The sequence below is a fragment of the Janthinobacterium aestuarii genome, from assembly GCF_051380835.1.
In the GTDB taxonomy this organism is placed as follows: Bacteria; Pseudomonadota; Gammaproteobacteria; order Burkholderiales; family Burkholderiaceae_D; genus Janthinobacterium; species Janthinobacterium aestuarii.
The window spans coordinates 1-112,513 of the sequence record NZ_JBNYXU010000013.1 but is presented as its reverse complement, the minus strand read 5'-3'; the positions used below and the strand labels follow the sequence as shown (position 1 = coordinate 112,513).

At 63.5% G+C, this 112,513-nt stretch carries 103 protein-coding genes, 4 tRNA genes, 1 other RNA gene, 1 pseudogene and 1 riboswitch (1 of these 110 cut by a window edge); of the genes and pseudogenes, 64 read left to right on the top strand and 45 right to left on the bottom strand.

Features of this window, described 5'->3' with window-relative positions; all coding sequences use genetic code 11:
- The 4 genes from ACQ4WO_RS26590 to ACQ4WO_RS26575 all read left to right on the top strand — a co-directional run.
- Positions 1–223, top strand: the 3' end of a protein-coding gene (locus ACQ4WO_RS26590) for a carbon starvation CstA family protein (protein WP_436483915.1). Its footprint begins 1,838 nt before the window's first position; the window shows 223 of its 2,061 coding nt (coding positions 1,839–2,061); its start codon lies off the left edge, out of view; the stop codon is at positions 221–223.
- Complete coding sequence (locus ACQ4WO_RS26585; RefSeq protein WP_436483989.1) at positions 223–423, top strand: YbdD/YjiX family protein; 201 nt, start codon at positions 223–225, stop codon at positions 421–423. Before ACQ4WO_RS26590 ends, ACQ4WO_RS26585 begins: the two co-directional genes overlap by 1 nt.
- A gap of 300 nt (positions 424–723) precedes the next feature.
- Complete coding sequence (locus ACQ4WO_RS26580; RefSeq protein ID WP_436483914.1) at positions 724–3,579, top strand: hybrid sensor histidine kinase/response regulator; 2,856 nt, start codon at positions 724–726, stop codon at positions 3,577–3,579.
- 1 nt (position 3,580) lies between these two features.
- On the top strand, positions 3,581–5,740 hold the full coding sequence (locus ACQ4WO_RS26575; RefSeq protein ID WP_436483913.1) for a putative bifunctional diguanylate cyclase/phosphodiesterase: 2,160 nt from the start codon (positions 3,581–3,583) through the stop codon (positions 5,738–5,740).
- Here ACQ4WO_RS26575 and ACQ4WO_RS26570 read toward each other — a convergent pair.
- The 7 genes from ACQ4WO_RS26570 to ubiD form a co-directional block, all read right to left on the bottom strand.
- A complete protein-coding gene (locus ACQ4WO_RS26570) occupies positions 5,709–6,842 on the bottom strand; it encodes an esterase-like activity of phytase family protein (protein WP_436483912.1) in 1,134 nt (377 codons plus the stop codon). The two genes, ACQ4WO_RS26575 and ACQ4WO_RS26570, sit on opposite strands and share 32 nt — an antisense overlap.
- A gap of 146 nt (positions 6,843–6,988) precedes the next feature.
- Complete coding sequence (locus tag ACQ4WO_RS26565) at positions 6,989–8,209, bottom strand: CaiB/BaiF CoA transferase family protein (RefSeq protein WP_139090874.1); 1,221 nt, start codon at positions 8,207–8,209, stop codon at positions 6,989–6,991.
- Between the two features lie 7 nt (positions 8,210–8,216).
- Positions 8,217–8,807 carry a recombination mediator RecR gene (gene recR, locus ACQ4WO_RS26560; RefSeq protein ID WP_034786598.1) on the bottom strand — a complete coding sequence of 197 codons (591 nt, stop codon included), beginning with the start codon at positions 8,805–8,807 and terminating at the stop codon, positions 8,217–8,219.
- A 47-nt stretch (positions 8,808–8,854) separates the two neighbouring features.
- The gene (locus ACQ4WO_RS26555; protein WP_034759121.1) at positions 8,855–9,181 is read right to left on the bottom strand and encodes a YbaB/EbfC family nucleoid-associated protein; all 327 of its coding nucleotides are present in this window, start codon (positions 9,179–9,181) and stop codon (positions 8,855–8,857) included.
- 33 nt (positions 9,182–9,214) lie between these two features.
- A complete protein-coding gene (gene dnaX, locus ACQ4WO_RS26550; RefSeq protein WP_436483911.1) occupies positions 9,215–11,536 on the bottom strand; it encodes a DNA polymerase III subunit gamma/tau in 2,322 nt (773 codons plus the stop codon).
- A 239-nt stretch (positions 11,537–11,775) separates the two neighbouring features.
- An RNA gene (gene ffs, locus ACQ4WO_RS26545) (signal recognition particle sRNA small type) lies at positions 11,776–11,874 on the bottom strand.
- Between the two features lie 222 nt (positions 11,875–12,096).
- Entirely contained in the window at positions 12,097–13,581 is a 1,485-nt protein-coding gene (gene ubiD, locus ACQ4WO_RS26540; protein ID WP_083292446.1) for a 4-hydroxy-3-polyprenylbenzoate decarboxylase, read from the bottom strand.
- A gap of 477 nt (positions 13,582–14,058) precedes the next feature.
- Between ubiD and ACQ4WO_RS26535 the strand changes: the two genes are divergently transcribed.
- On the top strand, positions 14,059–14,982 hold the full coding sequence (locus ACQ4WO_RS26535) for a lytic transglycosylase domain-containing protein (protein ID WP_051992030.1): 924 nt from the start codon (positions 14,059–14,061) through the stop codon (positions 14,980–14,982).
- 116 nt (positions 14,983–15,098) lie between these two features.
- Here ACQ4WO_RS26535 and nusB read toward each other — a convergent pair whose 3' ends face one another.
- The 3 genes from nusB to ribBA form a co-directional block, all read right to left on the bottom strand.
- Positions 15,099–15,569 carry a transcription antitermination factor NusB gene (gene nusB / locus ACQ4WO_RS26530; RefSeq protein WP_436483910.1) on the bottom strand — a complete coding sequence of 157 codons (471 nt, stop codon included), beginning with the start codon at positions 15,567–15,569 and terminating at the stop codon, positions 15,099–15,101.
- A gap of 91 nt (positions 15,570–15,660) precedes the next feature.
- Positions 15,661–16,143: a 6,7-dimethyl-8-ribityllumazine synthase gene (gene ribH, locus ACQ4WO_RS26525; RefSeq protein ID WP_034759563.1), complete on the bottom strand. Its 483-nt coding sequence runs from the start codon at positions 16,141–16,143 to the stop codon at positions 15,661–15,663.
- A 62-nt stretch (positions 16,144–16,205) separates the two neighbouring features.
- Positions 16,206–17,321 carry a bifunctional 3,4-dihydroxy-2-butanone-4-phosphate synthase/GTP cyclohydrolase II gene (gene ribBA / locus ACQ4WO_RS26520; protein ID WP_046682331.1) on the bottom strand — a complete coding sequence of 372 codons (1,116 nt, stop codon included), beginning with the start codon at positions 17,319–17,321 and terminating at the stop codon, positions 16,206–16,208.
- Between the two features lie 433 nt (positions 17,322–17,754).
- Here ribBA and ACQ4WO_RS26515 point away from each other — a divergent pair, with 433 nt between their 5' ends.
- The gene (locus tag ACQ4WO_RS26515; RefSeq protein ID WP_219136415.1) at positions 17,755–18,180 is read left to right on the top strand and encodes an OsmC family protein; all 426 of its coding nucleotides are present in this window, start codon (positions 17,755–17,757) and stop codon (positions 18,178–18,180) included.
- On the opposite strand, the gene ACQ4WO_RS26510 is transcribed toward ACQ4WO_RS26515, so the two are convergent.
- From ACQ4WO_RS26510 to glyA, 11 genes are all read right to left on the bottom strand, one after another.
- Positions 18,177–19,586 (bottom strand): hypothetical protein, encoded by a 1,410-nt coding sequence (locus ACQ4WO_RS26510; RefSeq protein WP_436483909.1) that lies wholly within the window; start codon positions 19,584–19,586, stop codon positions 18,177–18,179. The two genes, ACQ4WO_RS26515 and ACQ4WO_RS26510, sit on opposite strands and share 4 nt — an antisense overlap.
- 99 nt (positions 19,587–19,685) lie before the next feature.
- A complete protein-coding gene (locus tag ACQ4WO_RS26505; protein ID WP_436483908.1) occupies positions 19,686–20,321 on the bottom strand; it encodes a riboflavin synthase in 636 nt (211 codons plus the stop codon).
- 27 nt (positions 20,322–20,348) lie between these two features.
- Complete coding sequence (gene ribD / locus ACQ4WO_RS26500; protein ID WP_436483907.1) at positions 20,349–21,449, bottom strand: bifunctional diaminohydroxyphosphoribosylaminopyrimidine deaminase/5-amino-6-(5-phosphoribosylamino)uracil reductase RibD; 1,101 nt, start codon at positions 21,447–21,449, stop codon at positions 20,349–20,351.
- A gap of 39 nt (positions 21,450–21,488) precedes the next feature.
- Positions 21,489–22,019 (bottom strand): GspH/FimT family protein, encoded by a 531-nt coding sequence (locus tag ACQ4WO_RS26495; protein ID WP_436483906.1) that lies wholly within the window; start codon positions 22,017–22,019, stop codon positions 21,489–21,491.
- A 66-nt stretch (positions 22,020–22,085) separates the two neighbouring features.
- Positions 22,086–22,586 (bottom strand): type IV pilin protein, encoded by a 501-nt coding sequence (locus ACQ4WO_RS26490; protein WP_436483905.1) that lies wholly within the window; start codon positions 22,584–22,586, stop codon positions 22,086–22,088.
- Between the two features lie 59 nt (positions 22,587–22,645).
- Positions 22,646–26,494, bottom strand: a complete 3,849-nt coding sequence (locus ACQ4WO_RS26485; protein ID WP_436483904.1) for a pilus assembly protein — start codon at positions 26,492–26,494, stop codon at positions 22,646–22,648.
- On the bottom strand, positions 26,491–27,147 hold the full coding sequence (locus tag ACQ4WO_RS26480; protein ID WP_436483903.1) for a pilus assembly PilX family protein: 657 nt from the start codon (positions 27,145–27,147) through the stop codon (positions 26,491–26,493). The genes ACQ4WO_RS26485 and ACQ4WO_RS26480 overlap by 4 nt, the downstream gene beginning before the upstream one ends.
- A 12-nt stretch (positions 27,148–27,159) precedes the next feature.
- Positions 27,160–28,128, bottom strand: coding sequence for a PilW family protein (locus ACQ4WO_RS26475; RefSeq protein ID WP_436483902.1), 969 nt, complete (start codon positions 28,126–28,128; stop codon positions 27,160–27,162).
- Entirely contained in the window at positions 28,125–28,715 is a 591-nt protein-coding gene (gene pilV / locus ACQ4WO_RS26470) for a type IV pilus modification protein PilV (RefSeq protein ID WP_436483901.1), read from the bottom strand. The genes ACQ4WO_RS26475 and pilV overlap by 4 nt, the downstream gene beginning before the upstream one ends.
- A 182-nt stretch (positions 28,716–28,897) precedes the next feature.
- Complete coding sequence (gene nrdR, locus ACQ4WO_RS26465; RefSeq protein WP_034759169.1) at positions 28,898–29,359, bottom strand: transcriptional regulator NrdR; 462 nt, start codon at positions 29,357–29,359, stop codon at positions 28,898–28,900.
- Positions 29,360–29,502: 143 nt separating this feature from the next.
- Positions 29,503–30,750 (bottom strand): serine hydroxymethyltransferase, encoded by a 1,248-nt coding sequence (glyA, locus tag ACQ4WO_RS26460; protein ID WP_034759173.1) that lies wholly within the window; start codon positions 30,748–30,750, stop codon positions 29,503–29,505.
- Positions 30,751–30,861: 111 nt separating this feature from the next.
- Positions 30,862–30,986: riboswitch (ZMP/ZTP riboswitch) on the bottom strand.
- Positions 30,987–31,300: 314 nt separating this feature from the next.
- Between glyA and ybgC the strand changes: the two genes are divergently transcribed.
- The 11 genes from ybgC (at position 31,301) to ACQ4WO_RS26405 (ending at position 37,599) form a co-directional block, all read left to right on the top strand.
- Positions 31,301–31,702 carry a tol-pal system-associated acyl-CoA thioesterase gene (ybgC, locus tag ACQ4WO_RS26455; RefSeq protein ID WP_436483900.1) on the top strand — a complete coding sequence of 134 codons (402 nt, stop codon included), beginning with the start codon at positions 31,301–31,303 and terminating at the stop codon, positions 31,700–31,702.
- Between the two features lie 46 nt (positions 31,703–31,748).
- Positions 31,749–32,438, top strand: coding sequence for a protein TolQ (gene tolQ, locus ACQ4WO_RS26450; RefSeq protein WP_128140080.1), 690 nt, complete (start codon positions 31,749–31,751; stop codon positions 32,436–32,438).
- A 15-nt stretch (positions 32,439–32,453) separates the two neighbouring features.
- Positions 32,454–32,894: an ExbD/TolR family protein gene (locus ACQ4WO_RS26445; RefSeq protein ID WP_223278896.1), complete on the top strand. Its 441-nt coding sequence runs from the start codon at positions 32,454–32,456 to the stop codon at positions 32,892–32,894.
- Between the two features lie 48 nt (positions 32,895–32,942).
- Positions 32,943–33,962 carry a cell envelope integrity protein TolA gene (gene tolA, locus ACQ4WO_RS26440; RefSeq protein WP_436483899.1) on the top strand — a complete coding sequence of 340 codons (1,020 nt, stop codon included), beginning with the start codon at positions 32,943–32,945 and terminating at the stop codon, positions 33,960–33,962.
- 5 nt (positions 33,963–33,967) lie between these two features.
- On the top strand, positions 33,968–35,236 hold the full coding sequence (gene tolB, locus ACQ4WO_RS26435) for a Tol-Pal system beta propeller repeat protein TolB (protein WP_436483988.1): 1,269 nt from the start codon (positions 33,968–33,970) through the stop codon (positions 35,234–35,236).
- A gap of 43 nt (positions 35,237–35,279) precedes the next feature.
- On the top strand, positions 35,280–35,801 hold the full coding sequence (pal, locus tag ACQ4WO_RS26430; RefSeq protein WP_436483898.1) for a peptidoglycan-associated lipoprotein Pal: 522 nt from the start codon (positions 35,280–35,282) through the stop codon (positions 35,799–35,801).
- 134 nt (positions 35,802–35,935) lie between these two features.
- Positions 35,936–36,694 carry a tol-pal system protein YbgF gene (gene ybgF, locus ACQ4WO_RS26425; RefSeq protein WP_436483897.1) on the top strand — a complete coding sequence of 253 codons (759 nt, stop codon included), beginning with the start codon at positions 35,936–35,938 and terminating at the stop codon, positions 36,692–36,694.
- Positions 36,695–36,761: 67 nt separating this feature from the next.
- A tRNA-Lys gene (locus tag ACQ4WO_RS26420) sits at positions 36,762–36,837 on the top strand.
- Positions 36,838–36,926: 89 nt separating this feature from the next.
- Positions 36,927–37,002 (top strand) — tRNA-Lys (locus tag ACQ4WO_RS26415).
- Positions 37,003–37,145: 143 nt separating this feature from the next.
- On the top strand, positions 37,146–37,349 hold the full coding sequence (gene relB / locus ACQ4WO_RS26410) for a type II toxin-antitoxin system RelB family antitoxin (protein WP_070300899.1): 204 nt from the start codon (positions 37,146–37,148) through the stop codon (positions 37,347–37,349).
- Positions 37,324–37,599 (top strand): type II toxin-antitoxin system RelE/ParE family toxin, encoded by a 276-nt coding sequence (locus tag ACQ4WO_RS26405; RefSeq protein WP_436483896.1) that lies wholly within the window; start codon positions 37,324–37,326, stop codon positions 37,597–37,599. The genes relB and ACQ4WO_RS26405 overlap by 26 nt, the downstream gene beginning before the upstream one ends.
- A gap of 40 nt (positions 37,600–37,639) precedes the next feature.
- On the opposite strand, the gene ACQ4WO_RS26400 is transcribed toward ACQ4WO_RS26405, so the two are convergent.
- The 3 genes from ACQ4WO_RS26400 to ACQ4WO_RS26390 all read right to left on the bottom strand — a co-directional run bounded on the left by ACQ4WO_RS26400 (position 37,640) and on the right by ACQ4WO_RS26390 (position 40,680).
- Positions 37,640–38,770, bottom strand: coding sequence for an acyltransferase family protein (locus tag ACQ4WO_RS26400; protein ID WP_436483895.1), 1,131 nt, complete (start codon positions 38,768–38,770; stop codon positions 37,640–37,642).
- Positions 38,771–38,899: 129 nt separating this feature from the next.
- Positions 38,900–40,288 (bottom strand): hypothetical protein, encoded by a 1,389-nt coding sequence (locus tag ACQ4WO_RS26395; protein ID WP_436483894.1) that lies wholly within the window; start codon positions 40,286–40,288, stop codon positions 38,900–38,902.
- A 77-nt stretch (positions 40,289–40,365) separates the two neighbouring features.
- Positions 40,366–40,680, bottom strand: a complete 315-nt coding sequence (locus ACQ4WO_RS26390) for an ArsR/SmtB family transcription factor (protein WP_436483893.1) — start codon at positions 40,678–40,680, stop codon at positions 40,366–40,368.
- A gap of 104 nt (positions 40,681–40,784) precedes the next feature.
- Here ACQ4WO_RS26390 and ACQ4WO_RS26385 point away from each other — a divergent pair, with 104 nt between their 5' ends.
- On the top strand, positions 40,785–41,873 hold the full coding sequence (locus tag ACQ4WO_RS26385) for an NADH:flavin oxidoreductase/NADH oxidase (protein ID WP_436483892.1): 1,089 nt from the start codon (positions 40,785–40,787) through the stop codon (positions 41,871–41,873).
- On the opposite strand, the gene ACQ4WO_RS26380 is transcribed toward ACQ4WO_RS26385, so the two are convergent.
- Both ACQ4WO_RS26380 and ACQ4WO_RS26375 read right to left on the bottom strand, forming a co-directional pair.
- A complete protein-coding gene (locus tag ACQ4WO_RS26380) occupies positions 41,867–43,366 on the bottom strand; it encodes an MDR family MFS transporter (RefSeq protein WP_436483891.1) in 1,500 nt (499 codons plus the stop codon). The two genes, ACQ4WO_RS26385 and ACQ4WO_RS26380, sit on opposite strands and share 7 nt — an antisense overlap.
- On the bottom strand, positions 43,363–43,821 hold the full coding sequence (locus tag ACQ4WO_RS26375) for a MarR family winged helix-turn-helix transcriptional regulator (RefSeq protein ID WP_436483890.1): 459 nt from the start codon (positions 43,819–43,821) through the stop codon (positions 43,363–43,365). The genes ACQ4WO_RS26380 and ACQ4WO_RS26375 overlap by 4 nt, the downstream gene beginning before the upstream one ends.
- Positions 43,822–43,941: 120 nt before the next feature.
- Between ACQ4WO_RS26375 and ACQ4WO_RS26370 the strand changes: the two genes are divergently transcribed.
- Positions 43,942–44,017: transfer RNA gene (locus ACQ4WO_RS26370), tRNA-Lys, on the top strand.
- Positions 44,018–44,096: 79 nt separating this feature from the next.
- Positions 44,097–44,172 (top strand) — tRNA-Lys (locus ACQ4WO_RS26365).
- Between the two features lie 120 nt (positions 44,173–44,292).
- Here ACQ4WO_RS26365 and ACQ4WO_RS26360 read toward each other — a convergent pair.
- From ACQ4WO_RS26360 to ACQ4WO_RS26345, 4 genes and pseudogenes are all read right to left on the bottom strand, one after another.
- Complete coding sequence (locus ACQ4WO_RS26360; RefSeq protein WP_436483889.1) at positions 44,293–45,147, bottom strand: hypothetical protein; 855 nt, start codon at positions 45,145–45,147, stop codon at positions 44,293–44,295.
- A gap of 231 nt (positions 45,148–45,378) precedes the next feature.
- Positions 45,379–46,044 (bottom strand): LysR substrate-binding domain-containing protein, encoded by a 666-nt coding sequence (locus tag ACQ4WO_RS26355; RefSeq protein ID WP_436483888.1) that lies wholly within the window; start codon positions 46,042–46,044, stop codon positions 45,379–45,381.
- Between the two features lie 121 nt (positions 46,045–46,165).
- Positions 46,166–46,261 (bottom strand): annotated as a pseudogene (locus ACQ4WO_RS26350) (hypothetical protein); the annotation flags it as partial.
- A 143-nt stretch (positions 46,262–46,404) separates the two neighbouring features.
- Complete coding sequence (locus ACQ4WO_RS26345; protein WP_436483987.1) at positions 46,405–47,160, bottom strand: helix-turn-helix domain-containing protein; 756 nt, start codon at positions 47,158–47,160, stop codon at positions 46,405–46,407.
- A gap of 93 nt (positions 47,161–47,253) precedes the next feature.
- Here ACQ4WO_RS26345 and ACQ4WO_RS26340 point away from each other — a divergent pair, with 93 nt between their 5' ends.
- Positions 47,254–47,511 (top strand): hypothetical protein, encoded by a 258-nt coding sequence (locus ACQ4WO_RS26340; protein WP_436483887.1) that lies wholly within the window; start codon positions 47,254–47,256, stop codon positions 47,509–47,511.
- A gap of 66 nt (positions 47,512–47,577) precedes the next feature.
- Positions 47,578–48,183 carry an IMPACT family protein gene (locus tag ACQ4WO_RS26335; RefSeq protein ID WP_436483886.1) on the top strand — a complete coding sequence of 202 codons (606 nt, stop codon included), beginning with the start codon at positions 47,578–47,580 and terminating at the stop codon, positions 48,181–48,183.
- A 3-nt stretch (positions 48,184–48,186) separates the two neighbouring features.
- On the opposite strand, the gene ACQ4WO_RS26330 is transcribed toward ACQ4WO_RS26335, so the two are convergent.
- Positions 48,187–48,576 (bottom strand): hypothetical protein, encoded by a 390-nt coding sequence (locus ACQ4WO_RS26330; RefSeq protein ID WP_338681333.1) that lies wholly within the window; start codon positions 48,574–48,576, stop codon positions 48,187–48,189.
- A 9-nt stretch (positions 48,577–48,585) separates the two neighbouring features.
- On the bottom strand, positions 48,586–48,963 hold the full coding sequence (locus ACQ4WO_RS26325) for a nuclear transport factor 2 family protein (protein WP_436483885.1): 378 nt from the start codon (positions 48,961–48,963) through the stop codon (positions 48,586–48,588).
- Between the two features lie 263 nt (positions 48,964–49,226).
- On the opposite strand from ACQ4WO_RS26325, the gene ACQ4WO_RS26320 reads away from it, so the two are divergent.
- From ACQ4WO_RS26320 to ACQ4WO_RS26295, 6 genes are all read left to right on the top strand, one after another.
- Positions 49,227–50,627, top strand: a complete 1,401-nt coding sequence (locus ACQ4WO_RS26320; RefSeq protein WP_436483884.1) for an L-cystine transporter — start codon at positions 49,227–49,229, stop codon at positions 50,625–50,627.
- 80 nt (positions 50,628–50,707) lie between these two features.
- Positions 50,708–51,472 (top strand): histidine phosphatase family protein, encoded by a 765-nt coding sequence (locus tag ACQ4WO_RS26315; protein WP_436483883.1) that lies wholly within the window; start codon positions 50,708–50,710, stop codon positions 51,470–51,472.
- A gap of 17 nt (positions 51,473–51,489) precedes the next feature.
- Positions 51,490–52,368 (top strand): NAD(P)H-hydrate dehydratase, encoded by an 879-nt coding sequence (locus ACQ4WO_RS26310; RefSeq protein ID WP_436483882.1) that lies wholly within the window; start codon positions 51,490–51,492, stop codon positions 52,366–52,368.
- 112 nt (positions 52,369–52,480) lie between these two features.
- Positions 52,481–54,988, top strand: coding sequence for a TonB-dependent receptor plug domain-containing protein (locus ACQ4WO_RS26305; RefSeq protein ID WP_436483881.1), 2,508 nt, complete (start codon positions 52,481–52,483; stop codon positions 54,986–54,988).
- Positions 54,989–55,005: 17 nt separating this feature from the next.
- Positions 55,006–55,929: an SAM hydrolase/SAM-dependent halogenase family protein gene (locus ACQ4WO_RS26300; RefSeq protein ID WP_436483880.1), complete on the top strand. Its 924-nt coding sequence runs from the start codon at positions 55,006–55,008 to the stop codon at positions 55,927–55,929.
- Positions 55,930–56,165: 236 nt separating this feature from the next.
- On the top strand, positions 56,166–56,516 hold the full coding sequence (locus tag ACQ4WO_RS26295; protein ID WP_436483879.1) for a hypothetical protein: 351 nt from the start codon (positions 56,166–56,168) through the stop codon (positions 56,514–56,516).
- A gap of 79 nt (positions 56,517–56,595) precedes the next feature.
- On the opposite strand, the gene ACQ4WO_RS26290 is transcribed toward ACQ4WO_RS26295, so the two are convergent.
- The 3 genes from ACQ4WO_RS26290 to ACQ4WO_RS26280 form a co-directional block, all read right to left on the bottom strand.
- Positions 56,596–59,817, bottom strand: a complete 3,222-nt coding sequence (locus ACQ4WO_RS26290) for an efflux RND transporter permease subunit (protein WP_436483878.1) — start codon at positions 59,815–59,817, stop codon at positions 56,596–56,598.
- Between the two features lie 3 nt (positions 59,818–59,820).
- Positions 59,821–60,993 carry an efflux RND transporter periplasmic adaptor subunit gene (locus ACQ4WO_RS26285; protein WP_128140100.1) on the bottom strand — a complete coding sequence of 391 codons (1,173 nt, stop codon included), beginning with the start codon at positions 60,991–60,993 and terminating at the stop codon, positions 59,821–59,823.
- A gap of 240 nt (positions 60,994–61,233) precedes the next feature.
- Positions 61,234–61,659 carry a divergent PAP2 family protein gene (locus tag ACQ4WO_RS26280; RefSeq protein WP_436483877.1) on the bottom strand — a complete coding sequence of 142 codons (426 nt, stop codon included), beginning with the start codon at positions 61,657–61,659 and terminating at the stop codon, positions 61,234–61,236.
- Positions 61,660–61,906: 247 nt separating this feature from the next.
- Between ACQ4WO_RS26280 and ACQ4WO_RS26275 the strand changes: the two genes are divergently transcribed.
- From ACQ4WO_RS26275 to ACQ4WO_RS26225, 11 genes are all read left to right on the top strand, one after another.
- Positions 61,907–62,989, top strand: a complete 1,083-nt coding sequence (locus tag ACQ4WO_RS26275) for a DUF475 domain-containing protein (RefSeq protein WP_436483876.1) — start codon at positions 61,907–61,909, stop codon at positions 62,987–62,989.
- Positions 62,990–63,090: 101 nt separating this feature from the next.
- Positions 63,091–63,666, top strand: a complete 576-nt coding sequence (locus ACQ4WO_RS26270; protein WP_128140103.1) for a TerD family protein — start codon at positions 63,091–63,093, stop codon at positions 63,664–63,666.
- A 64-nt stretch (positions 63,667–63,730) separates the two neighbouring features.
- Complete coding sequence (locus ACQ4WO_RS26265) at positions 63,731–64,447, top strand: TIGR00266 family protein (RefSeq protein ID WP_035826041.1); 717 nt, start codon at positions 63,731–63,733, stop codon at positions 64,445–64,447.
- Positions 64,448–64,542: 95 nt separating this feature from the next.
- Positions 64,543–65,580 carry an ATP-grasp domain-containing protein gene (locus ACQ4WO_RS26260; protein ID WP_436483875.1) on the top strand — a complete coding sequence of 346 codons (1,038 nt, stop codon included), beginning with the start codon at positions 64,543–64,545 and terminating at the stop codon, positions 65,578–65,580.
- Positions 65,577–66,734, top strand: coding sequence for a phosphoribosyltransferase domain-containing protein (locus tag ACQ4WO_RS26255; RefSeq protein ID WP_436483874.1), 1,158 nt, complete (start codon positions 65,577–65,579; stop codon positions 66,732–66,734). The genes ACQ4WO_RS26260 and ACQ4WO_RS26255 overlap by 4 nt, the downstream gene beginning before the upstream one ends.
- Positions 66,712–67,464 carry an HAD family hydrolase gene (locus ACQ4WO_RS26250; RefSeq protein WP_436483873.1) on the top strand — a complete coding sequence of 251 codons (753 nt, stop codon included), beginning with the start codon at positions 66,712–66,714 and terminating at the stop codon, positions 67,462–67,464. Before ACQ4WO_RS26255 ends, ACQ4WO_RS26250 begins: the two co-directional genes overlap by 23 nt.
- Complete coding sequence (locus ACQ4WO_RS26245; RefSeq protein WP_436483872.1) at positions 67,461–68,567, top strand: cysteine protease StiP family protein; 1,107 nt, start codon at positions 67,461–67,463, stop codon at positions 68,565–68,567. Before ACQ4WO_RS26250 ends, ACQ4WO_RS26245 begins: the two co-directional genes overlap by 4 nt.
- 49 nt (positions 68,568–68,616) lie before the next feature.
- Entirely contained in the window at positions 68,617–69,546 is a 930-nt protein-coding gene (locus ACQ4WO_RS26240) for an HpcH/HpaI aldolase/citrate lyase family protein (protein WP_436483871.1), read from the top strand.
- A complete protein-coding gene (locus tag ACQ4WO_RS26235) occupies positions 69,543–70,787 on the top strand; it encodes a TerD family protein (RefSeq protein WP_436483870.1) in 1,245 nt (414 codons plus the stop codon). The genes ACQ4WO_RS26240 and ACQ4WO_RS26235 overlap by 4 nt, the downstream gene beginning before the upstream one ends.
- Positions 70,788–70,811: 24 nt before the next feature.
- The gene (locus ACQ4WO_RS26230) at positions 70,812–71,186 is read left to right on the top strand and encodes a DUF8785 domain-containing protein (RefSeq protein ID WP_034759290.1); all 375 of its coding nucleotides are present in this window, start codon (positions 70,812–70,814) and stop codon (positions 71,184–71,186) included.
- A 249-nt stretch (positions 71,187–71,435) separates the two neighbouring features.
- A complete protein-coding gene (locus ACQ4WO_RS26225; protein ID WP_436483869.1) occupies positions 71,436–72,389 on the top strand; it encodes a hypothetical protein in 954 nt (317 codons plus the stop codon).
- A gap of 5 nt (positions 72,390–72,394) precedes the next feature.
- On the opposite strand, the gene ACQ4WO_RS26220 is transcribed toward ACQ4WO_RS26225, so the two are convergent.
- On the bottom strand, positions 72,395–74,821 hold the full coding sequence (locus ACQ4WO_RS26220; protein WP_436483868.1) for a coiled-coil domain-containing protein: 2,427 nt from the start codon (positions 74,819–74,821) through the stop codon (positions 72,395–72,397).
- 125 nt (positions 74,822–74,946) lie between these two features.
- Positions 74,947–75,960 (bottom strand): SrkA family protein kinase, encoded by a 1,014-nt coding sequence (locus tag ACQ4WO_RS26215; RefSeq protein ID WP_436483867.1) that lies wholly within the window; start codon positions 75,958–75,960, stop codon positions 74,947–74,949.
- A 102-nt stretch (positions 75,961–76,062) separates the two neighbouring features.
- On the opposite strand from ACQ4WO_RS26215, the gene ACQ4WO_RS26210 reads away from it, so the two are divergent.
- The 6 genes from ACQ4WO_RS26210 (at position 76,063) to ACQ4WO_RS26185 (ending at position 82,365) form a co-directional block, all read left to right on the top strand.
- The gene (locus ACQ4WO_RS26210) at positions 76,063–76,761 is read left to right on the top strand and encodes a UPF0149 family protein (protein ID WP_034759318.1); all 699 of its coding nucleotides are present in this window, start codon (positions 76,063–76,065) and stop codon (positions 76,759–76,761) included.
- 78 nt (positions 76,762–76,839) lie between these two features.
- Positions 76,840–77,760, top strand: a complete 921-nt coding sequence (locus ACQ4WO_RS26205; RefSeq protein ID WP_436483866.1) for a LysR family transcriptional regulator — start codon at positions 76,840–76,842, stop codon at positions 77,758–77,760.
- Positions 77,761–77,877: 117 nt separating this feature from the next.
- Positions 77,878–79,401, top strand: coding sequence for an MFS transporter (locus tag ACQ4WO_RS26200; RefSeq protein WP_436483865.1), 1,524 nt, complete (start codon positions 77,878–77,880; stop codon positions 79,399–79,401).
- A gap of 26 nt (positions 79,402–79,427) precedes the next feature.
- The gene (locus tag ACQ4WO_RS26195) at positions 79,428–80,498 is read left to right on the top strand and encodes an HlyD family secretion protein (protein WP_436483864.1); all 1,071 of its coding nucleotides are present in this window, start codon (positions 79,428–79,430) and stop codon (positions 80,496–80,498) included.
- The gene (locus tag ACQ4WO_RS26190; RefSeq protein WP_436483863.1) at positions 80,495–81,934 is read left to right on the top strand and encodes an efflux transporter outer membrane subunit; all 1,440 of its coding nucleotides are present in this window, start codon (positions 80,495–80,497) and stop codon (positions 81,932–81,934) included. The genes ACQ4WO_RS26195 and ACQ4WO_RS26190 overlap by 4 nt, the downstream gene beginning before the upstream one ends.
- Positions 81,931–82,365, top strand: coding sequence for a hypothetical protein (locus ACQ4WO_RS26185; RefSeq protein WP_436483862.1), 435 nt, complete (start codon positions 81,931–81,933; stop codon positions 82,363–82,365). Before ACQ4WO_RS26190 ends, ACQ4WO_RS26185 begins: the two co-directional genes overlap by 4 nt.
- A 9-nt stretch (positions 82,366–82,374) precedes the next feature.
- On the opposite strand, the gene ACQ4WO_RS26180 is transcribed toward ACQ4WO_RS26185, so the two are convergent.
- The 5 genes from ACQ4WO_RS26180 to ACQ4WO_RS26160 all read right to left on the bottom strand — a co-directional run bounded on the left by ACQ4WO_RS26180 (position 82,375) and on the right by ACQ4WO_RS26160 (position 87,347).
- Positions 82,375–83,163 carry an ATP-binding cassette domain-containing protein gene (locus ACQ4WO_RS26180; RefSeq protein ID WP_436483861.1) on the bottom strand — a complete coding sequence of 263 codons (789 nt, stop codon included), beginning with the start codon at positions 83,161–83,163 and terminating at the stop codon, positions 82,375–82,377.
- Between the two features lie 8 nt (positions 83,164–83,171).
- Positions 83,172–84,218, bottom strand: a complete 1,047-nt coding sequence (locus tag ACQ4WO_RS26175; RefSeq protein WP_436483860.1) for a FecCD family ABC transporter permease — start codon at positions 84,216–84,218, stop codon at positions 83,172–83,174.
- Positions 84,215–85,162 (bottom strand): heme/hemin ABC transporter substrate-binding protein, encoded by a 948-nt coding sequence (locus tag ACQ4WO_RS26170; RefSeq protein WP_436483859.1) that lies wholly within the window; start codon positions 85,160–85,162, stop codon positions 84,215–84,217. The genes ACQ4WO_RS26175 and ACQ4WO_RS26170 overlap by 4 nt, the downstream gene beginning before the upstream one ends.
- The gene (locus tag ACQ4WO_RS26165; protein WP_436483858.1) at positions 85,150–86,244 is read right to left on the bottom strand and encodes a hemin-degrading factor; all 1,095 of its coding nucleotides are present in this window, start codon (positions 86,242–86,244) and stop codon (positions 85,150–85,152) included. The genes ACQ4WO_RS26170 and ACQ4WO_RS26165 overlap by 13 nt, the downstream gene beginning before the upstream one ends.
- Positions 86,245–86,447: 203 nt before the next feature.
- Positions 86,448–87,347: a DMT family transporter gene (locus ACQ4WO_RS26160; RefSeq protein ID WP_058051029.1), complete on the bottom strand. Its 900-nt coding sequence runs from the start codon at positions 87,345–87,347 to the stop codon at positions 86,448–86,450.
- 228 nt (positions 87,348–87,575) lie between these two features.
- Here ACQ4WO_RS26160 and gcvA point away from each other — a divergent pair, with 228 nt between their 5' ends.
- Together gcvA and ACQ4WO_RS26150 are read left to right on the top strand one after the other, a co-directional pair.
- Positions 87,576–88,520, top strand: a complete 945-nt coding sequence (gene gcvA, locus ACQ4WO_RS26155; RefSeq protein ID WP_436483857.1) for a transcriptional regulator GcvA — start codon at positions 87,576–87,578, stop codon at positions 88,518–88,520.
- A complete protein-coding gene (locus tag ACQ4WO_RS26150; protein WP_436483856.1) occupies positions 88,517–88,882 on the top strand; it encodes a hypothetical protein in 366 nt (121 codons plus the stop codon). The genes gcvA and ACQ4WO_RS26150 overlap by 4 nt, the downstream gene beginning before the upstream one ends.
- A gap of 80 nt (positions 88,883–88,962) precedes the next feature.
- On the opposite strand, the gene orn is transcribed toward ACQ4WO_RS26150, so the two are convergent.
- Positions 88,963–89,559, bottom strand: a complete 597-nt coding sequence (orn, locus tag ACQ4WO_RS26145) for an oligoribonuclease (protein WP_170846480.1) — start codon at positions 89,557–89,559, stop codon at positions 88,963–88,965.
- Between the two features lie 56 nt (positions 89,560–89,615).
- Here orn and ACQ4WO_RS26140 point away from each other — a divergent pair, with 56 nt between their 5' ends.
- From ACQ4WO_RS26140 to ppnP, 15 genes are all read left to right on the top strand, one after another.
- The gene (locus tag ACQ4WO_RS26140; RefSeq protein WP_436483855.1) at positions 89,616–90,899 is read left to right on the top strand and encodes a M48 family metallopeptidase; all 1,284 of its coding nucleotides are present in this window, start codon (positions 89,616–89,618) and stop codon (positions 90,897–90,899) included.
- Complete coding sequence (locus ACQ4WO_RS26135; protein ID WP_139090835.1) at positions 90,896–91,261, top strand: 4a-hydroxytetrahydrobiopterin dehydratase; 366 nt, start codon at positions 90,896–90,898, stop codon at positions 91,259–91,261. Before ACQ4WO_RS26140 ends, ACQ4WO_RS26135 begins: the two co-directional genes overlap by 4 nt.
- Complete coding sequence (gene rsgA / locus ACQ4WO_RS26130; protein WP_034785059.1) at positions 91,258–92,163, top strand: ribosome small subunit-dependent GTPase A; 906 nt, start codon at positions 91,258–91,260, stop codon at positions 92,161–92,163. Before ACQ4WO_RS26135 ends, rsgA begins: the two co-directional genes overlap by 4 nt.
- 283 nt (positions 92,164–92,446) lie before the next feature.
- A complete protein-coding gene (locus ACQ4WO_RS26125; protein ID WP_128140122.1) occupies positions 92,447–92,863 on the top strand; it encodes a hypothetical protein in 417 nt (138 codons plus the stop codon).
- Positions 92,864–93,088: 225 nt separating this feature from the next.
- A complete protein-coding gene (locus ACQ4WO_RS26120; RefSeq protein ID WP_436483854.1) occupies positions 93,089–95,944 on the top strand; it encodes an ATP-binding protein in 2,856 nt (951 codons plus the stop codon).
- A gap of 284 nt (positions 95,945–96,228) precedes the next feature.
- Complete coding sequence (gene argF / locus ACQ4WO_RS26115) at positions 96,229–97,149, top strand: ornithine carbamoyltransferase (protein WP_436483853.1); 921 nt, start codon at positions 96,229–96,231, stop codon at positions 97,147–97,149.
- Positions 97,150–97,218: 69 nt separating this feature from the next.
- Positions 97,219–98,454 carry an argininosuccinate synthase gene (locus ACQ4WO_RS26110; protein ID WP_035825961.1) on the top strand — a complete coding sequence of 412 codons (1,236 nt, stop codon included), beginning with the start codon at positions 97,219–97,221 and terminating at the stop codon, positions 98,452–98,454.
- A 310-nt stretch (positions 98,455–98,764) separates the two neighbouring features.
- A complete protein-coding gene (locus ACQ4WO_RS26105; RefSeq protein WP_436483852.1) occupies positions 98,765–100,576 on the top strand; it encodes a methyl-accepting chemotaxis protein in 1,812 nt (603 codons plus the stop codon).
- Positions 100,577–100,580: 4 nt separating this feature from the next.
- Positions 100,581–101,039 carry a chemotaxis protein CheW gene (locus ACQ4WO_RS26100; RefSeq protein ID WP_436483851.1) on the top strand — a complete coding sequence of 153 codons (459 nt, stop codon included), beginning with the start codon at positions 100,581–100,583 and terminating at the stop codon, positions 101,037–101,039.
- Positions 101,036–102,280: a CheR family methyltransferase gene (locus ACQ4WO_RS26095; protein WP_436483850.1), complete on the top strand. Its 1,245-nt coding sequence runs from the start codon at positions 101,036–101,038 to the stop codon at positions 102,278–102,280. Before ACQ4WO_RS26100 ends, ACQ4WO_RS26095 begins: the two co-directional genes overlap by 4 nt.
- Positions 102,281–102,289: 9 nt before the next feature.
- Entirely contained in the window at positions 102,290–102,976 is a 687-nt protein-coding gene (locus tag ACQ4WO_RS26090; RefSeq protein ID WP_436483849.1) for a chemotaxis protein CheW, read from the top strand.
- Positions 102,973–105,285 carry a hybrid sensor histidine kinase/response regulator gene (locus tag ACQ4WO_RS26085; protein ID WP_436483848.1) on the top strand — a complete coding sequence of 771 codons (2,313 nt, stop codon included), beginning with the start codon at positions 102,973–102,975 and terminating at the stop codon, positions 105,283–105,285. Before ACQ4WO_RS26090 ends, ACQ4WO_RS26085 begins: the two co-directional genes overlap by 4 nt.
- A 10-nt stretch (positions 105,286–105,295) precedes the next feature.
- Positions 105,296–106,348 (top strand): chemotaxis-specific protein-glutamate methyltransferase CheB, encoded by a 1,053-nt coding sequence (cheB, locus tag ACQ4WO_RS26080; protein ID WP_128140127.1) that lies wholly within the window; start codon positions 105,296–105,298, stop codon positions 106,346–106,348.
- 10 nt (positions 106,349–106,358) lie between these two features.
- Positions 106,359–107,384 carry a diguanylate cyclase gene (locus ACQ4WO_RS26075; protein ID WP_436483847.1) on the top strand — a complete coding sequence of 342 codons (1,026 nt, stop codon included), beginning with the start codon at positions 106,359–106,361 and terminating at the stop codon, positions 107,382–107,384.
- 25 nt (positions 107,385–107,409) lie between these two features.
- Complete coding sequence (ppnP, locus tag ACQ4WO_RS26070; RefSeq protein ID WP_436483846.1) at positions 107,410–107,724, top strand: pyrimidine/purine nucleoside phosphorylase; 315 nt, start codon at positions 107,410–107,412, stop codon at positions 107,722–107,724.
- Between the two features lie 111 nt (positions 107,725–107,835).
- On the opposite strand, the gene murB is transcribed toward ppnP, so the two are convergent.
- Positions 107,836–108,864 (bottom strand): UDP-N-acetylmuramate dehydrogenase, encoded by a 1,029-nt coding sequence (murB, locus tag ACQ4WO_RS26065; RefSeq protein WP_436483845.1) that lies wholly within the window; start codon positions 108,862–108,864, stop codon positions 107,836–107,838.
- 186 nt (positions 108,865–109,050) lie between these two features.
- On the opposite strand from murB, the gene ACQ4WO_RS26060 reads away from it, so the two are divergent.
- Both ACQ4WO_RS26060 and ACQ4WO_RS26055 read left to right on the top strand, forming a co-directional pair.
- Positions 109,051–109,536, top strand: a complete 486-nt coding sequence (locus ACQ4WO_RS26060; RefSeq protein ID WP_034759416.1) for a YajQ family cyclic di-GMP-binding protein — start codon at positions 109,051–109,053, stop codon at positions 109,534–109,536.
- 183 nt (positions 109,537–109,719) lie between these two features.
- Positions 109,720–110,985 carry a nitronate monooxygenase gene (locus ACQ4WO_RS26055; protein ID WP_070277935.1) on the top strand — a complete coding sequence of 422 codons (1,266 nt, stop codon included), beginning with the start codon at positions 109,720–109,722 and terminating at the stop codon, positions 110,983–110,985.
- 54 nt (positions 110,986–111,039) lie between these two features.
- Here the strand turns inward: ACQ4WO_RS26055 and ACQ4WO_RS26050 are convergent, their stop codons facing one another.
- Entirely contained in the window at positions 111,040–112,338 is a 1,299-nt protein-coding gene (locus tag ACQ4WO_RS26050) for a protein kinase (protein WP_436483986.1), read from the bottom strand.
- Positions 112,339–112,513 lie beyond the last annotated feature (175 nt).

The following is a 112,513-nucleotide window of genomic DNA, read 5'->3' as shown; positions in this document are numbered from 1 at the left end:
GGCGGCACTCGATGAAGGCACCCTGCTGGCACCGGCCAAGTCCGTGGCGCAGATGCAGCAGATCATCTTCAACGATTACCTGGACGCGGGCCTGGCCGCCTTCTTCGTGGTGGTCGTCGTCAGCGTGCTGTTCTTCGGCATCCGCACCATCATGAAGGCGCGCGCCGACAGCAAGCCGAGCACCAAGGAAACGCCGTTCCAGGCCTTGCCCACGGTGCAATGATGATCGACGAAATCATCAAGGCTGGACGGTATCTGGGGCAAAGCATGCGGCTCATGTGCGGCTTGCCCGAGTACGACACCTATCTGGCCCACCGGGAAGTCACCCATCCCGGCGAGCCGATGATGACGTATGAAGAGTTCTTCCGCGAACGGCAGGAAGCCCGCTACGGCGGCGCCGGCAAGCGCGGCGGCTGCTGTTAGCGGACACCGGACCAAACCTGCTGCGCGTCGGTATAGGCGACCTGGGATACTCACCGTACTAAAGTACGGTTGCGCTTCTTAGCCACCTCTGCCTTCCGCTCGCGACGGTTTTGTCCGGTGTTGTGACTCAGTATGGAGGGCGGTCTTGCGGGACCGCCCTATTTGTTTCATCTCGTATAAGTTTCCCTCCCCTCTCCTTCCTTAGACCCACATCAATATCGTGGTGTGTCTTCGCGTCTATATTTTTCCAATGGGAAATTAAAAAACAGTCAACAGGCCGACCGGAGAAGCGCCGCAACCATGTTCAATTTCCAACGCTCCAGCATCAGCCAGAAGCTGACCATGATTTCGGTACTGTCGTCGGGCTGCGCGCTGCTGCTGGTGTTCGTGGCGTTTGCGCTGACGTCCGTGCTCAGCCACAAGGACGATGAAGGCAAGCAGCTGCTGTCCCTGGCGGGCGTGATCGGCGCGGCCGGTGCGGCGCCCTTGCTGGTGGGCAAATCGGCACAGCCGCAGGCGGAACAGATGCTGGCCGCGCTGGCCGCGCGCGACGAGATCGCCCAGGCGGCGCTGTTCGACCGGGGCGGGCGCCTGTTCGCCCTGTACCGCGCGCCGCAGCATGCCGATGGCCTGGCGGCGCCGGAAGAGCTGGACCCTGCCCTGCTGGCCGACATGGCCATGCAGCCCGTCACGCAAGGCACGGGCACGGCCCTGGCGCCCGCCATGCGCCTGTACCGCCCCATCTACCGGCCAGGCGAGCCGCAACAGCTGATCGGCGCCGTGCTGATCGAGGCCGACCTGAACCACATGTGGCGCGACATCGGCCGCCACGTGGGCGCCATCGGCGGCGCCACCGTGCTGTCCTTCCTGATCGCCGTGTTCCTCGCGCGGCGTTTCAAAAGTGTGATCGCCGAACCGATCACCAAGCTGATCGATACGGCACAGAAGGTGTCGAGCAGCCAGACCTACAGCCACCGCATCGCGCACCAGCGCAGCGACGAGCTGGGCGTGCTGATCGACAGTTTCAACGACATGCTGGCGCAGATCGACAGCCGCGACAGCACCCTGGCCAATTACCGCGACCAGCTCGAGCGCCAGGTGGGCGTGCGCACGGCGCAGCTGGAAAAGGCCAAGGACGCGGCCGAGGCGGCCAGCCAGGCAAAGAGCGCGTTTCTTGCCACCATGAGCCATGAAATCCGCACGCCGATGAATGGCGTGCTGGGCATGACGGAGCTGCTGCTGGCCAGCCCTTTGAGCCCGCAGCAGCGCCACTACACGAGCATGGTGCAGCGCTCGGGGCAGAATTTGCTGGTGATCATCAACGACATCCTCGACTTTTCCAAGATCGAGGCAGGCAAGCTGAGCGTGGAATACATCCGCTTCAATTTCCGCGAATTGCTCGACGACATAGAACACGTGTTCGCGCCGCAGGCGCAAGCGAAAAACATCAGCCTGGAATTCGACATCGCCTACGACATTCCCATCGCCATCTGCGGCGACCCGAACCGTTTGCGCCAGATTATCGTCAATCTGCTGGGCAACGCCATCAAGTTCACGGAAACGGGCAAGGTCACCGTCAAAGTGACCGTCTGCAGCGAAGACGCGCCCAGCGTGGGCTTGCGTTTCGAAGTGCACGACACGGGCATCGGCGTATCGAGCGAAGCGCAGACGCGCATTTTCGAATCGTTCTCGCAGGCGGACGGCTCGACCACGCGCAAGCACGGCGGCACGGGCCTGGGATTGACGATTTCGAAACAGCTGGTCGAGCTGATGGGCGGCACTATCGGCGTTGATAATGCTTTAACGCAAGGATCGATCTTCTGGTTCGAAGTAAATTTCGATAAGCGGCGAGTCGACAGCGACGACCCGTCCTTCAACCTGAAAACCACGCGAGGATTACGCGCCTTGATCGTCGACCACACACCGGCCACGCGCGCCGTGCTGGAGCGGCAACTGGCCAGCTGGCACATCGTCAGCGACAGCGCCGGCACGGCCAGCGACTGCCTGGCCAAGCTGCACGCGGCCGCGCAGGCGGGCACGCCGTATGGCGTGGCGCTGCTCGACATGGAATTGCCGCGCACCAGCGGCCTGGCCCTGGCCGCCACCATCAAGAGCGACCCGCTGCTGGCCGACCTCAAACTGCTGCTGCTGAGTACCGAACAGGCGGCGGCCGACCCGGTGCAGCGGCGCGAGGCGGGCGTGGCCTTCCAGCTGATCAAGCCGGCCCGCGAATGCGACCTGTTCGACTGCATCGTCACGCCGCCGCGCGCCAGCGAGGGCATGCGCATCCACCCGCCGCATGCGGCGAGGCAAGTGGGCCGGCGCCAGCGCCGCCGCGTGCTGCTGGCCGAGGACAATCCCGTCAACGTGGAAGTGGCGCTGGCCATGCTCGACAGCCTGGGCCTGGACGTGGTCTGCGCGCGCAACGGCGAACAAGCCATGCAGGCGGCGCAGGCCGAGGATTTCGATTTGATCCTGATGGATTGCCAGATGCCCGTGATGGATGGCTTTGCCGCCACGGCGGAAATCCGCCGCCACGAACAGCAGTGCGGCCACGCGCGCGTGCTGCCCATCGTCGCCATCACGGCCAATGCGCTGCAGGGCGACCGCGAAGCGTGCCTGGCGGCCGGCATGGACGATTACCTGAGCAAACCGTTCACGCAGCAGGACCTGGGCCACACGATCGCCCGCTGGATCTCCCTGCCGCGCGCGGCCACCGTGCACCACAGCGAAGCGCCGGAGCCGCAAGCGCCTGTGGAGGTGCCGCCCGCGCCGCCGCCCGAGCAAACGCCGACATCGTCCCAGCCGCTGAACCGGCAGGCGCTGGAAAACATCCGCGCCCTGTCCGGCACGGATGGCGATGCGCTGCTCGAGCGGGTCATCCTCGCCTTTACCAGCGAGACGCCGCGCCAGTTGAGCGCCATGCGCGCAGCGATTGCCGGCGCCGATGCGGAAGCGCTGCGCAAGGTGGCGCACAGCCTCAAGTCGGGCAGCGCCAACGTGGGCGCCGACGGCCTGGCGCAGCTGTGCAAGGAGATGGAAAAACTGGGCCGCGCCGGCAGCACCGAGGGCGCGGCTGCCCTGCTGCAGCAGATGCAGCAAACCTTCCTGACCGTACGCGAATCGCTGAACGCCATCCTCGTGAAGGAACACTGACATGACAGCGCCCCTCTCCCCTCCCCGCGGCCTGGTGCTGGTGGCCGACGACGATCCCGTGATGCGCTTGCTGATGCGGCAGATGCTCACGCAGGTGGGCCTGGACGTGATCGAGGCCGAAGACGGCGTGCAGGCGCTGGCCAGCTACAAGCACAGCGGCCCGGACCTCGTCATGCTCGACGTCGACATGCCGGCCATGGACGGCTTTGCCGTGTGCCGCGAAATCCGCCATCAGGAAGTGGGTGGCACGGTGCCCATCATCATGGTCACGGGCGGCGACGAGCTGGAAGCCGTCACGCGCGCCTACGAGGTGGGCGCCACCGACTTCATTTCCAAGCCCATCAATTGGCCCATCCTCGGGCACCGCGTGCTGTACGTGCTGCGCGCCAGCGACGCCATCGCCCGCCTGCGCATCGCCGACGCGCACAACCGCGCCGTGCTGGCCGCCATCCCGGACACCTTCTTTCGCCTCAACAGCGAAGGTTTTTATCTCGACTACGAACAGGGCCACGACGCCAGCGCCGGCTTTTCCATCACCGACTGCGTGGGCAGCCATATCCGCGACGTGTTGCCGCCCGAAATCGCCTCGCGCCTGCTCGACCAGGCGCACGCCGTGATGGCCGCGCAGCACATCGGCTCGGTCGACTACACGCTGACGCACGAAGACAGCACGCGCCATTTCGAAGCGCGCCTGGTGGCGACGGGGGCCGATGAAGTGCTGGGCCTGGTGCGCGACATCAGCGAACGCAAGCGTACGGAAGAGCAGATCCGCCGCCTCGCCTATTGCGACAGCCTGACGGGCATCCCTAACCGGCAAGCGTTCCTGGAGACCCTGGAACGCGAACTGGTGCGTTCGAAAGAGCACGACAAGAAATTCGCCGTGCTGTTCATGGACCTCGACGCCTTCAAGCGCATCAACGACACCCTGGGCCACGACGTGGGCGACCATTTACTCAAGGTGGTGTCCGAGCGCCTGCGCGAAACCATCCGCCCCAGCGACCTGGTGCTGCGCGCCGAACACGAGTTTGAAGCCACCTTCGGCGGCAGCAACCTGGCGCGCCTGGGCGGCGATGAATTCACGATATTGATACCCGACCTGGAGCGCGTGGAAGATGCGCTGAACGTGGCGCACCGGGTCAAGGAAGCCATGCGCCGGCCGTTCATGATCGAGGCGCACGAAATTTTCGTCACGGCCAGCATCGGCATCTCGCTGTATCCGGAAGATGGCGAGGATTGCAATTCGCTGCTCAAATATGCGGACACGGCCATGTACCACGCGAAGAACTGCGGCAAGAACAACGCCAAGCTGTACAGCTCTTCGCTGACGATGGAAATCATGAGCCACGTCAAGATGGAAGTGGGTCTGCGCAAAGCCTTGCAGAACAACGAGCTGTACTTGCTGTACCAGCCGCAGATCGACGTGCCCAGCACGCAGATCGTCGGCGTGGAAGCGCTGGTGCGCTGGCGTCATCCGGAACGGGGCATCATTTCGCCCACGGAATTCATCCCGCTGGCCGAAGAGACGGGGCTGATCGTGCCCATCGGCGAATGGGTGCTGCGCACGGCCTGCAACCAGGCCAAGGCGTGGCAAAACGGTAGCGGGCGCGCCATCCGCATGGCCGTGAACCTGTCGGCCAAGCAATTCAAGGATGAAAACCTGATGCAGATCGTGCTCTCGGCCCTGGCCGACACGGGCCTCGATGCGCGCCTGCTGGAACTGGAATTGACGGAAGGAACCTTGATGGACGATGCGCGCGCCACCATGGTGACCCTGGAGCAATTGCGCGGCATCGGCGTGTACCTGTCCATCGACGACTTCGGCACGGGCTATTCTTCAATGAATTACCTGAAACGCTTCGACGTGCGGGCCTTGAAGATCGACAAGAGTTTTATCGCCGGCTTACCACAGGATGCGGAAAACGCGGCCATCACGCGCGCCATCATCGCCATGGCGCATGGCTTGAAAATGGTGGTGGTGGCCGAGGGCGTGGAAACGGACGAGCAGTTGGTGATGCTGGAAGAATACGGCTGCGACATGGTGCAAGGCTATTTCCTGGGCCACCCGTCGCCGCACGACACGATCACGGCCATGCTGGCCAGGCAGGCGAACCAGCTGGCCAGCCTGGAAACTAGAGCACTTCGAAGGCAAGGATTTGCGTGACTTGCAGCGGATTAAAATTGTCGTCGGAAATCAAAACCAGGCTGCGGCGGCCGTTTTCCAGACGCGGGCCCCAGCTGATGCCTTCGATATTGTCGACCCGTGCCAGGCCGATCTTTTCCAGGTCCAGCAGCAAACGCTTGCGCGCCGGCACATAGGTCGCACCCGCCAGGGCCGGCAGCGCCTGCACATCGGTGGCGCCCTCCGTTTCCATTTCGTAGATGCGCACGTGGTTCGTGTAGACGCCGTCCGCGTTGGCCACGCCGGCCCGCTCCACCACCAGCAACTGGTGGTCGTTGACGGCGAGGATTTCCGACACGCCATTGTCCGCCTCGCGTCCGGGCCCGGGCCGCGATGCCACCGGCTCGACCGGATACGCATACTGGCCCAGCACCTTGCCCGCGCGGTCCAGGCGCGTGATGCGCACGACGGAGCCGTTATCTGGCGTCGCCAGCGGGCCATCCTGGTACAGGGCCGCTTCCATGCCCAGCCACAGGCTCTTGCCATCCGACGAGAAAGACAGCGCTTCAAACGTCATGTTGTTGCGCGAGCCGACCTCTTCCTTCGAGACATTGAACATGGCCGGTGTCGGCAAGGTGGCCAGGTAACGGCCGCCGCTATCGGCGTGGCGCACGAACGGGTGCAGGCCCACCTTGCGATTGCCTTCGCTGCCGTACCACAGGCTGCCATCCTGCGGATCGACGCGGATGGTTTCGATGTCGGCCACCTGGTCGCCCCGGTCCAGCCTTGCATGCGCCAGATTCGGATAGCGGCTGCCATCGGGCTGCGTGAAAAAGTGCACGCTGTTCAAGGTCACGCCCGCAAACGCCTTGCTGTCGTAATTCAAGGCAGCGCGGTAGAAGCGGGCCGGATTGATTTCCGAGCGGTCATCGCTTTCCATCACCCAGCTCTTGTTGGCCGCATCGTAATCGATGCCGGACAAGCCGCCCACCGAGGTGCCCTCGAACGCCTGTTTCAGGGCGATGCGCTGTTCGCCGATCAGGCGCAGGCCCGTAATCGGTGCATCATGCGGGAAGCTGGCGCAGGCGGAGAGGAGGATAGTGCTGGATGCCAGGACAAGCGCACGGTGAAAAAAACGATGCATGATAGATATCAGATGAGTTGCGTAGGTCGGCTTAGCGCGAAGCGCGTAAGCCGACAACATTGTTAACTTGGCCAGCGGTGGCGTCGGATTACGCAGCTACGCCGCTAATCCGACCTACCCGATCTACGTCTGCCGGCTCCGTCCCCTTATACCACCCCATCGACCTTGAGCCGCGCAATAGCGGCCGCATCGTAGCCGAGCGACGCCAGCACCTCATCATTGTGCTGGCCCAAAGTTGGCCCCAGCCACTGGGTCTTGCCCGGCGTGGCGGACAATTTCGGGCTGATGGCGGGCAATTTGACGGGCGTGCCGTCGGGGAACTGGTGCTGTTCAAACATGTCGCGGGCAAGAAATTGTGGATCGCTCATCATGTCGCGCACGGAGTAGATTTTGCCGGCCGGCACATCCGCCGCCTTGAGCACGGCCAGCGCGCTGTCTATCGTATGCGTGGCGCACCAGGCGCCGATGGCGTCGTCGATTTCCTGCGTGCGGGCGACCCGCCCGTCGTTGCGCGCCAGTTGCGGGTCGCCCGCCATGTCGATGCGGCCCATGGCCAGCATCAAACGCTTGAAGATGGCGTCGCCGTTGCCGGCAATCACGATGTTTTCGCCATCGCCCGTCGTGTAGGTATTCGAGGGCACGATGCCGGGCAGCGAGCCGCCCGTGCGCTCGCGCACCACGCCCGCCTGGTCGTATTCGGGTACCAAGGATTCCATCAGGTTGAACACGGATTCATACAGGGCCACATCGACCATCTGCCCTTCGCCGGCAGCCGCACCACCGGTCACGTCGCGGTGGCGCAAGGCCATCATGGCGCCGATCACGCCGTGCAGGGCCGCCACGGAGTCGCCGATCGATACGCCGACGCGCACGGGCGGACGGTCGGCAAAGCCGGACACATAGCGCAAGCCGCCCATCGATTCGCCGATGGCGCCGAAACCGGGCAAATCCTTCATCGGCCCCGTCTGGCCAAAGCCGGACAGGCGCACCATGATGAGGGACGGTTTGATCTGCTTGAGCTGTTCGTAGCCGAGATCCCACTTTTCCAGCACCCCGGGGCGGTAGTTCTCGATGATGATGTCCGCTTCCAGGGCCAGCTGGCGCGCGATGGCGCGGCCTTCGGGCGACTTCAAGTTCAAGGTGACGCTTTTCTTGTTGCGCGCCTGCACCGACCACCACAGGGAAGTGCCATCCTTCAGCACTCTCCAGGTACGGATGGGATCGCCTCCATCGGGCGACTCGATCTTGATCACGTCGGCGCCGAATTCGGCCAGCATGCGGGCGCAGAACGGCCCCGCGATCAGGGTGCCCAGTTCCAGCACTTTAATGCCTTGCAATGGACCAGTGGTCGCGGAGGATTCTGTCATGTTGTGGTCAGGTTGCCCTGCGGTCGAGCATCGCGCGGGCAATCGTGCCCGCATCGACGTATTCCAGTTCGCCGCCCACGGGCACGCCGCGGGCCAGGCGGCTCACGCGCAAGCCCCGCGCCTTCAGCATTTCGCTGATGTAATGGGCCGTCGCTTCGCCTTCATTCGTAAAGTTGGTGGCCAGCACCACTTCGCCGACCACGCCATCGTTGGCGCGGTTTAATAGTTTTTCGAGGTGGATATCTTTCGGGCCGATGCCGTCCAGCGGAGACAATCTACCCATGAGGACGAAATACAGGCCCTTGTAGGTCAGCGTCTGCTCGATCATCAGCTGGTCGGCGGGCGTTTCCACCACGCACAGCAAGCGCTTGTCGCGCTCTTCGTCGAGACAGGTCTCGCACACTTCATGTTCGGTAAATGTATTGCACAGGCCGCAGTGATGCACGGCATCGACGGCCTGGAACAGGGCGCGCGACAGCATGGCCGCGCCTTCCCTGTCGTGCTGCAACAAATGAAACGCCATCCGCTGCGCCGACTTGGGGCCGACGCCGGGCAGGCGCCGCAGCGCCTCGGTCAAGAATTCAAGCGACTTGGACATGGATCAACCTTGCCCCGTGCCATAGATCGAGCGCATGCGGCAGTGCATCAGAATGGCATTTTGAAGCCGGCTGGCAAGTTCATGCCGCCAGTCAAGCCTGCCATTTTTTCAGCCGACGTCGCTTCCGCCTTGCGCACGGCATCGTTGAAGGCGGCAGCCACCAGGTCTTCCAGCATGTCCTTGTCGTCGGCCAGCAGCGACGGGTCGATGGACACGCGCTTGACGTCGTTCTTGCACGTCATGACGATCTTGACGAGGCCGGCGCCTGACTGGCCTTCCACTTCCACCAGCGCCAGTTGTTCCTGGGCTTTTTTCATGTTGTCTTGCATTGCTTGCGCCTGCTTCATCAGGCCAGCCAGTTGATTTTTCATCATGAGAATGCTCCGTTCAATTCAGTTTATTAATAATTAATGCAGGGTCGGCGCGGCGGAGCCGGCCGGTGCAGGGGTAATCGTTCCCGGCACAACAAAAGCGTCGAATGCACGCTTCATGTCGAGCACGAAGGGATCGCTGGCAATGGTTTCTTCCGCTTGCAGCTGGCACGCCTCGCGGTGGGCCTGCGCTTCCGCGCTGGCCGTGTACCAGACGGCGCCCAGTTCCGTGTCGACATTGACCTTGCGGCCGAAACGCTCGGTGAGTACGGCCGCCAGTTTTTCCACGTTGGCCGGACTGCGCCACGTGTCGATCGGCACGCGCAGGCGGAAAGTCGTGCTGTGGCCGTCGTGCAGGCATTCGATCAGCTCGGCCTGCACGGCCAGCTGCTGGGCTATGCCGCGCAGGGGCAGCACGGCGGCGACGGCTGGCCAGTTGCCGTCCCAGTCCAGGCCCGGCACGGGCGTGATCACATACGGCCCGCTCGGTGCAGCTTGCTTGGCGGCGCGCTGCGGCATGATGACGGCCGGCTGCTCGCTGCTTTGCGCGGCCGGTGCCGACACGGCAGCCGAAGCGCTGTCGTCGGAAAATTCGGTGACCCACGGCGGCAAGTCGTCGTCGGCGGGTGCCTGCTGTGGCGGCGGCGCGGCAGGACGCGCCTGCTGCACGGGCGCCGTAGCGGCCACTGGCGCTTCCATCACGGCGACCGGTGGCGCATCCTCCCACGGCGCAGGCGCTTTCGCGGCGGCGGGCGCTGGCGGTGCGGCCTGGACCGGTGCGGCCGGGGCTGGCGCCGCGGCGACAGCTTCCGCTGCCGGTGCGGGGGCAGCCGGCTTGGGCGCCGACGATGGCGCCGATGGCGCGCTGCCCGGACGGCCTTTCGAGGCGGCACGGGCCGCTTCCAGCGCCGCATTGATGGCGGCGCGGGCGGAACTGATCGGTGCGCCCGAGGCTGCCGGGGCAGCCGCAGGAACAGGAGCGGCAGGCGGCGCCGCTGGCGCTGGCGCTGCTACAGCTGCTGGTGCTGGTGCCGGAGCAGCCGCGCGTGGCGGCGGCGCTTCGCTGCGCGCCATGCTGGCGGCAGCGGCTGCGACCACGGCGGGCGGGGTCACGGCTGCATGGCTGGCCACGCTGTTCGTCGCGGCGCGGGCGACCGGTGCGGATGCGCCAGCTGCGGCGCGCGCGGCGGCCACGGCAGCGGGACGGTTGCCCGATACAGAAGCTGGCGCGGCAGCAGGCACACCTTCGGCACCGCCTATGCCGGGCCGAAAGGCCAGCATGCGCAGCAAGGTCATGGTAAAGCCCGCATATTCGTCGGGCGCCAGGCCCAGTTCATTGCGGCCATGCACGGCAATCTGGTAAAACAGCTGGACTTCTTCCGCGTCAAACGCGGCAGCGAGGCGGACAATGTCCGCGTACTCAGGCAGATCCTGCGGCAAGGCGGCGGGTACGGTTTGCGCAAGCGCAATGCGGTGCAGCAAGGTGCCCAGGTCTTGCAGGGCGCCGTTGTAGGACAGGCTACGCGAAGCCATCTCGTCGGCCACGGCCAGCAGGTCGGCGCCATCTTGCTGCGCCAGCGCGTCGAGCAGGCGCACCAGGTACGATTGGTCGAGCGCACCCAGCATGCCTTGCACGGCGTCCAGGGTGACGGCGCCGGCCGCGTAGGCGATGGCCTGGTCCGTCAAGGACAGCGCATCGCGCATGGAACCGTGGGCGCCCTGGGCCAGCAGGCGCAAAGCCGGCTGTTCGAAGGTGATGCCCTCTTGCCCCAGGATATTGTCCAGGTGGCTGATGATATGGCCGGGCGGCATCTGCTTGAGATTGAACTGCAGGCAGCGCGACAGCACGGTCACGGGAATCTTTTGCGGGTCCGTCGTGGCCAGAATGAACTTGACGTGCTCGGGCGGTTCTTCCAGGGTCTTCAGCATGGAATTGAACGCGTGGTTCGTCAGCATGTGCACCTCATCGATCATATAGACCTTGAAGCGCGCATTGCTTGGCGCATACACGGCTTGCTCGAGCAGCTGCGCCATTTCATCGACGCCGCGGTTCGACGCCGCATCCATCTCTATATAGTCGACAAAGCGTCCCGCGTCGATCGCCGTGCACGCTTCGCACTGGCCGCAAGGCTGGGCCGTGATGCCGCCCGTGCCATCGGGGCCGATGCAATTGAGCGACTTGGCCAGGATGCGCGACAGGGTCGTCTTGCCGACGCCGCGCGTGCCCGTGAACAGGTAGGCGTGATGCAATCGGCCGCTGTGCAAGGCATGCGTGAGCGCGCGCACGACGTGCTCCTGGCCGACGAGCGTCTCGAAATTCTTGGGGCGGTATTTACGGGCGAGGACTTGATAGGACATGCTGAGATTTTACCATGCGATTTTGCGGGTGATCCTGCGCGGCGGGCGCAAGCCTCATGGCCGGGCCAGGACAAATCTGGCAAACGCGGCAAAGCAGCAATTGTATAACATGGCCAGCTAGAAACAGTGAAAACACGGCAAGCCCGGCAATGCTGCGGATCGGCAAGAAAACGGGGCCGTAAAAGCAAAAAAGCTGCCCATGGCAGCTTGATTGTTAATCCTGATAAAACATTCCCGAAGGAGGCGAGCCTGATCTGCGGCACTCATGGTTAATAGCCGTGGCTGCTTCGTTCCCGACCTGACCAGGTTAGCCATGCCACGATGCGCAGGGGCCCGCCGGGGACAATTATAACCGACCTGCGCAAGATTGGGGAAGTTGGTGCAAACCGCCGTTGACTTGAGCCGGGCCGGCGCAGGCCGGCGCAGGTCGGCGTAGGCCTCAGGCCGTAAGCCGACACTGCTGAGTATGCAGGCCTTGGGTATCCAAGCGCTGCCAAACATGCAAGCACCGCAACGTCGGGTTACGCGCAAGCGCCAACCCGACCTACTGTCCTGTCCTGTTACAACCCCAGCTCCTGCCAAATCCCATCCACCTTGGCCTTCACTTCCGGCGTCATGGCAATCGTCGTGCCCCACTCGCGCGTCGTTTCGCCCGGCCATTTATTCGTCGCGTCGATACCCATCTTGCTGCCCAGGCCGCTGACCGGCGAGGCGAAGTCCAGGTAGTCGATCGGCGTATTGTCGACCAGGGTCGTGTCGCGGATGGGGTCGACACGCGTCGTGATGGCCCAGATGACTTCTTTCCAGTCGCGGATATTCACGTCTTCGTCGACGACGACGATGAACTTGGTATACATGAACTGGCGCAGGAAACTCCACACGCCGAACATCACGCGCTTGGCGTGGCCCGCGTACTGTTTCTTGATCTGCACCACGGCCATGCGGTAGCTGCAACCTTCGGGCGGCAGATAGAAGTCGGTAATTTCGCTGAACTGCTTTTGCAGCAGCGGCACGAACACTTCGTTCAGCGCCAGGCCCAGCACGGCCGGCTCGTCCGGCGGTTTGCCTGTATAGGTGGAGTGGTAGATCGGATCGCGGCGCATGGTGATGCGGTCGATGGTAAACACAGGGAAACTGTCCTGCTCATTATAGTAGCCCGTGTGGTCGCCATACGGCCCTTCCAGCGCATGCTCGTAGCCGCTCGGATGGTTTTCATCCGGATAGATATGGCCTTCGAGCACGATTTCGGCAGACGCCGGCACGCGCAGCTCGCTGCCGATGGCTTTCACAAGCTCCGTGCGGCTGCCGCGCAGCAAGCCGGCGAACTGGTATTCGGACAGGCTGTCCGGCACCGGCGTGACGGCCCCTAATATAGTAGCGGGATCGGCACCGAGCGCGACGGCGATCGGATACGGCTTGCCCTTGCTCTGAATCGCGTGTTCGCGGAAGTCCAGCGCCCCGCCCCGGTGCGCCAGCCAGCGCATGATGACCTTGTTGCGTCCCAATACCTGCTGGCGGTAGATGCCGAGGTTTTGCCGCTTCTTGTTCGGCCCCTTGGTAATCACCAGGCCCCAGGTGATCAGCGGTGCGACGTCGCCAGGCCAGCAATGCTGGATCGGCAGGCGCGCCAGGTCGACGTCGTTGCCTTCCCAGACGATTTCCTGGCACTTCGCGCCGCGCAATTCTTTCGGCGACATGTCCCACACGGATTTCACCAGCGAGCCCAGGCCCAGCAGATCTTTGAAATCCTTCGGCGGCTCCGGCTCCTTCAGCCGGGCCAGCACATGGCCGATCTTGCGTAATTCGCTGACGTCTTCCGCGCCCATGCCCAAGGCCACGCGGCGCGTGGTGCCGAACAGGTTGCCCAGCACCGGCATGGTGTGTCCCGTCGGATTATTGAACAGCAAGGCCGGTCCGCCCGCGCGCAAGGTGCGGTCGCACACTTCCGTCATCTCCAAAATCGGTGAAATGGGGGTCGAAATGGGCTTAAGTTCACCCATTTGTTGCAGTTGAGAAATAAAATCTCGTAAATCTGAATATTTCATGTGTTTTTAATTTTTTTGACGTCGGACGCCGTTGCTGAAGGATCTATGCCAAGTAATTGATTTTATTGGCTTTTGGCACAATGCAAGTCAAAAAGTAAGACATAAAAGTAATAAAGAAACGATTCGTTAGTATTGACTTGATATAAAACGGCTTCTACAATTCGCCCAACTTGAAAGAGCACGCCGGCCCAGAGCTTGATTTTAGCGTTTCTCTTTCATTCACGGAGTCGGGGCTCCACATGACATTTTAAGGAGTGTTTTCAAAAGGCGTCTGCCTTACCCCCGGTAAAAGTTGTATTGCGACTGATCCAATACCAGAATGGGACCGATCAGCTCAAGCAAGCAATGACGGCGTTTCTCGTACGCATCCATACGCGGCGGAAACGATGATATTTCTGATGCACGGCATTGGCAGTACCCACAACACCGCGACACCGCGGAGGGACTGCCTGTTGACGCGACATTTCGGGGAACTCTATGACTCATCGTAGCACTGAAGCAGCATTACCTGCTTCAACCGTGGCTGGTCAGCCAGCGTTGGCGCGTTTGCGCGCCCGCGCACAAGCCATTTCGGCACGTGGCGTTTTAACCACTGCGCAACACACACTGACAGTCTTCGGCATTTCCGCCCTGGCACTGATCGCACTGCTGATGTTCCGCCCTGATCTGGGCAAGCAACTGACGCACAGCCTGTTCCCGCTGCCGATGGCAGAAGCGCAAGCCGTTGAAGCGCCGGCCCTGTCTGCACTGATGGAAGCGCCCGCTTCCGTGCAAACGGCCGCCGCCAGCGACGCACCGCTGAGCAAGGAAGAAAAAGCCTTGCTGGGTACGCAAAAGCAGCAGCAATGGGTCACCAACTGGCTCTCCAAGCGTTACCGCGTGGCCAACGACGCGACCAATATGCTTGTGTCGACGGCGTACCTGACGGCCCGCGAAATCAAACTGGACCCGCTGCTGATCCTGGCCGTGATGGCCATCGAATCGGGCTTGAACCCGTTCGCGGAAAGCCCCGTCGGCGCGCAAGGCTTGATGCAAGTCATGTCGAAAGTGCACCATGAGCGCTTCCAGGAAATGGGCGGCGTGCAAGCAGCCCTGAATCCCGTCGCCAACATCCGCGTCGGCTCCCTGATCCTGAAAGACTACGTCACGCGTGGCGGTTCCGTCGAAGCGGGCTTGAAAACCTATGTCGGCGCCGCCAACTTCGCCACCGATTCGGGCTACGGCTCGCGCGTGCTGGCCGAATACCGCCGCCTGAAACAAGTGTCGGCTGGCCAGCGCGTGCCGACCACGACACCGGTGATGGCATCGAACACGCCAGCGCCAGCCAAGGCACCGGCAGCGGTAGCGGAAAGCGGCATCACCATCAAAGTATTGCCCCACAACGAGATCGCCGGCCTGTGACCCTTTAAAAGCCCTCACAGGGGCATCCAAAAAGCAGCACCCAATGAAAAAGCCACCGGAGTACCGGTGGCTTTTTTGTTGCCCTGCGGCGGCAGCCGCAGGAACTACGCGGCATATTACTTGCGCTTGTTAGCGTTGACTTCTTCCTCGCGGAATTTCACTGCCAGTTTGTCCAGCACGCCGTTCACATACTTGTGACCGTCGATACCGCCAAACGACTTGGCCAGCTCGACCGCTTCGTTGATGACGACGCGGTACGGGATTTCCATGTTGTTCTTCAGCTCGAAAGCGCCGATCAGCAGGATGCCGTGTTCGATCGGCGACAGTTCCACGATATTGCGGTCGATCAATGGTGCCATGCTTTCGCGCAGCGCCAGCGAATCTTTGATGGCACCGTACAACAGCACCGTGAAATGATCGCCATCGGCCTTGTCGAAACCGTGGGCCGCGCGAATATTGTTCACGACGGTGGTCGCGTCTTCATTGTTCAGCAGCCACTGGTACAAGCCCTGCAGCGCAAACTCGCGCGCGCGGTGACGCGGCGTGCGGTTTTTGCTGGGATTGGCGAGCAAATTTTTCTCAGTCATGATTGTTACCTGTTCTTAAATACGTATTTACTGCAGATAGTGACGAATACCGCCGTGCGCTGCCAGGCAGCACACTGCGGCGCAAGCACGATTAATCCTCGTCTGTGTCTTGCAACTCTTCCAGCGCTTGCGCCAGATTGGCCATTTCCACTGCCACGCGTGCCGCTTCGGCTCCCTTGACCAGCATGCGCACTTCCGCCTGCTCGTCGTTTTCGGTCGTCAACACTGCGTTGGCGATCGGGATGCCGTAATCGAGACCGACGCGCGTGATGCCCGCGCCCGATTCGTTCGATACCAGCTCGAAGTGGTAGGTTTCACCGCGAATCACGGCGCCCAGTGCGATCAGGGCGTCGAATTGCTCGGTTTCCGCCATTTTTTGCAGAATCAGTGGGATTTCCAGGGCGCCCGGCACGGTCACGTGCAGGATATCTTCATCGGCCACGCCCAGCTTGCTCAACTCTTCCAGGCATGCCGACAGCAAGCCACCGCCGACGATTTCATTGAATCGTGCCTGGACGATACCGACGCGCAAACCTTCGCCGGCAAAATTGGTTTCGTATGCTCCTACGGTCATCATATGCCTCTTTATCAGGTGATCAGCGGCCAGCCATGCGCCAGGCCGCTAAAATTATTTAATTACTGCTGGCCAGGATGGCACTGAAAACCGGTCACTTCCAGGTCGAAACCGACCATCGACGGCATCTTGCGGGGGCTGGCCAGCAATTGCATCTTGCTCACGCCCAGATCGCGCAGGATTTGCGCGCCGATGCCATAGCTGCGCAGATCCATGCTGGCCGCGCGGCCTTTCGGCTTGGCTTGCGGCGTGTCCAGGGCGGCGAACTGGGCAAACAGCTCGCTCGACGTCTCGCCGCAGTTCAGCAAGACCATCACGCCACGCTCAGCCTGCTTGATGGCGGCCATCGAGGCGGCCACCGTCCACGAGTGGGTGGTCGCTTCGCTTTCCAGCACGTCCAGCAGGGAAACGGGCTGGTGCACGCGCACCAGCGCTTCCAGGCCGGGGGCCAGGTCGCCATGCACGAGGGCCAGATGGGCCGACGCGCTGGGCTTGTCGCGGAAGGCGATCAGGCGGAATTCGCCGTGCGCCGTGTGCAGGGTGCGCTCGGCAACGCGCTCGACCAACGATTCTGTCTGGCTGCGGTAATGGATCAGGTCGGCAATCGTGCCGATTTTCAGGCCATGTTGCTCGGCAAACACCAGCAAGTCCGGCAGACGCGCCATGGTGCCGTCGTCCTTCATGATTTCGCAAATCACGGATGCGGGCGTCAAGCCGGCCATGGCCGTCAGGTCGCAACCGGCTTCCGTATGGCCTGCGCGCATCAGCACGCCGCCTTTTTGCGCTTTCAGCGGGAAAATATGGCCGGGCTGGACGATATCGCTGGGCTGCGTGCCCTTGGCCACGGCCACCTGGATGGTCTTGGCGCGGTCGGCGGCGGAAATGCCCGTCGTCACGCCTTCTGCCGCTTCGATGGAAACAGTAAAGTTGGTACCGTAGGCGGTGCCGTTGCGCGAGGTCATCATCGACAGGTTCAGCTCGTCGCAACGCTCTTCCGTCAGGGTCAGGCAGACCAGGCCACGCGCATGCGTGATCATGAAATTGATGGCTTCAGGCGTCACGAAATCGGCGGCAAGCACCAGATCGCCTTCATTTTCCCGGTCTTCTTCATCGACCAGTATCACCATGCGGCCTGCGCGCAATTCAGCGACGATCTCTTCGGTGCTGGATATAGACATTGTTCATCCTCGTATGACGCCTGGCCAAACCTGCTGCGCGTCGGTATAGGTGGCCTGCGATGCTCACCGTACCTTCGTACGGTTGCGCCTCTCGGCCACTTCTCCCTTCCGCTCGCGACGGTTTTGCCAGGCGTTGTTAATGTAACTAAAAACTGAACCTAAACCTGAAACATCAAGCGAGAATATTCCGCGAATTTCCGGGAATTTTCTTATAACCTGCTATTTTAAAGGATTTAGCGCTTGCAGACCTGAAATAAGACAGCTTTACGGCACGGATGCCGCAGCCTGCATCACAAAGCGCCGATTCCCCGTTCCGGCGCACACGGCGGCGGCAAGACGCGCGCCGCCGGCCTTGCAAAGAGCATAAGATCAGCCTGTCACCGCCACGGCGCTGATACCCACTCGCAGCGATACCCCACACAGGAGCGGCAATATGAAAACCAACGGATCGGCCATCTGGTCAGGCGGCATCAAGGATGGCAAGGGCGCCATCAGCACGCGCAGCGGCGCCTTGCAGGAATATCCCTATGGCTTTGCCAGCCGCTTCGAAGGCAAGCCCGGCACCAATCCCGAGGAATTGATCGGCGCCGCGCACGCGGGCTGTTTCACCATGGCCCTGTCGCTGATCCTCGGCGAAGCTGGCCTGACGGCGGAAAAGATGGAGACGACGGCCGAAGTGACTCTCGACAAGGTGGACGACGGCTTTGCCATCACGGCCGTCCATTTGATCCTGAAAGCGAAGATACCGGGTGCCGACCAGGCGACATTCGAGGAATTGACGGGCAAGGCCAAGGCCGGCTGCCCCGTATCGAAACTGCTGAAAGCCAACATTACCCTGGACGCCACCCTGCTGCCCTAGATTTTAGGCACGGGTTTGACGGGTTCCACGGCAGCCACCGCCGGCACCAGCGGCAGGCGCGAGTCGCTGGCCGGCAATGGCCGGTTCATCAGGCCAGGATTCAGGGCTGCATTGTTCAGGTTATAGGCGGCAATCGCTGCCGCCACGGATGGGTCTTGCGATGAAGGCAGCGGCACGGCTTGGCCCGCGTTTTGCACAGCCAGCTCTTGCGCCCGGGCATTTTGCTGAGCCAGCCGGGCCTGGACCGTCGCCTCCAGTCCTGCTTGCGCCTGTAACTGGGTATCGCGCGCCCGGGTCTGCGCGCGCCCGGCCTCTGCCTGCGCCAGCAGCTGGGCATCGCTGTCGGCCAGCTGTGCCGAGGTCAGCCGTGCGCGCTCCGTCGCATCGGCTGCAGCCTGCGCCTGCTCTTCGCGCTGCGTCTGCTGCAATTGATCCTGGCGCAACGCGTCCAGGCGCGCGTCTTCCTGCCGCAGGGCCTGGCGTTCGGCGTCCAGTCGCTGCGTGTCGATATCTTGGGCGTCAAAACGCCGCTGGCCGGCCCTCTGCGCCTGCTGCAAGTCCTGCCCGGCTGTCGCCGGTGGCGGCCGCAACTCCTGCAAGTCCAGATTCAGCTCTTCCGCTTCCAGTTGCCGCTGCAGTTCCAGCTGCCGCTGTGCAATGGCAGCCGTTTGCGGCGGCACCCCGTCGATGGGCTGCGGCTGCGGCTGCGTGGCTTGCGACGCCTGCACGGCGCCGGACGGCAAGGTTTCGCCCGTTAAATCCGCTTCGACATTGGTCGCCAGCGGCGCGCCCTGCTGCCGGGCCAGCACGGCGCCCACCTGCGCCAGCACGTCCGTTCCCTGTTGCAAGGCGTCCAGGGTGGCATTGCTGTCGGCCGCATAGGCGGCTTGCAACGTTGGCGCATCGACATCTTCATTGCGCAAGTCGATGCCGATACGGGCCAGCTGCGCTTGCGTGAGCAAGCTGCCGTCCTGCGCCAGCGCGGCGGCCGCATCCGTCGTGCCGTCGCCCGACAATAAATCATAGCGCTGCGCCAGGCTGCCCGGCGTGTCGCCAGCGGTGGCCAACTGGCTGGCGTCAATGCCGCTCGTTTGCAGCTGGGCGAACGATTCCGTCAACTGCCGCGCCAGCGCCAGCAAGTCGTCATTGACATTCACGGGGGTATTTGCCGCCCTGGCCTCTTCCGTGGCGCCCTGCAAGGCCAGCAGTTGCCGGCGCGACAAGGCCACGCCGGACAGGAACTGGCCCAACGGGGAGATGTCGACCTGGGTCGAGGACTGGATGGCAAGGGCCGCCGCCGCGCTGGACGGCGGCACGGGCAGTGCAGGCGCCAGCGGTACCGTCTCGCCCACGCGAGATGTGGCAGGGATGGTATTGGGCACGGTTGCGCGCGAAATCGGGTCCATGGCTAGCCTCCACTGCGGAAAGCTTCATAGTATGCGCGTCTGAAAGAAAAGCAACACACACTTGGCAAGGCTGCTGGTGTGCTGCTTCACGCTGTGGTGTTAAGCGGCAGCCTTATCCAGCGACAGCATGCGCTCGACATAGCGGGCGATCAAATCGATTTCCAGGTTGACCTTGCCATCGACCGTCAAGTGTTTCAGGGTCGTCATGGCGATCGTGTGCGGGATCAGGTTGATCGAGAAACGGCAGCCGTTGACGGCGCCCGCACCCAGGTCTTCCACTCGGTTGACGGTCAGGGACACGCCATTGACGACGACGGAACCTTTGAAGGCCAGGTATTTCGCCAGTTCATGGGGCGCTTCTATCACCAGTTCCCACGATTCACCCACGGCGTCGAACTTGCGCACGATGCCCAGGCCGTCGACATGGCCGGAGACCAAATGGCCGCCCAGGCGCTCAGCCAGGGTCAGGGCTTTTTCCAGGTTGACTTCGGTGGTGGTATCAAGGCCCACCGTGCAATTGAGGCTTTCGCGCGAAACATCGACGGCAAAGCCCGTGTCCGACTTTTCCACCACCGTCATGCAGGCGCCATTGATGGCGATCGAATCGCCCAGGGCCACGTCGGCCAGCGGCAAGCCGCCCGCATGGATGTTCAGACGCACGCCGGCATCGAGGCCGCCGTCGAGCGGCTGCACGGTTTCAATCTTGCCGATGGCGGCAACAATTCCTGTAAACATGAACTAACCCTATAAAGTGTAAAAGTATTAATTGCGCTGGGCGAATCTTGCAAGGATACGCACATCTTCGCCCACTTGCTGAACCTGGTGAAATTGCAAAGTGCGCTGCTGCTTGATATCTGTCAATGCGGGCAAGTCAAACATCCCTTGCGCATCGCCCAGCAAGGTAGGCGCCAGGTAAACCAGCAACTCGTCGACGCAGCCTTCGCGTATCAGTGAACCGTTCAGCTTGGCGCCGGCCTCGACGTGGACTTCATTGATTTGCCGGCGTCCCAGTTCCAGCATCAGCGCGGGCAAGTCGACCTTGCCGTCCCCGTTCGGCAGCACGATGACTTCCGCGCCGAGCGCCTGCAGCTGCGCTTCCTTTTCCGGGATGGCGACGGCCGCCACGATCCACGTGCCGCCACCCTGCAGGATGCGCGCGTCGAGGCCGATGTCGAGCCGGCTGTCGACGACGATGCGGCGCGGCTGGCGCGGCGTCTCGACGGCGCGCACGTTCAGTTGCGGGTCATCCGCCTTGACCGTGCCGATGCCCGTCAGGATGGCGCAGGCGCGCGCGCGCCAAGCGTGACCATCGGCGCGCGCCAGCGGCCCCGTGATCCACTGGCTTTGTCCATTGTGCAAGGCCGTCATGCCGTCCAGGCTGGCCGCCGTTTTCATGCGCACCCACGGCTTGCCGCGCTGCATGCGCGAAAAGAAGCCGATATTCATTTCATAGGCTTCATGGGCCAGCACATCCGTGGTGACGGCGATACCTGCCGCTTGCAGCTTGGCCAGCCCCTGCCCCGCCACCAGCGGGTTCGGGTCCGTCATGGCGGCCACGACGCGGCCCAGCCCCGCGCGCACGAGCGCATCGGAGCATGGCGGCGTGCGGCCGTAGTGGTTGCACGGCTCCAGGGTGACATAGGCGGTGGCGCCGCGCACGTCATTGCCGCGCGCCGCCGCATTGGCCAGCGCTTGCACCTCCGCATGATCTTGCCCTGCCGCCTGCGTCACGCCGGCGCCGATCACCTGGCCATCACTGACGATCACGCAGCCGATGCGGGGATTGGGCGAGGTCGTGTACAGACCGCGCGCCGCCCATTCCAGCGCCAGGCGCATGCCATCGATATCGTTGAGTATTTCCACGGGCTACTTTGCTTGAAGGTGAGTAATTGGTCAGTCTTGCTACGAACTGTCGGCCACGCCGCTGCAATTGACCGCCTGCTGCTGCGGGTCGCACACGCGCACCCTGCCCAACATATTGATTTTAATATGGCGCACCTGCTTTCCCAAAGCCAGGGACAAAGTACCCCAGCGCGCCGCCAGACTATTGGTCGCGCTGCAACTGCGTCCTGCGCCATTGTAGGCGATATAAAACGGCGCCGTGGCCGACGAGAACACGAACTGCGCCGTGATGCCCTCCGGCAGCGGCCCCTGACGGAACAGCAATTCGTCGTTACCGTCGAACGCCAGGCTGGCATTGCGGTCGATGAAGATCAGCCAGCCCGTGCGCCAGTCCGTGCCACCGGGCCCGGCCGGCATCAGCAGCACGCGCTGTCCGCGCGCCATCGCCTGTGCCCGCGTCAATTCGATGGCCGAGAACAAGTCCGTGGCCGCCGCGCGCACTTGCTGTCGCGCCAGCACCTGCTGCAAACTGGGCAAGGCAGCGGCCGCCAGCAGCGCGGCAATCGCCAGCACGGCCAGCAATTCGAGCATGGTGTGCCCGAGGGTGCGCCCGAATGTGTGCCTGCTCCGCGGTGGCCGCTTGCGCGTGGCCATGGCTTAAGGCCAGCAATGGCTGGCCGGGCCGCTGCTGCCGCGCTGGCCCGTGCTGCTCAAGGACAGGACACCGCAATCGGCATCCTGGAACTGCGCATCGACCTTGGATGTGCCCGGCACCGCGCGCAACAGCACGCATTGCCCGATCGCCAGGCCGGGACAGGCCAGCGCCTCGATTTCATACGCGCTGCCGACCGCGCCCCCTTCGCCCGACCACCACGGGAATTGCTGCGCCTGCGAAGCCGGCGACGCCGAGGAAAACGCCAGATAGTGATTGTTTTGCGAGTAATAGCGCTCCTGCTGTTGCATCAGCCGCAGCAGGGCCGCCTGCCCCTGCACCCGCTTGGCGCGCACGAGATGGCCTTGATAAGCGGGCACGGCCAGCGCCAACAGCAGGCTCATGATCGCCAGCGCGGACAGCAATTCGATCAGGCTGAAGCCCAAGACCCCGGCAGGGGCGCCACCGTTTGCAGCGGCCCGGTTTTGCCTTGCCAGCACGCCCATGCGACCTCCCTTTTCCCCAAAAAAGCGCCAACCGATACGCTGCAACCGCCTTGCCGAACCTATTTTTTCTTGGCCGCCTCGTGCAATTCGCGCCAGTTCGCCACTTCGCGCCAACTGAGGCGCCGGGCCGGCAACGGCGCGCTGACGACCTTGAGACCCGCCGCGCTGGCAGCGCCGGGCAAGCCAGGCTGCAGCACGGCCAGTTCCTTGCGCCCCTCGGCCCGCCCTGCCGCCGTTGCGGCGCCCACCGTGCTGTTCAGTTCCAGCGCCAGCGGCGGCGCGCGCGCCAGGCCATCGTACAAGCGCCCCGTCTGCGCGCCCGCCTGCACGACACCGGCACCATCGGCCGCAAAGCCGCTCAGCACATCGAGCACGTACAGGCGCGTGGCCGGCTTGGCGCAAGGATCGCGCCCGGGCAGGACAGTATTGAACAGCACCTTGCCGGCGGCCAGCACGGCACTGTTGATGCTGCGTTCCCCCGTCTGCGCGGTATCGAGAAAATCGAGGTACCAGCCGCGCATGGCATCGCTGCCCGTGTAGCGCAGTTCGGTGCCATCGACGCGCACGCCGCCTGCCGCTTCGCTCAGGCTGCGCTGCTCCAGGTCGGCCCGGCTGCGCGTGGGGGACGACTTCCGCACATCGTCGTGCACAGCGTAAAACGACTGCGACAGGAAGGCGGCGGGCCGGGTATCGGCCCCTTCGACCAGCTTGCCCGTACCAAACAGCAGTACATAGCCGCCACCGGGCGCATACGCCACGTTCAACTGCTGCGTCACGGGCTGGCGCCGGCCCTGTGCATCGCGCGCGACAAAGACAAGCTTGCGTCCCTGCCCCTCTTTCCATGGCGGCCCGCCAGCCATGTCGAGGCGCCAGATATTGCCCTGCAAATCGCCCGCATACAGGAAAGCCAGCGCGCCGTCGCTGCCCGGCACCACGGAGGGCGGACCCAGCGCGTGAGGGGCGGCATCGGCGTCCGTATCGGCCTCGCTGCCATGGCCGCCATCACCGCCACCGCTGGCCACAGGCACCGTGAGGCGGAAGTAATTACTTCCCAACGTCCATGGTGTGCCAGGCGCCTTGTCCAGCGCCAGCAAAAAGATAGCGGCGGCCGATGCGGGCGCCGTCGTGTCCTTGCCGTCATTGACATGGTTGTTGTAGCCGCTGGCGACGATGGCAAAATCGCGGTAGGCCGGCGCACCCTCCTTGCCGCCCATGTTGATGCGGGCGAAGGCGGGCGGTGCGCGCACGTTGCCCATCAGCCTGTCGTCGCGGTCCGTAAACTCCCACAGCGCCCCATCTTGCGCGAAGCGGGCCGGGTCGGTAATGTCGAGCGCAAACACGCCTTGCACCCCGCCACCCATCCCCGACACCAGCACCGTCTTCCAATGTCCCAGTGCCAGCACTTCCGCCGTGGCCGCCGCGCCATCGAGCAGCGGGCCGGGGCTGTAGTGCGTGCTCGCAGTGGCGACAGCAAGGTGCAGCAGCGCTTGCGGCAGATAGGCAAACACTTCGCTGCCCGTACGCGCATCGAACGCATGCAGCAAGCCATCGTTGGCGCCCAGGTACAGCATTTTGCGCCGCTGCAGCAGCGCCTTGCGGTGCAAGCCATAGCCGGCCCCCGGCATGCCCAGCCCCGGCGCACCCACGTACAGCAGATTGCCGTGCGGCGCGGCACCCAGGCTGCCTGAGCGGCGCCGCAGGAAGCCGCCCGGCTGGCCCACCTCGTGCGTGCGCTGGCCCAGCAGATACGCCAGGCGCGCTTCCCCCAGCCCATCGCCGCCGTCGAATGCGCCGCGCTGTTCCGTGTCGAGCCCCATCCAGGCCAGCGGCATCAGAGCGCCCTTGGCGTCGAGCGTATAGACGGGACGCAAGGCCGGGGATGCCCCATCCGGCGCGGGCTTATCCAGTCCGCCTGTGCGCCACCATGGCTTGCCGGGAAGCAGTGCGCCATCTGCGCCCACGGCAAACGCGGTGCGCGACACGGTCATGCCGCCATCGGCCAGGCGCAGCTGCGTCTGGAACCAGTATGCCTCTTCCGTCCCGCTGGCCAGCGCCATCAGGGCTGGCCCGGCCAGCGTCGCCGCCAGCGTGCCCTTGTCGGCGGAGACAAAGGCTGCGCGCAGTCCCGCGATCAGGGCGGCCGGATCGCTGCCGGGCAGGTAATGGTCGGGCCAGCGGCCGTCCAGGCTCCATTCATCGAACGCGCTGCCCGTCGCGCTCTTGAAGGGGTTGGCGTCGCCGTTCGCATCGAGAAAGCCGCCATATTTTGCCGCCATTAACAGTGGTGTGGTGGTGGGCACGCCGGCCGGGTCGCCCTGGCGCAAGTCGCCCGCGTAGTGCTCGACCTTGGCAACGCCGTCGTTCTTGCCGCCAGGACGCAAGGCTTGCACGTGCGACCAGTAAGCCAGCCCTGCCGCATGGTAGCTGGCGCCGCCCGCCCCGTCGGCCAGAAATTCCAGTGCCGCCAAGTCCGGCCGTGGCGCGGGATTGCCCTGCGCGCCACCGCTTTCCAGGCTGCCCACCGCATGCGTCCACACCATCGCATCGAAAGGCGGCGGCGCGAAGCCATCGGCAGCGCGTGCACGGTCGCCGTTGGAAGCGGGAGCCACAGGAACATTGCCGGGCACATAGCGGTCGCCCGCCATGCCCGCATCGCCGAGGCTGACGACGACGTGGCGCTGGCAACTGGCCGTTTGCGGGTCGCTCCATGGCGTCACGACCGGCAAGCCGTCGTCGATGCCAGGCGGGGGCGTAGCGGGTGGCACGACAGGGCTTGCCTGCCTTCCCTGCAGGTAGCGCAGCGATTCGTACAGCAATTCAGCCAGCGGCGCCGCCTTCGCGTACGCGCCGGGATGCCCGGCATTGCCGCGGCCCAGGCCATTGATGTAAGCGGTCACCCCGCCGCCAGAGCCTGCGCTTTGGGCTAGGTACACGCCAGTGGCAGGACTCCACTCGGCGTCGGCATTGTCTTGCGGCATAAAGTCGGGCGCCATCCAGCGCTGCCTGCCCACGTGGGCCAGCGGCGCGCGCAGCACGCCGCCATACACGGGGCCGGCGTTGCCGGACACGCCGTTCAAGTGGCCAAACACGCCCACGCGTACCCTGCCGCCATGGCGCTGCACGGCGCCCACCGGCTTGTAGTTCTTGCCATACGCGAGGCACAAGTCGTCGCGCAGCGGCCCTTCATCGGCATCGCAAACGCGCACGCGCGCGAGGAACACGCCGTGCGTGGCTGCAGTGCCGGGCACGTCGCAATTACCGCCCGGCGGCAGACTGGCGTCGCCGAACAGCAGGCGATTACGGCAGGAAACAATGGCCAATTGCGCCAGCGCAAACGGTGTCGCGGCCGCCACGCCCGCCTGCAAGACCTTGCGCGGGAAAAAGACGGGGTGGGCAAAGAAATCGATGGAGCTGTCGGCATCGGGCAAATAAGCGCGCTGCAGCACCGTCTTGCGCACCTCGTCGATGACGCGGTCGCCGCCCGTCACGGCATAACGGACGATGTCGAGCATGCTGGCGCTGGCCCAGTTGAGAAAGTTGCCGCTGAAACTGTCTCCGCCGCAGCCATGCAAGGCATCGGCCGGTTTCAGCACGGAGAAGTAAGCGGTCGCTACGCGCAAGTCCGGCAGCATGACGCCATCCTTGCTGCGATACGGATAGCTGTAGCACATGCGCGCATGGAAGTAGCCTGCATACTCGCGCTGCGGCGCATAATCGCCGCCATGCGCGGCAGCGGCGGCAGCGTGCGTGAGGGACAGGTTGAGCAGCAGATTCGGCGGCACCCTGGCGCCGTACAAACCCGCGTCGGCCCGCGCCAGCACCACGGGAGGAGCGGCCGCGACGGCGGCGCCGCAAGTCAGGCAAACGAGGCCGACCAGCAGCCGCCAGCCGCGCCAAGGCGCCCTCATGGCCCCGCTCCCACCGCCTGCTTGCGGTAATAACTTTGCAGCACGACTTGCGTGCTTTCCTGCGCCCCAAAACCGATGGCCGTGATGCGGTACACATAGCTTTCCGTGGCCATGCCGCCGGCCATTGCCGTAGCCTGCGCGCCGGGCGGGTGAAACGGCAGCAGTTCGATCAGGTAGCGAGGCCGGCGCGACGGCAGAAAACCCTGCCCCGTCTGCATGACGGCGCCCGTAAACTGGCCATACGGCACCGTGCGGCTGCCAGCGTCGGCACCATCGAGATCCGTGCTCAGCCAGAGGGCCGGCGCGTCCGGCGCTGCGGGCAGGCACAGGCCCAGTGCGCCTGCCTCGCCACAGCCGTCCGCGAAGCCGGCCGCACTGCCTGGCGCGAAGAGGCTGCTGCGTCCCGGCGCACCAGGTAAACCTTCGATATCGTTCTGCGCATCCACCAATGCCTCCTCCGCCGCCTGAAACGCGATCTGCCGGTCGCGCTCGCCGCGTGCCGCCTTCTCGCCCTGCAAGGCCATCTGCGCCGCCGATATGCCCAGCAACAAGATGATCACCAGCAGGCACAGCACATACACGAGGGTGGCGCCACCGTGGCGTACGCAAGATGGGCACCACGGTTCGCAACGGCGGATGCCCGTGCAAGCCATCGCGCCGCCCGCCTAGGCCGGCCCGTTGCGCAGCATGATGCTCGTCTGCACCAGTTGCCGCAGCCGCGAGCGCGTCGCGGCGGGCAAGGAGGCGCGCGCGATGCGCACGCCCGTGTCGCCGGCACCGTGCGCCTCGGCATACGCTTTGCCGAACAGGTCGAACTGCGCCGGCCCCAGTGCCGCCATCTTGTCCGCCTGGCCCGCCTCGCCATGCAGCAACAGGGCCACGCGCACGCTGGCCACGCGCTTCCAGTGCGTGCGCCGGTGCAGATCGCGCTGGCGCGCGGCCGCATCCGCCCCCTCCAGCACCAGCGCCGCATCGTAGGCCTCGAGCGCGCTGGCGTTGACATAGCGGTTCGCCACGCCGTCGGGCGGCGTATCCGTGTCGAGGCCATACAGCACCTGAAAACTGTCGACGCCACGGATGATGGCATCCGCTCCCCAGCCGTTCTCGCCACGATATTTGCAGCGCAGCTCGCCATCGCCATCGGCACCTTGCGCCACATAGAAAATGCTCCAGCCCCGCTGCGCCTCCGTTTGCGCGGCACCCACGCCGAAGCCCGCGCAATTGAGCACGGAGCCGTCGCCGCCCTCTTCCTTGCCGGCGCCGTAATAGCGCAGGGCCAGCACGTCGCTGCCATGCAGGGCGCCGGGCAGCGCACCGCTGATGCCCTCGCTGTTCTTGCCCAGGCTGCGCGCATCGAGCCCCGCGACATTCGCGCTGTCGTCATCGGCATGGGCGACGGGCGCGGCGCTGCTGTCCCAGTTAACGTACGCCGTCTGGCGCACGGCGCGAGCGACGGTATCGAGCGCATAGCGGCCGTTGTCATCGAGCCGCGCACTGGCGGACTGGTCGCCATAACTGCCGCTGGCCGCCAGCAATACGCTACTGGCGGCCAGCATCAACAGCGCACCCAGCGACAGGGCCACCAGCAATTCAACGAGGCTCATGCCGCGATGCCGATACAGGACCTCGCTCATGCACCGCCTCCGCCCAGCTGGAATGCCAGCCTGGGCAGCGACTCGCCTGCCGCATTCACGGCGGGCGAGCCATCGGGCAAGCGGGCGCGCCAGCCCAGCTTGATGACGATGGGCGCGCCCTTGCCGCCGCTGCACGCCCACTGCAAGCCTTCCGCGGCGGCATCCCATGCGGAAGTGTCGCGGCAGATATGCAGGCGCGCGCCAGGCAAGGCAGCATGCAGCCGCTGCTTCCATTCGGCGATGTCGAATTGCGCCAGGTCGGCCGCGCTGCAGACAGTGGCGCCGAAGCAGTCAGGCGCACCGCCGTCCGCTTCGGCGTCGTCCGCCGCCGCGTAGACCACGTTCAGGTAGGGATTGCCCGTATCGGGGCCATTCATGAGCACGCTGTTCGCGCGCATGCGTTCGGCCATGCCGGCAGCCAGTTGCACGCCCGCCGACAGCAGCGCCGACTCATGGCGCGCGCGCAGCGAGTGCAGTTGCAGGATGCTGGCGCCCAGCAGACCCAGCGCCAACAGCAGCAGCGACACGAGCACCTCGACGAGGCTGCTGCCGCCCGCAGAAAACATAGTGTGACCGCCCTTGCGCATGCGCTACTCCCTTCCGCAGAAAGAGTCGCAGGAACAGGCGGCCCAGCTACAAGATAGACGCGCGCAAAAAGCCGGGTCTGCGCTGGCGCAAACAACACGGCAATAAGATGGGAAGAACAGCGGTGGGATTGATCAGGCCGCTTGCCAGGCGAACCTTGACGTGGTGAACGTCAGAGCAAGCGTCAAGGCTTGCGCGCCTGCCCCACTTCGGCGATCGCATCCTGGAATTCGGCCAGGTCTTCGAAATTCTTGTAGACGGAGGCGAAGCGGATGTAGGCGATCTTGTCGAGGCGCTTCAATTCTTGCATGACGAGTTCGCCGATATAGCCGGAATCGACTTCACGCAAGCCGCTGGTCAGCAGCTTTTCCTGGATGGACGCGATGGCCGTATCCACGGAGGCGGCCGCAACGGGACGCTTGCGCAAGGCCAGCATCAGACTGCCGCGCAACTTATCCGCAGCGAACTCCGTCCGGCTGCCATTCTTTTTGACGACGGCCGGCATGATAAGTTCAATCCGTTCGTACGTGGTAAAACGCTTGTCGCATTTGCCGCAGCGGCGGCGGCGCCGAATGGCATCCCCTTCCTCCGATACGCGCGTATCGAGAACCTGGGTGTCGCCGTGCTGGCAAAATGGACATTTCATGGGCTGGCTACAACTTTATAGTAATAATTACGGGAAATCGCCGCCCTTGTACAAAGGGCGCCCGAATCACTCCGGGCGCCCTTGGGCACGAAGGAATGTGTCATACAGAATCTTACTCCGTATGACACATTCTGGACAAATTATTATGCGGCGTACACAGGGTGCGCGTCGGCCAGTACTTTCACGGCCGCTTTCACGCGCTCGATGGTGGCGGCGTCATGCGGATTGTCCAGCACGTCGGCGATCAGGTTGCCCACTTCTTCCGCTTGCGCTTCCTTGAAACCGCGCGTCGTCATCGCCGGGCTGCCCAGGCGGATGCCCGAGGTGACGAATGGTTTTTGCGGGTCGTTCGGGATGCCATTCTTGTTGCAGGTGATGTGCGCGGAACCGAGGATGGCTTCGGCTTCCTTGCCCGTCAGGTTCTTGGCGCGCAGGTCGACCAGCATGACGTGCGATTCGGTACCGCCGGAAACAATGCGCAGGCCGCGCTTGATCAGGGTTTTCGCCAGCACGTCGGCGTTCTTGATCACTTGCTTCTGGTATTCGACGAATTCAGGGCTCAGCGCTTCCTTGAAGGCGACGGCCTTGCCTGCGATCACGTGCATCAGCGGGCCGCCCTGGATGCCAGGGAAGATGGCCGAGTTGATGGCTTTTTCGTGTTCGGCCTTCATCAGGATGATGCCGCCGCGCGGGCCACGCAGCGATTTGTGCGTGGTCGAGGTGACGAAGTCGGCGAACGGCACCGGATTCGGGTACAGGCCTGCGGCGATCAGGCCGGCGTAGTGGGCCATGTCGACCATGAAGTAGGCGCCAACTTCCTTGGCGATCTTGCTGAAGCGTTCGAAGTCGATCTTTTTCGAGAATGCGGACGCGCCGGCGATAATCAGCTTCGGCTTGCGTTCGCGGGCCAGGCGCTCCATCGCCTCGTAGTCGATGTCTTCTTCCGCTGTCAAACCGTACGACACGACGTCAAACCATTTGCCGGACATGTTCAGCGGCATGCCGTGGGTCAGGTGGCCGCCTTCGGCCAGCGACATACCCATGATCAGGTCGCCTGGTTTCAACATGGCAAAGAACACGCCCTGGTTCGCTTGCGAGCCGGAGTTCGGCTGCACGTTCGCGCATTCGGCGCCGAACAGCTGTTTCACACGGTCGATAGCCAGTTGCTCGGCCACGTCGACGTATTCGCAGCCACCGTAGTAGCGCTTGCCTGGATAACCTTCGGCGTACTTGTTCGTCAGCTGCGAGCCTTGCGCTTCCATTACGGCTGGCGACGTGTAGTTTTCCGACGCGATCAGTTCGATGTGATCGTGCTGGCGCGTGTTCTCTTTTTGAATGACGGCGAACAATTCAGGATCGACGTTGGCGAGGGTGTGATCTTTTGCAAACATGTAAAAACTCCAAGTATGAGGGTGCTTGTACTGGCAGATTGGATCGAATGAGGGGAGCCGGCGTTAAGTGAATAACAACATTGGACAGGCAGCCTCTTCGTGCTTTTCCATAGTGGCTACCCAGGCGAACGGCTGATGAAAAATCTCACGTTTCCCGGTGGGTGCCCACCTTTCGCCGGTTTGCCGATCACCATCCATGGAGATCGCCCGACTTTTCGCCAGTCACGTGAGACGTAATGGAATGCAAATTGTAAGTTAAGTGCCGAAATTGAGCAAGGAATGCAACCGTGCGGCTATAATCGCCGCGCGCCACCTCAGCCGGGACACGGCCACAGGCCGCCCGGAGCATGCCTGCGGCTCTTAAGCTGGACTTAAACCTGGTCATTGCTTGTAAGCGTATGTTACGAAGCTTGCCATTGCACACGCCGGATTTACAATGCTGCGGTGCAACTTATATGCAGCTTTTGCATGGCTTTCCAGCAAGCGCCCACAGTCACAAGAAGAAAAATCGCGTAAAATGTTGCTCAATCTCACTACTGGCGCAATAAACATGCCTTCAGTCTTTACCTGGAACGTACGTGTCTACTATGAAGACACCGACGCCGGCGGCATCGTCTATTACGCTAACTACCTGAAATTCTTCGAGCGCGCACGCACCGAATGGCTGCGCGCCATCGACGTGGGCCAGCAGGAATTGCTGGAGCAGCATGACGCGATGTTCGTTGTCAAAAGCGTTAACGCCGACTATCATGCGCCAGCCAGGCTCGATGACACGGTAAGATTGACATTAAGCATAGAGAAAATGGGGCGCGCCTCCATCGTTTTCCTGCAACAAGCCTGGTGCGGCGACAGCCTGCTCAACACGGCACGCGTCAAGATCGGCTGCGTCGATTCGGCACTGCGCCCGCGCGCCGTGCCCGATGCGGTAGCGGCCCGCATGCACGCCGCCTGAACCCCGCCCGCCACTCCGGATAATTCACCCAACAGACTGCCAGCCAATGAACGTTACACAAGATCTTTCTTTCCTCGCGCTCATCTCCAATGCCCACCTGATCGTGCAACTGATCATGGCACTGCTGCTGCTGATTTCCCTGACCAGCTGGACCTACATTTTCCGCAAGATGTTTGCCGTGCGCCAGGCGCGCAAGCAAACCATCGAATTCGAACGCAGCTTCTGGGCCGGCGGCAACCTGCATGCGCTGCACCAGAACGCCAGCGGCAACCGCGACCAGAGCGGCGCGCTGGCCCGCATTTTTGATGCAGGCATGGGCGAATTCATCAAGGGCAAGGCTTCCTACGGTTCGCGCGACGCGCTGGACGTCGGTGCCGTACTCGACGGCGCACGCCGCGCCATGCGCGCCGCCTTCCAGCGTGAAATGGACGTGCTCGAATCGCACCTGGCCTTCCTCGCTTCCGTCGGCTCCGTCTCGCCGTACATCGGCTTGCTCGGTACCGTCTGGGGCATCATGAACGCCTTCCGCGGCCTGGCCAACGTGCAGCAAGCCACCCTGGCCGCCGTCGCGCCCGGCATTGCCGAAGCGCTGATCGCCACGGCCATCGGCCTGTTCGCCGCGATTCCCGCCGTCGTCGCCTACAACCGTTTTTCGCATGACATCGACCGCCTGGCGATCCGCTTCGAGAGCTTCGTCGAGGAATTCTCCAACATCTTGCAGCGCCAGTCGCGCTAAGAGGGGGCAGCGTCCATGGGTTCCTCATTCAATAGCGGCGGCATGCGCGGCGGCCGTGGCCGCAAGTTCAAGTCCGAGATCAACGTCGTGCCGTACATCGACGTGATGCTGGTGCTGCTGATCATTTTCATGGTGATGCCGTCGTCGAACAATCCCAGCGTGGTGAACTTGCCCAACGCGGAAAAGTCGGCGAAACCGCCCGATGACTATATTCAGATCGTGCTGAAACCGAATGGTTCGCTGTCGATCGGCGTCATCGGCAAGGAGCAGCTGTCGCCGGAAACGGAACCGAACCGCGACGCCCTGCTGCGCAAGCTGCGCGGTTTGCACGAGAGCAATCCCGACTATCCCGTGATGATCGCGGGCGACAAGGAAAGCAAGTACGACGATGTGATTCAGCTCATTTCGGAAGCGAAAAAGATGGGCATTACCCGCGTTGGCCTGGCCACCAAGTAAGCGCAGCATCCTGTTTCCAGACTTGACCGTTTTTAGATAGACTAGACTTTGCAGAACAAACAAATCGACCATGTACTCGGCAAGCCCTACAGCGTGCCGCGCGAACGCAGCCGCTGGCCCTCGCTGGGCCTGGCGCTGGCGATGCACCTTGGGCTGCTGTTTTTCCTGTGGGTGGGCGTACACTGGCAAAATACGGAACCTGTCGCCGTCGAAGCGGAAGTGTGGGACATGAAAGTGCAAACGGCCGCGCCGCCGCCCGAAGTGGCGACGGAACCGGAGCCGACACCAACGCCGCCGCCGGAACCGGAAGTGGAACAGCCGGCCCCGCCGCCACCGCCGCCGGTGGCCGCGCCCGAGCCGAAGGTCGACCTGCGCGAGGCGGAGATCGCCCTGGAGCGCAAGAAGGCCAAGCTGAAGGAAGAAAAAGAAAAAGCGGCGACCGAAGAACGCCGCAAGCAGGAACAGAAAGAACGCGAGGAAGAAAAGCGCGAACTGGAAAAACAGAAGCAGAAAGAAAAAGACAAGGCTGAAAAGCTGGAAAAAGAAAAGGCCGACAAGCTGGAGAAAGCCAAGCAGGCCAAAGAGAAAGAAAAAGCGGCGGAAGAAAAAGCCGAGAAAGAACTGTCCGATAAAAAAGCGGCGGCGGAAAAAGCTGCCAAGGCGAAAAAAGCGGCGGAAGAGAAAAAGGCCGCCGACAAGGCACGCGCTGCGGAAATGAGCCGCATCACGGGTGCGGCGGGCGCCGGCACGACGGGCACGGCCGAGAAATCGACCGCGCCACGCAAGGACAGCGGCTATGTCGCTGCCCTGACGAGCAAGATCAAGAGCAATATCGCGTACAGCGGTAGCACGGACGTGCCGGGCAACCCGCGCGCCGTGTTCAAGATCGAGCAACTGCCAACTGGGGAAATTATTTCGGTCCGAAAGATTAAAAGTAGCGGCCTGCCGGCGTATGACAGCTCGGTGGAAAACGCCATTAATAAATCGTCGCCACTGCCGAAGAAAAAAGACGGCACCGTGGAACGCGAGATTGAACTCATATTCGAGATGAAGGATTTGCCTAAATGATGACCATGAAAAAAATGAGCTATGCCGTGCTCTGCGCCAGCCTGGTGCTGGGAGCATCAAGCGCCCAGGCGCAGCTGCGCGTGGAGATTACGGGGATCGGCAGCAACCAGATCCCGGTGGCTGTCGCCAGCTTCGTCAATGAATCGGCGGCGCCGCAATCGCTGTCGGGCATTATCAAGGCCGACCTGGCGCGCAGCGGCGTGTTCAAGCTGATCGACGCCGATGCGCCAGTATCGGAAACGGCGCCCGTCAGCTACGAACAGTGGAAGTCGCGCGGCGCCGACGCGCTGGCGGCCGGCACCGTGCAAAGCATGGCCGATGGCCGCCTGGACGTGCGCTACAAGCTGTTCGACACCATCAAGGGTGCGCAGATTTCCAGCATGAACAATGCGGCCGCGCCGCAGTTCAACCGCTTGCTGGCGCACAAGATCGCCGACGATATCTATGAAAAGCTGACGGGTGTCAAAGGCGCGTTCGCCACGCGCATCGCCTACGTCACGCAATCGGGCCGCGAATACCGGCTGGAAGTGGCCGACGCCGATGGCGAAGGCATCCAGGTCGCCCTGCGCTCGAACGAACCGATCATTTCGCCTGCCTGGTCGCCGGACGGCACCAAGGTCGCGTATGTGTCGTTTGAAAAGAAAAAGCCCATCGTCTACGTGCAAAACCTGGTGACGCGCCAGCGCACCATCGTGTCGAATGAAAAAGGCAGCAATTCCGCGCCGAGCTGGAGCCCGGACGGCTCGCGTTTGGCCGTTGCCCTGTCGCGCGACGGCCATACCCAGATCTACACCGTCAATGCCGACGGCAGCGGCTTGCGCCGCGCCAGCACCAGCAGCGGCATCGATACGGAACCCCAATTCTCGGCCGACGGCCAAAGCATTTACTTCACCAGCGATCGCAGCGGCGGACCACAAATCTACCGTATGTCGTCCAGCGGTGGCGAAGCCAAGCGCGTGACGTTTGGCGGCTCCTACAACATCAGCCCGCGGATTTCGTCCGACGGGAAGACTCTTGCTTATATTTCCCGTCGCGACGGCAATTTCCAGCTCTACGCGCTCGACCTGGCTAGTGGCCAGGAACTGCGCCTGTCGGACACCGCCAACGACGAATCACCGAGCTTTTCGCCCAACGGGAAATATATCATGTACGCGACCGAATCCGGACGACGCAAGTCGCTGGCAGTGGTATCGGTGGATGGCCGCGTCAAACAGCGTTTGACTACGCAAGCTGGCAATATCAAGGAGCCCACCTGGGGTCCTTTTATGAAGTAAATGCTGTACAGTTTCACCTTTAACCATGACCCGGAGAATAAAAATGAGTAACTTTAAAAGTTTGGCTTTCATCGCCGCTACCGCAGCTCTGCTGTCCGCCTGCAGCACCCCAGTCAAAGTAGCAGAAACCCCAGTGGTTGAGCGCGCTCCTGAAAAAGTGGCAGCTCCAGTTGACACCCGTCAAGTTCAGCCAGTGACGACCGCATCGGTCGACCCACTGGACGATCCAAAAGGCGTGCTGGCTAACCGCAGCATCTACTTCGACTTCAACAAATATGTCGTGCGCGAAGCGGACACCCCAGTCGTGCAAAACCACGCTGCTTACCTGGTGAAAACGCCTAGCCGCAAGATCCTGATCCAAGGTAACACCGATGAACGCGGTGGCGCTGAGTACAACCTGGCCCTGGGCCAGAAACGTGCTGAAGCCGTGCGCAAGTCGATGGCAGCCCTGGGCGTGCCAGAAGGCCAAATGGAAGCCGTGTCGCTGGGCAAAGAAAAGCCTAAAGCACAAGGCAGCAACGAAGCAGCATGGGCCGAAAACCGCCGCGCTGACATCGTTTATTGATGTTGACAGGTGAGCGCGGCAACATTGGCGCTTACCTAACTGGCCAGTCATAGGCATAATAATGGGGCGCAGCGCGGTGATTCACCGCCCGGCGCCCCGTTTGCATGTTTGCGTAACCTTAGAAAGCCCGACCCATGATGACATTCTCGAAAGCCGGCGTCGCCGCCGCCTTGATGGCCGCGTTTGCCTACCTGCCCCTGCACGCCAACGCCGCCCTGTTCGATGACGACGAAGCGCGCAAGGCCATCCTCGAGCTGCGCGCCAAGGTCGACGCCATGGCGCGCGACCTGAACAGCCGCGTCGACGGCAAGGCGGACAAGACCAGTACCTTGAGCCTGATCAACCAGCACGACCAGACCATGCAAGAGATCGCCCGCCTGCGCGGCCAGATCGAAGTACTGGGCAACGACCTGGCGAATGTGCAAAAGCGCCAGAAGGATTTCTACACCGACATCGACGCCCGCCTGCGCAAGCTCGAACCGCGCCAGGTCACCATCGACGGCCAGGAAGCGGCCGTGGGCGTATCCGAGCAAAGCGCGTACGAATCCGCGTTCGGCCTGTTCAAATCGGGCGACTACAAGGGCGCCGTCACGGCCCTGGACGGCTTCGTCAAACGCTATCCGGAATCGGCCTACGCGGCCAACGCGCAATACTGGCTGGGCAACGCCTATTACGCCCAGCGCGACTGCAAGAGCGCCATCACGGCCCAGCAGGCAGTGCTGAAGCACTACCCTGACAGCCCGAAGGCGCCCGACGCCATGCTCAACATCGCCAGCTGCTACACGGAGCTGAAAGACAAGGCCAACGCGACCAAGACGCTGAACGCCCTGATCTCGCGCTACCCGGACTCCAGCGCGGCCCAGGCCGCCAAGGAACGGGGCGGCAAAAAGTAAAAGCGGGGAAAAAGTTGCCCGTTAGGTTTGACAGAATCCCGGGCACCCCCTATAATCTTTCTTCTTCGGGTCGTTAGCTCAGCTGGTAGAGCAGCGGACTTTTAATCCGTTGGTCGCAGGTTCGAATCCCGCACGGCCTACCACGAATACGCAGTACTGATCTGCTTGCGAGTTGTTATAGCAAGCATTTTTTTACGGCACAGTGTTACCGAAGTTGTTGTAAAAAGTTTTTGGGTCGTTAGCTCAGCTGGTAGAGCAGCGGACTTTTAATCCGTTGGTCGCAGGTTCGAATCCCGCACGGCCTACCAAATACTTCAGAGAAGCCAACCGTTCGCGGTTGGCTTTTTTGTTTTCAGCAGCATCACTTGCACGCGATGCCATCGCTGACACAAATCAAACGCCTTGCCACCTGCGATACAGCTTTATCGGACTATCGTATAATCAGACAATCATGAACGCCACACCATCCTCGACCATGTCCGAATTTGCTACAACGGAAGCAGCCGAAACCTATGAACAATGGTTTCGCGCAAAGGTGCTGGCGTCGCTCAATGATGACCGCGCTACCGCCTCGCACGAGACAGTCATGGCGCAACTGAGGAAAATCGTCACGCCGCAGACTGACGGCCATGCTGCCGATTCAATGGAAGGTTGAAGCTCAAGAAGATTTGACCGCGATACTCACGTATATCGCGCAGCACAACCAGCCGGCAGCGCTGCAGCTTTACCATGACATCGACAACGCCATCTCCCGGCTTCCCTGCCACCCTCACCTATACCGGTCCGGAAGAGTTTCAGGCACGCGCGAACTGGTTGCCCATCCAAACTATGTCGTCGTGTATCGCGTTGAAGCAAGCGCGATAGAAATTCTTGCCGTCATGCATACGCGGCAACTATATCCTTGAGCAACAATACCTCCACCCTTTTGCATGACGCCCCGAGTTTCTAACGCGACACCAGCGCCTGCCTCCCGGCCAGATGCGCCACCACGCTCCCCATCACCCGCCCCAGCGGCACCTCCACCCAGCGATAAAACGCCGCACCGGCCGCCAGGCTGGCGCCCCAGGCCGTCAGCATGCCCAGCGCCTGCCACTCGGGCTCGAGTGGAACGTAGGCGATAAACAAGGCGTTCACCAGCAGGCTGACGGGAAAGTGGACGAGGAACACGGCATACGAGATGCGGCCCAGCGCGTTGATGACGTTCCAGGCGAGACCCTGTGCAGGCGTGCGGGCGCGGCCGAACAGGAACAGGGCGCAGGCGACGATCAGGGCCAGGGCGATGCGGCTGCGGTAGTCGACGGCCAGGGCCAGCAGGACGGGCACGGCGGCCATGGCCATGAGCGCGGTCATGGCGCCGGGTTTACGGGCCGGATCGCTGGCCCACCAGGCCAGCATGCCCAGACCATAACTACCGAAGAAATACGGCGCCCAGTTATCCCAGTCCGCGTCCAGATTGAAATACAGCAGGGAAAAGGTGATGCCGACGGTGACGGCCAGCGGCATCAGCCAGTGCCGGCGCCGCTGTCCCGCCACGCGGCCGCTCAGCCACAGCAGCGATACGGTCAGCAGGTACAGCTGGAAATCGATGGCCACGTACCAGGCGCCGGCCGACAGCGACTCATAGCCCAGCACGCCGTGCAGCAGCAAGGCATGGGCACTCAGCTGGCCCAGGGTGACGGCGGCCGACATGGAGTCGTGCTGCATCCAGATGCCGGCCACAGGCGTGATGATGGCCGCAAGCAAGGTGGCAGCCAGGAAAGGCGGCGCCAGCTTGGCATAGCGGCGCCAGACCGCTTGCAGAGGGCTGGCGATGCCGGGACGGCCTGCGGGCGAGAGCGATTTGGCGACGAGAAAGCCGCCAATGACGAGAAACACTTGCACGGCGATGCGCGCGCTGCCACCGAGCCAGTCCAGCAACTCGGGCCACAGCGGTTGCACGTAGTCGGACATGGGCCCGTAAAACGCCAGATGGTGCAACACGATCAACTGCGCCGCACCCGCCTTCAAACCATTGATCCAGCCAAACTGCGGACGATGTGCCAGGTCCGCCTGTGATACCACTGCTGCTGCCGTCATTCCCTATCCTTGCCGTGCCAGGTAGTCTCGCCAGCCATGCGCACAACGGGCGCGCGGCCGAGGATTTACCGAAAGGCCGACATCATAGCCGAGCCTGGCACTTCGGTGACGCGCTGCAGACGACCCATATCAATCCTTGCGCGAAAAATCGGCACGCAACAGCGTCTGGATCACGCTGCCGCCCTGCTCGTTCGCGCGCACGGCGACCGCCATGGACGGCATGGCGAACAGCACGCCATCGTGCTCTTCCCAGGTATCGACCAGTTGCTCCAGTTCGCGTCCCAGCGACTCCACCCGCCCGATCTGCCGGGCCAGCTGCGCCGCGCACTTGCCGTCATAGCCGACGCGGCGCGGGCACTCGTCGATACGTACGAACGGCGTCTTGCTCTCGCGCAAGCGTGCGGACAATTGCGCGGCCACCGCCGCCGGCGCGCCATCGAGATACAAATGGTAAGACGGCACACGGCAGCATCTCCCGGACAACAACAGCAAGCCGACCCTGGCACCGAATGCGGCGGTGGTGGCTACCGGCACATAGGCAAACGGCGGCGTGCTGCCGTCCCAGACAAAAGTCTTGCGCTGCTCGGCGGCGTTCGCCCCGCGCCAGCCGGGCTGGCAGGCGGCATTCGCGGCAGCAAAACAGCTACGGTAACCCGTCTGATCGCTGATAAACAATTGCTCGACCGCATTACGCGCGCCGACAGCCTCGGGCGCGGTGCCGTCCGGCCGCACTTCCCAGCTGCCCGCGCCGTTCTTGTGCCATGGCAGCGCCGTGCGCGACCAGGCCCATAACCGCTCGTAAGGATGGAATTGGTAGGTGGGCGCGTCCGCCAGGTAAATTCTCGGCAGCGGAATCGGGTCGCGCCGCTTGCCGTCCGCATCGACGACGAGCACCACGGACGGCGCATACTCGCTGTCGACAAACGCAAATGATGCCCCATCGGGCGAGATGGCCGCCAGGACTTGGGCGTGCAGGTCGCCGTCGCTTTCTGGCGGACTGGGCAGCACGGTGATTTTCAGCGGCAAGCCACGCAACAGGAAACCGGGGCGCTGGTCGCCGGGAAAATAGCGCACGCCGGGGGACAATGGAAAGCCATGCGTGTACGTCTCGGTGCCACGGTAGCCGTCTTTCGACGCCGCGATCTTCTCGACCACGGCCTTGCCCGCTTGCTCGTGGACCAGCGCCAGCACGCTGTCATCGTCAGGCAATCTGACGAAATAGACGGGCTGGGCGAAGTCGGTCCAGCGCTCGATGCCATCGGTGGCCTTGACGACAACTTTGTCGCCGTATATCAGCCGCATGGAATTGTTGTGCGTGGACATCAGGGAGCCGCCACCCTGGCGGTACTCGACCGACAAGGCGGCAAACCGCCCGTACATGTCGGCCTTGGTCACCTTTTCGCCGCGCCGCAACACATCGGCATATTCGCCCGTGGCCGGCTCCGTGTAAGGCCAGCAGCCAGTGAGCAGTACGAAAGCGGTGGCGCAGCACCAGCGATAGCGTGCAGGAATTCTCATGCGTGATCGACCTTTCAGCTTGAGACTGCACTCCAGTGCTGCAAATTCGGCAATCTTGCAGGCATTCTACGACAGATTCAGGGCTGATTCGCTTGCGGCTGCGCCAGGATGGCGCCGAGCAAGCCGGGAAAGCGGCTCTCGATATCGGCGCGGCGCAAGGTGTTCATATGCGTCGTGCCTGCGTTTTCCGTGTAGACGAGGCCCGCTTCGCGCAAGACCTTGAAATGGTGGGAAACGGTCGATTTCGGCCGCCCGCCGTCCAGATCGCCGCAAGCGGCCGCGTCGACTCTGGCCAGGTGGCGCACGATGTCGAGGCGAATGGAATCGCTCAAAGCGTAGAGCACGCGCTCGAGGACGAATTCGCTGACGGCAGGATGTTTGTGTGGACGCATGTGCAGAATCATACAGCATGCGCTATACTAATTCCATTATTCGAATATTTACGAACTACCGAATCAACTCTTTCCCGCATTTTCACCAACACACAAAGGCCACCATGTCCGCCCTCTTCCAGTCCTATACCCTCAAAGACATCACCCTGCGCAACCGCATCGCCGTGCCGCCCATGTGCCAGTACATGGCCGTCGATGGCCAGGCCAACGACTGGCATCTGTCGCACTACGCGGGCATGGCCCGTGGCGGCGCCGGCCTGGTGATCGTCGAAGCGACGGCCGTGGCGCCCGAAGGCCGCATCACGCCCGGCTGCACGGGCATCTGGAACGATGACCTGGCGCAAGCCTTCGTGCCTGTCGTCAAAGCCATCAAGGCGGCCGGCTCCGTGCCCGGCATCCAGATCGCCCACGCGGGCCGCAAGGCCAGCGCCAACCGTCCATGGGAAGGCGACGACCATATTCCTGAAGGCGACGCGCGCGGCTGGCAAACCATTGCCCCGTCCGCCATCGCCTTTGGCGGCGGCCTGCCAAAAGTGCCGCGCGCCATGGACCTCGACGATATCGCCCGCGTGAAACAGAACTTCGTCGACGCGGCCGTGCGCGCCCGCGAAGTCGGTTTCGAATGGCTGGAGCTGCACTTCGCCCACGGCTACCTGGCGCAAAGCTTCTTTTCCACCCACTCGAACCAGCGCGACGACATCTATGGCGGCAGCCTGGAAAACCGTAGCCGCTTCCTGCTGGAAACCTTGAAAGCCGTGCGCGAAGTGTGGCCCGAACACCTGCCGCTGACGATCCGCTTCGGCGTGCTGGAATTCGACGGCCGCGACGAACAAACCCTGCTCGAATCGATCGGCCTCGTGCGCCAGTTCAAGGACGCGGGCATGGACATGATCAGCGTCAGCATGGGCTTCACGATTCCCGACGTGTCGATTCCATGGGGCCCGGCCTTCATGGGCCCGATTGCCGAACGCGTGCGCCGCGAAGCGGGCGTGCCGGTCTCGTCCGCCTGGGGCTTCGGCACGCCGGCCATTGCCGAGCGCGTCGTCAAGGACGAACAGCTCGACGTGGTGATGGTCGGCAAGGCGCACCTGGCCAATCCGCACTGGGCATACTTTGCCGCCAAGGAACTCGGCGTGGAACGCGCCTCGTGGACCCTGCCGGCGCCATACGCGCACTGGCTCGAGCGCTATTGATCGTCCTTGACCGTCGCCGGATGCCCCTCCAGGGGCAGTTCCGGCAGGAACAGCAGGAAGACCAGTCCCAATAGCAGCAGCACGGCGCCGGCGCCAAACACGCTGGCGATCGCATGGCGGTACACGTCCACCGTTTGTGCGGCCGCCTGCGCGCCCAGCGCCGAGACGGCTTCCACGCCGTGCTTGTGCAGCTGATGCGCGAGGATGGCGCCGGACGCCGTCACGCCCAGCAAGCCGCCCAGCGAGCGGAAAAATGCCAGCATGGCCGTGCCCACGCCGCGGCGCGCCAGGGGCAAGGCATTTTGCACGGCGATCGTCATGTTCGGCATCACCAGTCCCAGCCCCGTGCCGAGGAAAAAGATGGCCGGCTCGATGATCCAGTAGCCGCGCGACGTTGCCATGCCCCAGGCCAGCACGGCAAACGCCAGCAGCGCCACGGCCAATCCCGCCACCTGCACCATCTTGTACTTGCCCGAGCGCGACAGCACCCGGCCGTTGAAGATCGACGACGCCACCAGTCCCACCATCATCGGCACCGTCATCACGCCGGATTCCGCCGGACTGGCGCCCATCACCAGCTGGAAGAACAGGGGGAAGAAGACGCTGGCGCCCATCAGGCCCATGAAGGTCACAGCCATCACCAGGCTGGCGATATTGAAGGTGCGGTTCTCGAACAGGTCGGGCGGCAGCACGGGTTCATCCACCCTGCCCATGTGCACCGCCAGCCAGATACCCAGCAGCACGGCGATGCCGCCGCACACCTTGATGGCCAGCCCATCCCACGGCCACTCGGTGCCGCCCAGCGCCAGCACCAGCAGGGCCGCCGTGATGGCGCCCGTCAGCAATGCCGAGCCCAGATAATCGATCTTGTGCGCATGCGTGCGCGCCGGCTTGCGCATGGCGCGCGCGATGATGACAAAGGCAGCCGCGCCGATGGGCAGGTTGACATAGAAAATCCAGTGCCACGACAAGGCATCCGTGATCACGCCGCCCAGCACGGGACCGAGCACGCTGGTGACGGCATACACGATGGGCACCATGCCTTGCCGCTTGCCCCGCTCGGCCGGCGGCACGATGTCGCCGATGATGATTTGCGCCAGCGGCATAAAGCCGCCCGCCCCGAGGCCCTGAATGGCACGGAAGATAATAAGTTCCGTCATGTTCTGCGCCAGCCCGCACAGCACGGAACCGAGCAAGAAGGTCAGCAGGGCCGTAATGATCATGGGACGGCGGCCGTACTGGTCGGCCAGCTTGCCGTACAGGGGCATGGTGGCCGTCGAGGCCAGCACGTAGGCCGTGACCACCCACGACAGATGGGCCATGCCGCCCAGGTCATCGACGATGCGCGGCAAGGCCGTGGCGACGATGCTCTGGTCCAGCGCACCGAGTCCCAGCACGGCCATCAGGCCCAGGTAGATGGCGCGCACTTCGCGTTCGGTGACGGGTTTGGCAGCGCCTTTTTCTGCGCCTGCGGCCTGATCGTGGCGGCTCATGCTTGTCCGATCTCAAGCAGCGGCTGCATGGCCGCTTCCAGTGCATCGATCTGCTGCGGCGTCAGACGGGCAATGCGCTGCGCCAGCACATCGCGGCGGCGAGCACGCAGGGTTTCGAGGATGGCCAGGCCTTGCGCGGACACCTGCAGGCCCGAGCGGCGCCGGTCTTGCGGATCGGGCGCGCCGCGCTCGACCAGTCCCGCCTCTTCGAGCGATTTGACCTGCGCGCTGACGGTCGGCCCGCGCACATTCTGCAGGCGCGCCAGCGCGGCCACGCCGATGCCGGGCTGCTCGTGAATCAGCGCCAGCAGCATGTATTGCATCATCGACACGCTGCCCTCCAGCTCGCCCCCTTCGCGCTGCATGGAGCGCAGCAGACGCTTGAACGCCGTGCGCAATTCATCGGACAGCGCCAGCGCGCGTTCGGGGATCGGAAGGTCTTCGGTAGTGAGCATGAGAGGATATGAATAGGTAGACTATCTACCTATATTAAGCCGTACCCGGGCACCATGCAAGGCTTTTTTCCATCCCCGCCCTTCCCAAAACCCGCTTTGGCCGTCATAATAGCCGCCCTTGGGTCGTTAGCTCAGCTGGTAGAGCAGCGGACTTTTAATCCGTTGGTCGCAGGTTCGAATCCCGCACGGCCTACCAAGAATTTGCAGTACGCTGACTTGTCGCCATGACAGACACGTACCGCACAGTGTTACCGTAGTTCAGTTGTAAAGTTTTTGGGTCGTTAGCTCAGCTGGTAGAGCAGCGGACTTTTAATCCGTTGGTCGCAGGTTCGAATCCCGCACGGCCTACCAAATACTTCAGAGAAGCCCACGAATTCGCGTTCGTGGGCTTTTTTGTTTCTGGTCGGTCTCTGGTCGCCTCAAAAACGGAAGTCAGGAGATACTCTGCCGTGGGCAGCACCTAGCCCGGCATCATGCATAAATATCATCAAGGTAACGGATTTTTGCGATTATAATGGGGTGTCTGGTATCTACAGGTCTAGGTATGGTTGCCTGATACTTAGCTTTCTCTTCATCTGGAAGTAACGATAGAAGAGTCTCGTGTGCGATCTGTCTCACTACCGATTTTACTAACCTCAACGCGCCCCCCTTCTGAGAAATATCGGTCCTGATTTTGTCGTCGGCAAAGAGTTCCGGGTTAGATACCGCATCGCCACGGACAAATGATGAGGCATACCTTCCTTGCTCTCTGCTCAGTGCGAAATAATCGGGATGTAACTTTTGTGCACGGTGAGCGCCACGTTCTTGATTAGCAACATCTTTCAATACCCGCAATCGGCTGTACTTTTTGTCCACACCCGCAAATAGAATCACGCGATTCAGCCACCTCTCCATTGGCAAAAAATACGGTCCTTCGTCTATCCACTGATTGTATGTAGGCTTCCAGTCTTGAAAATACTTATCTTTCTTAACATAGTGAGTCGCATACACTAAGCCACTCGCTGGTTCAATATTGACTTTCGGCTCAGCCTTGGTATGGGAGTAACACGTATCAATCATCTCTTGATCCGGCTTGCCGATTTGAAACATTATCGAGCGGCTTGCGGTGTTAGGTTTACTAGGGTCCGGCTTATCATAGAAGAGAGTTCGCAAGTTCACTGCAATCTCCGCCGCGAACATTATGTTCCCTTTATCGTACTGGCTACACAGCACTCTTAAGGTATGAAGCTGATGTTCGAAGTCTTCAAGTAGCTCATCAGGGTCTCGCTCTACGTACACAACAGCCTGGGAGCGCTGTTGGGAAGATTTCTTTTTGCTCGTGGTCATTTGGACTTTTGTGGTAGTCGTTATTGGTTTAATACTACCATTTTATAAGCTGAGGTCTCCCGGCTCTACGTTGCACCGTCAGTCACTGGCCTCACAGCGCCTTACGGACACGAATGTTGATGCTGCTAGGTCAATCAGGTCGGCCGCGACGCGGAAATGGCCGAACATGTGCTGCCGCTGTTTAATACCGATTGATGCGGCGTGATGCGCATTGAGGTGGATGAGGGCGGATCACGGCGCCGGATGGAATACGGAATTGGGTGCCGCCGCCAGCGCCACCAGCGCATCGATGGCGGCGCGCAGGCGCGGCTTCACGTAGCGCGTGGCCGGCCACACGGCATGGATCGGCATTTCGCCGCCCGCATGCTGCTGCAGCACGGGCAGCAACTGGCCCGACGCCAGGTGCGCATCGATCAGCCAGGTGGGCAGCTGGCACAGGCCGGCGCCCGCCACAGTGGCCGCCAGCATCGCCTCGCCGTCGCGCAGGGCGTGCCGCACGCGGATCGCCTGCTCGGTGGAAGTACCGTCCGCCTCGCGCAGCAGCCAGACCGCCGGCCCTTGCCGGCGCCAGCCCACGATGCAGTCGTGGGCAGTCAGTTCCTCGCGCACCTGCGGCGTGCCGCGCCGCGCCAGGTAGGCCGGGGCGGCGCAGATCAGCAGCCGCTGCGTGCCCAGCTGGCGCGCCACCAGGTCGGCGTCGTTGTTCAGCGCGCCGATGCGCACGGCTAGGTCGATGCCCTCTTCCACCAGGTTGACGGTGCGGTCGGTGAAAGTCACGGCCAGCTCGATGCCCGCGTGGCGCGCCGCCAGCTCCAGCAGGGTGGGCAGGATGTGGCGGCGGCCGAACGCTGCCGGCACGTCGACGCGCAGGCGCCCCGTGGGCACTTGCTGGCCCATGATCAAGCCGTGTTCCGTCGCCTCCAGGTCGTCGAATCTGCACGCACATGTCGTAATACGTGCGCCCTTCCGGCGTGAGGGTCAGGCGGCGCGTGGTGCGGTGCAGCAGCTTGGTGCCCAGGCGCGCTTCCAGCCGCGACACGCTCTTGCCCACGCCCGATGCCGACACGCCCTGCGCGGCCGCGGCGGCGGCAAAGCTGCCCAGTTTCACCGTCATGACGAAGTCATTGATGCCATCGAAGCGGTCGTCGTTTTACATATATTATGGAGTCTAGAGAGTGAATTGAGCAATTTTACGCCGATTGCATGCTTGCAGTCTTTAACACGCTGGCGGGCGCCGCAGGCGTCGCGCGCCGCCCGTCATCCGGCCATGGCTCCATACCTCCCCGGCGTCACCCCCATCACCCGCTTGAACATGGCGATGAAGGCGCTGACCGTGTCGTAGCCCAAATCCAGCGCAATCGTCGTGACGGGCTGGCCGGCGGCCAATAACTCCAGGGCGCGCAGGATGCGGGCGCGCTGGCGCCAGGCGGAGGGCGTAAAGCCGGTCTCGAGCGTGAAACGGCGCGCCAGGGTGCGCGGCGATATGCCGGCCCAGGCGGCCAGCGCTTCCACGCCCCGCTCGTCGGCCAGGTCGTCGAGCACGGCGCGCGCCACGCGCAGCAGGCGCGGGTCCGTGGGCAGGGGCAAGCCGAAGGGCTCGTGCGGCGCGGCGGCGATTTCGTCGAGGATCACGCCCGCCACCCGGGCTTGCCGCGCATCCAGTGCATCCGGCGCGCCATCGTCCCAGGCGCTGGCGCGGTCCACCGCTTCGCGCAGCAAGCCCGAGACGCGCATCACGCACGGCGCGGCGGGCAAGCTGACGCAGCTGGCCTCGTCCACATACACGCTCCAGCCCGCAAACGGGCCATGCGAACGCAGTCCATGGACATGATGGGGCGGCATCCATACGCAATGGCTGGCCGGCACCACCCACTGCCCGCTGTCGGCAGCGATGGAAAGCAAGCCCCGCATGGCGCCGAACAGCTGGCCGCTGGCATGGCGGTGCGCCGCCGTCACCCGCTCCTGCGGCTGGGTAATGCGCATGGCGCGCAGCGGCAGCGATGGCGACAAGATTGGCGGATTTGACGTATCGAATGACATAAACAACGCAGGCAAGACAATCCGGCCATCATACAGTGGAGTCTCTTACTATTTCAGGAGTTCGCCATGCGCGCAGAAGACGTGTTACCGGATCAACAAAACCAGGGCCAGTTCAATGGCGTCACCGTACGCAAGGGCACGGTGGGCGCCTTCCTGGCCAATGCCAAGGTATGGCTGGACGAGTCCAGCGGCAGCGCCGAACGGAGCATGGCCGAGCGCGACATTGTCGACGCCCTGCCCGCCCTGCACGCGCTGGGGCTGTTCGATATCCTGCAAGTGCGCGATGCGACGCTGCGCGAACTGGTGGCCGCTTCCGCCGCGTGAGCAGGCTGACTCGTCCACGGCGCGCATTTCCTCTATCATGCTGCTTTGCCCGCCTTCGCACCCGCCATGCCGTTTACCATTGCCGCCCCCGTCCACAGCGAACTGATCATCAAGAAAAGCCGTTTCATCGGTTGCGTGCAGCCGATGACGGACCGCGCCAGCGCGCAGCAGGTGGTCAATGACTTGAAGGCGCAGCATCCGGGCGCCTGCCATGTGTGCTGGGCGCTGCTGGCGGGCGGGCAGTCGGCGGCCGTCGATGATGGCGAACCGAGCGGCACGGCGGGGCGGCCCATGCTCGACGTGCTGCGCCATCAGGACCTGGAAGGCGTGCTGGCGACCGTCGTGCGCTACTTTGGCGGGATCAAGCTCGGTGCGGGCGGCCTCGTGCGCGCCTACACGGACAGCGTGGCGCAAGCGCTCTTGCAGGCGGAAAAGACGGCCATCGTGCGCCAGCGTACCCTGCGCTGCACGGTGCCGTATGCAATGGAAGGCATGCTGCGCCGCGAACTCGATGGCGCCGCCGCCGCCTTGCTGAACGTGGAACACGGCGAGCACGTGCTGTTCGACTTCAGCCTTCCTGAAACGGCGGCCACCGCCCTGCTGGCCCACCTGCATGAAGCGGGCAATGGACGGATAGCCTGGCTGAAATTGGAAGCCGAAGAGGAAGAGTAAAACTTATAAATTGGGCGGGCGCTTGAGCTGCAGCAAGATGAAATGCGTCCATGCCAGCGCCGGCAGCACCATCAACAGCAACATCAGTCCGGCCGGCATGTCCGGCACGAAACGCACGAAGCAGCCAAGAAAGCCGGCGATGGCCAGCCAGAAGCGCCAGTTGAAGGCATATGCCTTGCGCGCCACCGTCGCCAGCGCGATACGCCAGAATTCCAGCAAGGCCCACACGCCGCCCGTCAGCAGCAGCGCGGCCAGGGCATTGGTGCCGGGGGCATCGGCCCAGGTGCGCACCAGGTTGTACAACAGCACGGGATAGCCGGCCGTGATGGCCAGGGTGGCCGGGCCGGCGGCGATGACAGCTTCAAACAGCTGCCCTTTGGAACGATGATCCACTGATACTCCTCAAGCCACGACGCCGGAATGGGCGGCGATCACTTGCAGCGCGCCGGCCGCGTCCTGCGCCCAGACGCGCGTAAAACGGAAGTCGCCATGCGTTTCCACGTCGTGATAGCTGCCCGTCAGCTGCATGCGCACGGAGACGACGGCCACGCTGCCGTTAATGCGCACATGGCGCTCGGACGCGCGCAAGTCGGTGATGGCCAGCAGGCGCTGCTCGTGCGCGGCCAGGTCCGCATGCTTGCTCAACAAGTGGCCCAGGTGATTGGTAAACAGCAAGTCGTCGGCCAGCAAGACATTCAACGCAGCCACGTCGGAGGCCATCATGGCCAGGCGCAAGCGCTCTTCCGCATCGAGCACTTGTACTTCAGTTAATGCATTCATCTTCTTCCTATCAAATAGTCTGGCGCATCTTAGCAAACGGGAAAAGCATGCTTGCACGAAATAGCTAAATTCACAATCAGCCACAAGGCTTATACCTGTGAAGCATATTTATATAGCGTAATATTCGCAGCGGTATTGCGCAAAACGCCACCATAGTACTGTACAGTGCTTGCCCTTCCGCCCCGGGCTGGGGCAGCTGTCAGTTGTAGTACTGTTTTATGTGCTCCGTGCAGTCTCGAATAAAACCAAGATAAGGCCCCTTCATGGCAATTAACATCATCCTGAACCTGCTCGTTGCGTTGCTCGTCTTCGCTTTCATGTTCCACCAGCAACGCAAACACGCGACGTTTACCGTGCGCGTCTTCACGGGCCTGGGCCTGGGCGTGCTGCTCGGCGCGGCCGTGCAGTGGCTGTACGGCGCCGGCTCGCCCATCATCGCGGGCACCAATGAATACATGGACATCGTCGGCAGCGGCTATGTAAAACTGCTGCAGATGATCATCATGCCGCTGATCATGGTGTCCATCATCTCCGCCATCCTGAAACTCAAGGACGCGAGCTCGCTGGGCAAGATCAGCGCGCTGACCATCGGCACCCTGCTCATCACCACGACCGTCGCCGCCGCGCTGGGCATTTTGATGGCCAAGCTATTCGGCCTGACGGCTGTGGGACTGACGTCGAGCGCCGCCGAAGTGGCGCGCGGCGTGCAGCTGCAAGGCTCGCTGGAAACGGCGAAAGCCCTGTCCCTGCCGAAACTGCTGGTCAGCTTCGTGCCGACCAACCCCTTCCTCGACATGACGGGCGCGCGCAAGACGTCGACCATCGCCGTGGTCGTGTTCTCGATTTTCGTCGGCATCTCGGCCACGGGCATCGCGGCGAAAAAGCCGGAGATTTTCGCCTCGTTCGAGAACTTCATGAAAGTGGCGCACGCCATCGTCATGCGCATGGTCACCCTGGTGCTGCGCCTGACGCCGTACGGCGTGTTCGCACTGATGTTTGAAGTGGTCGCCTCGTCGAGCTACACGGACATCCTGAAACTGATCAACTTCGTCGTCGCCTCGTACAGCGCGCTGATATTGATGTTCCTCGTGCACCTGGCCATCATCGCCGGCGTGGGCCTGAACCCGCTGCGCTTCGTGAAAAAAGTCTTCCCCGTGCTGGCCTTCGCGTTTACGTCGCGCACCAGCGCAGGCTCCATTCCGATGAGCGTACAGACGCAAACCCAGCGCCTTGGCACGCCGGAAGGCATCGCCAACTTCGCCGCCTCGTTCGGCTCGACCATCGGCCAGAACGGCTGCGCCGGCATCTATCCTGCCATGCTGGCCGTCATGATCGCCCCGACCGTCGGCGTCGATCCCTTCACGATCAGCTTCCTGCTGCCCTTGCTGGCCATCATCACCATCGGTTCCGTCGGCGTGGCCGGCGTGGGCGGCGGCGCCACGTTTGCCGCCCTGATCGTGCTGTCGGCCATGGACTTGCCCGTCGCACTGGCCGGCTTGCTGATCTCCGTCGAACCGCTGATCGACATGGGCCGCACGGCCCTGAACGTGAGCGGCTCGATCACGGCCGGCACCGTCACCAGCCGGGTCATGGGACAGACCGACCTGGCCGTCTACAACAGCGACGACGCGCCGGACTTGGATGAAGCGGAACACGCCGCCTAAGCAGCTCTCCAGCGGCGCGCCGCGCCTTGCCGCTTTCGTCTATATTTATCAACAATAAATGCAGAGGAAGGCGCAAGGCGATGGAACAGAAATGGCCGCAGCAAATCTGGATCGTGCGTCACGGCCAAAGTGCCGGCAACGTGGCGCGCGATGCCGCCGAAGCGGAAAAGCAGTTATTGATCGCCATCGCCGAACGCGATGTCGACGTCCCCCTCTCCGAGCTGGGCGCGCGCCAAGCGCAGGCCCTGGGCGACTGGTTCGCCACCCTCCCCCCTGAACAACGACCGACCGTCGTGCTGTATTCGCCGTACGTGCGGGCACAGCAGACGGCACAAGCCGTACTGGCGCGCATCGATGCGGACAGCTTGAGCTCCGTGGTGGCCGACGAGCGCCTGCGCGAAAAGGAATTCGGCATCCTCGACCGCCTGACCGTGCACGGCATCGCCAGCAAATACCCGGAACTGCACGAGCAGCGCCAGCACGTCGGCAAGTTTTACTTCCGTCCGCCGGGCGGCGAAAGCTGGTGCGACGTCATCCTGCGCCTGCGCAGCGTGCTCGACACCATCACCCGCGAATACAGGGGCGAACGGGTGCTGATCGTCGGCCACCAGGTCATCGTCAATTGCTTCCGCTACCTGCTGGAACGCTGCGACGAGCAAGCCATCCTGGCCATCGACAAGGCGGCCGACGTACCCAACTGCGGCGTCACCTCGTACGCCTTCAATCCCGCCCTGGGCAAGCACGGCAAGCTGCAGCTGGACCTGTGCAACTTCGTCGCGCCTTTGGTCGAATCGGGTACACCTGTAACGGCCCAGCCCGACATGCCGGCCGCGCCCAAGTCCTAGTTTTCCGGAGACCATGCATGGACACCACCGACATCACGCCTACCCTGCTGCGCTCCTGGTCCCTGCCCATGCCGCAGCCCGACGGCGACAAGGAAGTCCGCGGCCATTTGCTGATCGTCGCCGGCTCGGCGGAAATGCCGGGCGCCATCCTGCTGGCGGCCACGGCCGCGCTGCGCGCGGGCGCGGGCAAACTGACCCTGGCGACGGGCGCGTCGGTAGCGGCGCAAGTGGCCATCGCCATGCCCGAGGCGCGAGTCATCGGCCTGGACGAAACAGCGCAAGGCGGCTTCCGGCACGAGGCGCAACACCAGCTGGCGCCGCTGGCCGGCAAGGTGGACGCCGTGCTCGTCGGGCCGGGCATGTGCGACACGGCCGCCAGCTGCGAGCTGATGCGCCACCTGCTGCCACTGTTTGCCGCCAGCCGTCTGATCCTTGACGCGCGCGCCATGCAGGTCGTGCGCAAGCCCGCGCACTTTCGCTTCGACCAGCCCGTGCTGCTGACGCCACACGCGGGCGAGCTGGCCCAACTGATGGGTCTGTCAAAGGACGCCGTGCTGGCCGACCCGCATGCCTGCGCCGTGGACGCGGCGCGACGCTGGAATGCCATCGTCGCCCTGAAAGGCGCGCGGACCGTCATCGCCATGCCCGATGGCACGACCTGGACGCATGCGGGCGGCAATATCGGCCTGGCCATTTCCGGTTCCGGCGACACCCTGGCCGGCATCATCACGGGCCTGGCGGCGCGCGGCGCACCGCTGGAGCAGGCGTGCGCCTGGGGCATCGCCCTGCATGCGCTGGCGGGCGAACAGCTGGCCCTGCGCTTCGGTATCCTCGGCTACCTGGCGCGCGAAATCCCGGCCGAGATCCCGGCGCTGCTGCGCAATCTGGCGGCATAAAAACAACAGCATAAGCATATCCAGAAAGAATCGTTAGCGCTGGCGGGCGCCTCCCTTAAGCTCATTGCAACTGTTTCCATACGAACATTAATCGAGCCCAAAGGACACCGCCTTGTATCCGCGCCATTCAACCGCCACGCCTTCTCTTCCCGCCACGCCGCTGCGCGCCATCGTGCTGGCCTGCGCCATGCTGGCCACCGCGCCCGCCTGGGCCCAGGACGCGCAAACAAGCACAGGCACGACCGCAGAAACGGCCAGCGCCAGCATCGACCAGGTCACCGTCGTCGGTTCGCGCGCGCGCAACCGCACCGTGTTCGACAGCAGCGTGCCCATCGACCGTTTCGGCACGCGCGAAGTGAGCAATGCGCTGTCGACGGGCGACATGGGCGCGGCCCTGCAAAACCTGTCGCCGTCAATCAACTTCCCCCGCATCGAGTCGAGCGGCGCGTCCGATTCCGTGCGCGGCATCCAGTTGCGGGGATTGGCTCCCGACCAGGTGCTGGTGCTGATCAACGGTAAGCGCCGCCATACGAGCGCCGTGCTCGACACGGAAAGCAGCTTTGCCGGCACCGTGCCGGTCGACATCAATGCGATTCCGCCCAACGCCATCGACCACATCGAAATCCTGCGCGATGGCGCCGGCGCCCAGTACGGCAGCGACGCCGTGGCGGGTGTCATCAACATCGTGCTGAAAAAGGCACGCACGGGCGGCGCCGCGTCCATCAGCTACGGCGCCAACCACACGCATTTCGACCCGACAGATCAAACCCTGACGGATGGCCAGACCGTCATCGTTAACGCCGACTATGGCGTGCCGCTGAGCGAGGCGGGGTTCTTCCGCTTCGGCGCTGAAACGCGGCGCCGCTCGCCCACGGAACGGGCCGGCCCCAGCGACGCAGGCTGGACGTCCTACAACTTCACGCCGGCCGACCAGGCGCTCGACGGCAAGGTCGTGTTCAAGTCGGGCGACTCGCGCCAGCGTAACAACTATGTGTTCTACAACACCCAGCTCACCCTGGCCAACGGCCTCGACCTGTACTCGTTTGCCACCCTCAACGAACGCAAGTCCGACGGCAGCGCCTACTTCCGCTATCCGGGGGACCCGTCGAATGTACTGGCCCTGTATCCGAACGGCTACCGTCCTGTCACCAACGGCAACAAGCGCGACCTCAGCATCGTGGCCGGCGTGCGCGGCAGCGCGGGCCAGTGGAACTGGGACGCCAGCGCGCGCCACGGCAGCGACCGCTTTGACTACGGCGTAAGCCATTCCGTCAACGCCTCGCTGGGCGCGGCCAGCCCCACGCGCTTCAGCCTGGCGGGCTTCGATTTCCGCCAGAACGCCTTGAACGTCGATGCCACGCGGACCATCGACATCGGCTTGCCCGCCCCATTGAGCGTGGCCGTGGGCGCCGAATGGATGCGCGAAACCTACACCAGCTCGGCCGGCGACCCAGCCTCGTATGCGGCCGGCAGCTTCACGGATGCGCCGCCGGGCGCCCAGGCGGGACCGGGCTTGCGTCCATCGGACGCCTACGACGGCAGCCGCCAGATCCGCTCCGTGTATGCGGACGTCGAAAGCGACCTCACGCCGCGCCTGCTGGTGGGCGCCGCCGCCCGCTACTCGCACTACAGCGACTTCGGCAGCGCCAGCACGGGCAAGCTGTCCACGCGCTACAAAGTGACGGACAATTTCCTCGTGCGCGGCTCGCTGTCGAACAGCTTCCGCGCGCCTGCCCTCGTGCAGACGGGCTTCCGCTTCGCCACATTGAACTTCAACGCCGATGGCACGGCCCTGCAAACGGCGGCCCTGCTGCCGGCCAGCGATCCGCTGGCGCGCAGCTTTGGCGCGCAACAGCTGAAACCTGAGAAATCGACCAACGTCTCGCTGGGCCTGGCCTGGAAGCCGGCCGCAGCCACCAGCGTGACGGTAGACGCCTACGTAATCCGCATCCGCGACCGCATCACGCGCTCGAGCGACTTGCAAAGCGACGCCGTCACGGCTTACCTGGCAGCGAATGGCCGCAGCGACATCCAGTCCGTGGCTTACCTGGCCAATTTGCTCGACACCGCTACCCGCGGCCTGGATGTGGTGCTGAACCACGACCTGGCGTTCACGTCAGGCAAACTGAACCTGAACGCGGCGCTGAACCTGAACAAGACCAGCCTCGACAACGTGCGCCAGAGTTCCGCTGCGTTGGCCAATATCGATCCGAGTCTGACCCTGCTGACGGAGACGAGTTTGTTCCGCATCAAACATGCGTCCCCCAACAGCAAATTGATACTCGGCGCCGACTGGCAGGCAGCCGGCTGGGGCGTGCAGGCGCGCGCCACGCGCTTTGGCGAGCTGAAAGATTTTTCGTACGACAGCGATGCGCCCCTCATCGACGGCATCCCCGCACAGCGTTTCGGCGCCGTCTGGTCGCTGGACCTGGAAGGCCAGCTGAAACTCAGCAAGCAGCTGACCTTGAGCGTGGGCGGCAACAACATCCTCGACCGCTATCCGCAGCGCGTGCGGGAAACGAATAACGCCACGTATGGCGGCGCCCTGCCCTACAATTTCATCAACCCCATCGGCGTCAATGGCGCGTACTTTTACGCCAAGCTGAACTACACCTTCTAACGCCACGGAAAGAACCCATGATCATCAAGAAAATATCCCACCTCGTCGCCGGCGTCTGCCTGAGCGCCCTCATGCTGTCCGCCGCCCAGGCCGCCACACCGCTGGTGCTGATGACGGACTTCGGCACGGCCGATGGCGCCGTGTCCGCCATGCATGGCGTGGCCTATAGCGTCGATCCCCAGCTGACCATTTCGGACCTGACGCACCAGATTCCCGACTACGACATCTGGCTGGGCGCCTACCGCCTGTACCAGACAGCCAATTACTGGCCGCAAGGCACGGTATTCGTGTCCGTCATCGATCCGGGCGTGGGTACGGCGCGCAAGTCGGTGGTGCTGAAAACCAAGGGTGGACGCTACTTCGTGGGGCCGGACAACGGCCTGTTCACCCTGATCGCCGAGCGCGACGGCGTGGCGGAACTGCGCGAAATCGATGAAAAGGTCAATCGCCTGGCCGGCTCCGCCGAGTCCTACACCTTCCATGGCCGCGACGTGTACGCCTACGTGGGCGCGCGCCTGGCATCGGGCGCCATCCGCTATGAACAGGTGGGCCCGCAATTGCCAAGCGAATCCGTGGTCAAGATCGCGTATCAGAAACCGGTACGCGACGGCAATACCATCCGCGGCATCGTGCCCGTGCTGGACGTGAAATATGGCAACGTGTGGACGAATATCCCGAAATCGCTGCTCGACGAGTTGCAGGTCAAACTGCACGATCCGCTGCAAGTGCGCATCCTGCACAAGGGCAAGCAGGTGGCCAAGGTCACGGCGCCGTTCGAGCACACATTTGGCGGCGTGGCCAAGGGCAAGCCTCTCGTCTACCTGAACAGCCTGCTCGACGTGGCCGTGGCCATCAGCCAGGGCGACTTTGCCGCCAAACACCACGTCGAGTCGGGCGTGGATTGGGAAGTGGAAGTGAGCAAGGTTTCTTCGTCGAAATAAGCACGGTCCACGGCCAGGACACACAGTCCTGGCCGTTTCAAATGTTTCTACTACAGTTTGCGCTACGTCAAACCAAACGCTCTCCACGTCCCCACAACGCCGCTCATTTGTAATTGTGGTGAACCTGCGCCCACTTGCCTACTCTAAATTTTGCAAACGATGCCAGCCTTGTTCCAGACGCGCCATCTGGCAAGGCATGCTTTTCCACGACAGCATTCCACTGAAAAGGAACAATCATGACGGCTCCACTCCTGACCACCAGCAAGCTCGTTCTCGGTAGCGCCATCGTTTGTGCGCTGCTGGGCGGATGCAACAAACGTAACGACACCGACACTGGCACCGGTGCCACCACCTCGCCGAACACGACGAACCCGGCAACCGCACCCGGCACCAGCGGGACCAGCGGGACCAGCGGCACATCGGGCACCACCACGCCGGATACCACGACACCCGGCACAACGCCGGGGACGACACCAGGCACGACCAACCCCGATGGCACGACCACGCCGCCAACCACGCCACCCAACGGCACCACGCCGGGCACAGGCACGGGCACTGGTACGACCACGCCGCCGCGCAACAGTTAAGCGCAGGCAAAAAAAAGAGCCTTCCGCAGAAGGCTCTTGCAATACCACGGCGCAGCGAAAGCTGCGCCTTGGCCCGGTATTACTTTTGCAGGCTGACCGATGTCGCTTTCGGCGTGCGGCGTCCCATCAGGAACAGCACGGCCTTCTTCAGCATGCGGTAGACGAAGCGCACCAGCAGCAGAGTCAGCACGCACTCGAGCAGGGTCAAGATCATGGCCACGACCACGGGCATGCGCGCGGCGCGGCGGTGGAACTTGGCCACGGCGCCGTCGCGGGCGATCTCGATGCTGTCATAGAAGGTCGGCACAACCAGCAGGGTCAGAATCGTCGAGGTGATGGTGCCGCCGATGATGGCGATCGCCAATGGACGGTAGAACTCGCCGCCCTCGCCCAGGCCCAGCGCCACGGGGAACATGCCGGCGATCAGCGCAAACGTCGTCATCAGGATGGGGCGCAGGCGCATACGGCCTGCATACATCAGCGCCTCTTCGCGGCCATGGCCCTCTTCCTCACGCTTGCGCGCCGCATCGAGCAACAGGATGGCGTTCTTGGCGACCAGGCCCATCAGCATGATGATGCCGATAAAGCTCATCAGGTTGAGGGTGTTGTTCGTGATCACCAGCGCCACTACCACGCCGATCAAACTGAGCGGCAAGGACATCATCACGGCCACCGGCGCCGTGAAGGAACCAAACTGCATCACCAGGATCAAATACATCAGGCCGATACCCATCACCAGCGCGATCAGCATTTCCGTGAACAGCTCTTGCTGGTCCTGCCCCGCGCCACCGAGCGCCAGGCCGTAGCCGGGCGGGAAGTCGATGGAGTTGGCCAGCTTCATGGCGTCGCTCGTCACTTCGCCGTTCGAGCGGCCCTGCGCATTGGCTGACACGGTGATCGTGCGCTTGCCATTCTTGTGCTCGATGCCGGATGGCCCCTTGCCCATGGTAATGGTGGCGATCTGGTCGAGCGGCACCATTTGCGACGTGCCCGTCACGCTGATCGGCAGGCGCTCGATATTTTCCGATGCCACGCGGTCGTCGGGATGCAGGCGCACAGCCACGTCGCGCGTTTCGCCCGTCGGATCGACCCAGTCGCCCACTTCCACACCGGCAAACGCCACGCGCAACGATTGCGCCGCGTCGTTGACGGAGATACCCATCGAGTTGGCCAGGCCACGGTTGAGTTCGATCTGCAGCTCGTTCTTCGGATCCTGCTCGGACAGGCCCACGTCGACGGCGCCAGGAATCGCGCGCAGCTTGTCCATGTAGGCATTCGTAATTTCCATCAGTTTACGCGAATCCGGACCCGTGAATTCCACCTGGATCGGCTTTTGCGAACCGTTGCTCAAGTCGTCCTGGACCACGTATTCGGCGCCCACCAGACGCGACATCTTCTCGCGCAGCTCGACCGCGATTTCCTTGGCCGAACGCTTGCGGGTGTTGCGCTTGCCGATGTCGACATAGACTCGTCCACCGCCCGCATTGATGGAGCTGTTGGTATCCTTGGTTTCAGGCAAGGTGCGCGCCAATACGGCCGCCGCTTCCAGTTTCAGACGCGAATACTCGATGCTGCTCGACGATGGCGTGCGCACATTGATCATCAGGTTGCCCGAATCGGATGCCGGCAAGAAACTCGTGCCGCCATGCGTAGCGTGCAGGACAATGGCGCCCACCAGGCTGCCGAAGGCGATGACGGCCATCCAGCGGCGGTGATGCAGGGCCCAGGCGATCACGCGGCCGTAGCGGTCGGCCTGATGGTCGAACCAGTGGTTGAATTTATCGAGCACGCGGCCAATGCCTTTTTTCGGCGCCGAGTGTTCCTCGACCGGGTCGCCCCAGTAGGCCGACAGCATCGGGTCGAGCGTAAACGAGATGCCAAGGCTGACGAGCACCGAGCACGTCACCGTCAAGGCAAACGGACGGAACCATTCGCCGGAGATACCGGGCATGAAGGCCACGGGGATGAAGACGGCGATGATGGAGAAGGTCGTAGCGGCCACGGCCATGCCGATCTCGGCCGTGCCTTCCAGCGCGGCCGTGCGACGGTCCTTGCCCATCTGCATGTGGCGCACGATGTTTTCGCGCACGACGATGGCGTCATCGATCAGCACGCCGATGGCCAGCGACAGACCCAGCAGGGTCATGAAGTTCAGGGTAAAGCCGCACAGCCACACGGCAATGAAGGCGGCAATCACGGACGTGGGCAGGCTCAGCGCCGTGATCAGGGTCGAACGCCAGGAGTTCAAAAAGGCGTAGACGACGAAAATCGTCAGCACGGCGCCCAGCACCAGCGATTCGATCACGTTGTTCAAGCTATGCTGGGCGTTTTCACCGCCGTCGCGCGTCACTTGCAGCAAGGTGCCCTTCGGCAAGGTCTTGTTGATTTCCGCCACCATGTCGCGGATCTTGTTGGCCACGCTGACGGTGGACGCGTCGCGCACGCGGGTGATCGAAATGCCCACGTTGGGCTTGCCGCTGCGCATGCTCAGGCTGTTGACTTCGGCAAAGCCATCTTCGATGGTGGCCACTTGTGCCAGGCGCACGATTTCCTCGCCACGGCGCTTGATCACGACTTTCTCGAAGTCGCTTGGCGACTCGATGCGGCCCACGAGGCGGATGCTTTTCTCGTCCAGAATACCGCGCACCTTGCCCACGGGGGCATTCGTGTTCTGGTTGCGCAAGGCGGTCACGACGTCGCTGACGGACACATTGTATTCACGCAATTTTTCCGCGCGCAGCAGCACGGACAGTTCGCGCTTGAGCGAACCGCCCACGTTGACCAGCGCCACGCCATCGACGGTACGGAAGCGGTCCGACAGCACATCCTCGGCCAGGCGCGAAATTTCCGCATGGCTTTGCGAATTTGACGACAGCGCCAGTTGCATGATCGGCTCGGCGGCCGGGTCAATGCGCTGCAAGATAGGCTCGCGCATTTCCGTCGGCAACTTGTAGCGCACGGCGGCAATCGCATTGCGGATATTGTCGGACGCTTCGATCAGGTTGGTGTTGAAGGAAAACTTCAGGAAGATGCTGGCCGAACCTTCATTCGAATCGCTGTTGACTTCGGTCACGCCGGAAATGCTTTGCAGCGACTTTTCCAAGCGGTTCACCACTTCGCGCTCGACCGTGTCGGGCGAGGCGCCAGGGTAAGGAATGCTGACGACGATGAAAGGCACTTCGACGTCCGGGTTCTGATTGACGCGCAGTTTCTTGAGCGCCAGCAAGCCGACGCACATCATCGCCAGGATCAGCACGATGGTGGCCGTGGGCCGCTTGATACTGAAATCGGAAAGGAACATGGCTTAGTTTCCTTTACCGGCAACGGCGGCGCTGCTGCTGGCCACGGCGGCGGCGGGCACGGCCTTGGCTGCCGTCAATTCCACTTTCTGCCCATCCTTGAAGGTGGAACCGGGCGTGCGCAGCACGGTGTCGCCGCTGGCCAGGCCGCTTTGCACTTCCCACTGGCCCGTGCGCACGTCGCGCGCGCCGATGCGCAAGTTGACCTTATGCAAGGCCTTGTCCTTGACCTTCCACGTGTACGTGACGTCGCCCGCCTTCACCAGGGCCGAATCGGGGATCATCAGCGCGCTGACGGTTTCCGTCTCGATGCGCCCTTCCGCGTACAGGCCCGCCACACGCGGCTGTTCCTTGTCGTTGAAATCGACCAGCACGGCCACCTGGCGCGTGACGGCGTTGGCGGCAGGGTCGACTCGGCGCACCTTGCCCGCGAAATCTTGCCCCGGATAGCCATTGATGCGGAACAGCACGGGCTGGCCCACCTTGACGACGCCGATCTTGTCGGCCGACACCAGGCCTTCGAGGCGCATGCTGGTCGGATCGATGACCCGGATCAATTCCTTGCCGATTTGCGCCGTATCGCCATTCGATACCTTGCGCTCGCTCACGATGCCGTCGAACGGCGCACGCACGAGGGTGCGCTGCAACTGCTGGCGGGCCTGGGCGGCGCGGCTTTTCGCGGCGGACAGATCGCTTTGTGCATTGTTGCGGCGGATTTCCGCGTCTTCCAGCGCCTGCGTCGACGTCATGCCCGAGGCGCGCAAGGTTTTCATGCGCTGGAACATGCGTTCGGACTGCTCCAGCACCTGGCTCGAGGCGCGGCTCGCTTCTTCGGCCGAATTGAGGCTGTCGCGGATGGCCGTTTCATCGAGGCGCACGAGCACGTCGCCCCGTTTGACGGCTTCGCCATTTTCCTTCAGGACCTGGATCACCACGGCCGACACTTCGGCGCGCAAGTCCGCGTTGCGCTCGGGCTGCACGGAACCGGTGATGACAGGACCCGACGCCAGCGCATTGCTCTGGATGGTCAGCATGTCTTCCGGGGAGACCAGCAGATTGACGGCGGCGCCCGCCTGTTCCTTGCCATCCTTGCCGCCCTTGCCGGGATCTTTGGACTCTTTGCCGCAGGCGGCCAGGGCAGAAGCGATTGCCAGAACAAACAGGGTTTTGCGCAACATGGGTAATTCTCCGGATAGATAGCGCCGCGACCGTCCCGGCGGCCCGGATAGGGCTGCAGGCGATAGCAAGGCATTTATTTTTATTAAAACCACAAGCGCCAAAGTATCCATGAGCGCATCCGGGCATGTCAATCGGCGGTTTCCTGTAATGCTTTATTCAATGGATGAAACGTAGTTTTTACGCCCTGAAACGCAAAACCCCGCCTTGAAGCGGGGTTTTGCGTTTCAGGAGAAGCGAACTTAGCGGGCAAACACGTAGTTGATCAGGAAACCGATGGCCACGCCCGTGCACAGGCCGCCGGCGATTTCCACCAGGGTATGGCCCATGCGTTCGCGCAAGGTCTTGTGCGCAGGACTGGCCGCTTCGCCTGCCAGGCGGTTGATGGCGGCTGCCTGCTTGCCCACGTGCTGGCGCAGGCTGTTGGCGTCGATGATGACGATGAAGGCCAAGGTCACGGCCACGCCGAAGGCGGGGTGGCCGATGCCTTCGCGCAAGGCGATCAGGGTCGCCATGCCGGATACGACGGCGCTATGGTTGCTGGGAAAGCCGCCATTGCCGACCAGGCCGAACGCCCATTGCCGCGTGCGGACACTGTTGATCAGGAATTTGATCGGTCCGACCAGGATCCAGGTGATCAGGGGCGTGACGAGGTAAGCGATATCCACGGGGTATTCCTTCTTATATAGATGTAGAGTGTGTGTCTGGGGCTGCGGCAGCCAGACAGGCGCGCCGCAATTATCGCAGATCATCCGCGCCAGCAGAACTGTCCTTCGCCAGGCCATAAAAACGCCGCCGGCGGCGGCGATCATATAAAATCATGGCATATACAACAATTGACGTATATCAACACTGAGTGCGGCGCGCACAGCGGCGCGGATAATCAAACGTCTTCATACTTGCAACGGGGTCCTCATGCGGCATTTCAGAATTTCCTTTTTAGTCACTTTTATCCTGATGGCGGTGTCGGGCTGGTGGGGCTACAGCCATGGCGGCATGGCCGGCATGATCCAGGCGCTGTGGATCACGGGCGTGCTGGGCATCATGGAAGTGTCGCTGTCGTTCGACAATGCCGTGGTCAACGCCTCGGTCTTGCGCCACTGGAATGAGTTCTGGCAAAAACTGTTTTTGACGGTCGGTATCCTCGTGGCCGTCTTCGGCATGCGGCTGCTGTTCCCGCTCGTCATCGTATCGGTGGCCACGGGCCTGGGCCTGGTCGACGTGTGGACCATGGCCACCACGACGCCGGACGTATACGCCAAGCACCTGACGGACAACCATGCGCAAGTGGCGGCCTTCGGCGGCGCGTTCCTGCTGCTGGTCTTCCTGAACTTCCTGTTTGACGACGAGAAAGAATTGCACTGGCTGGGCTGGGCCGAGGAAAAAGTCAACGCACTGGGCACCGAAAGCCTGGCCGTGCTGATCACCATGGGCGCCGTGGCCGCCTGCGTGGCGATGGGTCCCGTGGACGAAAAATACAGCGTCCTCGCTTCCGGCATCGTCGGCATCGCCGTCTACATCGGCGTGAACTGGATCAGCGGCTTGCTGGAAGAAGGCGAACCGGACTTGCAGGATGAGGCGGAAGAAGGCGCCGCGCCGGCCAAAAACGGCAATGGCGACCTGGTAAAAACGGTGGCGCGCGGCAGTATCGGCGGCTTCCTGTACCTGGAAGTGCTGGATGCCTCGTTCAGCTTTGACGGCGTGATCGGCGCGTTTGCCATCACCAACGACGTCGTCATCATCATGCTGGGCCTGGCCATCGGCGCCATGTTCGTGCGCTCGATGACGGTCTTCCTCGTGCACAAGGGTACCCTGGACGAATTCGTCTACCTCGAGCACGGCGCCCATTATGCGATCGGGATTCTCGCCTTGATCATGCTGGCGTCCGTCAAGTACCATATTCCGGAGTGGTTCACCGGCCTGTCGGGCGTGGCCTTCATCCTGGTCTCGCTGTGGTCATCGCTGCGTTATCGCAAACGGCACGCGGCAGAAGCTTGAAATCGGGGGTTCCGCCCCCAGTTGAAAGAGTAATGGCACGAGCGCCCTGGCGCTCATCCCATGCAGGTCTGTTTGAGTTATTTATTAAAAAGGAGCACCACATGGCAATCAGTTTGCAAAAAGGCGGCAACGTCAACCTGAGCAAGGAAGCACCGAACCTGAAGAAGATCATCGTCGGCCTCGGCTGGGATCCTCGTTCAACGGACGGCGCCACCTTCGACCTTGACGGTAGCGCGTTCCTCCTGAAAAGCGACGGCAAAGTCCGTGGCGACTCTGACTTCATCTTCTACAACAACCTGAAGTCGACCGACGGTTCCGTCGTCCACACGGGCGACAACACCACGGGCGAAGGCGACGGCGACGATGAGCGCATCGAAATCGACCTGTCGCGCGTGCCGGCCGACATCGACCGCATCAGCGTCACCGTCACCATTCACGACGCCGACGCGCGCCGACAGAACTTCGGCATGGTCTCGAAAGCCTTCATCCGCTGCCTGAACGCGGAAGGCGAAAAAGAAATCGCCCGCTACGACCTGTCCGAAGACAGCTCGACGGAAACGGCGATGATCTTTGGCGAAATCTACCGCTACAACGGCGAATGGAAGTTCAAGGCGATCGGCCAGGGCTTCAATGGCGGCCTGGGCCCCCTCGCCCGTTCTTTCGGCGTCAACGCTTGATTTTTTCATGAGCTAAACGCAGCCGCCTGAATATCATCAGGCGGCTTTTTTTTGGAGATTTATCATGCCAGTATTTAGTGTCACGGGCGACGTCGATCCATTCCTGCACGTCAGCATGAAGCAGGGCGAAACCATCTATTGCGAATCCGATGCGATGGTGATGATGGAGACGGCGCTGGACTTGAAAGGCAAGATGACGGGCGGCTTGGGCAGCGCCATCATGCGCCGCTTCGCGAATGGCGAGTCGTTCTTCCAGCAGCATATCGAAGCGGTGCGCGGCAGCGGCGACTGCCTGCTCTCGCCCACCCTGCCGGGCGCCATCGAAGTGGTCGACGTGGGCGCGCGCCAGTACCTGCTCAACGACGGCGCCTTTGTCGCCGCCACTTCGGGCACGGAAATGAAGGTGCGCACGCAAAGCATCGGCAACGCCTTGTTCGCCCAGTCGGGCGGCTTCTTCGTCATGGAGACGGCCGGCACGGGACAAGTGGTGGTGTCGGGCTTCGGCTCCATGTTCCAGCTCGACGTCGAGCCGGGCAAGGATGTCGTGATCGACAATTCCCACGTCGTCTGCTGGGACAACAGCCTGAAATACGAGATTTCCGTGACCACAGGCGGCGGCGCGAGCGGCGGCGGCATCGGCGGCTTCCTCGGCAATATCGTCAACAGCGTGACCAGCGGCGAAGGCATCGTGCTGCGTTTTTCCGGCTCGGGCAAGGTGTTCATCTGCTCGCGCAACCGCGATGCGTTCCTGAAGTGGACGGCGTCGGGCAAAGCCGGCTGATTTCCTCCTTCTAAGGCCAGGTTAAGTCTGGTCGTTTAGAATCCCCGCGCGCGCACCTGCGCGCGGCTTCCCCTATTTCCACCCGGTCCCCGTACATGCAAAGAGTCTGGTTCAACAAAACATTTTCCTCGGTCGGCACGGCCATGCGTCTGATCCGCGAGGCCGACATGGCCGCGACAAACGGCGCGCCCCGCTATCACATCGTGTGCAGCAATACGAACGCGCACGCTGCCGCCTTTCTGTCCGCCCACGAATACGCGGTCGAACCGTCGGGCCTCACAGGCCTCAATTATGTCGAGTGGTGCCTGGAATTTTGCCGCGAGCGGGGCATCACGATTTTCTGGCCCGGCAAGGAAGCGGGCCTGATCGGCAGCGCCAGCGCGCGCTTCGCCGCCATCGGCACGCGCGTGCTCAGCGTGGCCAGCGAAGAGACGCTGACCCTGATGCACGACAAGGCGCGCTTCTGCGACGGCCTCGATCTGCCGATGGCGCGCCCGGCCGACTACCGCGCCGTGACCACCATCGCCGAATACGACGCCGCCTACGCCGAGCTGCGGCCGCTGCATCGCAAACTGTGCATCAAGCCGTCCGAATCCGTGTATGCCCTGGGCTTTGCCATTCTCGATGAGGAGCGCACCAGCGCCCAGCTGCTGCTGGCCGGCGCCGCCTACCAGATCAATGCACAGGAGCTGCGCAACGGCCTGGCGCAGATGGCATCGTTCAAGACCCTGCTGCTGATGGAATACCTCGATGGCCACGAATACAGCGCCGACTGCGTGGCGGACCAGGGCAAGCTCATTTGCGCCGTGCCGCGCAAGAAGCTGCATGGTGGCGGCAGCGGCCAGCTGATCGAACTGCGCGACGACCTGCTGGCGGCTTGCGAGAAACTGGCGCGCGACTACCGCTTGAATGGCGTCTTCAACATCCAGTTCCGCGAAGGCGCGAATGGCCTGGCGCTGCTGGAGATCAACCCGCGCATGTCGGGCGGCATCGGCATGGCTTGCGCGGCCGGCCCCAACCTGCCCTACCTGGCGCTGGCCGGTTTCGACCAGGGCTTTGACAAGCTCACCGTGCCCGCCGTCCAGGAAGGCATGCGCGTGGGCGAAGCCGCCTACGCCGTGGAGCTGCCATGAACATCGTCAAGCAGCAGATGCCCACGGGCGAGCTGACCTTGACAGTGGACGAGGCGCGCTTTCCGCTGGACTGGCTGATCGGCTTTGCCGCGCGCGCCAACGCCAAGCGCGGCTTCCTGTTCCTGTCCAAAGTGCTGGGCAAGCACTGGCCCGTCACGCCGCGCGCCATGCAAACCATCCACGACGACCTGGCCGCGCAGATTCCCCCTAGCCTGCCCGGTCCCGTCGTCTTCATCGCCATGGCGGAAACGGCCGTCGGCCTGGGCCAGGGCGTGTTCGAGGCATGGCTGCGCGCCAACCCGAATGGCAAGGCCCTGTTTTTGCACAGTTCGCGCTACCGCGTGGGTACGGTGCCCTTCTTCGAATTCGAGGAATCGCACAGCCACGCGCCGCGCCAGTTCCTGCATTTGTCGGACGCGGCCAGCGCCCTGTTTTCCACGGCGCGCAGCCTGGTGCTGATCGACGACGAAGCGTCGACCGGCAACACCTTCGCCAACCTGGTGCAAGTGTGCCGCGCGCGCTATCCGCAGCTGGAAAAACTGCACCTGGGCGTGATCACCAATTTCATGGGCCGGGCCGCCAACGCGGGCTTGAGCGAGCGTTTCGGCCTGCCCACCAGCATCGGCGCGGCGCTCTCCGGCCAGTATGCATTCCAGGCCGGCGACGCGCCAGCTCCCGTGGCGGCCAGCGCGCAGCGCTTCGAGGCGAATGCGGAACGGGGCGCGAGCCCCGCGTTCGGGCGCATCGGCGTGGGCCGCGCCCTGGCGCCGCCGCAAGGCCTGGCCGTGCAACTGGCGCAGGAAATCGGCGCCGGCGACTCCGTGCTCGTACTGGGCACGGGCGAATTCATGCACCCGTCGTTTTTGCTGGCGCGCGAACTCGAAGCGCTGGGCAAGAACGTCGTGGTGCAGTCGACCACGCGCTCGCCGATCCTGTCGTGGGGCTCCGTCGGCCACATCGTCAACTGCGACGACAATTACGGCGAAGGCATCGCCAACTACCTGTACAACGTGGCGCCTGGCCAGTACCAGCACGTTTTCATCTGCCATGAAACCCCGGCCAGCCCGGCCCTCATGCAACTCGCCGGCCAGTTGAACGGCCGCCTGTTCCACTTTCAGTCAGAGACCAAAATTGAAGAAATTCCTGTTTGTTGATCTGGACGACACACTGTTCCAGACCCCGAAAAAATGCCCGGGCGAGACCGACCTGCAAGCGGCCGCCTATTTGAAAAATGGCGACGCCTGCTCGTTTACGACGGCGCGCCAGCGCGCCTTCTTTGAATTCGCGCAAAGCGGCATGACCCTGATTCCCGCCACTGCCAGAAATGGCGACGCCTTCCGCCGGGTCGACCTGCCGTTTACCAGCTACAGCGTGCTCGATTACGGCGGCATCGTGCTGCAGCCGGGCGGCGCGCTCGACTCTGGCTGGCTGGCCCTGATGCAGGACGACATGCAGACGGCCTTGCCCGGTCTGCGCGACGCCATGCGCATCATCGACGATTTCCAGGTCAAGACGGGCATGCCTTCGCGCGCGCGCCTGATCGAAGACTACAACACGCCGTTCTACATCGTCGTCAAGGACCATGAAGCGCGCGGCGAACGCCTGGCCGACATCGAAGAGCAGGTGCTGCAGCAGTGGATCGCCACCGAAGGTACCGACTACTTCATCCACCGCAACGGCAACAACCTGGCCGTGCTGCCGAAGACCTTGAACAAGGCGCGCGCCGTGGCCTACCTGCGCGCGGAACTGGAAGCCGAACATGGCCCCATCGTCAGCTTCGGCATGGGCGACAGCCGTTCGGACGCCTGCTTCATGGCCGCCTGCGACTACGCCATCATCCCCAACGGCACCCAGCTGGCGGCACTCACGGTGGCGGCGCTATGACCGGCGGCACGCAGCATTTCAGCGGCAGCTACCGCCAGGAAGACGTGGAGTTTCTGCTCACGCCGATGGCGCTTGAGCCGATACGCGACCTGGCCGAAAAAGAGCGTTTGATCCAGTCCGGCCAGCGCCACTACAGCGAAATGCTGTCGCCCGAGTCCTTGCCCTCGCCCGCCTACCTGGCCCTGTTCCAGAGCGCGTTTGCGGCCAACCGCCTGCAGATGGCGCGCGACTGCCTGCGCCTGGCCGCGCTGATCGCGGCGCGCCGCACGGGCCCCATCACGCTGGTGTCGCTGGCGCGCGCCGGCACGCCCGTAGGCGTCATCCTCGGGCACTTGCTGCGCCAGGTGTTCCAGCGCGAATGCAGCCATTATTCCGTCTCCATCATCCGCGACCGCGGCATCGACGCAAACGCCCTGCAGCACATCCTGGCGCAGGGCCATGCGGCCGACTCCCTCGTCTTCGTCGACGGCTGGACGGGCAAGGGCGTGATTTCGCGCGAACTGCGCCAGACGGTCAATGACTTCAATGCCGCGCATGGCACCGCGATCGACGGCGGCCTGTTCGTGCTGTCCGACCTGGCCGGCACGGCCGCCTGCGCCGCCTCGGCCAGCGACTACCTGATCCCGTCGAGCATTTTGAATGCCACCGTCTCGGGCCTCGTCAGCCGCTCCGTGCTCAACGAAGCCATCGGCCCGGACGACTTCCATGGCTGCGTGTACTACGCGCAGTTCGAGCAGCACGACCAGTCGCGCGCTTTCGCCGACGGCCTGGTGGCCGACGCCGTGGCCATTGCCGCCAGCAGCGGCGTGCCGCTGGCCGAAGCGAGCGATGCGCCAGCCATGGCGGCCCGCTCGCAAGCCTACATGGCTGCCACGCAGCAGGAATACGGCATCAGCGACATCAATCTGATCAAGCCAGGCATCGGCGAAGCGACGCGCGTGCTGCTGCGCCGCGTGCCCGAGCGTCTGATCGTGCGCGACACGAATGCGCCGGACGTGGCACATTTGCTGCTTCTGGCGCAGGAAAAAGCCATACCCGTCACAGTAGAACCGGCGCTGCCTTACCAGGCGGTCGCCCTTATCAGGAGCGCAGTCGATGGATAACAACTCCCTACACCCACAAAGTGAGCATAAAGCGGCGCTCGGCGCCTCCATGTATGTGCCGACCACGCACAAGGATTTGCTGGCAATCGCCAATGGCGACAAATTCAGCCATTTGCGGTCGGTGATCCTTTGCACCGAAGACGCCATTGCGGAACGCGACCTCAGTTACGCGCTGTTCAATCTGTCGCTGGCGCTGCAAAACATGTGCGACGACTCGGATACCTTGCGCTTCGTGCGCGTGCGCAATCTCGACGTACTGGCGCGCGTGCTGGCCATGCCCGGTGCCGATAAATTGAGCGGCTTCGTGCTGCCGAAATCCACGCGCAGCAATTTCAACGCGTATTTCGAGCTGGTGCGCCACACGCACCATCTGCTGATGCCGACCCTGGAAACGGCGGAAGTATTCGACGACGAGGAAATGAAGCAGTTCCGCATCATCCTGTCCGCGCCGGAAGTGCGGCGCCGCATCCTGGCCCTGCGCATCGGCGGCAACGATCTGCTGGCCCTGCTGGGATTGCGCCGCCCCACCAGCGGCACCATCTACCAGACGCCGCTGGGCCAGGTCATCGGCCGCCTGGTCACCATCTTCAAACCGCACGGCTTCCAGCTGACGGCGCCCGTCTTCGAGCACCTGTCGCAGGGCAGCTGGCTGGACGCGGAAGTGGCGCAGGACATGGCGCACGGCATGATCGCCAAGACGGCCATCCATCCGGACCAGGTGCCGCAGATCGAACGCCACTACCAGGTGGCGCAGTCGGACATCGAACTGGCGCTGCGCATCATCGACCCGGACAGCCCGGCCGTGTTCCGCATGCAGGAATCGATGTGCGAAGTGGCGACCCATTCCAGCTGGGCGCTGCGCATCATCGAGCAGGCGCGCCTGTTCGGCATCCGCCATGCGGCCGATGGCGCCGCCGCGCACCATCCGACTACCTCATTGACTCAACTCTCCAGCGACGAAGGGATTGCACGACCATGACCAATTTCACACGCGGACAAAAAGGCAAACTGGCCGACCTGGGCTTGAACGGCCCGTTTGCCGTCACGCTCGATATCGTTTCGGGTTCGATGGAAGTGGACGTCAGCTGCTTCGGCGTCGATGCGGCCGGCAAGCTGTCGGACGACCGCTACATGGTGTTCTTCAACCAGAAAAGCGCGCCGGACAACGCCGTCACGGTGGAGCTGAATGGTCCCCGCTCCACCTTCCAGGTGGACCTTTCCCGCCTGCCCGCCACGATCGACAAGCTGGTGTTCACGGCGGCGACGGAACAGGGCAGCATGCGCGCGCTGGGCAACTCCAGCATGGCGCTGGGCCAGGCTGCCACGTTCGCCTTCACGGGCAACGACTTCCAGGACGAGAAAGCCGTCATCATCGGCGAACTGTATCGCCGCGACGGCAGCTGGCGCTTCGGCGCCGTGGGCCAGGGCTTCGCGGGCGGCCTGGCGGCGCTGCTGAAGCACTTCGGCGGCAGCGAAGCGGGGGCGTCCTCCCCGGCGCCAGCAGCGGCTTCCGTACCTGCGCCAGCAGCTCCGCCTGCGGCGAATAAAATCTCGCTGTCGAAAATCCGCCTGGAAAAACGCGGCGACAAGATCTCGCTCGACAAGCGCGACAGCGGCGGCTATGGCCGCATCAAGGTGAACCTGAACTGGAACCAGAATGCGTCGCAAGGCCAGGCGCCCGCCTCGAAACTGGACACGGGCTTCCTCGGCAAGCTGTTCAACAAGCCGGCCGGCCGTTCGGGCGGCATCGACCTCGATATCGGCTGCCTGTTTGAAATGAGCAATGGCAGCAAAAGCGCCGTGCAGGCACTGGGCAACAGCTGGGGTGCCTACGACCGTCCGCCGTACATCCACCTGGAAGGCGACGACCGCACGGGCAGCATCAGCAGCGGTGAAAACATCTTCATCAACGGCACCCATTTCGACCAGATCAAGCGCGTGCTCGTCTACGCCTTCATCTACGAAGGCGTGCCGAACTGGGCCGCCACCGATGGCGTCGTGACGATCGAGATTCCAGGCCAACCTACCGTGGAAGTACGCCTCGACACAGACAGCTCGCACGCCATGTGCGCCATCGCCATGCTGGAAAACCACGGCGGCAACCTGCAGGTGACAAAATTGGTGGAATACTTCGGCGGCCAAGGTAAAATCACGGCGCACCAGGCCATGGACGAACGCTACAATTTCGGCCTGAACTGGAAAGCCGGCCGCAAGGACTGATCCTTTTACCTAGACAACCCAACCATGACCCCTACGACCAAAAAAGTCACCTTCGCCTTTGCCATCTTCCTCGTGGCCGGCTTCCTGCTGCTGGCAGCCTACACGTGGATGGCCCTCAGTTTCTCGTACTCGGAAGGCGAACGGGCGGGCTACCTGCAAAAGTTCTCCAAGCGGGGCTGGATTTGCAAGACATGGGAAGGTGAATTGCTGCTGACGGCGCTGCCGGGCACCATTCCGGAAAAATTCCAGTTCAGCGTGCGCGATGAAGACGTGGCGAAGCAATTGACGGCCGCCGCCGGCAAGCGCATCCTCGTCACCTACAGCCAGCACAAGGGCGTGCCCACGCAATGCTTCGGCGAGACGGAATATTTTGCCGATAAAGTCGTATTGAGCCAGTAACACCGCAATTTCGCAGCATCGCGCCGGCCAGCCTTTCTCGCGCCGGCGCCATTCCCCCTCCAGCTACCGCCCCTCTTCCTGCCATCGATGCATGGCGCGCCTCACGCATTCTCACTTTCTTATACACTTGTGATGAGTTCTGGCTGAAACAGTTTACAAATGTAGTCAATGTGCAAGATGCTTGCGCAATCGCATGATGCGCCGCCAGACGACCGTTAGCGTGTATTCACCTCTGTCACTGGAAACGTCATGCGCCTACCATACACCGTCCTGGCCCTGCTGGCCGCCGCCCTCCCCCTGTCCACCCAGGCCCAGGATATCTCCGGCATGGCAGGTTCCCTGAAAGTCAACTCGACCAATGAACGCACCTTTGTCGGCGCCATCAGCTACACGCAGCCGGTGGGCAATTACAATGCGGTGAGCCTGTCGTATATCAACGAAGGGCATCCGGAAAACCATCACCGCGACGGCATGGCGGGCCAGGTCTGGCTGCGCACGAAAAACGTGGACCAGGGCCTGATGCTGGGCGCCGGCATCGGCCGCTATTTTTTCTTCGACACGGCCAAGACGGACGAAGCGCCGCACAATTTCGACAATGACCACGGCTGGGGTTCCATCGCCAGCCTGCAGGCGCGCTGGCAATTCGACAACCGCTGGTATGCCTTGGCCCAGGTCAACCGCATCCGCCCCAGCGGCAAGGACACCACCACGCACCTGCTGATCGGCGCCGGCTACCGCTATGACGGCGTGCCGGGCGCCAAGCTGCACCTGCAGAACTGGGCGTACGACGACACCTTGACCTTGTCGACAGGACACACCATCGTCAACAGCTTCCGCTCCGAATCCTCGCGCCCGTTCACCCTGGAATACCGGCGCGCGGCGGGGAAATACGTGGACTGGAGCGCCACCCTCATCGACGAAGGCAGCACGGCGCTGGCGCACCGGCGCGGCGCGGCCGCCCAGCTGTGGCTGATCCGCTCGCTCAATGAAAAGGTGGAATTCGGCATGGGCGCCGGTCCGTACGTGGCCTGGGACGGCCGCGACACCCAGGGCCACGACACGCGCCTGACAGGCTTGCTGTCAGCCGTGGCCCGCTACCACGTCAACCGCCACTGGCTGGCGCAAGTGGCGTGGAACCGGGTGGTAACGGATTACCACCGCGATGCCGATGTGTTGCTGGTGGGCATGGGCAGGAAGTTTTAAACGTTCTAGCGCGAACGCCATACGGCGCCGGCTGACTCGTTCGGCTGCGTCAATCTCTCGATCACTTCACGCGTCAAACTGGCCGAGCTCACCTGTTCGGCTTTCGCGCGGGCGGCGGTCAGGGAGCTGGAAAACGCGCTTTGCGGTTGCTCCAGGCTGGCGCGCAGGGCGGCCAGTTCGCGCTCTTGCTGCTGCGCGCGCTCCATTTCCCGTTCCAGCAATTGCTGCTTGGCGGCCGCCATCGCGCGTGTCGTCTCGGCCGCCTTGCGCTGCAGGGCCGCATGGGCCTGGGCGCTGGCCAGCAACGCTTGCTGCGCGTCGAGTTTCTCGCTGGCGGCCTGCTGTGCCGCCAATTCCAGCTGCTCGCGCTGGCGCATGGCGTCGAGCGCCTGCTGTTCCATGGCGGCGCGCGTTTCGGCGGCTGCCGTCGCCTGCTTTTCCGCTTCCAGGCGACCGGCGATGGCTTGCGAGGCGCGCTCTTCTGCGCTGCTGGTCTGGCGCTGCTGCACCAGTTTTTGCGCGATCAGGGCCAGCGACTCGCGTTCGGCCGCGACAAAATCGCGCTCGGACGCCAGCAGCGCATCAGCCGCTTGCGCCTTGTCTTCTTCCACGCGGGCGCGCTCGCTATGCACCTGGCCCAGTTCCACGGCCAGGCGCACCTGCGCCTGCACGGCTAGCGCTGCGGCGGCCTTTTTTTCGCCTTCGACCAGGGCCTGGTCCATCAGGATGCGGATGGCGTCCGCTTCCTTTTGCGCCGCTTCCCGCAAAGCCTGTTCGGCCGCGTGCTGGCCGCGCAGCAGTTCCGCTTGCGCACCTTCGGCGGCGATGCGTTCCTGCGCCGCGTTGAACGCCAGCGCTTCGGCCCCCAGTTTTTCTTTCAGAGCGGCAATAGCGGCTTGTTCGGCGGCCAGGCGCTCCTGCTCCGCCTGCAGCAGTTGCTCTGCCTGACGGGCTTTGTCCTGCGCCAGCTGCGACGCCTGCGCCTGCGCGGCCAATGTCGCCTTGCCTGCATCGACTTCGGCCTGCTCGGCTTCATTCTGGCTGGCGGCCAGTTCCGACGCCAGGCGCGCCAGTTCCGCGCGTTCCTGCGCCAGGCTGGCGGCGCGCTGCTGCTCTTCCAGTTCACGCTCGGCTGCCACGGCGGCGGCCTGCTCGGCCGCTTCGCGGGCCTTGGTTTCTTCGAGGGCCGCCGTTTCCGCTTCCAGCTTGGCGTGGCCGGCGATTTCCGCATCCTGTTCGGCCGTCACGCGGGCCAGCGCCACGGCGCGCAGCTGGCGGTCCACCTCGATGCGCGCCTCGGTGGCGGCAAGGATGCGCACGTCGGCATCGCGGCGCGCCTGCGCGCTGGCCACGGCGACCATTTCCAGGCGCTCGCGGTGGATGGCCGCGTCGCGCAATTCCTTTTCCGTCTGCAGGCGCAAACGCAGCGATTGCGCCGCATGGCGTTCCGATTCCGCCTGCGCCAAGGCGATGGCTTCGCGCTCCTGTTCCAGGTGCGCCAGCGCGCGCGCTTCTTCCAGGGCGCGCACTTCGGCGGCGGCGCGGTTGAAGGCCGATTCCAGCGCGATCTGGTCGGCGCGCTCGCGCTGCACCGTCAAGTCCAGCGCTTCGCTTTCCGCTTCGGCCAGCATCTGCGCCGTCTGGCGCGCGCCGTGCGCATGCCGCTCACGTTCACGGGCCAGCACGGCCACTCGTGCATCGGCCGAGGCGATGCCCACCATTTCTTCCTTGGCCGCCTGCACGGCGGCGACGCGCTCGACGGCCTGCAGGCGCGCCTGCTCCGTCTGCACTTGCAATTCCTCGGCGGCGCGGGCTGCCTGTTCGGCCAGTTCCGACTGCACGGCCACCTGCTCGCTGGCGCGCAAGCGGCTTTCCTGTTCGGCGCGCGCACGCTGTTCGGCGGCCAGGCGGATTTCATTGTCGGACTCCACGCGGGCGCGCAATTCGGCCGTCTCCTGCTTGACGGCTTCCAGACGGGCCACGCTGGCTTGCGCGGCGGCACGCATGGTATCGAGACGTTCGCGATTGGCGGCAATCGCTTCCTCGGCGGCCTGCGCATTTTGCTGGGCGGCGGCGGCGGCGGCCGCGTCGATGGCGGCGCGGTCCTCGGCCAGCGAGCGCACGCGCGCCTCGGCCAGCGCGCGGCTTTCGGCGGCGCAGGTGGCCTTCGCTTCCGCTTCCACGCGGGCAATCGCCTCGTGAATGGCTTTCAATTCCATTTTCTGGCGTTCGACGGCGGGCGCCTTGGTATCGGCTTCGGCTGGCGGTTCGGCTTGCGGTTCGGACGCGATGGCGGCAGCTGGCACTTCCGCCTTGCGCTCCAGGTCCTTGAAATCATGCAGCGAAACGATGCTGTCCTGGTCGAACTCGTCGTCGGCGGAATACGCGACGGTAAGGGAGGCGGCCTGGCGCTGATTTTGCTGTGCTTGCATGATTTCTCGCTTGTTCGGGTGAATTCCGTTGCTTCCAGGAATTTATTACCACCATTATCGAACAGGCATGCGCAAATCAGCGCGGCAAGAAGAGCGCCTTTTACCACGCTTTTCGGGCGTTTAGATCAAATAGGCCAGAGCGGCGCTTCGTCCATCAACGCCACCTGCTCCCTGAGTTCCAGGATGCGGTCCTGCCAATACCGCTGCGTGTTAAACCACGGGAAGGCGACGGGGAAGGCGGGGTCGTCCCAGCGGCGCGCCAGCCAGGCCGAATAATGGATCAGGCGCAGGGTGCGCAACGCTTCGACCAGGTACAGCTGGCGCGGGTCGAAATCGCAAAAATCCTCGTAGCCGGCCAGGATGTCGCTCATCTGGCGCACCATGTCGCCGCGCTCGCCCGACAGCATCATCCACAGGTCCTGGATGGCCGGTCCCATGCGGCTATCGTCGAAATCGACGAAATGGGGGCCGGCGTCCGTCCACAGCACGTTGCCGCCATGGCAGTCGCCGTGCGTGCGCAGCATGGCCACGTCGCCCGCGCGGTCATAGCAGCGCTTGACGCCGTCGAGCGCCTGCTGCGCCACGCTGGAATAGGCGGCCAGCAGTTCGGGCGGCAGAAAATTACCCTCCAGCAAGAACTCGCGCGGTTCGACGCCAAACGTCTGGTGGTCGAGCGCAGGCCGTTCCTTGTAGGTAGACAGCGCGCCGACGGCGTGGATGCGGCCGATGAAGCGCCCTATCCATTCCAGCGTCGCCGGGTCGTCCAGCTCGGGCGCGCGGCCGCCATGGCGGGGGAAGACGGCAAAGCGGAAGCCCTGGTACTGGTGCAAGGTGCTGCCATTGATGTCCAGCGCCGGCACCACCTGGATTTCGCGCTCGACCAGCTCGGACACGAACGCGTGTTCTTCCAGGATGGCCGTATCGCTCCAGCGCGCGGGACGGTAAAACTTGGCGACCAGGGGCGCGCTGTCTTCGATGCCGACCTGGTAGACGCGGTTTTCATAGCTGTTCAAGGCCAGCAGGCGGCCATCGCCGCGCAGTCCCACGCTGTCGAGCGCGTCAAGCACGCAATCGGGGCTCAGGGCGGAAAAGGGATGGACGGGCCGGTCGTCCTCGTGCGGCTGGTTTTCATTGTGCATAAGCGACATTGTAAGGCGCGCGCGGGCCGCAGGTGCAAACACTTCGGTGATGAAGCGCCGCAAGGCGTATACTGGCGCCTTACATTCATAAAAGAGCAAGCCATGCAACTCGAACAGCCATTATCAGAAAAAGAATTTGACGAATTAGACCAATTCCTGTTGTCGGACCGGTGCTCCGAAGACGCGATGACCATGGATATGCTGCACGGCTATCTGACGGCCGTCGCCATCGGCCCGGAACCGATCATGCCGGCCGAATGGTTGCCGCGCGTGTGGGGCGAAGATGTCAACGACGCGCCAAAATTCAAGAACAGCAAGGAAGAAGAGCGCATCGTCAACCTGATCATGCGCTTCATGAACGAAGTGCTGGTGACGTTTGAAGTGGCGCCGAAGGAGTTCGAAGCCCTGTTCGTCGAACACGACTACGAAGGCCAGACCCTGATCGACGCCGAAGCCTGGTGCTGGGGCTTCTGGGACGGCATGGAACTGCGTCCGGGCTCGTGGAATGAAATCTGGGATTCCGAAGTGGCCGAGCTGATGCAGCCGATCTACCTGCTGGGCGCCGACGAAATCAAGGAAGAAGAACTGAAACTGGTGGAAGACCCGGTCAAGGCGCACAAGCTGGCGCAGGAACTGGAAGCGAACCTGCCGGCCATCCACCGTTTCTGGGTCCCGCGCCGCAAAGCTCCCGTGCAAACCATGAAGCGCGAAGAGCCGAAAGTGGGCCGCAACGACGACTGCCCTTGCGGCAGCGGCAAGAAGTTCAAGAAATGCTGCGGCGCCGAGCCGGCAGCCGAGTAATCGCGCAGTAGCATTCCCTGTTGCGCCGGCGTCCTGCCGGTGCAGCGCCGGCGCTGCCCCCCGGGCTATAATCGGCGCATGAAACTCCCCGACCTGAACCTGCTCGTCGCCCTCGACATTCTGCTCGAGGAAGGCAGCGCCGTGGCCGCCGCGCGGCGCATGAACCTGAGCGCGCCGGCCATGAGCCGCACCCTGGCGCGCATCCGCGACGCCATCGGCGACCCCGTCTTCGTGCGCTCCGGGCGCGGCCTGGCGCCCACCCCGCGCGCACTGGAATTGCGCGAGCAAGTGCGCGGCGTGGTGGAGCAGGCGCACGCCATCTTCACGTCGGGCCGCGAAGTCGACTTGCGCACCCTGGAACGCACCTTCAGCCTGTGCGCCAACGACGTGTTTGTCGGCGCCTACGGCGGCAAGCTGCGCGACCTGCTGGCCGTGCACGCGCCGCACACGGTGCTGCGCTTCGTGCCCGAAGGCGATGGGGCCACGGAAAACGACGCCCTGCACGCGGGCCGCATCGACCTGTACATCAGCGCGCGGCGCGCCTTTGCGCCCGACATCAAGCTGCAGCAGCTATTTACCAGCGGCTTTGTCGGCATCGCCCGCAGCGACCACCCGATCTTCGACGGCCCCATCAATCTCGACAGCTTTACCGAGTACGAACATATCAGCGTCTCGCGGCGCGGCCTGGCGCGCGGCCCGTTCGACACGGCCCTGGCGGAGCGGGGCTACACGCGCCGGGTTTCGCTGATCAGCCCCAATTTCCAGTCCGCCATCTTCGCCGTGGCCGATTCGCGCCTGCTGCTGCCCTTGATGCCCACGCCCCTGCTGGCCATCGTCGAGCGCCTGGGCCTGAAGCTGCGCACGTTCGAGCTGCCCGTCCCCGTCGACAGCGTGGAAGTCTTCCAGGCCTGGCACCCGCGCCTCGACCACGACCACGCGCACCGCTGGCTGCGCCGCATGATCAAGGAGCTGTGCGGCGGCACGCCGCCAGGCACCTAGGGGCTGAGCTCAACCACTATTGCACCAGACGCAATTCACACTTCCTTAATTATCAATTTTCACAAGATTAACGGCTACCTATACTGCGTGGACTGATCCTCATCCACGGAGTTCCCTGTGTCCGCTGTCCCCCTTCCCGGCGCCGTCCCCGCGGCCGCGCCGCCTGCTCCACCTGCTTTCGGCCTGCGCCTGGCCACGGGCCTGACCGGCGTGCTGCTGGCCGTGCTGGTGGCCGGCCTGAATGAAAACATCACCAAGATCGCGCTGGCCGACATCCGCGGCGCCATGGGCATCGCGCGCGACGACGCCAGCTGGCTCGTGGCCCTGTATGCGGCTGCCTCGGTGTCGGCCATGGCGTTCGCGCCGTGGTGTTCCGTCACGTTCTCGCTGCGCCGCCTGACGGCCGGCGCCATCATCGTCTGCATGGCCGCAGGCCTGCTATGCCCGTTTGCGCCGAACCTGTCCGTGCTGATGATCCTGCGCGTGGTGCAGGGCGCGGCCGGCGGCGCCCTGCCGCCCATGCTGATGACGGTGGCGCTGCGCTTCCTGCCGCCGAACATCAAGCTGTATGGCCTGGGCGGCTATGCGCTGAGCGCCACTTTCGGCCCCAGCCTGGGCACGCCGCTGGCCGCCTTCTGGACCGAGTACCTGGGCTGGCAATGGGCGTTCTGGCAAGTCGTCCCGGGCAGCATCGTCGCCCTGCTGATGGTGTCCTGGGGCTTGCCGCAAGACCCGCTGCGCCTCGAACGTTTCCGCCAGTTCGACTGGCGCGGCCTGCTGCTTGGCCTGCCCGCCATCAGCATGCTGGTGGTCGGCATGCTGCAGGGCGAACGCCTGGCGTGGTTCGCCTCGCCGCTGATCTGCGTGCTGCTGGGCGGCGGCGCCGTGCTGCTGGTGCTGTTCTTCATCAACGAGTGGTCGCATCCGCTGCCGTTTTTCAAGCTGCAGCTGCTGTCGCGGCGCAATCTCAGCCATGCCTTGCTGACCCTGGGCGGCGTGCTGTTCGTGCTGCTGGCCGTGATCCTGATCCCCTCGTCCTACCTGGCGCAGGTGCACGCCTACCGCCCGCTGCAAACGGCGCCCGTGATGCTGATGGTGGCGCTGCCGCAGCTGATCGCCCTGCCGCTGGTGGCCGCCCTGTGCAATCTGCGCGCCGTCGACTGCCGCTGGGTGCTGGCCATCGGCCTGGCCCTGCTGGCCCTGTCCTGCGTGCTGGGCGCGCGCATGTCGCCCGACTGGATACGCACGCATTTCTACCTGCTGCAAGCCGTGCAGATCTTTGCGCAACCGATGGCCGTGATTCCCTTGCTGCTGCTGGCCACCACGGGCCTGGCGCCGCAGGATGGCCCATTCGCCTCGGCCTGGTTCAACACCATCAAGGGCATGTCGGCCGTCGTCGCCACCGGCGTGCTCGATGCGCTGATCACGCGCCGCAACCATTTTCATTCGACGGTGCTCAGCGAACGCCTGGGCAATCTGCCGGGCGCCGTCGATGTGCCATGGCTGGCGCAGCGCATGCATGCGCAAGTCGTCACCCTGACCTCGTCCGACCTGTACCTCTGCGTGGCCGCCATCGCGCTGGCCATGATTGTGATCATTCCCATCCTGCCGACGCGCGTCTATCCGCCGCGCGTCGCCTGATTTTTATTTTACGAAAGAGCATCCCCATGCAAAAACCCATACTGCGCTCGCGCGCTTTCCTCCTCGGCCTGGCCCTGCTGGCCTGCGCCCTCGCCTTTTGCGCCTGGCAGCTGCTGTTTTCCCGCAGCGAAGAACAAAGCACCGACGACGCCTTCGTCAGCGCCGACTACACCGTGCTCTCCCCCAAGGTGGGCGGCATCGTGCGGGAAGTGCTGGTGGAAGACAACCAGGCTGTCAAGGCGGGTCATCTGCTGGCCCGCATCGACGACCGCGATTACCAAGCCGCCGCCGCCTCGGCCCGCGCCGAAGTAGCGGGCGCCGAGGCGCAGCTGGACTATGCCCGCGCCACCTTGCAGCGCCAGCAATCGGTGATCGAACAAGCCACCACTCTGGTCGAGGCCAACCAGGCGGAAGACAAACTGGCGCAGCAGGAACTGGCCCGCTCAACGCACCTGGCCGGCCAGGGCGCGGGCAGCGTGCAAAACGCCCAGCAGGCGCAATCGCGCTACGACGTGAGCCGCGCGCGCCTGGCGCAAAATCGCGCCGCCCTGGTTGCCACCCGCAAGCAGACGGACATTTTGCAAGCGCAGCAAGGCGCGGCCGAAGCGGCCCTGCTGCGCGCCAGCGCCAGCCTGCAACGGGCCGAACTGGATTTGTCGCATACGCAGCTGCGCGCCCCCATCGACGGCATCGTGGGACGCCGCGCCGTGCGCGTCGGCGCCCTGGTGGCGCCCGGCGCCAGCCTGATGGCTGTGTTGCCCCTGAACCGCAGCTTCGTCGTCGCCAACCTGCAGGAAACCCAGCTCACGCACGTGCGCCAGGGCCAGCGCGCCAGCATCGCCGTCGACGCCTATCCGGGCGTGCTCCTGCACGGCACCGTGCACAGCATCGCGCCGGCCACGGGCGTGACGTTTGCCGCCATCGCGCCGGAAAACGCCACCGGCAACTTCACCAAGGTGGTGCAGCGCATCCCCGTCAGGATCGCGCTCGATCCGGGCCAGGATGGCGACGCTCGCCTGCGCGTGGGCATGTCGGCCGAAGTGCGCATCGATACGGCGATGCGCCGTCAAGCTCTGCAACAGGTGAGCGCACGATGAAAGCACTGATCTTGATTACGGCCCTGGGCCTGGCCGGCTGCGCCAGTGTCGGCACCGACTTCCAGCGCCCGCCCCATGGCCTGGGACAGCAATGGCGCCAGGCGCAGGACGCCCGCTTCGCCGCGCAGCACGATGGCGCCATCGAGCAGCGCTGGTGGGACGGTTTTGGCGATGCCACTCTGTCGTCCCTGCTGCGGCGCGCCGCCGGCGCCAACCTCGACGTGCTGGCGGCCGCCAGCCGGCTCGAACAGAGCCGCGCCGCGCGCGGCGTCATCGGCGCCGCGCAAGGCCCGTCCCTGGGCGCGCATGGCGGCTACAGCCGCGCGCGCAACAGCGAACAAGGCTTGAGCGACCCGTCGCGCAACAACGGCCAATCCGCCTACAGCCTGTGGCAAGGCAACCTCGATGCGGCCTGGGAGCTGGACCTGTGGGGCCGCGTGCGGCGCGAAGTGCAAGCGGCCGACGCCAGGGTCGAGGTGGCCCAGGAAACGCAGCGCGGCGTGCTGCTGGCCGTGCTGGCCGAGACGGCGCGCGACTACATCGAGTTGCGCGGCGCGCAGCAAACGCTGGCCATCACGCAGCAGCTGCTCGATATCGCCCGCCATACGCTGGAGCTGACCCGCATCCGCCTGCGCGAAGGCGCGGCGACGCAGCTCGACGAGGCCGAGGCGGCGGCCCACGTGGCCACCATCGAAGCGCGTTTGCCGCCGCTGCAGCAGCGCGAAGCGCGCCTGGGCAATGCCCTCGCCCTCTTGCTGGCCCTGCCGCCGCAAACCTTGCAGGCGGAACTGGCGGCCGGCAAGGACATTCCCGCCGTGGCCATGCAGGTGCAGCTGGGCGTGCCGAGCAGCCTGGCCGAACGGCGTCCCGACATCCGCCGCGCCGAAGCGCAGCTGCACGCGGCCACGGCCGCCATCGGCGTGGCGCAAGGCGATTTTTATCCGCGCATCACGCTCTCGGGCAGCATCGGCCTGCAAGCGATGCAGCTGTCCGACATCGGCTGGGACGCCAAACGCTTCGCCTTCGGCCCCGGCTTCAGCGTGCCCCTGTTCGATGGCGGCCGCCTGCGCGGCAACCTGCAATTGCGCGAGGCGCAGCAGCAGGAAGCGGCCATCGCCTACCGGCAGACCGTGCTGGCCGCCTGGCACGAGGTGGAAGACGCCTTGTCCGGCTACCAGGCCAACGCCCGCCGCCAGGCCAGCCTCGATGAAGCCGTCAAACAGGGACGGCGCGCGCTGGGCAGCGCGGAACTGCAATACCGCCAAGGCGGCACGGACTTGATCAACGTGCTGCACGTGCAAAACACTTTATTGAACAACGAAGCGGCGCTAGTCGACAGCCGCACCACCGCGTCGCTGTCGCTGGTCCAGGTCTACAAGGCGCTGGGCGGCGGCTGGCAAGCCTTTTCAACCACCTCGCAAAGAAGCACGCCATGAAACCGAACCCCGCACATTTTTCCATCCACGACGTCAGCGACTTTCCCATCGTGCGCTTTCGCCCTGAAACGGCCGTCGCCGGCTATGCCCCGCTGTGGGAAAACGACATGGATGCGCTGCTGCGCCACGGCGAACCGTTCGTCATGCTGTTCGAAGAGGAACGCAGCGACGAAGCGCACGTGGACCGCAAGCGGCGCGGCCTGTGGCTCAAGCACAACAAGGTGGCGCTGGCCGCTATTTGCCGGGGCTTGGTGTCCATCGAGGCGGACGCGGAACAGCGCGCGCGCCTGCAGGCGATGGCGGCCGGCGCCATAAAAGCGTTCGGCATCGTGCAGGAAGTGGCGGCCACGCGCGAACAGGCCGACGCCCTGATGGTGTGGCTGCTGGGAAGCGGCCAGATGGCGCGGCCGCGCGCGGCTGACGTCTGGTAAATGGGTCGATCAGGCGGCCCTGCGCACGGCGCTTCTCGCAGGGATGACGCACACGTGGCCGTCGCTGCTGGTCGCCGTCGTCAGGGCGATGCCGTACAGCGCGGCCAGGGCGGGAACGGCAGCGGCATCGCTGGCGATGTCGGCGACCAGCTGGCCCGAACGCACGAGCAGCAGCCGCTCGAAGCCCAGCAAGGCGTGATTGATGTCGTGCAGGATGGCGATGACGGCGTGGCCGCGCGCGGCGCAGAACTGCTCCAGGCTGTCGAGCAGATCGAACTGCAGACCGGGATCGAGCGCCGCCAGCGGTTCATCGACGAGTATCAAGCCATTCTGCACATCCCACATCTGCGCGAAGATGCGCGCCAGCTGCACCCTGGCCTGCTCGCCGCCGGACAGGGTATCCAGGCGGCGGCCCAGCAAATGGGCGGCGTGCGCCAGCGCGGCAGCGTCCTGCACGATCCGTTCCAGTTGCGGATCGACCAGGCGCGCCACCCGTCCCAGGCCGATCACCAGTTCGCACTGCAAGCCGAAGGCTACGTTCGAGCCTTGCGGCAGCACGGCGCGGCACCGCGCCAGGTCGGCCAGCGGCCACTGCGCCAGGGGACGGCCGGCAAGCATCACCTGGCCCGCCTGCGGCTGCAATTCGCACGCCATCAGTTTGAGCAGGGTCGACTTGCCCGCGCCGCTGGGACCGAGGATGGCGATGTGCTCGCCGGGCGCCACCCGCACAGTGAAGGGGCCGAAATACTGCTGGCCCAGTTGTGTTGTGGCGAAGGAGAGTTCCAGCAGTGGCGTCATGTTCACCTTTAGGCGGTGCCGTGGCGGAAGCGCCGCAACAGCATCAGGAAAAATGGCCCGCCCAGCAAGGCCGTGAAAATGCCGACGGGGACTTCCGCGGGAATGGCGACCGTGCGCGCGAGGGTGTCGGCCAGCAGCAGCAGCAAGCCGCCGGCCAGCATCGACAGCGGTAGCACGCGACGCTGATCGGTACCCAGCCAGGTGCGCACCAGGTGCGGCGCGATCAGGCCGATAAAACCGATGCCGCCGCACCAGGCGACGGCAAACCCCGTCAGCACGGCCACCAGCACGATCACCTGCGTGCGCAGCCGGCCCACGTCGACGCCCACATGCAGGGCCTGCGCCTCGCCCAGCGCCAGCGCGTTCAATGCGCGCATCAGGAAGCGCGTGGTCCACAGCGCGCCGGCCAGCACAATCAGCAAGGCCGCCACCTGGCGCCAGCTGCCGGCCGACAGCGAACCCAATGTCCAGAAGGTCAGGGTGCGCAACTGGTCGTCGCTGGCCAGGTAGATGCACAGGCCCATGACGGCCACCGTGATGGCGTTCAGCGCCACGCCCGTCAGCAGCAGGCCGACAATGGAGCCGGGTGTGGCCCAGCGGGCAACGCGGTCGAGCAGGACGCAGATGAGCATGGCGCCGGCAAACGCGGCCCCCGGCAGCAGCCACACGCGCAGCTCGGGCGCCACGTGCAGGCTGGCGGCAAAGACGATGGTGGCCGCGCCCGCGCAGGCTGCGCCGCTGCTTACGCCCAGCAGCCCCGGGTCGGCCAGCGGATTGCGAAACAGCCCTTGCGTCAAGCCGCCGGCCAGCGCCAGCGCGGCGCCGATCAGGGCGGCGAACAGGGCGCGCGGCAAACGGATATGCCACAGCACATACGCGCCGCCGGACAGCGCCTCGCCGCCCGCTTGAAACGGCGCCAGCCAGTCGGCCAGCGTCACGGGCACGGCGCCCGCCTGCACGGCGATGAGCAGGCCGGCAAACAACGCCACAGCCAGCATGCCGCCAGCACCCCAGCGTGGCCAGGCCAATGCCGGCGTTATCGCGCGCACGTTCATGCGGCCATGGCTTTGACAAACGCGGCGTCGAGTTCGGCCAGCGCCTGCGGCATGCGCGGGCCAAAGCCCAGCAGCAGCATGGCTTCCAGCGAGACGATGCGGTGCTTGCGCCCGGCCGGCGTATGCGCCAGGCCTGGCAGTTTCAAGATGCCGTCCACGCCGCCCGACGCTTTCAAGCCCTGGTCCGTGACGAGCACGATGTCGGGCCGCGCGGCGATCACGGCTTCCGGCGTGAGCGGCTTGTAGCCGGCGAATCCACCCTGGCCGCCCTGCCCGCCCATCACGTTGACGGCGCCCGCATACGCGAGCATGGCGTCGGCGCCCGTCTCGCGCCCGCCCACCATCACCTGGTTCGGTGCATGCGCGAGGATGAACAGCACGCGCACGGCTGATTGTACCGGTGAGTGGCTGCGCCGGCGCACCTTGCCCAGGGCGCCGTCCCACTGCTGCTGCAAGGCTTGCGCCAGGCGTGCGGCCGGATCGGCACGGCCCGTGATCTGCCCCACCTGTTTCACCCGTTCGAGCAAGCCTTCGAATTTGTTATTCGCGTTCAGCACCGCCACCGGCACGCCCGCGTCGCGCACCTGGCGCAGCACGGCTTGCGGCCCCGCTTCCTCGGTGGCGATCAGCTGCGTGGGCGCCAGCGACAGCACGCCCTCGGCCGACAAGGTGCGCGCATAGCCGACCTGCGGCAGCTGTTGCGCCACGGCCGGATACAGCGAGGTCGTATCGACGCCCACCAGTTCGCCCTGCGCTTCGAGCGCATAGACGATTTCCGTCAGGGCGCCGCCCACGCTGACGATGCGCCGCGCTTTCGCCACGGGTTTACCCGCGTCGGACACGGCGGCCAGCACCTGCATCGGCGCGGCCAGCGCCAGCGCTCCCGCCCCCATCTTTTTCAGCGCGATGCGGCGCGCCACGCTGGCGGCGATCATGCGGCGCATAGTTCGCCCTCCTGCGCCACCCGGTCGACGATATGGCGCCATTCGCACAATTCGTGCACACCCGGCTTGCGTTCGCCGAAGAACATGACGATGGTGTCGCCCTTGGCGTCGAACAGTTCCACGGACGTCACCAGGCCATCGACTGTCGGCTTTTTCACCACCCAGGCGCTGGCGATATGGTCTTCGCGCAAATGCAGGTTGAAGCGCGTGTCGAGGACATTGATCCATGGCCCCATCACGGCGATCTTGTGCACGGGGCCAGAATGGATCTGGATCATGCCGGCATTGCCGACGAAGGCCATGATGGACACTTTTTCAAGGGCAGCGCTATTGAGCAGGTCGAGCACGCAGGATTTGTCGAGCTGCTGCACGAAGCGCGCCTCGGCCAGGCGCAGGCCCTGCAGGCGCGAGACCGAATATTTTTTCAGCACGGTGAAAAATTCATGCGTGTCGCGCAAGTCGGCCCAGGCGGCGCGAAAGCCGGCCACGTCGATCTGCGCGTCGGGCAATTCGGCCGGCGGCGGCGCTGGCGCCATCACGGCGATGCCGGCCGCTTGGTCCGCGTCCGCAAAATGCGCCACCAGCGCGTCATAGGCAGTCACGTCGCTGTGCGGCTTGAGGAAAATCTTGTGCACGGCCTGGCCGGCCGCATCGAAAAACTGCAGGCTGCGCTGCACTTCCTTTTCTCCCATCTCGCGTACGGCAAAGCCATGCGCCCACTGGCGGTAAAACACGCGCAGGTCGATGTCGCCACCGAGCACCAGGCCCACGTGATTGTTGTGGCTGGCTTTTCGATAGACGCCCGTCTTTTCATGCACGCACGAAGCGTTGCGCGTCAGCGCCATGACTTCGCCCAGCGGTTCCAGCGCGGCGATGATGGCGGGCCAGTCGGCCTGCAGGCGCTCGGCGCCCAGCAAGGCGCCATTCGCCAGCGACAAGCCGGCATGCGCGGCGATCAGCTCGCCTTCGGAAATGCCCAGTTCTTCGGCGATGTCGCGGTGGCGGGCTTTTTTCTCGCGGCGCAGGCGGGTAAATTCGCTGGTGACCAGCTCGGTATTGCAAATAGGGGGAATGCTCGACACGGTGTCTCCTTTCAAGGCGAACACTGGCTGGCATGGGCTGGCTGGTGGTGGGGGAATCTTGAAGTCAATTATAAATGAGAATCATTCGCAATCAAGTGTTATTTATGTGAAGAAAATACGCGCAAAAAAAAGCGCCGCGACAGGAAACCCGTCGCGGCGCAAAGGAGACCGATCGATACAACCGATCAGTTCGGGAAAAAAAGTCAGGCGCTCGCTTGCACGGCCGGCATGGATACCGGCTTGGCAGTGGGCCGCTGCGCCAGCAAGACCACGGCGGCCAGCACCATGGCGCCGCCCAGCAATTGCGTGCCGCTGACGGACTCCTTCAGCAAGGTCACGCCGAAGGCCATCGTGATCACGGGCTCGAACGTGGAAATGATGGATGCCTTAGCCGCGCCGATCTGCGCGACGCCGGCAAAGAAGGCGGCAATGGCAATGGCCGTCGAGAACAGGGCGATGGCGCTGACGGCCAGCCAGCCCGTCGCCGTTCCCGGCAAGGACACGCCCTGCCACAGGGCGATCGCGCTGTTCGACAGGCCGGCCGTACCCAAAATCACCACGCAAGCGGCCAATGGGTGAATATTCTCGCGGCTTTTCGACAGGCTGTTGCCAAACAGGATGTACACGGCGTACACGCCGGCGGCCATCAATGCCAGGGCGATGCCGATGGGCTGGCCCTGCAGCTTGCCGCCCAGGGTGATGGCCATGCCGGCAATGGCCAGCGCCATCAGCACCAGCATGCGGCGGTCCAGCTTTTCCCAGCCCAGCGCCAGCGCCAGAATGGTGACCAGCACGGGATACACGTACAGCAGCATGCCGCACAGGCCGCTGCTGGCATACATGAGGGCATTGAAATAGCCTTGCGACTGGGCCGTGTACATCAGGCCCATCAGCATGTAGCCGGCCAGCAGGCGGCCGCGCGGCAAGCGCCAGCCACCGAGCCACACGAGCGGCAGCAACAGCATGGCGGCGATAACGAAACGCAAGGCCAGCATGGTCGACGGGTTGACCCCGGACGCATATGCCGCCTTGGCAAACACTGCGGAACTGCCGAAACCGGCGGCCGACAGCAACACCAGCGCAACAGCGCGGCGATCAGACATGACTAACCTCTTTGAGTACACCTGGGCAAACCTGCTGCGTATCGCGACGGTTTTCCAGGCGTTGTAAATATAAATGCCTAGCAAGGCGGGAGATGATGCATGCGTAAATCATATTGCGGGTCACTTCACGCATAGCCGGCATCATATTCGCTTGCGCAAAATGAAACAAACCAATATTCTTCACGGATAGGCCAAATATTACTGAGGCTCAATTCTCTTGAGAATGCCATGTCACGTCCCCTGCCCCCACTTGCCGCCCTGCACGCCTTCGAAGCAGCCGCCCGCCATGAAGGCTTCCAGCGCGCGGGCGAAGAATTGCACGTGTCGGCCGGCGCCATCGGCCACCACGTGAAACAGCTGGAAGCGTGGCTGGGCATCGTGCTGTTCCAGCGCCTGCCGCGCGGCGTGGTGCTCACCAGCGCGGGCCAGCGCTATGCGGCCTCGCTGGGCCCGATCCTCAACCAGCTGGCCGACGTGTCCGAGCAGGCGCGGCGTCAGGGCGATGACAAGGTGGTGACGGTGACGGCCACCAGCTCGCTCGTCTCGCGCTGGCTGATGCCGCGCCTGGGCCGGCTGCGCGACCGCTATCCACAGATCGAGCTGCGCGTGCTGGCGTCGATGCACCCGGTCGACCTGGCGCGCGACGGCGTCGACGTGGCCATCCGCCTGGGACCAGGCCGCTATCCGGGCCTCAAAGTCGATTTGTTGATGGAAGAATGGTTTTCCGCCGTCTGCAGCCCCGGTTTCCGCGCCAACGCGGCCAGCCTGCGCCAGCCGGCCGACCTGCTGCGCTATCCGCTGCTGCACGACGAGCCGGAAGTGCACCTGCCCGGCGAAATCGACTGGACGCGCTGGCTGCACAGCTGCGGCGTGCATTACAGCGGCAATAGCGGCAACAGCGGCGCGCGCTTTTCGCACACCTATCTGTGCCTGGACGCGGCCGCCAGCGGCCAGGGCGTGGCCATTGCCGCCAGCCCCCTGATCGGCGACGATTTGCGGTCGGGCCGCCTGGTGCGCGTATTCGAACACGCCGTGCGCGGCCCCCACCGCTATTATCTGCTGCGCTCGCCCCAGGCGGAAACGCGGCCCCTCGTGCATGCGTTCTGCGAATGGCTGATCGCCGAGGCGCGCGCCGACCAGGAAACCGTCTGGCCCACAGTGGAGACAGCATGACGAGCAGGGAACTGGCGCGCAGCGCCGCATATAGTGTCCAGCATGAGTACGAACAGGCAAGCGTGATCGCGGCCGATGGCAGGCAAGCCAGCGTGGGCGCGTTCTATGGCGACCCGGCCGCGGCCTTGATCGATGACCATGAGCAATGGTGCGCCATGGCGGGCGAGGGATTGGTGATTTGCCGGTTGGCACAGGGGCTCGGCAAGTGCGCGGCCTATTTCCGCCAGCCAGGTTCGGTGCGCTGGATTACCGACTTGCGGCAAACGGAACCGTTTGCGTTGGAGTGGCAAGGCGAGGATGGCGCTTGGCACGGCCTTGTCTTTGAGGCAGCGGATGTGTCGGCTTACGCGCCAGGGCGCTAAGCCGACCTACGCCGACCTACGCCAGCGCGGTGGATGGCTCGTAGGTCGGGTTAGCGCGCAGCGCGTAAGCCGACAACACATTACAATTTAATGAAGTGCTCGCGGTAGTATTTGAGTTCTTCAATCGACTCGAGGATATCGGCCAGCGCCGTATGCTTCTGGTGTTTCTTGAAACCGGTGGCGATTTCCGGCTTCCAGCGCTTGCACAGCTCTTTCAGTGTCGACACGTCAACATTGCGATAGTGGAAGAACGCTTCCAGCTTCGGCATGCCGCGCACCATGAAGCGGCGGTCCTGGCCGATGGTGTTGCCGCACATGGGCGACTTGCCTGCCGGTACGTATTTCTTCAGGAACGCGATCAGTTCCGCTTCCGCCTGCGCTTCCGTCACGGTCGACGCTTTTACCTTGTCGATCAGGCCCGAGCGGCCGTGCGTGCCCTTGTTCCAGGCATCCATCTTGTTCAGGGTTTCATCGGACTGATGAATCACGAACACGGGGCCTTCGGCCAGCAGGTTCAAATGCATGTCCGTGACCACCACCGCCACTTCGATGATGCGGTCGGTATCGGGCTCCAGGCCCGTCATTTCCATGTCGACCCAGACCAGGTTCATCTCGTTTGGACGTGCCGGCACGGCGGGTGCGGGGGTGGATGCAGTTAAGTCGGTCGCTTGTGACATAATTCTCTCTTGGCCTAATCAAACTAAATAATCAGCCATTTTCTCACAGGCACAGAATGTATTCACTCGCGTTTTCGATTTTGTTTGTATCCGTCCTCGTTTTGACCCTGGCCGTGCGCTTCTGGCTCGCTTCGCGGCAGATTCGCCACGTGCTGGCCCACCGCGCCGCGGTGCCGCCCGAATTCGCGGAAAAAATCCCGCTGGCCGCGCACCAGAAGGCGGCCGACTACACGGTGGCGAAGACCAAGTTCGGCCTGCTGACCCTGCTGGTCAACTACGCCGTATTGATCGGTTTTACCTTGCTGGGCGGCCTGCAATGGCTGGCGCTGTACTTGCATGAATTGACGGGAGCGGCGGGATCGCCCATGCTGTACCAGCTGGGCCTGATGGTCGCCTTTGCTGCCATTTCCGGCCTGATCGACCTGCCCTTCGAGTACTACCAGCAGTTCGTGCTGGAGCAGCGTTTTGGCTTCAACATGATGAGCAAGGGCCTGTTTTTCACGGATTTGCTCAAGAACATAGGCATCACGGCCGTGCTGGGTCTGCCATTACTTTGGGTCATACTTGTCCTGATGGCAAAAAGTGGCGACCTGTGGTGGTTCTATGCCTGGATCGTCTGGAGCGCGTTCTCCTTGCTGATGATGGTCATCTTCCCCAACTTTATTCAACCGCTGTTCAACAAATTCACGCCGCTGGCCGACGAAGCGCTGAAAAGCCGCATCGAAGGCTTGATGCAGCGCGTCGGCTTCGCCTCGAAAGGCTTGTTCGTCATGGATGGCTCGAAGCGCAGCGCCCACGGCAATGCATATTTCTCGGGCTTTGGCGCCAACAAGCGCATCGTCTTCTTCGACACCTTGCTGTCGCGCCTGGCGCCGCAGGAAATCGAAGCCGTGCTGGCGCATGAACTGGGCCACTTCAAGCTCAAGCACATCGTCAAGCGCATCGCCATGATGTTCGTCATTTCGCTGGGTTTCCTCGCGCTGCTGGGCTTCCTGAAGACGCAGCCATGGTTTTACGCGGGCCTCGGTGTCGACCCTGTCGCCCTGGCGCTCACCGGCCAGCCGACGGACGCGCTGGCCTTGCTGCTGTTCATGCTGGCCTTGCCCGTCTTCACTTTCCTGCTGGGACCGTTGACGTCGCTCAGCTCGCGCAAGCACGAATTCGAAGCGGACGCCTTTGCCGCCACGCACACGCAGGCGGACGACCTCGTCTCGGCCCTCGTCAAAATGTATGAAGACAATGCGTCGACCCTGACGCCCGACCCGCTGCACTCGGCCTTTTACGATAGCCACCCGCCGGCCAGCGTGCGCATCCGCCACCTGAAAGGGGCTACAACATGACTACGCCATCGACTTCGCAAGACCTCGCCCAACTGAGTTGCTCGCCGCGCCAGCAGGCGCTTGGCGACACGGACATCGCCACCCTGCACGCCCTGCTGCCCCAGTGGACGGTGCAAAATGGCAAGCTGTGCCGCGACTTCGGCTTCAAGAATTACTACCAGACCCTGGCGTTCGTGAACGCCCTGGCCTATATGACCCATACGCAAGACCACCATCCGGAGCTCATCATTACTTACAAAACCTGCGCCGTGCGCTACGACACGCACTCGGTCAACCAGGGCGCCGGCGGCCTGTCCGAAAACGACTTCATCTGCGCCGCCAAGGCAGACCTCATCTACCAGAGCAGCCAGGTGACCGCATGAGCGAAGGCAAGTTGACGGGCGTCATCATCGCCGCCCACGGCCGCCATTACCTGGCCGACGTGGACGGCGCCAAGCTGCAATGCGTAACGCGCGGCAAGAAAACCAATGTGGCCGTGGGCGACATCGTGCACCTGACGCGTACCTCGAACGACCAGGCCGTCATCGACCGCATCGAGGAACGCAAGACCCTGCTGTACCGCTCGGACCAGTACAAGTCGAAATTGCTGGCCGCCAATTTGACGCAACTGTTCATCGTCGTGGCGACGGAGCCGGGCTTTGCCGACGACCTGATCTCGCGCTCGCTGGTGGCGGCCGACGCGGCCGGCATCGAAGCGCGCATCATCCTCAACAAAACGGACGTGACCGCTTCGCTGGAACGCGCCCGCGAACGCCTGCTGCCGTATTCCTCGATGGGCTATCCCGTCGATGAAGTGTCGGCCCGCGCCGAACCCGAGCACGCCGTGGCCACCCTGGCGCCGCTGCTGGCGGGCCAGTCGTCGATCCTGATCGGCCAGTCGGGCATGGGCAAGTCGTCGCTGATCAACCTGCTGGTGCCGGATGCCGACATCGCCGTGCGCGAAATCTCGGCCGCGCTCGACACGGGCAAGCACACGACGACCTTTACGCGCCTGTACAAGCTCGACGAACTGGGCGCGAACAGTTCCATCATCGATTCGCCCGGCTTCCAGGAATTCGGCCTGTACCACCTGTCCGAAGGCATGCTGGAGCGGGCCTTCCGCGAATTCCAGCCGTATCTTGGCGGCTGCAAGTTCTATAACTGCCGCCACCTGATCGAACCGCAGTGCGCCATCCTGCAAGCCTTGTCTGAAGGCAAGATCGCCAAGATGCGTCATACCCTGTACGGCCAGCTGCTGCACGAATCGGCGCAAACCTTGTATTGAACACGCATGGCGCCCGCCGCCGGGGTGGGCGCCAAACCGATAAAAACATTACCACCGCGAATTAAACAGAATTAAATTCCGCTGCACAGCCCGCTTTCCGCCATTCATTCCAAAACCGTCCGTCGTCCGATTTCGCAGTTCATCGCCGGATTCCTGCGTTTCATCGCTTTGCGCTGGCATCGCACCGGTCCACTTGCTACCTTGGCATTGTCCCCGCCAGCGAACCTGCTGGAGACAACATCAGTCTAACTCCAACCAGCATTTTTGATCACAAGGTGAAATCATGAAAGCATCGTTCTCGCGTACCCTCGCCCTCGGTAGCGCCGCCCTCGTCCTCGGCCTGTCTTGCCTCAGCGCCAGCGCACTGGAAATCGGCGAACAGGACAAGGTCCAGATCTCCGGCAAGGTCTATAAACTGGCCCCGCAGGAATTCAGCCAGTACGGCAATAGCTACCAGCTCGACACGGGCGATACCTTGCTGCTGCGCCAGCAAGTGAACCGCTATTTCACGCAAATCAAGGGCCAGCCCGAAGTAGAACTGTTCGGCCGCGCGCCGGGCGTCTTTGAAACGGCCAGCGGCACCCGCATGGAATTTCGCAACGATGGCGACGTCATCGCCATTAGCGGACTGAACAATATTCCAGGCGCCGTGGCCAAGGCTGGCGAAACGGCCAGCACCGTGCACTTCGCTGGCCGCTAAAGCAAGGGGCACAGCAAACGACCGTAGTCGCCACGCTGTCCATGGGGCGTGCATCAGCCGGCAGGGGCTGGTGCACGCCCCGCCTGCTTTGCGCAGCCTGAAATGACGCGCGCAAAAAATACTGTCGAGCCTGCCAAACAACTGCATCCGAATGCAGCTTACAATGCGATCCAATAAGGTGTCACTGGCCGCTGGCCAACACCATCGCCTTGCAGGAGATTTCGGATGGAAATGTTCGCGCTCGAACATGACATTGCACAGTGGGAAGACACACTGCGGCCATTGCGCACCTTGGAGCGCCTGCCCTTGCTGATGCTGCTGGCATGGCATTTACGCCAGCGCAACTGCGCACAAGCGCTGCACCATGCGGCCGAAGCGGCGGCCTTGCTGCCCCAGGCCCAACTGACGTCCCACGCCCTGGCGATCGCGCAAGCGCGCCTGCAACTGGTCGAGGCGGAAGTGGCCTGGCTGCAAGGCGCGCTCGATACGGCCGAAAGCCTGGCCATGGCGGCGCACGCCACCCTGTGCGCACACGGCGACGGCGCCGGCTGCGCCGATGCCCACTGGCTGCTGTCCTCGATCGCCGTCGACCGCGGCGACCATGCCCGCTGCGATGCCGAACTGCTGGCCGCGGCGGAGCAAGCGCGCAGCGCCGGCGATGCGATGCGCGCCAGCCTGGCCGACGCGGCCACGGCGCGCTGGGCCGTCCTGCGCGACGCCCCAGCCGCCCAGGCCCGCTGGGGCGCCGACTTCCAGGCCGACGGCACCAGCGGCAAGCTGCCCGCGCCGCTGGCCGCCTGGGTGCACGATTTCCGCGGCTTGCTGGCGCACACCTCGCGCGACCTGGGCGCGGCCGCCGGCCACTACATGCAAAGCTATGAGGCGGCCCTGGAAAGCGGCCAGCTGCGCGGCGCGATCACGGCCGCCATCAATATCGGCGACTGTTTCTCCAGCCTCAACGACAACGAATCGGCCCTCGAATGGATGCAGTGCGCGCTGGACCTGGCGCGCCCCACCGGCTGGCCGCGCAGCATCGGCGCCTGCCAGACGCATACGGCCGAGACCATGCGCAAGCTGGGGCGCCTGGCCACGGCCGAAGACTTGCTGCGCGAAGCGCTGCTGATCCTGGCCCCCGTGGCGGGCGCGCGCACCTATGCCAACGCCCTGTTCCACCTGGGCGAACTGAGCCTGGACAAGGGCGACTACGACACGGCGCTCGACGCCTTCAGCCGGCTGGCGCAGCGCGCCGAAGCGCTGGGCCAGGCCGACTTCCGCAGCATGGCGCAGCGCGGCAGCGCCCACGCGCTGTCTTACCTGGACCGACCGGACGAAGCGCTGCAGGCGGCCGAACGGGCTTGCCAGCTGGCCACCGCGCAGGGCGACGCCATGCACCAGGTGGCGGCGCTGCGCGTGCTGTCCATGCTGCATGCGCGCCACGACCTGCCGCCGCCCGCAGGCATGCAGGAACGCAATCCCGCCCTGCATTTCTTGCACCAGGCGCTGCAGGTGGCCGACTCCATCGACGGCTATGTGCCGCCGGGCGAACTGCTCGATGCGCTGGCGCGCGAATATGCGCATGCGGGCGACTATGCGCGCGCCTACGATATCGCCCTCGCGGCGGGCGTGGCGCGCGAAAAAAGCCACACCCAGCAGGCGAGCAACCGCGCCACCGCCATGCAGGTCTACCACCAGACGGAACATGCGCGCTCGGAAGGCTATCACCACCGCGAACTGGCCGCCTCCGAAGCACGGCGTGCCGAAGTGCTGCAGCAAACCAGCGACACCCTGGAACGGCTGTCGGCCATCGGCCAGGAAATCACCACCCACCTCGACGCCAGCGCCGTGTTCCAGGTGCTGGACCGCCACGTGCATGCCTTGCTGCCGGTCAACACCTTCGCCGTCTACATGCTCGATGCGGCGGGCACGGCGCTGCACCGCGCGCACGGCATGGAAGCGGGCCGGCCCCTGTCCGACAACGCCATTCCACTGAGCAACCCACGCGCCTATTCCGTGCGCTGCCTGCTGGGCCGGCGCGAAGTGTATATCGACCAGGTACCGCCGAAGCGCCACGCCTACACCGTGCCCGGCACCCTGCATAACCAGAGCGTGCTGTACGTGCCCTTGACGGTGGGCGAGCGCGTGCTGGGGGTGATGACGGTGCAGGCTTGCCATGCCCATGCCTACGGCGAACGCGAACGCCTGATCTTCCGCACCCTGTGCGCGTACGGCGCCATCGCGCTCGACAATGCCAGCGCCTACCGGCAACTGCAGGACGCCCAGGCGCAATTGGCATCGCAGGAAAAGCTGGCCGCCCTCGGCTCGCTGATGGCCGGCGTGGCGCATGAACTCAATACCCCGATCGGCAACAGTTTATTAATCGCCAGCACCATGCTGCAAAAAACGGAAGACGTGGAACGCCTGATGAACGGCCCCGGCCTGCGCCGCTCGGACCTGGCCGCCTACATCGACGATGCAAGCAAGGCGTCGGCGCTGGTGATGCGCGGCCTGCACAGCGCGGCCGACCTGGTCAACAGCTTCAAGCAGGTGGCCGTCGACCGCACCACCGAACAGCGGCGCCAGTTCGACCTGCAACAGGTGAGCAATGAAATCATCGCCACCGTCATGAACCGCATCCGCAGCTCGGGCCACCGCATCGAAACGGACATCGCGTTCGGCATCGCCATGGACAGCTATCCGGGCCCGTTCGGCCAGGTGATCACCAATCTGATCAATAACGCCCTGCTGCACGCGTTCGCCCCCGTGCCCAACGATGGCGCCGCCGGCAAGGGCTGCATGCGCCTGTCCGCCACGCTGGACGGCGCGCGCGTGCGGATCGTCTTCGCCGACAATGGCGGCGGCATCGCCGAACAGCATTTGTCGCGCATCTTCGACCCCTTCTTTACCACCAAGCTGGGCCAGGGCGGCAGCGGCCTCGGTTTGTCGATCAGCTACAACATCGTCACGGCCCTGCTGGGCGGCACCATCCAGGTGGCCAGCAGCCCCGCCGGCACCCGCTTCACACTGGATTTGCCCCTCCTGGCGCCGCAGCTGGACCGGGCCGCGCCCGCCAGCATCTATTAATCCACCGCCCTTTGCCCGGGTGCAGGCTTGCCTATACAAGTACGCGCCCGGACGGTCTTTCCAATCTAAAAGCAAAACCCTTATAATTGAACGGCTGAAGTACTTGCCATTGCATTATTTTCAATATGGCAAACCGCATCGACCCGCGCGACACGCGTCGCGCTGGCACCGATCAACACAGCAGCGCGCCGGGCGAGGCAGTCATCAGACGAGATGTTGTACGCTGATGCAACCCGGCGGGAAAGGCACGCCGCCGGCGGCCTGCGCATCTTCAAGTGGTCATTATGTCGACAAAAAAACCGATCAAGCACTACCTCCAGTTCTCCGATTTCACGTTGGAAGAGTACGAATATGTGATCGAACGCGCCCATCTGATCAAGCGCAAGTTCAAGAATTACGAAATCTACCATCCACTGATCGACCGCACCCTGGTGATGGTCTTTGAAAAGAACTCGACCCGCACGCGATTGTCGTTCGAGGCCGGCATGCACCAGCTGGGCGGCGCCGCCATCTACCTGAACACGCGCGATTCCCAATTGGGCCGCGGCGAGCCGGTGGAAGACGCGGGCCAGGTCATGTCGCGCATGTGCGACATCATCATGGTGCGTACCTTCGGCCAGGAAATCATCGAGCGTTTCGCCGCCAATTCGCGCGTGCCGGTAATCAATGGCCTGACCAATGAACACCACCCGTGCCAGGTCTTTGCCGACATCTTCACCTACATCGAACACCGCGGCTCGATCGCCGGCAAGGTCGTCGCCTGGATCGGCGACGCCAACAACATGCTGTACTCGTGGCTGCAGGCGGCTGAAGTATTCGGCTTCCACGTCAACGTGTCGACGCCCAAGGGCTACGACATCGACCTGACGCAAGTCAAGACCGAGCGCTACACCTTCTTCGCCAACCCGTCGGACGCCTGCGAAGGCGCGCACCTGGTCAACACGGACGTGTGGACCAGCATGGGCTACGAAGCGGAGAATGCGGCCCGTATTGCCGCCTTCGACGGCTGGATCGTCGATGGCGCGAAGATGTCCCGCGCCGCGCCCGACGCCCTGTTCATGCACTGCCTGCCCGCCCACCGCGGCGAGGAAGTGGCAGCCGAAGTGATCGACGGCCCGCAATCGGTCGTGTGGGACGAAGCGGAAAACCGCTTGCACGTGCAAAAAGCGCTGATCGAATACCTGTTACTCGGTAAAATCCAATAATTCGCCCGGCACTGCATAAAACCTGGCAGCATCGCAATACATACATCGACAACGACAACTGGAAGCAATATGAGCGACATTAAAAAAGTAGTCCTGGCCTATTCCGGCGGGCTCGACACCTCCGTCATCCTGAAATGGCTGCAAGATAACTACCAGTGCGAAATCGTCACCTTCACGGCCGACCTGGGCCAGGGCGAAGAACTGGAACCGGCGCGCGCCAAGGCCATCAAGTTCGGCATCAAGCCGGAAAACATCCATATCGAAGACGTGCGCGAAGAATTCGTGCGCGATTTCGTCTTCCCGATGTTCCGAGCCAACACCGTGTATGAAGGCGAATACCTGCTGGGCACTTCGATCGCCCGTCCGCTGATCGCCAAGCGCCTGATCGAAATCGCCAACGCCACGGGCGCCGACGCCATCTCGCACGGCGCGACCGGCAAGGGCAACGACCAGGTGCGTTTCGAACTGGGCGCCTACGCGCTCAAACCTGGCGTGAAAATCATCGCCCCATGGCGCGAATGGGATCTGCTGTCGCGCGAAAAGCTGCTGAAGTACGCGGAAGACGCCGGCATCGAAATCGACATGAAGCACAAGAACGGCGGCGCGCCGTACTCGATGGACGCCAACTTGCTGCACATCAGCTTTGAAGGCCGCCACCTGGAAAATCCGAGCGCCGAAGCGGAAGAGACCATGTGGCGCTGGACCGTCAGCCCGGAAAACGCCCCGGACGAAGCGGAATACCTGGACATCGAATACGAAAAAGGCGATATCGTCGCCATCAACGGCGTGCGCATGTCGCCCGCCACCGTGCTGGCCGAACTGAATAAAGTTGGCGGCAAGCATGGCGTGGGACGCCTGGACCTGGTGGAAAACCGCTACGTCGGCATGAAATCGCGCGGCTGCTATGAAACCCCGGGCGGCACCATCATGCTCAAAGCCCACCGCGCCATCGAATCGATCACCCTGGACCGCGAAGTGGCCCACCTGAAAGATGACCTGATGCCGCGCTACGCGTCGATGATCTACAACGGCTACTGGTGGGCGCCCGAGCGCGTCGCCCTGCAAACCCTGATCGACCACACGCAGGAAACCGTGAACGGCTGGGTACGCATCAAGCTGTACAAGGGCAATGTCATCGTCGTGTCGCGCGATTCGAAGACGGATTCGCTGTTCGACATGAACATCGCCACCTTCGACGAAGACGGCGGCGCCTACAACCAGGCCGACGCCGGCGGCTTCATCAAGCTGAACGCCTTGCGCATGCGCATCGCCGCCATCGCCCGTGAAAAACGTGGCCAGAAGTAACTAGTTGCCGGGAGACACTGTCTCCCGCGCCAAGCAAAGCCGCCCACGGGCGGCTTTTTTACATTTGAAACGCACTCGACCACGATTTACGGCCCGGCGCGCGCCCGGATCACCCCCATTTTGCTGTGCGCGTGGCAAAATGCTACAGTGCACTTTAGAACACCTAACATAACCTACTGCGCGTCGCGATTTGCGGCCTCCGATGCTCACTGTGCATGCGCACAGTTCCGCTTCTCAGCCGCAACTCACTGCCGCTCGCTACGGTTCTGTAGGCGCTCTTTCGAAAAAATCCCGCTTCCGGAGCCCTCCCATGTTCAAAGACCTGAGTATCAAGAATAAACTGTACCTGGGCTTCGGCTCCATCGTGGCCATCATCCTGATCTTGCTGGGCGTGGCCTACAACAGCTTTTCGCGCCTGTCGGAAGCCAATGCGTGGGACCGCCACACGATGGAAGTGCTGGGCGAGATCGACAGGATTCACAATTCCATCCTGCAAATCCAGGTGGAAGCACGCGGTTTCATCCTGACCGGCAGTGAAACGTCGCTGTCGCCGGAATCGAATGAAATGGACGTGCTGAGCCAGCACACGCAAAAAGCCATCGCCATGACGGCCGACAACAAGGTGCAGTCGGAACGCTTCCGCAAGATCGACGCGCTGACCACCACCTGGGTCAAGGAATGGATCACCCCGCTGATCGAAAAGCGCCGCGCGCTGGGCAATGCGCCGGGCGCCACGGAAGCGGTGGCGCGCACCATGCCGGTCGGCGGTTACCCTGCCGTCAGGCAGGCGAACAAGCTGCTCGACGAAGTCGCGGCCGAAGAGTCGCGCTTGCTGGCCGAACGCACGGCCAACACGACAAAATTGCAGGAAACCATGATGCTGACCCTGGCGCTGGGCGGCCTGCTGTGCGTGGCGCTGGCGCTGGGCATTTCCTACCTGCTGGTCCGCGCCATCCTCGGCCCGCTGAACAGCCTGACGGACGCCGTCGGACGCATCGCCAGCGGCGACCAGCGCGCGCGCGCCACCATCCTCTCGCGCGACGAGCTGGGCAAGGTATCGGAAGAATTCAACCGCATGGCGCAAACGATTCAGGACAACCAGGTAAATGAACAGGCCGCCACCAACACCTTGCGCGCCAAGGTCGATTCGCTGCTGGAAGTGGTCTCGAAAGCCGCCTCGGGCGACCTGACGGGCAAGGTCGGCATCACGGGCAGCGACGCCATCGGCCAGCTGGGCAATGGCCTGGCGAAGATGTTTGAAAACCTGCGCAGCCTGCTCAACAATGTGCAAAAGGCCGGCATCCAGGTGACGACGTCCGCCACGGAAATCGCCGCCTCGGCGCGCCAGCAGGAAGCGACCGGCATCGAGCAGGCGCAAACGAGCGTGGAAATTCTCAGCACCACCAAGGAAATCTCGGCCAACACGAGCCAGTTACTCAAAACCATGGAAGACGCCACCGCCGTGGCCGACTACACGACAAATGCGACGGCCGAGGCGCAGAACAACCTCAAGCGCATGGATTCGACCATGCAGCACATGGTCTCGGCCACCGATTCCATCAACGCCAAGCTGGCGGCCCTGTCGGAAAAAGCCAGCAATATCAATAGCGTGCTGATCACCATCACCAAGGTGGCCGACCAGACCAACATCCTGTCGCTGAACGCCGCCATCGAGGCGGAAAAAGCGGGCGAAGCGGGCCGCGGCTTTTCCGTGGTGGCGACGGAAATTCGCCGCCTGGCCGACCAGACGTCCGTGTCCACGTGGGATATCGAGCAAATGCTCAAGGAAATGCAGTCGGCCGTGTCCGCCAGCGTGATGGGCATGGACAAATTCTCGGAAGAAATTCGCCGCAGCGTGGGCGAAGTACGGCAAGTGGCCGAGCAGCTGTCGTCCGTGATGGACCAGGTGCAGAAACTCACGCCGCAATTCGACGCCGTGCTGCAAGGCATGCAGTCGCAGGCGATCGGCGCCTCGCAGATTTCCGACACCATGATGCAGCTCAACGACGCCACCCAGCAGACGGTGGAGTCCTTGAAGGCCACCAGCGAGGCCGTGCACCAGCTGCAATATGCGGCGGGCGACCTGCAGTCGAGCGTGTCGACTTTCGCCGTCACCATCTGATCCCATGAAAGTGCTGCTCTTTCACATCGGACGCGACCGCTATGGCCTGCCCCTGGCCCGCATCGTGCGCGTCTTGCCGCTGCTGGAGCTGAAACAGTTGCCGCTCACGCCAGACTACGTGGCCGGCCTGATGGACTTGCATGGCACGCCCGTGCCCGTGATCGACCTGTCGCGCCTGGCCGGGCTGCCGGCCGCCGCCGCGCAGTTCGACACGCGCATCGTCGTCGTCGACTACCGTGCGTCTGGCGGCGAAACCATGCACGCGCTGGGCTTGCTGGCCTCGCAGGTGCGCGGCATCGCCGACATCGACCCGCTCCAGCTTGAAGACAGCGGCGTGGCGACAGTGCCCTTCCTGGGCCAGGTGGCCAGCGACGCCGACGGCATCGTGCAGCTGGTGGAACTGGAACACCTGCTGCCGCCGGACGTGCGCGCGCTGCTGTTTCAAAACGCGGGCGCGGCATGACGGCGCAAACCCTGCTGCGCCGCGCGACCGGCCTGTCCGTCTCCAAATCCGTGGCCGAACGGGCCGTCGGCCAGCGCATGGAGCAAACGGGTTTTGCCGATAGCGAAGCCTACCTGCAGGCGCTCACACCGGCCGAAATGACGCAATTGATCGAACTGGTGGTGGTGCCCGAATCGTGGCTGTTCCGCGACCCGCAGGCGTTCTACGCCAGCGTCGAACTGGTACAGGAACGCTGGGCGCGCGGACGCGCCACGCGCATCCTGTCGATCCCGTGCGCGGGCGGCGAGGAACCATATTCGATGGCCATGGCGCTGCGCGACGGCGGCGTGCCGAAACAGGCGTTCAGCATCGACGCCTACGACCTGAGCCCCGGCTGCATCGAGCGGGCGCAGGCGGGAATCTACGGCCGCAATGCCTTCCGCGCGCAGGACGTGGCCTTCCGCGAACGCTATTTCACGCACGTGGCCGACGACGCCTACCGCATCATCGACTCCTTGCGCGAACAGGTGACCTTCAGGCAAGGCAACCTGCTGCAGTTCGATACGGCCACCTACAGCCGCCACTACGACGTCATTTTTTGCCGCAACCTGCTGATCTACTTTGACAAGCCGACCACGCGCGCGGCCATCCATAACCTGTCCGCCCTGCTGGCCGACGACGGCATGCTGCTGGCCGGCTATGCGGAAGTGCCGTCGTTCTGCCAGAACGGCTTTACGACGCTGCAGTTCCGCCAGGCTTTCGCCCTGAAGAAGGAAACGGCACCGACGGCGGCGGCCCTCCAGGTGGCGCCGCTGCCGGCCTTGCGCGCCTTGCGCAGCGTGCCGCCCGCGCCAAGGCGCGCTGCAGTGGCAGCCACGCCCATCGCATCGGCGGCGCCGCGCACGCGCCCCGTATCCGTGCCGCCGCCGTCGCCGGCCGCGCAAGCTGATTTGCTGGCCGAGGCACGCCTGCTGGCCGACCGTGGCCAGTTGCGCGAGGCAGGCGAAAAATGCCATGCCCACCTGGCGAAAGTACCCGAGGCGGCGGAAGCGTATTTCATGCTGGGCATCATCAATGAACTGGCCGGCAAGATGGACCTGGCCGACGACTACTGGCGCCGCTGCATCTATCTGCAGCCCGACCATTACGAAGCGCTGTGCCACCTGTCCCTGCTGGCCGAACGCCATGGCAACCACACGGCCGCCGCCACCCTGAAGGCGCGCGCGGCACGCATCTACGAGCGCCGCCAGGCGTCCAACTAAGGGGCAAGCATGACAAATCTCATCGCCACCGAGTCCCCCGCCACCATCGACGACTGCTGGAACCATATCGGCGTGGTCGGCGACCAGAGCTGCCCCAAGCTTTCGGCCAACGTGCATTGCCGCAACTGCGACGTGTATGCGGGCGCCGCCCAGCGCAACCTGCAGCGGCCCGTGGACGAACACTACCGGCGCGACTGGGCCAGCCACTTCCGCCAGATCGATGCGGGCGGCGAAGTACGCGACAGTTCGGCGCTGGTGTTTCGCATCGGCCGCGAATGGCTGGCGCTGCCCACGCGCGTATTCGACTCCGTGGCGCCGCAGGCCAAGCCGCACGCGCTGCCGCACCGTGGCGGGGGCGGCCTGGCGGGCATCGTCAATATCGGCGGCAAGCTGTATCCGTGCATGTCGCTGGCCAGTTTGCTGGGCATCGACGAACAGGGCGCGCCGCCAGCCAAGGGCCGCCACACGTTTGCGCGCCTGCTGCTGATGCGCTGGGAAGACCAGGCCTACGCGCTGCCCGTGGCCGACCTGCACGGCATCGTGCGCTACGCGTCGGGCGCCGTGCAGGCGCCGGCGGCCACCATCAACAAGGGCCTGTCGCGCTTCCTGTCGAGCGTGATCACCGAAGGCGACATGCGCATCGGCTGCCTCGACACGGCGCTGATCGGCTTTCAACTTGCGAGACTATTACGATGAGCCAGGACCAGCACGGCGACCTCAGTGCCTTTTCCATGCGGGACCTGTTCCGCATGGAGGCGGACAGCCAGACCCAGATTCTCACCGACGGCTTGCTGGCCATGGAGCGCCATGCGGGCGACGCGGCCGCCGTCGAAGCGATGATGCGCGCGGCCCACTCGATCAAGGGCGCGGCCGCCATCGTCGGCCTGCAAGTGGTGGTGCAGCTGGCGCACGGCATGGAAGACAGCTTTGTCGCCGCCCAGCATGGGCGCTTGAAACTCACGCCGGAGCGGGTCGACGTGCTGCTGTCGGGCGTCGACCTGATCGTGCAGCTGTCGCGCCTGGACGACGCGGGCGCCGAAGCGTGGCTGGCCGCGAATGCGGCGCAGATCGAGCAGACCCTGAACGCCATCGCCGGCATCGCCGACCTGCCCGAATTGCCGGCCCTGCCCCCGGCGCCTGCGCCCATGCCTGCACCCTTGCCGCCGGAAGCGGCAGAACCGCAAGCGCCCGTGGCCAGCGGCCTGGCGGGAGAGGGAGAGGAAGCGGAAGCGGCCGCCCCGGCGCCGCGTACGGCGACCGGTGCAGGCGCACCGGCCAAGGCGCCAGCGCAAAACTTCGACAAACTGCTGTCGCTGGCCAGCGAATCGCGCATCAATGCGCACCAGATGCACCCGTTCGTCGGCGCCCTGCAGCGCTTCAAGCGCAACCAGAGCAGCCTGTTTTCCGCCATCGAGCACCTGCATGAAGCCATTGCCCGTTCGGCCGACCCGGGCCTGATGGAAAAGTCCTTGCTGGCGCTGCAAAAGACGCAGCCCCTGAAGCAATTCATGCTCGAGCACATCGCCGACATCGAGACCTATGAACGGCGCCTGCTGGCCGTCTCGCAAGGCATGGTCGACGAAGTGCTGGCCCTGCGCATGCGCCCTTTCCGCGACGGCATCCACGCGTTCCCGCGCATGGTGCGCGACCTGGCGCGCAGCCTGGGCAAGGAAGTGCAGCTGGAGATCGATGGCGAAGATACCCTGGTCGACCGCGACATCCTGGCGAAGATCGAAAGCCCGCTGAATCACATACTGAGAAATGCCATCGACCATGGCATGGAAGGCCCGTACGAGCGCATCGACGCGGGCAAGGAAGCGCTGGGCACGATACGCATGGAAGCGCGCCACCGCGCCGGCATGCTGAGCATCGAGATCAGCGACGACGGGCGCGGCGTCGACCTGGAGAAAATCCGCCAATCCGTCATCGAGCGCAAGATGGCCAGCCCCGCCATGGCCGCCGCGCTGTCGCCGGGCGAACTGCTGGAATTTTTGTTCCTGCCCGCCTTCAGCCTGAAGGAAAAGGCGAATCAATTGTCCGGACGCGGCGTGGGCCTCGACATCGTGCACGAGACGATACGCCAGCAAAACGGCACCGTACGCCTGGAATCGGAACCGGGCCGCGGTTTCCGCGCCCTGATCACCCTGCCGCTGACGCAATCGATCGTGCGCGCGCTGGTGGTCGACGTACACGGCGAAGCCTACGCCATCCCCATCGTCAAGGTGGAAAGCGTGGTGCGCGTGCCGCAAGCGGCCATCCATACGCTGGAAAACAAGCAGTTCTTCGAACTCAAGGGCGAGCATCTGGGCCTGGTATCGGCGGCGCAAGTGCTCGAACTGGGCGAAGCGGCCAACCAGGCCGAGGATTTGCCCGTGGTGGTGATCGGCCGCGGCAAGCAAAGCTATGCGCTGGTGGTCGACGCCATCCGCGGCGAGCAAAGCCTGGCCGTGCAAGCCATCGACCCGATCTTCGGCAAGATGCGCGACATTTCCGCCGCCGCCCTGCTCGACGACGGCGAACCGGTGCTGATCCTCGACGTGCCCGACTTGCTGCTGTCGATCGACAAGCTGCTGCACGAGGGCGGCCTGCACCAGCTGGCGCAGGCGGGCCACGCCGAACGCCGCAAGGCCAAGCGCATCCTCGTCGTCGACGATTCGCTGACGGTGCGCGAGATGGAGCGCAAGCTGCTGCTGGCGCGCGGCTTCGACGTCGACGTGGCCATCGACGGCATCGACGGCTGGAACGTGGTGCGCAGCGGAGAATATGACTTGGTGATCACCGACGTGGACATGCCGCGCATGGATGGCATCGAACTCGTTTCGCTGATCAAGAAGGATCTGCACCTGCACAAGCTGCCGGTGATGATCGTGTCGTACAAGGACCGTCCGGAAGACCGCGCGCGCGGCCTGTCCGCCGGCGCCGACTATTATTTGACCAAAGGCAGCTTCCACGACGAGACCTTGCTCGACGCGGTGGCCGACCTGATAGGAGATGCCCGCTTATGAGCTGTCATTCATGAAAATTGCCATTGCCAACGATGTCGCCATGGCCGCCGAGGCCCTGCGCCGCGTGGTCGCCAGTACGCAGGAACACCAGGTGCTGTGGATCGCCCGCACGGGGCTCGAAGCCGTGCGCATGTGCGAGGGCAATCGTCCCGACCTGATCTTGATGGACTTGAACATGCCCGAGATGGATGGCGTGGAAGCGACGCGCCTGATCATGGAGCAAAGCCCGTGCGCCATCCTGGTCGTCACGGGCCGCCCGCAAGACAATGTCAACCAGGTCTTTCGCGCGCTGGGCGCGGGCGCGCTCGACGTCACGGCCACGCCCGTGCTGCAGGGGGAAGTGGGCGGCGACAGCGAACTGCTGGCCAAGATCAAGACCATCGGCAAGCTGATACGCCACAGCGCCGAAGCACCGCCGCCGCGCCAGGCGCCAGCCAATGGCGGCGAGCGGGGCGACGGCCAGGTATCGACCCTGGTGGCCATCGGCGCCTCGACGGGTGGGCCCTCGGCCGTGGCCAAGGTGCTGTCCGGCTGGACGGCGCCGCCCGGCTGCGCCATCGTCGTGGTACAGCACATCGATGAAACCTTCGCCTCGCACTTCGCCAAATGGCTCGATGACCAGCTCAGCATGCCCGTGCGCGTGATCGCCGATGGCGACGAACTGGTGTCCGGCGCCGTACTGATCGCCAAGACCAATGATCACCTGCTGCTAGATCAAAATTATCGTTTGGGTTACGATGCAGCACCACGCGACTATGTTTACCGCCCGTCCGTCGATGTCTTCTTCAACTGCGTGGCGCAGCACTGGCGCGGCGATGCCATCGGCGTATTGCTCACAGGCATGGGGCGCGACGGCGGCGATGGCTTGCTGGCCATGCGCCGCGCCGGCAAGACGACGATTGCGCAAGACCAGGCCAGCAGTGCCGTGTATGGCATGCCGCGCGCGGCGGCCGAACTCGATGCGGCCCAGCAAATCCTGCCATTGGATAGAATAGGTGCCAGCCTGCGCAGCCGCCTGGGTGCCAAGCTCAACAATGGGTGGGAGCCCTCCCCTAACATCTGAAAAGAATGCAATGCCAGAATTCTCCTCCAGCTTCACCCAGTATGAGCCCGCATTGACCGAATTCAAGGTCAGCGTGCTGCTGGTGGACGACCAGTTGATCATCGCCGAAGCAGTCCGGCGCATGCTCAGCGACCAGCAGGATATCGAATTTCATTACGTGACCGACGCCACGCAGGCGCTGGACACGGCATTGCGTTTGCAACCGAGCGTCATCCTGCAGGACTTGGTGATGCCGGGCATCGACGGCTTCGCCCTGATCCAGCTGTACCGCGACAACACGGCGCTCGCGCATGTGCCCGTCATCGTCATGTCGGCCAAGGACGATCCGAAACTGAAGGCCCACAGCTTTGCCGTCGGCGCCAACGATTATGTGGTGAAACTGCCGGACCGCCTGGAATTGCTGGCGCGCATACGCCACCATTCCAACGCGCACATCAGCCGATTGCAGCGCGACCAGGCTTTTCGTTTCCTGCGCGAAAGCCAAAAGAATCTGGCCGACGCGAATATTGAATTACAGAAACTGGCCGCCCTCGATGGCTTGACAGGGATCGCCAACCGGCGCCGCTTCGATGAAACCCTGCAATTCGAATGGCAGCGGGGCCAGCGCGACAAGACGCCGCTGAGCCTGCTGTTCTGCGATATCGACCATTTCAAAAGCTATAACGACCATTTTGGCCACCTGGCGGGCGACCTGGGCCTGAAAAAAGTCGCCGCCGTGCTGACGGAACATTTGAAACGCCCGGCCGACTTGGCCGCCCGCTATGGCGGCGAAGAGTTCGCCCTGATCCTGCCGGAAACGGAAGCGACCGGCGCGCTGCTGATCGCCGAGGCATGCCGGCGCCATCTGGAAGGCTTGCAGATCGAAAACCCGGCGGCAAGCAAGGGCATCGTCACCATCTCGATCGGCGTGGCCACCGTCGTGCCATCGCCGGACTCGACGATCGAGCAACTGATCAACCGCGCCGACCAGGCCCTGTACGCGGCCAAGCGCGGCGGACGCAACAGCGTGCTGAGCGCCAATGACGTCCAAGACTGATTTTTAACAGCAAGGAAAGTGAAGCATGAGCACACAACTGGACAATGTCAGCGTCGTCAAGAAGTCGAATATTTATTTTGACGGCAGATGCGTCTCGCACAACGTCATCCTGGCCGATGGCACGAAGAAAAGCGTGGGTGTAATTTTCCCGTCATCGTTGCGCTTCAACACGGGCGCGCCGGAAATCATGGAAATCGTCGGCGGCCTGTGCAAGGTGCGCCTCGCTGACGCGACGGAATGGAACAGCTATGGCGCGGGCACGCAATTCAGTATCCCGGGCAATAGCTATTTTGATATCGAGACCGTCGAAACCGTCGATTACGTCTGCCACTTCGGCTAATCCACGCAGAAAAAACGTCCATGGCTGCGTTGCACTGCCTCGCCGTACTATACGTACTGTCTTCGGCAATGCGCCTTGCCCTGAACATTTTTTCAAGCGCGGATTTACAACTTAGACAAACACAGGCTCAGGCGACAGGCGCACGCCATATTTCGCCTCTACATCATCCTGTATCGCTTCCGCCAGCCGGGTAATGTCCGCGCCACGAGCGCCGCCATTGTTCACCAGAACCAGTGCCTGCTTGGGATACACTCCTGCGGGCCCCAGGTTTTTTCCCTTCCAGCCACACTGATCGATCAGCCAGCCGGCAGCCAGCTTTTCCGTGCCATCGGGCTGCGCATGGTGCACCAAGGCAGGGAAACGTTCCAACAAAGCAAGACATTGCTCCCGTGACACCACGGGATTCTTGAAGAAACTGCCCGCATTGCCGATCACGGCAGGATCCGGCAATTTTCTCCGGCGGATCGCCATCACCGTGTCGGCCACCTGCTGCGGCGTCGGCTCGGCAAGATTGCGCTCGGCCACGGCTTGCGCCAGTTCCGCATAGCGCAAGTTCGGCTGCCATTCGGTCGGCAAGGCAAACGTCACTTCCAGCACGATCAGTTCGCGCCCGTCCGTCTGCTTGAAGATGCTGTCGCGATAGGCGAAGCGGCAAGCATCGCGGTCCATGTCGAAAACGATGCCGCTGCCGCTGTGCATGACGCTCACGCTATGCAGATAATCCTTGATTTCCACACCATACGCGCCGATATTCTGGATAGGCGCCGCGCCTACCGTGCCGGGGATCAATGACAGGTTTTCCAGCCCACCCACGCCTTGCGCCAGGGTCCACTGCACGAAATCGTGCCAGTTTTCGCCGGCTGCGGCCGTGACGAGTATGGTCTCGAAGTCCGCCTGCGCCAGGCGCATGCCGCGCGTGGCCATATGCAGCACGGCGCCGGGAAAGTCGCCAGTCAGCACAATGTTGCTGCCGCCGCCCAGTATCAGGCGCGGCATGGCGGACAGTAGGGGATCTTGCAGCGCGGCCTGCAATTGGGCCTGCGAAGTGATGCGTACGTAGGCGGCCGCGTTGGCCGTGATGCCGAAGGTATTCAGGCGCTGGAGGTTGTAATTGTGTTCGATGGTGAGCTCTGCAGACATGGGATAGCGATTATTTTGCTCGATTATAGAGTGAAACCGACAAAAAACCAGCGCAAGACAAGGGCGACCTGCCCGTTGTCCGTTAAAATGTCGCATCTTTAACAAGGCCGTCCCATGGCGCAGAATCAGCCGCCAAGGCCCAGCGCGCCGAGCGTGCGCTCGCTTTAACAAGAAAAGGAACAGACCATGCCGTCATTTGATGTAGTCTCCGAAGCCGATATGATCGAAGTCAAGAATGCCGTCGAGCAATCCAACAAGGAAATCACGACCCGCTTCGACTTCAAGGGCAGCGACGCCCGCGTCGAACACAAGGAAAACGAATTGACCGCGTTCGCGGACTCGGAATTCCAGCTCAGCCAGGTGCGCGACGTACTGACCAACAAATTGACCAAACGCAAGGTCGATGTGCGCTTCCTCGACGAAGGCGACATCAAGAAGATCGGCGGCGACAAGGTCAAGCAGATCATCAAGATCAAGAACGGCATCGAATCGGATGATGCCAAGAAAATCGTGCGCGTCATCAAGGACAGCAAGATGAAAGTGCAAGCGAGCATCCAGGGCGAAGCCGTGCGCGTCACGGGCGCCAAACGCGACGACCTGCAAGCGGCCATGGCCATGCTGCGCAAGGACGTGCCCGACATGCCGCTGGAATTTAACAATTTCCGCGATTAATTTCGATGATGCGCACGCTCCGGCCTGCGCTTGCACCGGCGTGGCGGCAAGCTGCCTCGGAGCACCTGCCCGCTTGGGGTAGAATTGAAGCTGCGCACAGCTACATGCGCCCGCGCGCCTGACCGGCAGCGGGCTTGACCGTACATCTGGCTCAGTGATAACCACGGTAGTCTAAGGATAGCAATGAAACGTGTTGATGATTTCCGCCTGCGATTTGGCAAAAAAGAATATGTGCCCATCATGATAGGCGGAATGGGTGTGGATATTTCCACGTCGGAGCTGGCCCTGGAAGCGGCCCGGCTGAACGGTATCGGGCATATCTCCGATGCCATGGTGGAAGACGTGTCGGATCGCCGTTTCGACACCACTTTCGTCAAAGACAAGACGAAACTGTACAAGTTCAACATCAATAACAGCGACAAGGCCGTGGTGCAGTTCGACCTGGGCCGCCTGGCGGAAGCGCAGCGCCTGCATATCGGCCGCACCATGGAAGCGAAAAAAGGCGATGGCCTGATTTTCGTCAATTGCATGGAAAAGCTGACCATGAACGGTCCGCGTGAAACCTTGCGCGTGCGCCTGAACGCGGCGCTCGACGCCGGCATCGACGGCATCACCCTGTCCGCCGGTTTGCACTTCGGCTCGTTCGCCCTGATGGCCGACCATCCGCGTTTCCGCGATGCCAAGCTGGGCATCATCGTCTCGTCCGTCCGCGCCTTGCAGATTTTCCTGCGCAAGAATGCCAAGCTGGACCGCTTGCCTGACTTCATCATCGTCGAGGGACCATTGGCCGGCGGCCACCTGGGTTTCGGCATGGACTGGGCCAATTACGACCTGCACACGATCACGGCGGAACTGCTGGCCTACCTGAAGGCAGAACAGCTGGATATCCCGCTGATCGCCGCTGGCGGCATCTTCACGGGCAGCGACGCCGTTTCCTTCCTGGAAGCGGGTGCTGCTGGCGTGCAAGTGGCGACGCGCTTTACCGTCACCAAGGAATGCGGCTTGCCAAACAAGGTCAAGCAGGAATACTACAAGGCCTCGGAAGAAGACATCATCGTCAATGGCGTCTCGCCGACGGGCTACCCGATGCGCATGCTGAAGAACACGCCCGCCATCGGTGCCGGCATCCGTCCAGGCTGCGAATCGTATGGCTACCTGCTCGATGCGACGGGCAACTGCGCCTACATCAACTCGTACAATCGCGAAGTGGCAGCCCATCCGGAACAAAAAACCGTCGTCGTGATGGACAAGACTTGCCTGTGCACGCACATGCGCAACTTCAACTGCTGGACCTGCGGCCACTACACGTATCGCCTGAAGGACACCACGCACAAGCTCGACAACGGTGAATACCAGATCCTGACGGCCGAACACGTCTTCAAGGATTACCAGTTCAGCGTCGACAACCAGATCGCCCTGCCTGAAAAAGAAATCCTGGTAGCAAGCTGAATCTTGTCAGCCTGATATAAAAATGGCGCAGCCTGCGAAGGCTGCGCCATTTTTTTATGCGGGTAGCATGTCCCGCAATGCCCGTTCGATCGCGTCGAACTTGGGCCGCCGCAATACCTCGTCCTGCAGACAAGCATCCATCATGGCCTGCAGGCCGGACAAGGGCGTCGTGCAATGCCCGGCCAACTCGCCGAGCAGCACGCCAAAGGCGCGCGCCTCTATTCCTTGCAGCACCGCCCCTTGCGCCGAACCGGGCGCAAACATGGACGCCGCGCCAAAGTCGCCCAGCAGGCAGGCGCCGGTGTCCGCATGCAGGATATTGTGCGCATACAGGTCGCCGTGCACGATGCCGTACGCATGCAGCTGGCACACGGCCGAGGCGATCCCGTGGGCAATGGCCAACGCTTGTGGAGGGTCAAAGCGCGCGCCATCGGCATATACGTCGCGTGTGCAAGACTCCAGGCTCGGCGGTCCGGCCAGGTTGCGGTAGGCTGCGTCGATGAACGGCATGACGAGGCCCATCGCCCCTTGCGGGTGCGCATCGAGCGTCCCGAGGATGGGAATCAGGCCCACGTGCGCACCGGCGCCGACACAGGCGGCCATTTCGCTGCGCGGCAAGCCATCGCTGGTCATCGCTCCCTTGAACACTTTGACGGCGACATCATCAACGCCATCCAGACGGGCACGGTAAATCACGCCCGATGCGCCCTCGCCCAGCTGCTGCGCCAGTTCCAGGCGCTGCCATGCCACACTAGCCGCTCCCGTACCAGCCAGGGCCGCCAGCTCACGCGCTTCCGTAAAGGGATTGCCCGCATACGCGAGCCAGCTCAGGCGTGGCAAGGATAGCAGGCACTCGGGCAGCGCCGTGAAACGGTTGGCGGCAATGCGCACCAACTCCAGCCGATGGCAAGCCGCCAGGGTGGCGGGCAAGTGGCTCAGGCAGTTCCCAGCCAGCATGAGTTTCTGCAATTGACTGCACTTGCCCAGTTCATCCGGCATGGACTCGATGGCATTGTCGGTCAGGGTCAGCCAGCGCAGCCTCGGCGGCAAGGCTGCGGCTGGTACGTGGCGGATCCGGTTCGCCTTGAAACCGATCATTTCCAGGGCCAGACATGAACCGAGCACGGCCGGCAAGGTGGTGAACAGGTTATCCGAGCAAAAAATGATGCGCAGCTTGTGCAGGCGCGGCAAATCGTCGGGCAATGTGGACAACGCGTTGCCGGACAGGTCGAGGATTTCCAGGCTGTCGGCCAGGTCGAAGATTTCGCGGGGGAATGCCGTCAAGCCGCAGGAGAGCTTCAGGCGGCGCAGGCCGGCCAGCTGACCAGCACGTAATTGTTCCAGTGTATGCACAGCAGACAAGATATCCCTTTCAAGGTAGCACGCGATGAATGCCATGCATAAATCATTGGACGTAAAAAAACCCCAACCGGATCACCGGAAGGGGTTTTTTCGAATAACAAGCCTGACGATAACCTACTTTCACACTGGTTGCAGCACTATCATCGGCGCAAAGTTGTTTCACGGT

What these genes read in the sequence shown, in the direction of transcription:
- ACQ4WO_RS26585 (WP_436483989.1), top strand. Translation starts at nt 223, where the DNA reads ATGATCGACGAAATCATCAAGGCTGGACGGTATCTGGGGCAAAGCATG.
- ACQ4WO_RS26580 (WP_436483914.1), top strand. Translation starts at nt 724, where the DNA reads ATGTTCAATTTCCAACGCTCCAGCATCAGCCAGAAGCTGACCATGATT.
- ACQ4WO_RS26575 (WP_436483913.1), top strand. Translation starts at nt 3,581, where the DNA reads ATGACAGCGCCCCTCTCCCCTCCCCGCGGCCTGGTGCTGGTGGCCGAC.
- ACQ4WO_RS26570 (WP_436483912.1), bottom strand. Translation starts at nt 6,842, where the DNA reads ATGCATCGTTTTTTTCACCGTGCGCTTGTCCTGGCATCCAGCACTATC.
- ACQ4WO_RS26565 (WP_139090874.1), bottom strand. Translation starts at nt 8,209, where the DNA reads ATGACAGAATCCTCCGCGACCACTGGTCCATTGCAAGGCATTAAAGTG.
- recR (WP_034786598.1), bottom strand. Translation starts at nt 8,807, where the DNA reads ATGTCCAAGTCGCTTGAATTCTTGACCGAGGCGCTGCGGCGCCTGCCC.
- ACQ4WO_RS26555 (WP_034759121.1), bottom strand. Translation starts at nt 9,181, where the DNA reads ATGATGAAAAATCAACTGGCTGGCCTGATGAAGCAGGCGCAAGCAATG.
- dnaX (WP_436483911.1), bottom strand. Translation starts at nt 11,536, where the DNA reads ATGTCCTATCAAGTCCTCGCCCGTAAATACCGCCCCAAGAATTTCGAG.
- ubiD (WP_083292446.1), bottom strand. Translation starts at nt 13,581, where the DNA reads ATGAAATATTCAGATTTACGAGATTTTATTTCTCAACTGCAACAAATG.
- ACQ4WO_RS26535 (WP_051992030.1), top strand. Translation starts at nt 14,059, where the DNA reads ATGACTCATCGTAGCACTGAAGCAGCATTACCTGCTTCAACCGTGGCT.
- nusB (WP_436483910.1), bottom strand. Translation starts at nt 15,569, where the DNA reads ATGACTGAGAAAAATTTGCTCGCCAATCCCAGCAAAAACCGCACGCCG.
- ribH (WP_034759563.1), bottom strand. Translation starts at nt 16,143, where the DNA reads ATGACCGTAGGAGCATACGAAACCAATTTTGCCGGCGAAGGTTTGCGC.
- ribBA (WP_046682331.1), bottom strand. Translation starts at nt 17,321, where the DNA reads ATGTCTATATCCAGCACCGAAGAGATCGTCGCTGAATTGCGCGCAGGC.
- ACQ4WO_RS26515 (WP_219136415.1), top strand. Translation starts at nt 17,755, where the DNA reads ATGAAAACCAACGGATCGGCCATCTGGTCAGGCGGCATCAAGGATGGC.
- ACQ4WO_RS26510 (WP_436483909.1), bottom strand. Translation starts at nt 19,586, where the DNA reads ATGGACCCGATTTCGCGCGCAACCGTGCCCAATACCATCCCTGCCACA.
- ACQ4WO_RS26505 (WP_436483908.1), bottom strand. Translation starts at nt 20,321, where the DNA reads ATGTTTACAGGAATTGTTGCCGCCATCGGCAAGATTGAAACCGTGCAG.
- ACQ4WO_RS26495 (WP_436483906.1), bottom strand. Translation starts at nt 22,019, where the DNA reads ATGCTCGAATTGCTGGCCGTGCTGGCGATTGCCGCGCTGCTGGCGGCC.
- ACQ4WO_RS26490 (WP_436483905.1), bottom strand. Translation starts at nt 22,586, where the DNA reads ATGGGCGTGCTGGCAAGGCAAAACCGGGCCGCTGCAAACGGTGGCGCC.
- ACQ4WO_RS26485 (WP_436483904.1), bottom strand. Translation starts at nt 26,494, where the DNA reads ATGAGGGCGCCTTGGCGCGGCTGGCGGCTGCTGGTCGGCCTCGTTTGC.
- ACQ4WO_RS26480 (WP_436483903.1), bottom strand. Translation starts at nt 27,147, where the DNA reads ATGGCTTGCACGGGCATCCGCCGTTGCGAACCGTGGTGCCCATCTTGC.
- ACQ4WO_RS26475 (WP_436483902.1), bottom strand. Translation starts at nt 28,128, where the DNA reads ATGAGCGAGGTCCTGTATCGGCATCGCGGCATGAGCCTCGTTGAATTG.
- pilV (WP_436483901.1), bottom strand. Translation starts at nt 28,715, where the DNA reads ATGCGCAAGGGCGGTCACACTATGTTTTCTGCGGGCGGCAGCAGCCTC.
- nrdR (WP_034759169.1), bottom strand. Translation starts at nt 29,359, where the DNA reads ATGAAATGTCCATTTTGCCAGCACGGCGACACCCAGGTTCTCGATACG.
- glyA (WP_034759173.1), bottom strand. Translation starts at nt 30,750, where the DNA reads ATGTTTGCAAAAGATCACACCCTCGCCAACGTCGATCCTGAATTGTTC.
- ybgC (WP_436483900.1), top strand. Translation starts at nt 31,301, where the DNA reads ATGCCTTCAGTCTTTACCTGGAACGTACGTGTCTACTATGAAGACACC.
- tolQ (WP_128140080.1), top strand. Translation starts at nt 31,749, where the DNA reads ATGAACGTTACACAAGATCTTTCTTTCCTCGCGCTCATCTCCAATGCC.
- ACQ4WO_RS26445 (WP_223278896.1), top strand. Translation starts at nt 32,454, where the DNA reads ATGGGTTCCTCATTCAATAGCGGCGGCATGCGCGGCGGCCGTGGCCGC.
- tolB (WP_436483988.1), top strand. Translation starts at nt 33,968, where the DNA reads ATGAAAAAAATGAGCTATGCCGTGCTCTGCGCCAGCCTGGTGCTGGGA.
- pal (WP_436483898.1), top strand. Translation starts at nt 35,280, where the DNA reads ATGAGTAACTTTAAAAGTTTGGCTTTCATCGCCGCTACCGCAGCTCTG.
- ybgF (WP_436483897.1), top strand. Translation starts at nt 35,936, where the DNA reads ATGATGACATTCTCGAAAGCCGGCGTCGCCGCCGCCTTGATGGCCGCG.
- relB (WP_070300899.1), top strand. Translation starts at nt 37,146, where the DNA reads ATGAACGCCACACCATCCTCGACCATGTCCGAATTTGCTACAACGGAA.
- ACQ4WO_RS26405 (WP_436483896.1), top strand. Translation starts at nt 37,324, where the DNA reads ATGCTGCCGATTCAATGGAAGGTTGAAGCTCAAGAAGATTTGACCGCG.
- ACQ4WO_RS26400 (WP_436483895.1), bottom strand. Translation starts at nt 38,770, where the DNA reads ATGACGGCAGCAGCAGTGGTATCACAGGCGGACCTGGCACATCGTCCG.
- ACQ4WO_RS26395 (WP_436483894.1), bottom strand. Translation starts at nt 40,288, where the DNA reads ATGAGAATTCCTGCACGCTATCGCTGGTGCTGCGCCACCGCTTTCGTA.
- ACQ4WO_RS26390 (WP_436483893.1), bottom strand. Translation starts at nt 40,680, where the DNA reads ATGCGTCCACACAAACATCCTGCCGTCAGCGAATTCGTCCTCGAGCGC.
- ACQ4WO_RS26385 (WP_436483892.1), top strand. Translation starts at nt 40,785, where the DNA reads ATGTCCGCCCTCTTCCAGTCCTATACCCTCAAAGACATCACCCTGCGC.
- ACQ4WO_RS26380 (WP_436483891.1), bottom strand. Translation starts at nt 43,366, where the DNA reads ATGAGCCGCCACGATCAGGCCGCAGGCGCAGAAAAAGGCGCTGCCAAA.
- ACQ4WO_RS26375 (WP_436483890.1), bottom strand. Translation starts at nt 43,821, where the DNA reads ATGCTCACTACCGAAGACCTTCCGATCCCCGAACGCGCGCTGGCGCTG.
- ACQ4WO_RS26360 (WP_436483889.1), bottom strand. Translation starts at nt 45,147, where the DNA reads ATGACCACGAGCAAAAAGAAATCTTCCCAACAGCGCTCCCAGGCTGTT.
- ACQ4WO_RS26355 (WP_436483888.1), bottom strand. Translation starts at nt 46,044, where the DNA reads ATGGGCCAGCAAGTGCCCACGGGGCGCCTGCGCGTCGACGTGCCGGCA.
- ACQ4WO_RS26340 (WP_436483887.1), top strand. Translation starts at nt 47,254, where the DNA reads ATGCGCGCAGAAGACGTGTTACCGGATCAACAAAACCAGGGCCAGTTC.
- ACQ4WO_RS26335 (WP_436483886.1), top strand. Translation starts at nt 47,578, where the DNA reads ATGCCGTTTACCATTGCCGCCCCCGTCCACAGCGAACTGATCATCAAG.
- ACQ4WO_RS26325 (WP_436483885.1), bottom strand. Translation starts at nt 48,963, where the DNA reads ATGAATGCATTAACTGAAGTACAAGTGCTCGATGCGGAAGAGCGCTTG.
- ACQ4WO_RS26320 (WP_436483884.1), top strand. Translation starts at nt 49,227, where the DNA reads ATGGCAATTAACATCATCCTGAACCTGCTCGTTGCGTTGCTCGTCTTC.
- ACQ4WO_RS26315 (WP_436483883.1), top strand. Translation starts at nt 50,708, where the DNA reads ATGGAACAGAAATGGCCGCAGCAAATCTGGATCGTGCGTCACGGCCAA.
- ACQ4WO_RS26310 (WP_436483882.1), top strand. Translation starts at nt 51,490, where the DNA reads ATGGACACCACCGACATCACGCCTACCCTGCTGCGCTCCTGGTCCCTG.
- ACQ4WO_RS26300 (WP_436483880.1), top strand. Translation starts at nt 55,006, where the DNA reads ATGATCATCAAGAAAATATCCCACCTCGTCGCCGGCGTCTGCCTGAGC.
- ACQ4WO_RS26295 (WP_436483879.1), top strand. Translation starts at nt 56,166, where the DNA reads ATGACGGCTCCACTCCTGACCACCAGCAAGCTCGTTCTCGGTAGCGCC.
- ACQ4WO_RS26290 (WP_436483878.1), bottom strand. Translation starts at nt 59,817, where the DNA reads ATGTTCCTTTCCGATTTCAGTATCAAGCGGCCCACGGCCACCATCGTG.
- ACQ4WO_RS26285 (WP_128140100.1), bottom strand. Translation starts at nt 60,993, where the DNA reads ATGTTGCGCAAAACCCTGTTTGTTCTGGCAATCGCTTCTGCCCTGGCC.
- ACQ4WO_RS26275 (WP_436483876.1), top strand. Translation starts at nt 61,907, where the DNA reads ATGCGGCATTTCAGAATTTCCTTTTTAGTCACTTTTATCCTGATGGCG.
- ACQ4WO_RS26270 (WP_128140103.1), top strand. Translation starts at nt 63,091, where the DNA reads ATGGCAATCAGTTTGCAAAAAGGCGGCAACGTCAACCTGAGCAAGGAA.
- ACQ4WO_RS26265 (WP_035826041.1), top strand. Translation starts at nt 63,731, where the DNA reads ATGCCAGTATTTAGTGTCACGGGCGACGTCGATCCATTCCTGCACGTC.
- ACQ4WO_RS26260 (WP_436483875.1), top strand. Translation starts at nt 64,543, where the DNA reads ATGCAAAGAGTCTGGTTCAACAAAACATTTTCCTCGGTCGGCACGGCC.
- ACQ4WO_RS26255 (WP_436483874.1), top strand. Translation starts at nt 65,577, where the DNA reads ATGAACATCGTCAAGCAGCAGATGCCCACGGGCGAGCTGACCTTGACA.
- ACQ4WO_RS26245 (WP_436483872.1), top strand. Translation starts at nt 67,461, where the DNA reads ATGACCGGCGGCACGCAGCATTTCAGCGGCAGCTACCGCCAGGAAGAC.
- ACQ4WO_RS26240 (WP_436483871.1), top strand. Translation starts at nt 68,617, where the DNA reads ATGTATGTGCCGACCACGCACAAGGATTTGCTGGCAATCGCCAATGGC.
- ACQ4WO_RS26235 (WP_436483870.1), top strand. Translation starts at nt 69,543, where the DNA reads ATGACCAATTTCACACGCGGACAAAAAGGCAAACTGGCCGACCTGGGC.
- ACQ4WO_RS26230 (WP_034759290.1), top strand. Translation starts at nt 70,812, where the DNA reads ATGACCCCTACGACCAAAAAAGTCACCTTCGCCTTTGCCATCTTCCTC.
- ACQ4WO_RS26225 (WP_436483869.1), top strand. Translation starts at nt 71,436, where the DNA reads ATGCGCCTACCATACACCGTCCTGGCCCTGCTGGCCGCCGCCCTCCCC.
- ACQ4WO_RS26220 (WP_436483868.1), bottom strand. Translation starts at nt 74,821, where the DNA reads ATGCAAGCACAGCAAAATCAGCGCCAGGCCGCCTCCCTTACCGTCGCG.
- ACQ4WO_RS26215 (WP_436483867.1), bottom strand. Translation starts at nt 75,960, where the DNA reads ATGCACAATGAAAACCAGCCGCACGAGGACGACCGGCCCGTCCATCCC.
- ACQ4WO_RS26210 (WP_034759318.1), top strand. Translation starts at nt 76,063, where the DNA reads ATGCAACTCGAACAGCCATTATCAGAAAAAGAATTTGACGAATTAGAC.
- ACQ4WO_RS26205 (WP_436483866.1), top strand. Translation starts at nt 76,840, where the DNA reads ATGAAACTCCCCGACCTGAACCTGCTCGTCGCCCTCGACATTCTGCTC.
- ACQ4WO_RS26195 (WP_436483864.1), top strand. Translation starts at nt 79,428, where the DNA reads ATGCAAAAACCCATACTGCGCTCGCGCGCTTTCCTCCTCGGCCTGGCC.
- ACQ4WO_RS26190 (WP_436483863.1), top strand. Translation starts at nt 80,495, where the DNA reads ATGAAAGCACTGATCTTGATTACGGCCCTGGGCCTGGCCGGCTGCGCC.
- ACQ4WO_RS26185 (WP_436483862.1), top strand. Translation starts at nt 81,931, where the DNA reads ATGAAACCGAACCCCGCACATTTTTCCATCCACGACGTCAGCGACTTT.
- ACQ4WO_RS26180 (WP_436483861.1), bottom strand. Translation starts at nt 83,163, where the DNA reads ATGACGCCACTGCTGGAACTCTCCTTCGCCACAACACAACTGGGCCAG.
- ACQ4WO_RS26175 (WP_436483860.1), bottom strand. Translation starts at nt 84,218, where the DNA reads ATGAACGTGCGCGCGATAACGCCGGCATTGGCCTGGCCACGCTGGGGT.
- ACQ4WO_RS26170 (WP_436483859.1), bottom strand. Translation starts at nt 85,162, where the DNA reads ATGCGCCGCATGATCGCCGCCAGCGTGGCGCGCCGCATCGCGCTGAAA.
- ACQ4WO_RS26160 (WP_058051029.1), bottom strand. Translation starts at nt 87,347, where the DNA reads ATGTCTGATCGCCGCGCTGTTGCGCTGGTGTTGCTGTCGGCCGCCGGT.
- gcvA (WP_436483857.1), top strand. Translation starts at nt 87,576, where the DNA reads ATGTCACGTCCCCTGCCCCCACTTGCCGCCCTGCACGCCTTCGAAGCA.
- ACQ4WO_RS26150 (WP_436483856.1), top strand. Translation starts at nt 88,517, where the DNA reads ATGACGAGCAGGGAACTGGCGCGCAGCGCCGCATATAGTGTCCAGCAT.
- orn (WP_170846480.1), bottom strand. Translation starts at nt 89,559, where the DNA reads ATGTCACAAGCGACCGACTTAACTGCATCCACCCCCGCACCCGCCGTG.
- ACQ4WO_RS26140 (WP_436483855.1), top strand. Translation starts at nt 89,616, where the DNA reads ATGTATTCACTCGCGTTTTCGATTTTGTTTGTATCCGTCCTCGTTTTG.
- ACQ4WO_RS26135 (WP_139090835.1), top strand. Translation starts at nt 90,896, where the DNA reads ATGACTACGCCATCGACTTCGCAAGACCTCGCCCAACTGAGTTGCTCG.
- rsgA (WP_034785059.1), top strand. Translation starts at nt 91,258, where the DNA reads ATGAGCGAAGGCAAGTTGACGGGCGTCATCATCGCCGCCCACGGCCGC.
- ACQ4WO_RS26125 (WP_128140122.1), top strand. Translation starts at nt 92,447, where the DNA reads ATGAAAGCATCGTTCTCGCGTACCCTCGCCCTCGGTAGCGCCGCCCTC.
- ACQ4WO_RS26120 (WP_436483854.1), top strand. Translation starts at nt 93,089, where the DNA reads ATGGAAATGTTCGCGCTCGAACATGACATTGCACAGTGGGAAGACACA.
- argF (WP_436483853.1), top strand. Translation starts at nt 96,229, where the DNA reads ATGTCGACAAAAAAACCGATCAAGCACTACCTCCAGTTCTCCGATTTC.
- ACQ4WO_RS26110 (WP_035825961.1), top strand. Translation starts at nt 97,219, where the DNA reads ATGAGCGACATTAAAAAAGTAGTCCTGGCCTATTCCGGCGGGCTCGAC.
- ACQ4WO_RS26105 (WP_436483852.1), top strand. Translation starts at nt 98,765, where the DNA reads ATGTTCAAAGACCTGAGTATCAAGAATAAACTGTACCTGGGCTTCGGC.
- ACQ4WO_RS26100 (WP_436483851.1), top strand. Translation starts at nt 100,581, where the DNA reads ATGAAAGTGCTGCTCTTTCACATCGGACGCGACCGCTATGGCCTGCCC.
- ACQ4WO_RS26095 (WP_436483850.1), top strand. Translation starts at nt 101,036, where the DNA reads ATGACGGCGCAAACCCTGCTGCGCCGCGCGACCGGCCTGTCCGTCTCC.
- ACQ4WO_RS26090 (WP_436483849.1), top strand. Translation starts at nt 102,290, where the DNA reads ATGACAAATCTCATCGCCACCGAGTCCCCCGCCACCATCGACGACTGC.
- ACQ4WO_RS26085 (WP_436483848.1), top strand. Translation starts at nt 102,973, where the DNA reads ATGAGCCAGGACCAGCACGGCGACCTCAGTGCCTTTTCCATGCGGGAC.
- cheB (WP_128140127.1), top strand. Translation starts at nt 105,296, where the DNA reads ATGAAAATTGCCATTGCCAACGATGTCGCCATGGCCGCCGAGGCCCTG.
- ACQ4WO_RS26075 (WP_436483847.1), top strand. Translation starts at nt 106,359, where the DNA reads ATGCCAGAATTCTCCTCCAGCTTCACCCAGTATGAGCCCGCATTGACC.
- ppnP (WP_436483846.1), top strand. Translation starts at nt 107,410, where the DNA reads ATGAGCACACAACTGGACAATGTCAGCGTCGTCAAGAAGTCGAATATT.
- murB (WP_436483845.1), bottom strand. Translation starts at nt 108,864, where the DNA reads ATGTCTGCAGAGCTCACCATCGAACACAATTACAACCTCCAGCGCCTG.
- ACQ4WO_RS26060 (WP_034759416.1), top strand. Translation starts at nt 109,051, where the DNA reads ATGCCGTCATTTGATGTAGTCTCCGAAGCCGATATGATCGAAGTCAAG.
- ACQ4WO_RS26055 (WP_070277935.1), top strand. Translation starts at nt 109,720, where the DNA reads ATGAAACGTGTTGATGATTTCCGCCTGCGATTTGGCAAAAAAGAATAT.